At 59.2% G+C, this 113180-nt stretch carries 115 protein-coding genes and 3 tRNA genes (1 of these 118 running past the window's edge); 72 read left to right on the top strand and 46 right to left on the bottom strand.

Annotation, left to right across the window (positions count from 1 at the left end; genetic code table 11):
- Together V7Z56_RS14640 and V7Z56_RS14635 are read right to left on the bottom strand one after the other, a co-directional pair.
- A protein-coding gene (locus V7Z56_RS14640; protein WP_334130277.1) for an HlyD family type I secretion periplasmic adaptor subunit crosses the window boundary here: on the bottom strand, positions 1 to 945 show its 5' portion. It extends 384 nt beyond the left edge of the window; 945 of the gene's 1329 nt are visible here — the first part of the coding sequence; its start codon is at positions 943 to 945; its stop codon lies beyond the left edge, outside the window.
- A gap of 2 nt (positions 946 to 947) precedes the next feature.
- A complete protein-coding gene (locus tag V7Z56_RS14635; protein ID WP_334130276.1) occupies positions 948 to 3305 on the bottom strand; it encodes a type I secretion system permease/ATPase in 2358 nt (785 codons plus the stop codon).
- Between the two features lie 620 nt (positions 3306 to 3925).
- Here V7Z56_RS14635 and V7Z56_RS14630 point away from each other — a divergent pair.
- Positions 3926 to 5233, top strand: coding sequence for a TolC family outer membrane protein (locus tag V7Z56_RS14630; protein WP_334130274.1), 1308 nt, complete (start codon positions 3926 to 3928; stop codon positions 5231 to 5233).
- Positions 5234 to 5296: 63 nt separating this feature from the next.
- Here V7Z56_RS14630 and V7Z56_RS14625 read toward each other — a convergent pair whose 3' ends face one another.
- Complete coding sequence (locus V7Z56_RS14625) at positions 5297 to 5938, bottom strand: transglutaminase-like cysteine peptidase (RefSeq protein WP_334130273.1); 642 nt, start codon at positions 5936 to 5938, stop codon at positions 5297 to 5299.
- 215 nt (positions 5939 to 6153) lie between these two features.
- On the opposite strand from V7Z56_RS14625, the gene V7Z56_RS14620 reads away from it, so the two are divergent.
- Complete coding sequence (locus tag V7Z56_RS14620) at positions 6154 to 8283, top strand: HD domain-containing phosphohydrolase (RefSeq protein ID WP_334130272.1); 2130 nt, start codon at positions 6154 to 6156, stop codon at positions 8281 to 8283.
- A 22-nt stretch (positions 8284 to 8305) separates the two neighbouring features.
- Here the strand turns inward: V7Z56_RS14620 and V7Z56_RS14615 are convergent, their stop codons facing one another.
- Entirely contained in the window at positions 8306 to 9328 is a 1023-nt protein-coding gene (locus V7Z56_RS14615; RefSeq protein WP_334130271.1) for a hypothetical protein, read from the bottom strand.
- Between the two features lie 171 nt (positions 9329 to 9499).
- Here V7Z56_RS14615 and V7Z56_RS14610 point away from each other — a divergent pair, with 171 nt between their 5' ends.
- Positions 9500 to 10054: a pseudouridine synthase gene (locus tag V7Z56_RS14610; protein WP_334130270.1), complete on the top strand. Its 555-nt coding sequence runs from the start codon at positions 9500 to 9502 to the stop codon at positions 10052 to 10054.
- Positions 10055 to 10075: 21 nt separating this feature from the next.
- Here the strand turns inward: V7Z56_RS14610 and V7Z56_RS14605 are convergent, their stop codons facing one another.
- Positions 10076 to 10897 carry a universal stress protein gene (locus V7Z56_RS14605; RefSeq protein ID WP_334130269.1) on the bottom strand — a complete coding sequence of 274 codons (822 nt, stop codon included), beginning with the start codon at positions 10895 to 10897 and terminating at the stop codon, positions 10076 to 10078.
- Between the two features lie 194 nt (positions 10898 to 11091).
- Here V7Z56_RS14605 and V7Z56_RS14600 point away from each other — a divergent pair, with 194 nt between their 5' ends.
- Both V7Z56_RS14600 and V7Z56_RS14595 read left to right on the top strand, forming a co-directional pair.
- Positions 11092 to 11649 (top strand): nitroreductase family protein, encoded by a 558-nt coding sequence (locus V7Z56_RS14600; RefSeq protein ID WP_334130268.1) that lies wholly within the window; start codon positions 11092 to 11094, stop codon positions 11647 to 11649.
- Positions 11650 to 11852: 203 nt separating this feature from the next.
- Positions 11853 to 12458, top strand: coding sequence for an OmpH family outer membrane protein (locus tag V7Z56_RS14595; RefSeq protein ID WP_334130267.1), 606 nt, complete (start codon positions 11853 to 11855; stop codon positions 12456 to 12458).
- Between the two features lie 48 nt (positions 12459 to 12506).
- On the opposite strand, the gene deoA is transcribed toward V7Z56_RS14595, so the two are convergent.
- Positions 12507 to 13865, bottom strand: coding sequence for a thymidine phosphorylase (gene deoA, locus V7Z56_RS14590; RefSeq protein ID WP_334130266.1), 1359 nt, complete (start codon positions 13863 to 13865; stop codon positions 12507 to 12509).
- Entirely contained in the window at positions 13858 to 14724 is an 867-nt protein-coding gene (locus V7Z56_RS14585) for a purine-nucleoside phosphorylase (RefSeq protein ID WP_334130265.1), read from the bottom strand. The genes deoA and V7Z56_RS14585 overlap by 8 nt, the downstream gene beginning before the upstream one ends.
- A gap of 287 nt (positions 14725 to 15011) precedes the next feature.
- Between V7Z56_RS14585 and lpxC the strand changes: the two genes are divergently transcribed.
- Positions 15012 to 15947: a UDP-3-O-acyl-N-acetylglucosamine deacetylase gene (gene lpxC, locus V7Z56_RS14580; RefSeq protein WP_334130264.1), complete on the top strand. Its 936-nt coding sequence runs from the start codon at positions 15012 to 15014 to the stop codon at positions 15945 to 15947.
- A gap of 113 nt (positions 15948 to 16060) precedes the next feature.
- Here lpxC and V7Z56_RS14575 read toward each other — a convergent pair whose 3' ends face one another.
- Positions 16061 to 16447 (bottom strand): helix-turn-helix domain-containing protein, encoded by a 387-nt coding sequence (locus V7Z56_RS14575; protein WP_334130263.1) that lies wholly within the window; start codon positions 16445 to 16447, stop codon positions 16061 to 16063.
- Between the two features lie 433 nt (positions 16448 to 16880).
- On the opposite strand from V7Z56_RS14575, the gene V7Z56_RS14570 reads away from it, so the two are divergent.
- Genes V7Z56_RS14570 through ligA form a run of 3 tightly spaced genes read left to right on the top strand, consistent with a single transcriptional unit; the run spans position 16881 to position 21493 of the window.
- Positions 16881 to 17705, top strand: coding sequence for an outer membrane protein assembly factor BamD (locus V7Z56_RS14570; protein ID WP_334130262.1), 825 nt, complete (start codon positions 16881 to 16883; stop codon positions 17703 to 17705).
- A 12-nt stretch (positions 17706 to 17717) separates the two neighbouring features.
- Positions 17718 to 19379: a DNA repair protein RecN gene (gene recN / locus V7Z56_RS14565; protein ID WP_334130260.1), complete on the top strand. Its 1662-nt coding sequence runs from the start codon at positions 17718 to 17720 to the stop codon at positions 19377 to 19379.
- 2 nt (positions 19380 to 19381) lie between these two features.
- Positions 19382 to 21493 carry an NAD-dependent DNA ligase LigA gene (ligA, locus tag V7Z56_RS14560; protein WP_334130259.1) on the top strand — a complete coding sequence of 704 codons (2112 nt, stop codon included), beginning with the start codon at positions 19382 to 19384 and terminating at the stop codon, positions 21491 to 21493.
- A gap of 24 nt (positions 21494 to 21517) precedes the next feature.
- Here ligA and V7Z56_RS14555 read toward each other — a convergent pair whose 3' ends face one another.
- Positions 21518 to 23521 (bottom strand): aminopeptidase P family protein, encoded by a 2004-nt coding sequence (locus tag V7Z56_RS14555; protein ID WP_334130258.1) that lies wholly within the window; start codon positions 23519 to 23521, stop codon positions 21518 to 21520.
- Positions 23522 to 23733: 212 nt separating this feature from the next.
- Between V7Z56_RS14555 and V7Z56_RS14550 the strand changes: the two genes are divergently transcribed.
- The gene (locus tag V7Z56_RS14550; protein WP_334130257.1) at positions 23734 to 24015 is read left to right on the top strand and encodes a hypothetical protein; all 282 of its coding nucleotides are present in this window, start codon (positions 23734 to 23736) and stop codon (positions 24013 to 24015) included.
- Between the two features lie 26 nt (positions 24016 to 24041).
- Positions 24042 to 24554, top strand: a complete 513-nt coding sequence (locus tag V7Z56_RS14545; RefSeq protein WP_334130255.1) for a DUF1127 domain-containing protein — start codon at positions 24042 to 24044, stop codon at positions 24552 to 24554.
- Positions 24555 to 24627: 73 nt separating this feature from the next.
- On the opposite strand, the gene V7Z56_RS14540 is transcribed toward V7Z56_RS14545, so the two are convergent.
- From V7Z56_RS14540 to otnI, 3 genes are all read right to left on the bottom strand, one after another.
- A complete protein-coding gene (locus V7Z56_RS14540) occupies positions 24628 to 25488 on the bottom strand; it encodes a 50S ribosomal protein L11 methyltransferase (RefSeq protein WP_334130254.1) in 861 nt (286 codons plus the stop codon).
- Positions 25472 to 27769 (bottom strand): ATP-dependent helicase, encoded by a 2298-nt coding sequence (locus tag V7Z56_RS14535; RefSeq protein WP_334130253.1) that lies wholly within the window; start codon positions 27767 to 27769, stop codon positions 25472 to 25474. Before V7Z56_RS14535 ends, V7Z56_RS14540 begins: the two co-directional genes overlap by 17 nt.
- Positions 27770 to 27833: 64 nt before the next feature.
- Positions 27834 to 28625 (bottom strand): 2-oxo-tetronate isomerase, encoded by a 792-nt coding sequence (gene otnI / locus V7Z56_RS14530; RefSeq protein WP_334130252.1) that lies wholly within the window; start codon positions 28623 to 28625, stop codon positions 27834 to 27836.
- Between the two features lie 155 nt (positions 28626 to 28780).
- On the opposite strand from otnI, the gene V7Z56_RS14525 reads away from it, so the two are divergent.
- Positions 28781 to 29026: a hypothetical protein gene (locus V7Z56_RS14525; protein ID WP_334130251.1), complete on the top strand. Its 246-nt coding sequence runs from the start codon at positions 28781 to 28783 to the stop codon at positions 29024 to 29026.
- Positions 29027 to 29148: 122 nt separating this feature from the next.
- A complete protein-coding gene (locus tag V7Z56_RS14520) occupies positions 29149 to 29841 on the top strand; it encodes an NnrU family protein (RefSeq protein WP_334130250.1) in 693 nt (230 codons plus the stop codon).
- Positions 29842 to 29853: 12 nt separating this feature from the next.
- On the opposite strand, the gene V7Z56_RS14515 is transcribed toward V7Z56_RS14520, so the two are convergent.
- Both V7Z56_RS14515 and V7Z56_RS14510 read right to left on the bottom strand, forming a co-directional pair.
- Positions 29854 to 30315: a PaaI family thioesterase gene (locus V7Z56_RS14515; protein WP_334130249.1), complete on the bottom strand. Its 462-nt coding sequence runs from the start codon at positions 30313 to 30315 to the stop codon at positions 29854 to 29856.
- A 134-nt stretch (positions 30316 to 30449) separates the two neighbouring features.
- Positions 30450 to 31943, bottom strand: a complete 1494-nt coding sequence (locus V7Z56_RS14510; protein WP_334130247.1) for an inorganic phosphate transporter — start codon at positions 31941 to 31943, stop codon at positions 30450 to 30452.
- 196 nt (positions 31944 to 32139) lie between these two features.
- On the opposite strand from V7Z56_RS14510, the gene V7Z56_RS14505 reads away from it, so the two are divergent.
- Both V7Z56_RS14505 and V7Z56_RS14500 read left to right on the top strand, forming a co-directional pair.
- Complete coding sequence (locus V7Z56_RS14505; RefSeq protein ID WP_334130246.1) at positions 32140 to 33315, top strand: M20 aminoacylase family protein; 1176 nt, start codon at positions 32140 to 32142, stop codon at positions 33313 to 33315.
- A 151-nt stretch (positions 33316 to 33466) separates the two neighbouring features.
- Entirely contained in the window at positions 33467 to 34327 is an 861-nt protein-coding gene (locus V7Z56_RS14500; RefSeq protein WP_334130244.1) for an MBL fold metallo-hydrolase, read from the top strand.
- On the opposite strand, the gene V7Z56_RS14495 is transcribed toward V7Z56_RS14500, so the two are convergent.
- Positions 34324 to 35208, bottom strand: coding sequence for a LysR substrate-binding domain-containing protein (locus tag V7Z56_RS14495; RefSeq protein ID WP_334130243.1), 885 nt, complete (start codon positions 35206 to 35208; stop codon positions 34324 to 34326). The two genes, V7Z56_RS14500 and V7Z56_RS14495, sit on opposite strands and share 4 nt — an antisense overlap.
- 273 nt (positions 35209 to 35481) lie before the next feature.
- On the opposite strand from V7Z56_RS14495, the gene V7Z56_RS14490 reads away from it, so the two are divergent.
- Positions 35482 to 36036, top strand: a complete 555-nt coding sequence (locus V7Z56_RS14490; protein ID WP_334130241.1) for a histidine phosphatase family protein — start codon at positions 35482 to 35484, stop codon at positions 36034 to 36036.
- Positions 36037 to 36091: 55 nt separating this feature from the next.
- Positions 36092 to 36559 carry a MarR family winged helix-turn-helix transcriptional regulator gene (locus V7Z56_RS14485; RefSeq protein WP_334130240.1) on the top strand — a complete coding sequence of 156 codons (468 nt, stop codon included), beginning with the start codon at positions 36092 to 36094 and terminating at the stop codon, positions 36557 to 36559.
- Between the two features lie 28 nt (positions 36560 to 36587).
- Here the strand turns inward: V7Z56_RS14485 and V7Z56_RS14480 are convergent, their stop codons facing one another.
- The gene (locus V7Z56_RS14480; RefSeq protein ID WP_334130239.1) at positions 36588 to 37013 is read right to left on the bottom strand and encodes a c-type cytochrome; all 426 of its coding nucleotides are present in this window, start codon (positions 37011 to 37013) and stop codon (positions 36588 to 36590) included.
- A 183-nt stretch (positions 37014 to 37196) separates the two neighbouring features.
- Here V7Z56_RS14480 and V7Z56_RS14475 point away from each other — a divergent pair, with 183 nt between their 5' ends.
- Positions 37197 to 37748 carry a hypothetical protein gene (locus V7Z56_RS14475; RefSeq protein WP_334130238.1) on the top strand — a complete coding sequence of 184 codons (552 nt, stop codon included), beginning with the start codon at positions 37197 to 37199 and terminating at the stop codon, positions 37746 to 37748.
- A gap of 30 nt (positions 37749 to 37778) precedes the next feature.
- Here V7Z56_RS14475 and V7Z56_RS14470 read toward each other — a convergent pair whose 3' ends face one another.
- The 3 genes from V7Z56_RS14470 to V7Z56_RS14460 all read right to left on the bottom strand — a co-directional run bounded on the left by V7Z56_RS14470 (position 37779) and on the right by V7Z56_RS14460 (position 40588).
- A complete protein-coding gene (locus tag V7Z56_RS14470; protein WP_334130237.1) occupies positions 37779 to 38957 on the bottom strand; it encodes a vWA domain-containing protein in 1179 nt (392 codons plus the stop codon).
- Between the two features lie 8 nt (positions 38958 to 38965).
- Positions 38966 to 39811, bottom strand: a complete 846-nt coding sequence (locus tag V7Z56_RS14465) for an AAA family ATPase (protein ID WP_334130236.1) — start codon at positions 39809 to 39811, stop codon at positions 38966 to 38968.
- A 129-nt stretch (positions 39812 to 39940) separates the two neighbouring features.
- Positions 39941 to 40588, bottom strand: a complete 648-nt coding sequence (locus V7Z56_RS14460) for a carbonic anhydrase (RefSeq protein ID WP_334130235.1) — start codon at positions 40586 to 40588, stop codon at positions 39941 to 39943.
- A 189-nt stretch (positions 40589 to 40777) separates the two neighbouring features.
- Here V7Z56_RS14460 and V7Z56_RS14455 point away from each other — a divergent pair, with 189 nt between their 5' ends.
- Positions 40778 to 42004 carry an MFS transporter gene (locus V7Z56_RS14455; protein ID WP_334130234.1) on the top strand — a complete coding sequence of 409 codons (1227 nt, stop codon included), beginning with the start codon at positions 40778 to 40780 and terminating at the stop codon, positions 42002 to 42004.
- Between the two features lie 233 nt (positions 42005 to 42237).
- Entirely contained in the window at positions 42238 to 43158 is a 921-nt protein-coding gene (locus V7Z56_RS14450) for an RNA polymerase factor sigma-32 (RefSeq protein ID WP_334130233.1), read from the top strand.
- 333 nt (positions 43159 to 43491) lie between these two features.
- Here V7Z56_RS14450 and V7Z56_RS14445 read toward each other — a convergent pair whose 3' ends face one another.
- Positions 43492 to 44232 carry a cytochrome c biogenesis CcdA family protein gene (locus V7Z56_RS14445; RefSeq protein WP_334130231.1) on the bottom strand — a complete coding sequence of 247 codons (741 nt, stop codon included), beginning with the start codon at positions 44230 to 44232 and terminating at the stop codon, positions 43492 to 43494.
- A 153-nt stretch (positions 44233 to 44385) separates the two neighbouring features.
- Between V7Z56_RS14445 and V7Z56_RS14440 the strand changes: the two genes are divergently transcribed.
- Positions 44386 to 45387, top strand: coding sequence for an NADPH:quinone oxidoreductase family protein (locus tag V7Z56_RS14440; protein WP_334130230.1), 1002 nt, complete (start codon positions 44386 to 44388; stop codon positions 45385 to 45387).
- 61 nt (positions 45388 to 45448) lie between these two features.
- Here V7Z56_RS14440 and V7Z56_RS14435 read toward each other — a convergent pair whose 3' ends face one another.
- Positions 45449 to 45769 (bottom strand): ArsR/SmtB family transcription factor, encoded by a 321-nt coding sequence (locus tag V7Z56_RS14435; protein WP_334130228.1) that lies wholly within the window; start codon positions 45767 to 45769, stop codon positions 45449 to 45451.
- Between the two features lie 669 nt (positions 45770 to 46438).
- On the opposite strand from V7Z56_RS14435, the gene V7Z56_RS14430 reads away from it, so the two are divergent.
- Complete coding sequence (locus V7Z56_RS14430; protein WP_334130227.1) at positions 46439 to 47161, top strand: cell wall hydrolase; 723 nt, start codon at positions 46439 to 46441, stop codon at positions 47159 to 47161.
- Here V7Z56_RS14430 and V7Z56_RS14425 read toward each other — a convergent pair.
- On the bottom strand, positions 47158 to 48066 hold the full coding sequence (locus V7Z56_RS14425) for a DMT family transporter (RefSeq protein ID WP_334130226.1): 909 nt from the start codon (positions 48064 to 48066) through the stop codon (positions 47158 to 47160). The genes V7Z56_RS14430 and V7Z56_RS14425 overlap by 4 nt on opposite strands.
- Positions 48067 to 48084: 18 nt before the next feature.
- Positions 48085 to 49107, bottom strand: coding sequence for an SDR family oxidoreductase (locus V7Z56_RS14420; protein WP_334130224.1), 1023 nt, complete (start codon positions 49105 to 49107; stop codon positions 48085 to 48087).
- Between the two features lie 219 nt (positions 49108 to 49326).
- Between V7Z56_RS14420 and V7Z56_RS14415 the strand changes: the two genes are divergently transcribed.
- The 4 genes from V7Z56_RS14415 (at position 49327) to V7Z56_RS14400 (ending at position 53171) form a co-directional block, all read left to right on the top strand.
- Entirely contained in the window at positions 49327 to 50154 is an 828-nt protein-coding gene (locus V7Z56_RS14415; protein WP_334130222.1) for a cephalosporin hydroxylase family protein, read from the top strand.
- Positions 50155 to 50178: 24 nt separating this feature from the next.
- Positions 50179 to 51423, top strand: a complete 1245-nt coding sequence (locus V7Z56_RS14410; RefSeq protein WP_334130220.1) for a glycosyltransferase family 2 protein — start codon at positions 50179 to 50181, stop codon at positions 51421 to 51423.
- Between the two features lie 71 nt (positions 51424 to 51494).
- The gene (locus tag V7Z56_RS14405; protein WP_334130218.1) at positions 51495 to 52313 is read left to right on the top strand and encodes a hypothetical protein; all 819 of its coding nucleotides are present in this window, start codon (positions 51495 to 51497) and stop codon (positions 52311 to 52313) included.
- A gap of 51 nt (positions 52314 to 52364) precedes the next feature.
- Positions 52365 to 53171 carry a hypothetical protein gene (locus V7Z56_RS14400; protein WP_334130217.1) on the top strand — a complete coding sequence of 269 codons (807 nt, stop codon included), beginning with the start codon at positions 52365 to 52367 and terminating at the stop codon, positions 53169 to 53171.
- 3 nt (positions 53172 to 53174) lie between these two features.
- On the opposite strand, the gene V7Z56_RS14395 is transcribed toward V7Z56_RS14400, so the two are convergent.
- Genes V7Z56_RS14395 through rfbF form a run of 5 tightly spaced genes read right to left on the bottom strand, consistent with a single transcriptional unit; the run spans position 53175 to position 57682 of the window.
- Entirely contained in the window at positions 53175 to 54053 is an 879-nt protein-coding gene (locus tag V7Z56_RS14395) for an NAD-dependent epimerase/dehydratase family protein (protein ID WP_334130216.1), read from the bottom strand.
- Positions 54050 to 54589: a dTDP-4-dehydrorhamnose 3,5-epimerase gene (rfbC, locus tag V7Z56_RS14390; RefSeq protein ID WP_334130215.1), complete on the bottom strand. Its 540-nt coding sequence runs from the start codon at positions 54587 to 54589 to the stop codon at positions 54050 to 54052. The genes V7Z56_RS14395 and rfbC overlap by 4 nt, the downstream gene beginning before the upstream one ends.
- On the bottom strand, positions 54586 to 55824 hold the full coding sequence (locus tag V7Z56_RS14385) for a class I SAM-dependent methyltransferase (protein ID WP_334130213.1): 1239 nt from the start codon (positions 55822 to 55824) through the stop codon (positions 54586 to 54588). The genes rfbC and V7Z56_RS14385 overlap by 4 nt, the downstream gene beginning before the upstream one ends.
- A complete protein-coding gene (rfbG, locus tag V7Z56_RS14380; RefSeq protein ID WP_334130211.1) occupies positions 55821 to 56918 on the bottom strand; it encodes a CDP-glucose 4,6-dehydratase in 1098 nt (365 codons plus the stop codon). The genes V7Z56_RS14385 and rfbG overlap by 4 nt, the downstream gene beginning before the upstream one ends.
- Positions 56909 to 57682 carry a glucose-1-phosphate cytidylyltransferase gene (gene rfbF, locus V7Z56_RS14375; protein ID WP_334130210.1) on the bottom strand — a complete coding sequence of 258 codons (774 nt, stop codon included), beginning with the start codon at positions 57680 to 57682 and terminating at the stop codon, positions 56909 to 56911. Before rfbF ends, rfbG begins: the two co-directional genes overlap by 10 nt.
- A 410-nt stretch (positions 57683 to 58092) precedes the next feature.
- Here rfbF and V7Z56_RS14370 point away from each other — a divergent pair, with 410 nt between their 5' ends.
- A complete protein-coding gene (locus tag V7Z56_RS14370; protein WP_334130209.1) occupies positions 58093 to 59307 on the top strand; it encodes a tyrosine-type recombinase/integrase in 1215 nt (404 codons plus the stop codon).
- 86 nt (positions 59308 to 59393) lie between these two features.
- On the opposite strand, the gene V7Z56_RS14365 is transcribed toward V7Z56_RS14370, so the two are convergent.
- From V7Z56_RS14365 to V7Z56_RS14310, 12 genes are all read right to left on the bottom strand, one after another.
- Positions 59394 to 59837: a hypothetical protein gene (locus tag V7Z56_RS14365; RefSeq protein WP_334130208.1), complete on the bottom strand. Its 444-nt coding sequence runs from the start codon at positions 59835 to 59837 to the stop codon at positions 59394 to 59396.
- A 60-nt stretch (positions 59838 to 59897) separates the two neighbouring features.
- A complete protein-coding gene (locus V7Z56_RS14360; protein ID WP_334130207.1) occupies positions 59898 to 60311 on the bottom strand; it encodes a hypothetical protein in 414 nt (137 codons plus the stop codon).
- Positions 60312 to 60469: 158 nt separating this feature from the next.
- Positions 60470 to 60739 carry a DUF2312 domain-containing protein gene (locus V7Z56_RS14355; RefSeq protein WP_334130206.1) on the bottom strand — a complete coding sequence of 90 codons (270 nt, stop codon included), beginning with the start codon at positions 60737 to 60739 and terminating at the stop codon, positions 60470 to 60472.
- The gene (locus tag V7Z56_RS14350; RefSeq protein WP_334130205.1) at positions 60732 to 61061 is read right to left on the bottom strand and encodes a hypothetical protein; all 330 of its coding nucleotides are present in this window, start codon (positions 61059 to 61061) and stop codon (positions 60732 to 60734) included. The genes V7Z56_RS14355 and V7Z56_RS14350 overlap by 8 nt, the downstream gene beginning before the upstream one ends.
- Positions 61058 to 62227 carry a DNA polymerase III subunit beta gene (dnaN, locus tag V7Z56_RS14345; protein ID WP_334130203.1) on the bottom strand — a complete coding sequence of 390 codons (1170 nt, stop codon included), beginning with the start codon at positions 62225 to 62227 and terminating at the stop codon, positions 61058 to 61060. The genes V7Z56_RS14350 and dnaN overlap by 4 nt, the downstream gene beginning before the upstream one ends.
- Complete coding sequence (locus tag V7Z56_RS14340; protein ID WP_334130202.1) at positions 62211 to 62555, bottom strand: helix-turn-helix domain-containing protein; 345 nt, start codon at positions 62553 to 62555, stop codon at positions 62211 to 62213. The genes dnaN and V7Z56_RS14340 overlap by 17 nt, the downstream gene beginning before the upstream one ends.
- Positions 62542 to 63114, bottom strand: a complete 573-nt coding sequence (locus V7Z56_RS14335; protein ID WP_334130201.1) for a YfbR-like 5'-deoxynucleotidase — start codon at positions 63112 to 63114, stop codon at positions 62542 to 62544. The genes V7Z56_RS14340 and V7Z56_RS14335 overlap by 14 nt, the downstream gene beginning before the upstream one ends.
- Positions 63111 to 64781 carry a hypothetical protein gene (locus V7Z56_RS14330; protein WP_334130200.1) on the bottom strand — a complete coding sequence of 557 codons (1671 nt, stop codon included), beginning with the start codon at positions 64779 to 64781 and terminating at the stop codon, positions 63111 to 63113. Before V7Z56_RS14330 ends, V7Z56_RS14335 begins: the two co-directional genes overlap by 4 nt.
- A 3-nt stretch (positions 64782 to 64784) precedes the next feature.
- Positions 64785 to 65825 (bottom strand): hypothetical protein, encoded by a 1041-nt coding sequence (locus tag V7Z56_RS14325; protein WP_334130199.1) that lies wholly within the window; start codon positions 65823 to 65825, stop codon positions 64785 to 64787.
- A 12-nt stretch (positions 65826 to 65837) separates the two neighbouring features.
- Positions 65838 to 66023, bottom strand: coding sequence for a hypothetical protein (locus V7Z56_RS14320; protein WP_334130198.1), 186 nt, complete (start codon positions 66021 to 66023; stop codon positions 65838 to 65840).
- Positions 66020 to 66895, bottom strand: coding sequence for a PD-(D/E)XK nuclease family protein (locus V7Z56_RS14315; protein ID WP_334130196.1), 876 nt, complete (start codon positions 66893 to 66895; stop codon positions 66020 to 66022). The genes V7Z56_RS14320 and V7Z56_RS14315 overlap by 4 nt, the downstream gene beginning before the upstream one ends.
- Positions 66896 to 67062: 167 nt before the next feature.
- Entirely contained in the window at positions 67063 to 67701 is a 639-nt protein-coding gene (locus V7Z56_RS14310) for a helix-turn-helix domain-containing protein (RefSeq protein ID WP_334130194.1), read from the bottom strand.
- Between the two features lie 134 nt (positions 67702 to 67835).
- Between V7Z56_RS14310 and V7Z56_RS14305 the strand changes: the two genes are divergently transcribed.
- The 9 genes from V7Z56_RS14305 to V7Z56_RS14265 all read left to right on the top strand — a co-directional run bounded on the left by V7Z56_RS14305 (position 67836) and on the right by V7Z56_RS14265 (position 76063).
- Entirely contained in the window at positions 67836 to 69452 is a 1617-nt protein-coding gene (locus tag V7Z56_RS14305; protein WP_334130193.1) for a DEAD/DEAH box helicase, read from the top strand.
- Entirely contained in the window at positions 69449 to 69616 is a 168-nt protein-coding gene (locus tag V7Z56_RS14300) for a hypothetical protein (protein WP_334130192.1), read from the top strand. The genes V7Z56_RS14305 and V7Z56_RS14300 overlap by 4 nt, the downstream gene beginning before the upstream one ends.
- A gap of 85 nt (positions 69617 to 69701) precedes the next feature.
- Entirely contained in the window at positions 69702 to 70022 is a 321-nt protein-coding gene (locus tag V7Z56_RS14295) for a hypothetical protein (RefSeq protein WP_334130191.1), read from the top strand.
- Positions 70019 to 71413 (top strand): DNA cytosine methyltransferase, encoded by a 1395-nt coding sequence (locus V7Z56_RS14290; RefSeq protein ID WP_334130190.1) that lies wholly within the window; start codon positions 70019 to 70021, stop codon positions 71411 to 71413. Before V7Z56_RS14295 ends, V7Z56_RS14290 begins: the two co-directional genes overlap by 4 nt.
- The gene (locus V7Z56_RS14285; protein ID WP_334130189.1) at positions 71410 to 72150 is read left to right on the top strand and encodes a DNA-methyltransferase; all 741 of its coding nucleotides are present in this window, start codon (positions 71410 to 71412) and stop codon (positions 72148 to 72150) included. The genes V7Z56_RS14290 and V7Z56_RS14285 overlap by 4 nt, the downstream gene beginning before the upstream one ends.
- A 4-nt stretch (positions 72151 to 72154) precedes the next feature.
- Positions 72155 to 72328, top strand: coding sequence for a hypothetical protein (locus V7Z56_RS14280; RefSeq protein WP_334130188.1), 174 nt, complete (start codon positions 72155 to 72157; stop codon positions 72326 to 72328).
- A gap of 309 nt (positions 72329 to 72637) precedes the next feature.
- Positions 72638 to 73060 (top strand): hypothetical protein, encoded by a 423-nt coding sequence (locus V7Z56_RS14275; protein ID WP_334130187.1) that lies wholly within the window; start codon positions 72638 to 72640, stop codon positions 73058 to 73060.
- Positions 73053 to 73241 (top strand): hypothetical protein, encoded by a 189-nt coding sequence (locus tag V7Z56_RS14270; protein ID WP_334130186.1) that lies wholly within the window; start codon positions 73053 to 73055, stop codon positions 73239 to 73241. Before V7Z56_RS14275 ends, V7Z56_RS14270 begins: the two co-directional genes overlap by 8 nt.
- Positions 73238 to 76063: a DUF6371 domain-containing protein gene (locus V7Z56_RS14265; protein ID WP_334130185.1), complete on the top strand. Its 2826-nt coding sequence runs from the start codon at positions 73238 to 73240 to the stop codon at positions 76061 to 76063. The genes V7Z56_RS14270 and V7Z56_RS14265 overlap by 4 nt, the downstream gene beginning before the upstream one ends.
- Before the next feature lie 276 nt (positions 76064 to 76339).
- Here V7Z56_RS14265 and V7Z56_RS14260 read toward each other — a convergent pair whose 3' ends face one another.
- Positions 76340 to 76648: a hypothetical protein gene (locus V7Z56_RS14260; RefSeq protein WP_334130184.1), complete on the bottom strand. Its 309-nt coding sequence runs from the start codon at positions 76646 to 76648 to the stop codon at positions 76340 to 76342.
- On the opposite strand from V7Z56_RS14260, the gene V7Z56_RS14255 reads away from it, so the two are divergent.
- From V7Z56_RS14255 to V7Z56_RS14100, 33 genes are all read left to right on the top strand, one after another.
- Positions 76635 to 76844: a hypothetical protein gene (locus V7Z56_RS14255; RefSeq protein WP_334130183.1), complete on the top strand. Its 210-nt coding sequence runs from the start codon at positions 76635 to 76637 to the stop codon at positions 76842 to 76844. The genes V7Z56_RS14260 and V7Z56_RS14255 overlap by 14 nt on opposite strands.
- Positions 76845 to 76859: 15 nt before the next feature.
- Positions 76860 to 77798: a hypothetical protein gene (locus V7Z56_RS14250; RefSeq protein ID WP_334130182.1), complete on the top strand. Its 939-nt coding sequence runs from the start codon at positions 76860 to 76862 to the stop codon at positions 77796 to 77798.
- 561 nt (positions 77799 to 78359) lie between these two features.
- On the top strand, positions 78360 to 78971 hold the full coding sequence (locus V7Z56_RS14245) for a phage tail protein (RefSeq protein ID WP_334130181.1): 612 nt from the start codon (positions 78360 to 78362) through the stop codon (positions 78969 to 78971).
- 225 nt (positions 78972 to 79196) lie between these two features.
- Entirely contained in the window at positions 79197 to 79700 is a 504-nt protein-coding gene (locus V7Z56_RS14240; protein WP_334130180.1) for a terminase small subunit, read from the top strand.
- Positions 79678 to 81780, top strand: a complete 2103-nt coding sequence (locus tag V7Z56_RS14235) for a phage terminase large subunit family protein (RefSeq protein ID WP_334130179.1) — start codon at positions 79678 to 79680, stop codon at positions 81778 to 81780. Before V7Z56_RS14240 ends, V7Z56_RS14235 begins: the two co-directional genes overlap by 23 nt.
- A 126-nt stretch (positions 81781 to 81906) precedes the next feature.
- Positions 81907 to 82122 carry a phage head-tail joining protein gene (locus tag V7Z56_RS14230; RefSeq protein ID WP_334130178.1) on the top strand — a complete coding sequence of 72 codons (216 nt, stop codon included), beginning with the start codon at positions 81907 to 81909 and terminating at the stop codon, positions 82120 to 82122.
- Positions 82123 to 83634, top strand: coding sequence for a phage portal protein (locus V7Z56_RS14225; protein ID WP_334130177.1), 1512 nt, complete (start codon positions 82123 to 82125; stop codon positions 83632 to 83634).
- A complete protein-coding gene (locus V7Z56_RS14220) occupies positions 83631 to 88445 on the top strand; it encodes a hypothetical protein (protein ID WP_334130176.1) in 4815 nt (1604 codons plus the stop codon). The genes V7Z56_RS14225 and V7Z56_RS14220 overlap by 4 nt, the downstream gene beginning before the upstream one ends.
- A 12-nt stretch (positions 88446 to 88457) precedes the next feature.
- The gene (locus V7Z56_RS14215) at positions 88458 to 88676 is read left to right on the top strand and encodes a hypothetical protein (RefSeq protein ID WP_334130175.1); all 219 of its coding nucleotides are present in this window, start codon (positions 88458 to 88460) and stop codon (positions 88674 to 88676) included.
- A 109-nt stretch (positions 88677 to 88785) separates the two neighbouring features.
- On the top strand, positions 88786 to 89580 hold the full coding sequence (locus V7Z56_RS14210) for a DNA adenine methylase (protein ID WP_334130174.1): 795 nt from the start codon (positions 88786 to 88788) through the stop codon (positions 89578 to 89580).
- Between the two features lie 232 nt (positions 89581 to 89812).
- Entirely contained in the window at positions 89813 to 90775 is a 963-nt protein-coding gene (locus V7Z56_RS14205) for a hypothetical protein (RefSeq protein WP_334130173.1), read from the top strand.
- A complete protein-coding gene (locus tag V7Z56_RS14200) occupies positions 90762 to 91130 on the top strand; it encodes a head decoration protein (protein ID WP_334130172.1) in 369 nt (122 codons plus the stop codon). The genes V7Z56_RS14205 and V7Z56_RS14200 overlap by 14 nt, the downstream gene beginning before the upstream one ends.
- A gap of 12 nt (positions 91131 to 91142) precedes the next feature.
- A complete protein-coding gene (locus tag V7Z56_RS14195; protein WP_334130171.1) occupies positions 91143 to 92171 on the top strand; it encodes a major capsid protein in 1029 nt (342 codons plus the stop codon).
- Between the two features lie 12 nt (positions 92172 to 92183).
- A complete protein-coding gene (locus tag V7Z56_RS14190) occupies positions 92184 to 92516 on the top strand; it encodes a head-tail joining protein (RefSeq protein ID WP_334130170.1) in 333 nt (110 codons plus the stop codon).
- Positions 92509 to 93060, top strand: a complete 552-nt coding sequence (locus tag V7Z56_RS14185; protein ID WP_334130169.1) for a hypothetical protein — start codon at positions 92509 to 92511, stop codon at positions 93058 to 93060. Before V7Z56_RS14190 ends, V7Z56_RS14185 begins: the two co-directional genes overlap by 8 nt.
- 10 nt (positions 93061 to 93070) lie before the next feature.
- A complete protein-coding gene (locus V7Z56_RS14180) occupies positions 93071 to 93412 on the top strand; it encodes a DUF2635 domain-containing protein (protein ID WP_334130168.1) in 342 nt (113 codons plus the stop codon).
- 2 nt (positions 93413 to 93414) lie between these two features.
- Positions 93415 to 94908: a phage tail sheath subtilisin-like domain-containing protein gene (locus V7Z56_RS14175; RefSeq protein WP_334130167.1), complete on the top strand. Its 1494-nt coding sequence runs from the start codon at positions 93415 to 93417 to the stop codon at positions 94906 to 94908.
- A gap of 15 nt (positions 94909 to 94923) precedes the next feature.
- A complete protein-coding gene (locus V7Z56_RS14170; RefSeq protein WP_334130166.1) occupies positions 94924 to 95286 on the top strand; it encodes a phage tail tube protein in 363 nt (120 codons plus the stop codon).
- On the top strand, positions 95283 to 95582 hold the full coding sequence (locus tag V7Z56_RS14165) for a phage tail assembly protein (protein ID WP_334130165.1): 300 nt from the start codon (positions 95283 to 95285) through the stop codon (positions 95580 to 95582). Before V7Z56_RS14170 ends, V7Z56_RS14165 begins: the two co-directional genes overlap by 4 nt.
- Positions 95540 to 95734 (top strand): GpE family phage tail protein, encoded by a 195-nt coding sequence (locus tag V7Z56_RS15730; protein WP_443023821.1) that lies wholly within the window; start codon positions 95540 to 95542, stop codon positions 95732 to 95734. The genes V7Z56_RS14165 and V7Z56_RS15730 overlap by 43 nt, the downstream gene beginning before the upstream one ends.
- Complete coding sequence (locus V7Z56_RS14160) at positions 95718 to 97574, top strand: phage tail tape measure protein (RefSeq protein ID WP_334130164.1); 1857 nt, start codon at positions 95718 to 95720, stop codon at positions 97572 to 97574. Before V7Z56_RS15730 ends, V7Z56_RS14160 begins: the two co-directional genes overlap by 17 nt.
- Positions 97575 to 98741: a DNA circularization protein gene (locus V7Z56_RS14155; protein WP_334130163.1), complete on the top strand. Its 1167-nt coding sequence runs from the start codon at positions 97575 to 97577 to the stop codon at positions 98739 to 98741. It begins immediately after the preceding gene.
- Positions 98738 to 99817: a phage baseplate assembly protein gene (locus tag V7Z56_RS14150; RefSeq protein ID WP_334130162.1), complete on the top strand. Its 1080-nt coding sequence runs from the start codon at positions 98738 to 98740 to the stop codon at positions 99815 to 99817. The genes V7Z56_RS14155 and V7Z56_RS14150 overlap by 4 nt, the downstream gene beginning before the upstream one ends.
- Positions 99818 to 99830: 13 nt before the next feature.
- Positions 99831 to 100337, top strand: coding sequence for a phage baseplate assembly protein V (locus V7Z56_RS14145; RefSeq protein ID WP_334130161.1), 507 nt, complete (start codon positions 99831 to 99833; stop codon positions 100335 to 100337).
- Positions 100338 to 100680: 343 nt separating this feature from the next.
- Positions 100681 to 101139 carry a phage GP46 family protein gene (locus V7Z56_RS14140; RefSeq protein WP_334130159.1) on the top strand — a complete coding sequence of 153 codons (459 nt, stop codon included), beginning with the start codon at positions 100681 to 100683 and terminating at the stop codon, positions 101137 to 101139.
- The gene (locus V7Z56_RS14135; protein ID WP_334130158.1) at positions 101093 to 102208 is read left to right on the top strand and encodes a baseplate J/gp47 family protein; all 1116 of its coding nucleotides are present in this window, start codon (positions 101093 to 101095) and stop codon (positions 102206 to 102208) included. The genes V7Z56_RS14140 and V7Z56_RS14135 overlap by 47 nt, the downstream gene beginning before the upstream one ends.
- Positions 102205 to 102813, top strand: a complete 609-nt coding sequence (locus tag V7Z56_RS14130) for a YmfQ family protein (protein WP_334130157.1) — start codon at positions 102205 to 102207, stop codon at positions 102811 to 102813. The genes V7Z56_RS14135 and V7Z56_RS14130 overlap by 4 nt, the downstream gene beginning before the upstream one ends.
- On the top strand, positions 102813 to 103391 hold the full coding sequence (locus V7Z56_RS14125) for a hypothetical protein (RefSeq protein WP_334130156.1): 579 nt from the start codon (positions 102813 to 102815) through the stop codon (positions 103389 to 103391). The genes V7Z56_RS14130 and V7Z56_RS14125 overlap by 1 nt, the downstream gene beginning before the upstream one ends.
- 13 nt (positions 103392 to 103404) lie before the next feature.
- Positions 103405 to 104073 carry a hypothetical protein gene (locus V7Z56_RS14120; RefSeq protein WP_334130155.1) on the top strand — a complete coding sequence of 223 codons (669 nt, stop codon included), beginning with the start codon at positions 103405 to 103407 and terminating at the stop codon, positions 104071 to 104073.
- 1 nt (position 104074) lies between these two features.
- Entirely contained in the window at positions 104075 to 104281 is a 207-nt protein-coding gene (locus tag V7Z56_RS14115; RefSeq protein ID WP_334130154.1) for a hypothetical protein, read from the top strand.
- Positions 104278 to 104586 carry a phage holin family protein gene (locus V7Z56_RS14110; protein ID WP_334130153.1) on the top strand — a complete coding sequence of 103 codons (309 nt, stop codon included), beginning with the start codon at positions 104278 to 104280 and terminating at the stop codon, positions 104584 to 104586. The genes V7Z56_RS14115 and V7Z56_RS14110 overlap by 4 nt, the downstream gene beginning before the upstream one ends.
- Positions 104587 to 104597: 11 nt before the next feature.
- On the top strand, positions 104598 to 105263 hold the full coding sequence (locus tag V7Z56_RS14105; RefSeq protein WP_334130152.1) for a cell wall hydrolase: 666 nt from the start codon (positions 104598 to 104600) through the stop codon (positions 105261 to 105263).
- A 141-nt stretch (positions 105264 to 105404) separates the two neighbouring features.
- Positions 105405 to 105662, top strand: coding sequence for a hypothetical protein (locus tag V7Z56_RS14100; RefSeq protein ID WP_334130151.1), 258 nt, complete (start codon positions 105405 to 105407; stop codon positions 105660 to 105662).
- Between the two features lie 141 nt (positions 105663 to 105803).
- On the opposite strand, the gene V7Z56_RS14095 is transcribed toward V7Z56_RS14100, so the two are convergent.
- The 3 genes from V7Z56_RS14095 to V7Z56_RS14085 all read right to left on the bottom strand — a co-directional run bounded on the left by V7Z56_RS14095 (position 105804) and on the right by V7Z56_RS14085 (position 111023).
- Positions 105804 to 108338 (bottom strand): S8 family peptidase, encoded by a 2535-nt coding sequence (locus V7Z56_RS14095; protein WP_334130150.1) that lies wholly within the window; start codon positions 108336 to 108338, stop codon positions 105804 to 105806.
- A gap of 51 nt (positions 108339 to 108389) precedes the next feature.
- The gene (locus V7Z56_RS14090) at positions 108390 to 109400 is read right to left on the bottom strand and encodes an AAA family ATPase (protein WP_334130149.1); all 1011 of its coding nucleotides are present in this window, start codon (positions 109398 to 109400) and stop codon (positions 108390 to 108392) included.
- Positions 109401 to 109823: 423 nt separating this feature from the next.
- Positions 109824 to 111023: a Y-family DNA polymerase gene (locus tag V7Z56_RS14085; protein ID WP_334130148.1), complete on the bottom strand. Its 1200-nt coding sequence runs from the start codon at positions 111021 to 111023 to the stop codon at positions 109824 to 109826.
- On the opposite strand from V7Z56_RS14085, the gene V7Z56_RS14080 reads away from it, so the two are divergent.
- Positions 111022 to 111414 (top strand): hypothetical protein, encoded by a 393-nt coding sequence (locus tag V7Z56_RS14080; protein WP_334130147.1) that lies wholly within the window; start codon positions 111022 to 111024, stop codon positions 111412 to 111414. The genes V7Z56_RS14085 and V7Z56_RS14080 overlap by 2 nt on opposite strands.
- 212 nt (positions 111415 to 111626) lie before the next feature.
- On the opposite strand, the gene V7Z56_RS14075 is transcribed toward V7Z56_RS14080, so the two are convergent.
- Positions 111627 to 111702 (bottom strand) — tRNA-Thr (locus tag V7Z56_RS14075).
- Between the two features lie 106 nt (positions 111703 to 111808).
- Positions 111809 to 112612, bottom strand: coding sequence for a 23S rRNA (guanosine(2251)-2'-O)-methyltransferase RlmB (rlmB, locus tag V7Z56_RS14070; protein WP_334130146.1), 804 nt, complete (start codon positions 112610 to 112612; stop codon positions 111809 to 111811).
- Positions 112613 to 112810: 198 nt separating this feature from the next.
- Here rlmB and V7Z56_RS14065 point away from each other — a divergent pair.
- A tRNA-Tyr gene (locus tag V7Z56_RS14065) sits at positions 112811 to 112895 on the top strand.
- Between the two features lie 52 nt (positions 112896 to 112947).
- Positions 112948 to 113021: transfer RNA gene (locus V7Z56_RS14060), tRNA-Gly, on the top strand.
- The last annotated feature ends 159 nt before the right edge of the window (positions 113022 to 113180 follow it).

Raw genomic sequence — 113180 nt, 5'->3', positions numbered from 1 at the left:
CGGTTTGACGACGCCGCCAATGGTGCGGATCTTGATCTCTTTCACCTCGCCCGCGACGGGGGAGCGCACTTCAGTCCGGGCGACGCGGTCCTTGATCCCGATGGCCGACTGACGCGCCGCCTCATATTCGGCGCGGGCCCGGCTCAGCTCCTGCGCGGCCTCGCTTCGAAAGCTCAGGATCTTCTCCTCGATCCGCTGGTTGGCTTCCTTCAGCGCGCCCTCGACGCGGGGAAGCGCCAGCTCCGCCCCGGAAATTTGGCCGCGAAGGTCATTGATCTCGCGCCGCAGCTTCAGCGCATCGACTTTCGGCACGATGCCGCGCTGCACGAGCGGCTCGGTGATTCCCCATTCCTCGTTGGCGAGCGCGAGGCTCGCGCGAAGCTGCTTGAGCTTGCCGTTGATCTCGGCAATTTCCTGCTCACGCTGCTGCGCCTGCTGACGCAGGATGGAAATCTGCGACTGCAACTCTGCCTGCCGGGCGCTGTAGAGATTTTGTTCGCGCACGGAGATGTCTTTGCGCTCCGCCATCAGTTCCGCCGGAAATTCGAGCGGCGTGTCCGTCGCCTCGGCCTCAAGACGGGCAATGCGGCCCATGAGATTAAGATAGTTCGACTCGATCTCCCCGGCGCGGGAGGCGGAGCCGGTATCGTCGATATGCAGCAGGATCTGCCCTTTCTCGACGATATCGCCTTCATGCACCAGCAATTCGCGCAAGATGCCGCCTTCGAGATTCTGGATGATCTGCACCTGACTGGACGGGATGACCTTACCATCGCCGCGCGTCACCTCATCGAGCACTGCCGTGCTCGCCCAGATGAAGGCGACGATGAAAAAGGCAAGGATTCCCGCCAGCAGCATGAAGGCGCGCGGATGCGGGCCCTGCAGCTTTGCCGCCACAACGTCCGATGCGAAATCCGAGTCTTCCCATTTGAGATGCTGGGACATGGCTATTCTCCCGGCTCCCGCAGCGAGGGCCGGGTGATCGCGGCGCTGACATTGCCGCCGCCCTGGCCGAGTTTCAGGATCTTGTCGCGGGGGCCGTCCGCGGCAATCCGCCCGTTGCCAAGCACGATGATCCGATCGACAAGCGAGAAAAGCGACGTGCGGTGGGTGACCAGAATAACCGTCTTGTCCGCGATATAGTCTTTCATGCGCATGATCAGCCGGCGCTCGGAATTGAGATCCATCGCGCTCGTCGGCTCATCGAGCATCAGGATGGGCGGATTGGGCAGGAAGGCGCGCGCAAGGCCGATGGCCTGCCGCTGGCCGCCCGACATGGTGGCCCCCTTTTCACCGACCTGCAAATCATAGCCATGTGGATGGCGGCTGATGAAGTCATGCACGCCGGAAAGGCGCGCGGCATTCAGAATCATCTCGTCATCGGCCTGCGGATGGCCAAGGGTGATATTCTGGCGCACGGTGGCCTTGAAGAGGGTGATGTCCTGCATCACGCTGCCGATGGAGCGGCGGATGTCGGAGGGGTCGATCTGGCGGATATCGGTGCCGTCGATGAGGATCGCGCCCTCGTCGGGCTCGTAGAGATTGATGAGCAGGCGGGAGATGGTGGTTTTGCCCGAACCGACCGGGCCGATGATCCCGACCTTCTCTCCGGCGCGGATCTTGAAGGAAACATTATTGAGCGCCGGCAGATCGCTTCCCGGATATTTGAAGGTGACGTCCTTGAATTCGATATCGCCCTGGATGTTGGGGCGGCTGAGCTGGCGCTTTTCCGCACCGCGTTCCGTCGGCAGCGACATGATATTGTTGAGGCCCTTCAGCGCCACCATCGCCTGATTGAGGCGGGTCAGTAGCCCCGCGATCTGGCCGAGCGGGGCCATGGTGCGGCCAGTCAGGATCGTGCAGGCGATCAGTGCGCCAACGGTCATGGTGGAGTTGGGCTCGCCCATCAGATGGACGCCGTAGACGACGACGGCGACGGTGACGAGCTGCATCGCGGCGGCGGAGAGATTGATACCGAGGCCGGCGAAGAAGCGGGCGGCGACGCTGGTTTCGGCGGTCTTGCCGACAAATCGCTCCCACTCTTTCTGCATATGCCCCTCGATGCCCATGCTTTTCACGGTATCAAGCGCGGAGATGGTCTCGATGATCACGCCATGCTTCTGCGCCGCTTCCTCCGAGGTTTTGGCGACGGCGCGCTGCATCGGCCATTGCAGGGCGAGGCCGACAAGAAGGACGAAGGGGATGGCAACGGCTGGCACAATAAACAGGGGCCCGCCAATGACATAGATGATGGCGAGGAAAATCGCGAGAAACGGCAGATCGACAAGCGCGGTGACGGTGACGGAGGTGAAAAAATCGCGCAGCGTCTCGAATTCGCGCAAATGGTTGGCGAACGCGCCAGCGGAGGCGGGGCGCGCTTTCACCTGCAGGTTCAGCACCTGCTCGAAAATCCGGCTCGAGAGCAGGACATCGGCGCGCTTCCCCGCATTATCGACGAAATAGGCGCGCAGCGTTTTCAGGAGCAGGTCGAACCCGATCACCGTGACAACGCCGATCGCGAGCACCCAGAGCGTTTCCATCGCCCGGTTGGGTACGACGCGGTCATAAACATTCATGATGAAAAGCGGGCTTGCGAGCGCGAAGCTGTTGATCAGGAACGCTGCGATGAGAACCTGCACATAGGTCGGCCAGAACTGCCACATGGTCCCCCAGAACCAGGAGCCCTTCCGGTCAAGCAGCTTCTCGTCTTTCTCGACCCGGTATTTAAAGCCCGGCCGGACAAGGATGGCGTATCCCGCATACATCTCTTCGAGCTTTTTGAGCGGGATGCGATCCGCGCCTTCGCCGGTTTCGGGAAAGATCACATTTGCGTAGCCACCCTCGCGCGCGAGCAGGATGCAGGCCTGCCGGTTCTCTATGAGAAGGACGCAAGGCAGCACCATCTCCGGGATATCGGCGAGTTTTCGATTTGTAATGCGGGCGCTGAGGCCGACCCGGTCCGCCGCGCGCACGAACAAAGCGGGGGTCAGCTTGTTGTCTTCAAGCGGCAGGCCGTAGATCAGCGCATCCGGCGTACGGGGATCGTCGAACAGCTTGGTGAGGGCGGCGAGGCAGCCGAGGAGAGAATCCTGATCGGCGCGGCTCACTTCGGAAAGGTTGATCGTCCAGTCGCCGCGCTGGGTCGCCGCGGGCTCATTGGCTGCCGGGTCCTCGCTCACAAGAGCGGTCGTGACTTCTGCGATCTCATCTTCCACAGCCGTGTGGTTCTCCCCCTCTGGAACAGGCAGGCGCCTGCTGTCCGGATCCGCGTCCAGCGCCATAGATTTATGCGACGTCTCGCTCACCCGTTTTCCCCTGCCGTTTCATATCTTTAGACGTATGACCGTATTTAGGCCGATAATCGCATGATGCCGGCTACGCGTCGTGATACGCACTCTTAATCTCATTCAACGCCCATTTGGTGAAGAAGCGGTTAACGCCCGGCAAAACACCGGATGCATCTTCTCCGATTGCTGCGCCCAAACGCGGCGCAACCGCTTGCGTCTTCCCCGTCAAATCCCCTTGATATCAAGGATTTTTCGTCATAAATATAACGATAAATGCGGACTTTTCCGTCTTAATTCAACAAAAATTAACCATTCGCGAATAAATAGGACACATTCTGTCAAAGCGGCCCGAGAAATCAGGCAGTGGAGGAGGCGCGGTGATGCGTCGTTTCAGCCTGTTTCCTTTTGCTCACGTTTGTTGTAATTATGTTACAACTTGGCACGCTCCTACGAACGAAGCCGGCCGGGCAAGTTGATTGCAGAGGGGAAGAATGCGTAGATTGATTGCGACAATAATGAGGTCTCCGTCGGATTGCGATACGTCGGCCAGACTTGAGCGGGGCGTGTGTTTCGACAGATCGCATATTGACCAATGGGAGAGGGGCATGACGCTTAGGACCAGAGCGGGAAAGAGGGGCGTGTTTTCCGCAAGCCTTTTCGTAGCGGTATTGGGAGGCTTTCTTACAGCCGGGACCGCTGCCGCCGAAACATTGAATGAGGCCGTCCAGCGCACCGTCTCGACATATCCTGAAATCGGCGAGGCGTCCGCCAATCGCCGGGCGATCGATCAGGAACTCAATCAGGCAAAGGGGCTCTACCTTCCGACCCTCGATCTTGAAGCGGGCATCGGCTATGAGTGGACCGATACCGTGACCATCGATAATGAGGATCTGCGGCGGACGGAATCGAGCCTCACGCTGATCCAGACACTTTATGACGGCGGCTTTCGCAGCGCCGAGGTGGACCGCCAGGGCAACCGGGTGGAAAGCGCCGCTTACCGGGTGAGGGAGCGCGCCGAAGCAATCGCGCTTGACGCCGTACGCGCCTATCTCGATTATCTCCGCAGTCAGGAAATCGTCGAACTCGCGCGCCAGAATGTCGCGACGCATCGCCAGACGCTGCGGGAAATCCAGGACCGCGTCCGCGCCGGACAGAGCGGCATCGGCGATGACCAGCAGGCGCTCGCCCGCGTCGCCGCGGCCGAGGATACGCTGGTTGAAACGCTGCGTGCGCAGGATGATGCCGAGATCACCTATAAGCGGATCGTCGGCTCCCCGCCCGTGAACCTGCAACAGCCGACATTTAACGACGGCGTGCTTCCCGCCAATGTCGAGGATATCATCGACCTCGCGCTCAAAAATAATCCCGACATCCTGTTTGCGACATCCGACATCAAAACATCCGAAGCGGAAATCCGCGCAAGCAAGGCCGGCTATTACCCGACGGTCAATCTTGAACTCAGCGCGTCCGCCGACAACAATATCGACGGCGTGCGCGGGCATAACGACGATATGCTGGCGATGCTGCGCCTTCGCTACAACCTCTATCGCGGCGGTATCGATGAAGGGCGCGAGAAGGAAGCGCTCGCCCGGAAATCCGAAACCGAAATGCGCAAGCTCCGCTTCGAGCGGCTGGTGGAGGAAGAGGTCCGCCGCAGCTGGAGCGCGCTCGCCCGCTCAGAGGCGCGGGCGGCGGTGCTTGCGGACGCCGTTGCGGCAAACCGCGACGTTGCCGCCACCTATCGCGAGGAATTTTCCATCGGTCAGCGCGACCTTCTGGACCTGCTGGATGCGGACAACGAGCTTTTCAACTCCGAGACATCGCTGGTCACGGTCGAATATTCCGTCCGCTTCGCGAAATATCGCCTGCTCGCCACCATGGGGATGCTGAACAGCACGCTTGGCGTCAGCCTGCCGGAAGAGGCGATGCTGCCGAGAAACGGCTGATCCTGAGCAGACTGCCCAATGATTAAGAAAAGGCCGCTTTCAGAAGCGGCCTTTTTTGTCGGATCAGTTGGCAGCGCGGGCGGGCTTATGGCGCCACCAGCCTGCCTCATTGACGGAGTAGATCGGCTTGTAGTGGCGGATCCGGCTCGCCTCGACCACCTGACCGATCTGGTTATCCAGAACGAGCTGCCGCCCGTCGAAATCAACGACGAGAATGGCGTGGGCGACGCCGAGATTCATATCCTGAAGGATAACGATCTTCATATCCGCTTCGGACCAGCCAAGGGCGCGGAGCGTGAAATATTTGACGATGGCATAGTCTTCACAGTCGCCAAAGCGGGCGAAGAATTCCTTCGGGATCTCCCAGTAATCCTTGACCCCCCAATTGACCGGGTCGGTGATATAGCGAAACAGATTCATGTGACGGTTGACTTTTTCAAGCTGCTCCGCCTTTGGTAGCAGACGCCACTCCTCGATCAGTTCCACCCATTTCTGATAGGCGCAGCGATTATACTTGTCAGGCGTACAGGCGCCGGGCGCCTTCAGGTAATTGTCGAGGACGCGCTGCCATTTCGGAAAGGGTTTGAGATCGCTGTATGGCGTTTCGGAATAGCCGAAAAGGCGGCCGGCGTTTGCTTCGGCGGGCGACGCAAGCTGCAGGCCCGCGACAATGAGCGCCGCCGCGAGGGTCGTCGTAACCGTCATTTTTCTTAAACCTACCACCACGCAACCTCCGCCCCCTTGGAGCGTCCTTAACCGAGGGTGACATTATCGCAAGGGAATGGTTAACAAAATCCTTCCCGAAGCCCTAATGGCATTGCGTTATAACGCATTTTTTGCCTAGTTTGGGGACGGAATTTACCCCTCGTTAAAGAGTTTCGGGGCATTCTGCAGAATTATCAAGGCTGGCGGGGGGACGTATGTCCGATATCGAGACCGGAAAGACGGAGAAGAAGAAGACCTACAGGGCGCTCGGGGTCGGCATTCTGTTGCTTCTGGCCGTCGTGATCGCCGGTATCTGGGCGACCTTCCGCTTTGTCGATGAGCAGCGCGCCCGCGATATCCGCAACTGGGAAATCCGCCTTGGCATCGTTGCCGACAGCCGTGCGGCGAATATCGATGACTGGCTGCGCAAGCAGGAGCAGGCCATCGGCACGCTTGCGACCAACGCCTCGCTCCAGGTCTATCTCACACAGCTCGCCATCGAGGCGGGGGAGAATGGCACCGCCATCAATGAAATCCCGGAAGCGGGATATCTCATCAATCTCCTCAACAATCAGGCCGTCATCAGCGGCTTCTGGGAGCCGGAAGAGCCGCAGATCCGTGCCAATGTGGCGCGGCCGGGGCGGGCCGGGATCGGCCTTACCGACGCCGCCGGGCGCCTGCTGGTCTCAAGCGGCAATATGCCGCCGATGAACCCGACGATCCGCGCGGCGCTGGCAAAGGCGGCGGAAGGGCAGCCCGCCTTCGTTGACATGTATGAGGGGATCAACGGCGATCCGACGATCGGCTTCGTCTGGCCGGTTTTTGCCGTGCAGGACGAAGGCAATGTGAAGGATATTATCGGCTATGTGTTCGGGCTGCGAACGGTTGAGACATCGCTCTTCCCGCTTTTGTTCCAGCCGGGCGATACGTTGCAGACCGCGGAGAATTACCTGGTGCGGAAAGACGGCGCGCTGGTGCAGTATATCTCCCCGCTCGTGGATGGAACCCTGCCGCTGACGCGCAAGCTGAGCGCCAAGGGCGATCTTGCGGCTGCGTTCGTGATGGATAATCCGGGCGACTTCACGCTCGCCTCCAACTATCTCGGCGCGCGGGTGCTGGTGACGGGCCGCGCATTGTCGGCAGCGCCCTGGTATCTCGTGCGCACGGTCACCGAACAGGAGGCACTTGCCGAGACCGATCGGCGCCTTTCCACCATGCTCGGCATTTTCCTGCTGCTGATTTTTGCGGTCACCGGAACCGTGATCGCCGTCTGGCGACATGGCACGTCGATCCGCGCCGCCGAGCTTGCGACGCGCTATAAGGAGACGGCGGACCGGCTGAAGGAGCGGAGCGAGTTTCTGAATATCGTCACCGATCAGCAGCCGACATCCATTGCCGTGTTCGATGCGGAAGATAAATACACCTTCGCCAACAGCGTCGCCGCCGAAGGGCTCGATATCTCGCGCGAAGAAATGATCGGCAAGACCGCGGCGAGCGTTCTCGGCCCCGAGCGGGCGCGGGAAATCACCGAGATGAACAGCCTTGTGCGCAAGGATTATGAACCCCGCTCCATCATCACGCGCGTCAAAGACAGCGCGACCGCGTCCGAGCGCGTCATCAAGGCGGATTTCGTACCGCTTCGCTCCTCGCGGGTCAACAGCAAGGAAGTTCTGACCGTCTTTCAGGATATTTCCGATGTCATGATGGCGCAGGAGCGGCGCGAGGCGGTGCTGCGTAATCTCGTCTCGACGCTGGTCGCCTTTGTCGATCGCCGCGATCCCTATTCGGCGCATCAGTCGCGCCGCGTCGCCAAGGTGGCCGTCGCAATTGCCGGCGAGATGGGCGCATCGGACGAACTGATCCGCACTGTCGATATCGCCGGCAATCTGATGAATATTGGCAAGATACTGGTGCCCGCGGAATTGCTGACGAAAACCGACAATCTTACCCAAGAGGAGATGGAGATCATTCGGAGCAGCCTCGTCGCCGGCGCCGACCTGCTGGAAGAGGTGGAGTTCGACCTGCCGGTTTCCGCGACCCTCCGCCAGCTTCAGGGATATTACGACGCGGGAGAGAACAAGGAGCCGCTCGGCGCCGAAATTGGGGAAGCCGCCCGCATCATCGCGGTTGCCAATGCGTTTGTCGGCATGATCAGCCCGCGCGCCTGGCGAAGCGCTCTCAGCTTCAGCGATGCGGTTAAAATCCTGCTTGATAACGCCGACAAGCGGTTCGATCGCCGGGTCGTCAGCGCCCTCACCAATTACCTTGAGAACCGCGGCGGGCGGGAAAACTGGAAGCATTTCTCCGAACAGCCCGAGACCGACACGCCGCCAAGCGCCCTCTGACGCATTCGCGCGCCGTCGGCTCTTAAAGGCGCGGCGCGGCCTGCAATGCGGCGGGGCCGGTCAGGATGAGTTTCACAACTTCGCTCTGGCGGCTGGTATCGGTCTTGCGGAAAATCTGGCGCAGCTGCGAGCGGACCGTGTGCATGCTGACGCCCCATTCCTCGGCGAGATCGTCGAGCTTGTGCCCGTTGGTGAGGCCAAGCGCCAGTCGCCCTTCCGCCGGCGTGAGTCCGTAAAGACGGCAGATCGCGTCAATGGAAAGCGCGACGGGCTCCGCCGGATCGGAGACAAAGAGCACGGCGCCCTTGCCCGCCATGCCGGTGCCGATCGGCGCGACCATGACATTGAGCGGCTGATCGCTTTCCATGCGGGTCAGGGAAATGGCGAAATCCCCCTCCGCGCGGTTGCTGTCGCCGGGGTTCAGCGTATCGCTCAGAAGTTTCGCAAGCGCGCGGCTTTCGCCCGGCAGTGTCGCCCGGCAGACCCGGTCGGCGCCGACGGTCAGGCCGTCATTTTTCTCAAGAAAGCGCTTCGCCTTGTCATTGAAAAAGAGGATTTTCGCATCCGCCGTCACCAGGATAACGCCGATCGGCAGCCGGTTGAGGACGGCCGTCGCGGAATCGAGCAGCGAGGATGTCTCGGCGGTTCTCGCATGGCCGTGGTGCCGCTGGATGGCATTCAGGATGCTCCGCGTCATGCCGTCGGTGGTGAGCTGGCTTTTGATCAGATAGTCCTGCGCCCCCTGGCGGATGGCGTCGCGCCCGATCGCCTCGTCTTCGTCGGTGAGGACGATAATCGGCGACTGCGGGACTTTCTGCCCGAGCTGCGAGACTGCGGCAAGCCGGCTTTCGCTATTCTCGGTGAGATCGAGGATGATGACGTCGCCCTGACTGGCGCGGCCGGTGTTGATGAAGCTGTCGAGACCCGTCACATGCTCAAAAGAAAAATTCGCATTGGCGGCATTGGAAAGCAGCCAGCCGAGTTGCTGGGCGTCTTCTTCCTTGCGTCCGATAAAGCGAACTGTCGCGGTTGAAATATCTTCCATGGAGATATTATTCCGGTTGGCCTGTCTGACTATTCTGACGGGACTGCCAGAAATTCAACTTGTAGCATGACCAAAATTACCTAAAAATTTGATAACTCAGTCTTAACATGATTTTGACCGGCGGCGAAAACCTGCTGATCGCCCCGCAAATTTACCAGCTAGCCGATATTCATGCCAAGATATATTGCGTTTCACAAGCCATACGGAGTTCTCAGCCAGTTTACCGGGGAGGACGGGCAGCGCACGCTTGCCGAATTTGCGCTTCCGCTCGGCGTCTATGCGGCCGGACGGCTGGATATGGACAGCGAGGGGCTGCTGCTGCTCAGCGATGACGGGCCGTTCATCAAGCGGTTGCTGGACCCCGAAAACGGGCATGAACGGACCTATTGGGCGCAAGTGGAAGGGGAGCCGGCGGACGCCGACCTCAAGCGGCTTTCAAATGGCGTGGTGTTCAGGGGATATCGATCAAGGCCCTGCCGGGCCGAAAAGATCATTCCCCAGCCCGATGTGCCGCCGCGCGAGCCGCCGATCCGGTTTCGCAAATCCATTCCGACCTGCTGGATCCGCCTCACCCTGACGGAGGGGAAGAACCGGCAGGTCCGCCGCATGACGGCGGCCGCAGGCTTTCCGACGCTGCGGCTGATCCGTCAGGCAATAGGCCGGCTCAGTCTTGGTGATCTCCCGCCCGGTATGTGGCGGGAGGTTCAGAAGAGCGATATTTTCTGACCCCGCTGCGAACGTGCAGGATCAATGCGCGAACAGCGTCGGCGCGGTCATATGGGCCAGCACGGTCCGCGTCGCGCCGCCGAGGATCATCTCGCGGATGCGGCTGCGTCCATAGGCGCCCATGACCAGCATATCGCAGCTGTAATCGACGAGCGCGCCGAGCATCGCATCGCCGACATCGATGTCCGGCCAGTAGCCCGACTTGAATTCCGCCTTCACGCCATGCCGCGCGAGATGGCTGAGAATTTGTCGGGTCTCGAAATTTTCATCCTCGGTGGAGTTGACCTGGAGCAGCGTGACCATGTCCGCCTTTTCGAGGAAGGGCATGGCTTCGTGGATCGCCCGCGAGGATTCGCGGCTGTTGTTCCAGCCGACAAGAATGCGTTTGCCGAAGGTCTCCTGCCGCATATTCGGAATGACGAGGACCGGGCGCGGCGAACTGACAACGATTTCCTCGGCGATATGGCGCAGCTGCCCGCCGCTGTCGGTGTCCGGATCGCTCCGCCCGAGGACAACGATATCGGCGGCGAGCGCATGATTGTTGAGGAGATCGGGCGCGTAGCCTTCCTCGATAAAAACCTCGACCGAACAGCCGACCTTGGCGGCGAGTTCTTCAAGCCGGGCCTTTGCGGCGCTGGACTTTTCCGCTTCCAGCTGCCGGGAGCGTTCGATCATCTCCGGCGGGACATATCCCATGTAGGAAGCCGGAATGATTGTCCGCGCGCTGGTGTAGAGGGCCGACACATGCGCCCCGTTCTCAACGGCAAGCCCGAGCGCTGCATCGATGGCGCCGTTATTGTGCGAATCATCATTCAAATGTAGCAGAATGGTTTTTATGGACATGCTGGTTCCTCCGTTTCAGCGCTATGGTGGGAGTATATTCCAAGGTAGCGTGATCAGCCGCATTGATTTCAGACAAATTATGACATTGACGCGGTTTGGGTTATATACTCTGTATCCTGAGTGATTCTAGGGACGGAATGTGGCGAGAACAAAGCACGCCGCCCTCGTCTGAAGATGAAGGACATGTCGTTTCAATGGATGCCATCGAAGCCCTTGTAACCCGCAAATCATCGGCGCGGCTGATCGCGCCGGCGCCGAATGCCGAGGAGATGAAGGTGATCATGCAGGCTGCCGTCCGGGCGCCCGATCATGGCCGCTTGCGTCCATGGCGCTTCCTGATCGTCGAAGGAGATGCCCGCGAGAAGCTCGGCGGCATTTTCCGCGAGGCGCTGCACCGGCGTGATCCGGACGCCCGCGAAGACCTGCTCGAGAAAGAGCGTCTTAAACCGCTGCGGGCGCCGATGCTGATCATCGTGATCGCGAAGGTGACCGAGAGCCCCAAAATTCCGCCGATCGAGCAGTATTTTTCCGCCGCCGCCGCGGCGCAGAACATCCTTCTCGCCTTGCATGCGCTTGGCTATGGGGGCATGTGGCGTTCCGGCGCGCCCTGTTTCGATCCGCATGTGAAGGACGCGCTTGGCGTTGAAGGCGATGATATGATCGTCGGATTTCTTTATGTCGGAACCGCAGACCGTGCGGCCGCGCTGCTGCCGGAAACGACGGCGGATTACGTCGAGATCTGGAACGGCTAACCCTTGCGGCTGCGCGCAAGATGGGCAAAAAAGAAAAGATGGGCGCGATGATTGGGGGCCACTTCACCCTTTTGCCATTTTTCGGAAGTATCCCGGAAGCGAGACTGGCGGGGTGAGGGGATATGACAAATCTGGATTTCTCAATCCGGTGATGTTATGTAGCTCATAGAGGCTCGCGCAAATTCCAGGTTCCGGAGACAAACTTGATAAATAAGATTCAGTATCTGCTCGTTGGATTGGTCGTGACGGCAGGCGCCTCGATGCTTTCCTTGCCGGGATTATCCGTTGCCGCGGCGCAGTCGGAGTTGCCGGAGGCTGTCGTCGCGGTCGTCGATATCAATCACATCCTGCAGGAATCGGAACCGTCGAAAAAGGCCGAAGCGGACGTCAAGGCACTCCTCAAGAAGAAAATTGATGAGCTGAACAAGGAGGGAGAGGCTCTCCTTGCGGAAAAAGAAAAACTCGACAAGCAGCGCGCCGTGATCTCGCCGGAGGCGTATCAGCAGAAGCTGAACGAGCTGAACCAGAAGCGGCAGGGCCTGCAGCGCGACTTCCAGCTCATCAATGGCAAGATGAATGAAGTTCTTGTCGGTATTCGTCTCAATTTCCGTGACATGATCGTCCATATCGCGGCGGAAGTCAGCAAGGAGCGCGGCGTCAATATCGGCATTGATCGGGAGCGGACGGTGTTCTTCAATCCGGCGATGAATATTACCGATGAAGTCATGGCCCGCTTCAATAAAGCCAATCCGAAGGTCGAGATCAAGATCGAGGAAACGCAAGGCGCGGCGCCGGCCAAGAAGAACTGATCCCCGCGCTGTCCCGGGTCGCGATTTTCTCCTCTCGCGGAGGGGAGACTACTCGCCGCGTTTAAGGCTCTCGGCCGTCACCCGTCCGCGGACAGGCGGCAGGATTTCCGGCGGATCATCCCAAATCTGAATGGCTTTCAGCAGCCGCGCCTCGGCTCGCTCCGCGGCGGCTTCGCTCTGCGCATGGATCGTCGCGATGGGCGCGCGAGGGCTCGTCCGCATGCCAAGCCCTGCGATATTGGTGAGGCCGACAGCGGGATCGATAATATCCTTCGCGTGCCGCCGCCCGCCGCCAAGCTCCATCACCGCGATGCCGAATTCCCGTACATTCATGCCGCCGATGAAACCGCGCCGCGGCGCAATCACGTCCCGGCGCACAGGGGCGAGCGGGAGGTGCGCCGCGACATTCGTCATCAGATCGGGCGGACCGCCCAGCGCGACGACCATCTGCGCGAAGCGTTCCGCGGCGGTGCCGCTTGCAAGCGCGCCTTTCACCGCGTGAACCGCCGTCACCTCGTCGGCGAGGCCGCCGATAACGAGCATTTCCGCCGCGAGCGCGATCACCACGTCGAAAAGACGCGGATTGACGTTGCGACCCATCAGAAAGTCAATGGCCTCGCGCACCTCGGTCGCATTGCCCGCCGTATGACCCAGCACCTGATCCATATCGGTAAGGAGCGCGCGGGTCGGAAGCCCTGCGGCCTCGGCGACCGTGACGATGCTGCGGGCAAGCTCCTCCGCCTCGGCCGGCTCCGCTTTCAGTGCGCCTGAGCCAACCTTGACATCCATGACGAGCGCATCGAGCCCGGCAGCGAGTTTCTTGGCGAGAATGGATGCGGTGATCAGCGGGATGGAGCCGACGGTTGCCGTCACGTCGCGGATTGCATAGAAGCGCCCGTCGGCCGGAGCAAGGTCATCGCTCTGGCCGACAATCGCGCAGCCGACATGCCGCACGACCTTCATGAAATGCTCCATCTCGGGGCGCGTCGTGTAGCCGGGGATGCTGGCAAGCTTGTCAATCGTCCCGCCGGTATGGCCAAGGCCGCGCCCCGCAATCATCGGAACGGCGCCGCCGCAGGCCGCGACCAGCGGCGCGAGGATGAGGCTCACCTTATCGCCGACGCCGCCGGTTGAATGCTTGTCAATAACCGGGCGGGAGAGATCGGCGTCGCGCCAGTCGATGACGCGGCCCGAGCGCATCATCGCGCGCGTCAGTGTGAGCCGCTCCTCCATATCCATGCCCTGAAAATAGATCGCCATGGCAAAGGCAGCAACTTGGTCATCGCCGATGCTCCGGTCGGTCAGGCCGCGCACCATATACTCGATCTCGGCCGTCTCCAGCCGGTGGCCGTCGCGCTTTTTGCGGATGATCTCCTGCGGGAAGAAGCGCCCGTTGGTGTCAGTCATTGCGCCCCTCGCTGTTGCGGATATGGGCTTTCAGCAGTTCGCGTTTCAGCGTCTCCAGAAAGACAATCAGCAGCCGCTCGAGATCTTCGGCGGCAAGTTTCGCCTGCTTCAGCGTCAACTCGTGGCTGAGCGGGATTTTGCTCGTCCCGGCAACGGCATTGGTGATGCTGGAAATGGCAAGGACGCGCAGGCCCGCATGCCGGGCGACGAGGACTTCCGGGGTCGTCGACATGCCGATGGCATCCGCGCCGAGCAACCGAAAGGCGCGAATCTCGGCCGGTGTTTCGAAATTCGGGCCAAGGTAATGGAGATAAACGCCCTCATGAAGCGTGATCCCGAGCTCTTTTGCGACCGCCGCCAGATGCTGTCGGAGGATCGGGTCATAGGCATCCTCCATCGAGAAGAAGCGCGGCCCGAACTCCCCCTCATTGGGACCGACCAGCGGATTCAGCCCCGAGAGATTGATATGATCGCGGATCATCATCAGGCTGCCGGGTTTCATTTTGCTGCGAAAGCTGCCGGCGGCATTGGTCAGCAGCAGGATATCGACGCCGAGCAGGCGCAGCATGCGGATGGGAACGGCGAGATCGCGGGGGGCAACGCCCTCGTAATAATGGCTGCGGCCCTGCATGCAGGCAACCGCCATGCCACCGAGGCGTCCGAGAATAAGCCGGCCGGCGTGGCCCTCAACCGTGGCGCGCGGAAAACCCGGAATGTCGCGATAGTCAATGGCCGCAATGCTCTCGATCTTGTCGGCGAGCGTGCCAAGGCCCGAGCCGAGAACCAGGCCGACACGCGGCAAAAAGCCGGGTGCAATCTCTTTTACATAGTCGGCCGCATGGTGCGGATTTGATGTCATCTTTTCCCCTGTCTGCTGATGGCATGAACTCAGGTCGTGCAACGCATTGCAGTATAGGTAAGAGTTTTTCGCCGCCAAGTACGGATTTTTACGCTTCGCCGGGGCGGTCATAACGATTATTTATCAGCCCGCCAGAGCGGAATTGACCGGATCGCTGCCAGAGGCGCCGCGGTACGGCTGATTTTTGGAAATAATTGGTAACAATGTTTGAATTGTATGTGCAAAGGCACTTGCATACATTCAGCTTACGAAATTAGTAAAAAGTTTATCAACAGAAGTGGCGAAAAATGTTTGTTCCTCAGAAGACATTGCGTAACAGCATCAGCTGCACCGGCGTCGGCCTTCATGGCGGGCAGACGGTCAATATGAAGCTGGTTCCCGCACCGGTGAATAGCGGCATTGTTTTCAGACGGACCGATGTCGATCCGGCGATTGCCGATATCCCGGCCCGCTATGACGGCGCTGCCGACCTTGTGATGTGCACGACGCTCCGCAACGAGGCCGGCGTGAAGGTGGCGACTGTCGAACATCTGTTGGCCGCGCTGTCCGGCTCTGGTATCGACAATCTCGTGATCGAGCTTGACGGGCCGGAAGTCCCGGTAATGGACGGCTCGGCAGCGCCTTTCGTGTTTCTGATCGAGTGTGCCGATGTCGTCGAGCAGGAGGCACCGCGCCGCTATATCAAGGTTTTGAAGGAAATCGAGGTTGCCGACGGCGCCGCGCGGGCGGTTCTTTCGCCGGCGGACAATATTTCCATCGCCTTCGATATCGACTTCGATAATCCGCGGATCGGCAAGCAGAACTGCAGCTACAACCTGCGCAACGGCACCTTCAAGAAGGAAATCTCGCGCGCCCGGACATTCGGCTTTCTCAGCGATTTCGAGCAGCTCAAGAAGCTTGGGCTCGCCAAGGGCGGCTCGCTTGAGAACGCCATTGTCCTCAGCGGCTCCGATATCCTGAATGAAGAGGGCCTGCGCTATGATGACGAGTTCGTGCGGCACAAGGCGCTTGATGCGATCGGCGATCTTTATCTCGCCGGCGCGCCGATCATTGGCGAATTTTACGGCTTCCGCTCGGGCCATGCGCTGAATAACAAGCTGCTTCACGCCTTCCTCGCGGACACCAGCGCCTGGTGCTATACGACCGAAGCGCCGCTCCGCAGCGGCAATGTCGGCGGCGCAAGCTGGCCAGCCCAGAAGGCGGCCGCGCCTGCGCGGGACTAACGCAGAAAATTTGTCTACAATCTGACGCTGATTTTACGATCAGCGATAAAAAATACAACAGGCGCGGAAGAGTTTCCGCGCCTGTTCTGTGTGTGAAATATCGTCAGGTGGAATTATGCCGACTTGCGGCGGCGCTCCTTGCCGGCGAGGCTCTTGATCAGGCCGCTGACGGCAGAGCGGACAGCCGGCTCGTCGATTTCGCTGTAATTGCGCACCAGCTCGATCGTCGAGCGGTTTTTGCCGCCATGCTCAAGCGGGATGCTGGCGGTTGACGGCTCGAGATTTTCAAAGAAATAGGCGACGTCGACTTCAAGCCGCTTCGCTATTTCATATAATCTTCCGGCACTTACCCGGTTTGCGCCGGTTTCATATTTCTGAACCTGCTGATAGGAAATATCGAGTGCTTTCGCCAGATGTTCCTGTGTCAGACCCATCATCGTGCGTCTCTCGCGGATCCGCTCACCGACGTGGTCGTCGACTCTCTTCGCGACTTTGCCCATTGTAACTTGGTACCTTTCTTAGAACGTAAATTATTTTTAGTTGTTTTATTGAAAAGGGTGTTGCCGACAGCTCGAGATAACGAGGTACTGTCTTTGGAGAAAATCGAGCAGTGCCTTCACCCTTATAGGTAATATATCACACGGGGGTAGAAAAACGAAGCAGCTAAATTCTAACGTTAATTAGATAAATTATTTTTATCACCCCTAATGATGGCTCGCGTGTGTCCGGCGCGCATGAAAGTTATTGGCGCGAGTATTCGAGAGTTTTTCCCATGCGGCGGAGAAGAAAGCGCGAGGGTCCTTTCCCTCTATCCCTGCACGCCCTAAATCACTGCGGATCAAGAAAACCAAATCGAAAACTTCCCCTCCCATCATTGATTGGATAAAATGCCGCCGCTTCTGTATAAAAGGGTCATTGGCCGAGAGGAACAAGGTGTTTCACCAGATAATTTTTAACCGCGTAAGGGGGTTTGCTGCCCTTGCACTCATACTGCTGCTGGCGGCCTGCGGGACGACGGAGCCGGACGCCTATGTAGAGCGGCCGGTCGAGGAGTTGTATAATCAGGCGCTCGCCGATCTCAATGCCGAGAATTACGGTGCGGCCGCGCGTGGTTTCGATGAGGTGGAGCGTCAGCATCCTTATTCCGTATGGTCGACCAAGGCGCAGCTGATGTCCGCTTTCGCCTACTACCAGAGTAACGAGTATGACCAGGCCATTCTCGCTGCGGAGCGCTTCATCGACCTGCATCCGGGCAACAAGGATGTGGCCTATGCCTATTATCTGGTGGCGATATCCTATTACGAGCAAATCACCGGCGTGGAGCGGGATCAGAAAGTGACCCGTCAGGCGCTCGATGCGCTGCAAAATCTCGTCCGCCGCTTTCCCAATACCGAGTATGCACAGGATGCCCGGCTGAAAATCGACCTGACGCGGGACCATCTCGCGGGGAAGGAAATGGCGATCGGCCGCTATTACCTGAAGCAGCAGCATATCGTCGGCGCCATCAACCGCTTCCGCACCGTGGTTGAGGAATATCAGACGACCACCCATGTGCCCGAAGCGCTGCATCGCCTGACCGAGGCCTATCTGATTCTCGGGATCAATGATGAAGCGCAGACGGCGGCGGCCGTCCTCGGCTACAACTTCCCGGGCAGCGACTGGTATGAGGATTCCTACGCCCTTCTTGACAAGAATTATCTGCGGCCGGAAGTCCATGAAGATTCGTGGATCGTGAAGGCGTGGAAAGCTGTCTTTTAGCCGCGCCGGGATATGCTCGAGAAACTCTCCATCCGCAATATCGTTCTGATCGACAGGCTCGATCTTGCCTTCGATAACGGGCTGTGCGTCCTGACCGGAGAGACAGGGGCGGGGAAATCCATTCTCCTTGACAGTCTTGCGCTCGCGCTCGGCGCGCGCGCCGATGTGGGGCTTGTCCGCGCCGGCGCGGAGCAGGGCATCGTCACCGCGGAATTCAGCCTTCCAGCGGATCATGCCGTGTTTGATCTGCTCGGCGAGATCGAGGTCGAGCGCGGCGAGCCGCTCATTCTTCGCCGCACCCTCGGCGCGGATGGCCGGAGCCGCGCCAGCATCAATGATCAGCCGGTCAGCGCCGCGCTGATGCGAAGCGTCGGGGAAATGCTGGTGGAGATCCACGGCCAGAACGCCGAGCGCGGACTGCTCGATGCGCGCGGCCATCGCCTGCTGCTCGATCAGTATGGCGATCTCGAACGCGATGTTGCCGCTGTCGGCCGGCTGTATGGTGAGATGCAGGCCGCAAACGAGGCCCTTGAAGCACGGCTTCGCGAGATCGAGAAGGCGCGCGTCGATGAGGAGTATCTCCGTCACGTCGTCGAGGAGTTGAACGACCTTGCGCCGGTGGAAGGCGAGGAGGAAGCGCTCGCCATCGAGCGCTCCGAGCTTATGCATGCCGAGAAAATCGCCGAAGCGCTGCGGGATGCAGAAAAGGCGCTCAGCGACAATGGCGGCGTCGAGAACCGCATCCGGACGGCAACACGGGCGATCGAGCGGGTGATCGAGAAGGCCTCGGGGCGGCTCGATTCGGTGCTGGAAGGGCTCGAGCGTGCGGCGATTGAAATGGCCGAAGCGCAGCTGAGCATCAATTCCGTTGCAAGCGATCTGGATATGGACCCGGCCGGGCTCGAGCGGATCGAGGAGCGGTTGTTCGCGCTCCGGGCCGCCGCGCGCAAACATAAATGCGATGTTGGGGCCCTGCCGCGGCTGCTTGAAGAGTTCACGGCGCGCCTTCGCAGCCTCGAAGAAGGGAGCCGCGAGATTTCGGCGCTGCGTCTTCGGGCGGAAGAAGCGCGCGAGATGTATGCCAAGGCGGCTATGGCGCTTGGGGATCGCCGCCGCAAAACGGCCGCCGAGATGGACGCCGCGGTCATGAAGGAGCTTGGCCCGCTTCGCCTCGGATCGGCCCGTTTTATCACTGAAGTCGTCGATCTGCCGGAAGAGAACTGGGGCCCGGCAGGCATGAACCGTGTCGCCTTTCTGGTCGCGACAAATCCCGGCAGCAACGCGGGGCCGCTGATCAAGATCGCCTCGGGCGGGGAGCTGTCGCGCTTCATGCTGGCGCTCAAGGTCGTGCTCGCGCAGGCCGGCTCTGCGCCGACGCTGGTGTTTGACGAGGTGGACCGCGGTGTCGGCGGGGCGACGGCCGACGCGGTTGGGGAGCGGCTGCGGGGGCTTGCCGGCAAGCTGCAACTGCTGGTGATCACCCATTCACCGCAAGTGGCCGCGGCCGGCGAGGCACATTGGAATATCACCAAGACGGAAACACCGGACGGGGCCGTGACATCTGTCGAGCGGCTCTCGCCTCACGCGCGTAAAGAAGAGATCGCGCGGATGCTGTCGGGCGCCAGCGTGACAGAGGAAGCGCGCGCCGCGGCCCGCAGTCTTATCAAGGGATAATTATGACGGATCTTGCGAAACTGACGGCGAGTGAAGCGAAGGCCGAACATGAGCGGCTCGCGGCCGCCATCCGCGCGCATGATGAAGCCTATTATGCGGAGGATGCACCGGTCATTTCGGATGCCGAGTATGACGCGCTCCGGCGCGATCTTCTTGCCATCGAGGCGCGCTTTCCCGAGCTTGTCACGCCCGACAGCCCGTCGCAGCAGGTTGGCATCGCGCCGGCCAAGGGCTTTGGCAAGGTCCGTCACCGGGTGCCGATGCTCTCGCTCGACAACGCGTTTGACAATGACGAGCTGCGCGAGTTTGAAGGCCGGGTGCGCCGGTTTCTGGGTCTCGGGCCGGATGAGGAAGTTGCCTTCTTCGCCGAGCCGAAGATCGACGGCCTGTCCGCCAACCTTCGCTACGAGAAGGGAAAATTCGTGCAGGGCGCGACGCGCGGCGACGGGCAGGAGGGGGAGGACATTACCGCGAACCTGCGGGGCGTCATCGACCTGCCGATGACCATCCGAAAAAGCGCGCCGCCGCCGCCCGACATCTTTGAAATCCGCGGCGAAGTCTATATGCAGAAATCCGACTTCCTTGCGCTGAATGCGGCGCAGGCGGAAAGCAGCGGCAAGATCTTCGCCAATCCGCGCAATGCCGCCGCCGGGAGCCTGCGCCAGCTTGACGCCGCAATCACCGCGTCGCGAAAGCTCCGTTTCTTCGCCTACGCCTGGGGGGAGGCGCCGTCGCTTCCCGGCAGGACGCAAGCGGAAGTGCTTGCCGCCTTCAGCGACTGGGGCTTCACGGTCAATCCGATCTCGCGCGTCTGTGTGAATATGGAGGAGGCGATCGATGCCTACCGCAAGATCGAGGAGCTTCGCGCCAGCCTCGATTATGATATCGACGGCGTCGTGTTCAAGGTCAATCGGCTCGACTGGCAGGAGCGTCTCGGCTTCGTGAGCCGCAGTCCGCGCTGGGCCATCGCGCATAAATTCCCCGCCAAACAGGCGAGTACGGTGATCGAGGATATCGAGATACAGGTCGGCCGCACCGGCGCGCTGACGCCGGTTGCGCGACTTCGCCCCGTCACCGTCGGCGGCGTCGTCGTCTCCAACGCGACGCTGCATAATGAAGATGAAATCATTCGCAAAGATATCCGCATCGGCGATACCGTGATCATCCAGCGCGCCGGCGATGTCATCCCGCAGGTCGTCGCCATCATCCCTGAAAAGCGCCCGAAAGACAGCAAGCCTTACGTCTTTCCCGATCACTGCCCGGTCTGCGGCAGCCATGCAACGAAGGAGATAAACGAGGCGACGGGCAAGCAGGATGCGGTGCGGCGCTGCACCGGCGGCCTTATCTGCCGCGCGCAGGCAGTGGAGCGGCTGAAGCATTTCGTCTCGCGCAATGCCTTTGATATCGAGGGGCTCGGCGCCAAGCTGATCGATGCCTTTTATGAGGATGGGCTGATCCGCTCGCCTGCCGATATCTTCACGCTGGAGGCGCGCGATACTGCGCCTGGCAACCTGACACGGATCAAGAACCGTGAAGGGTTCGGCGAGAAGGCGACGCAGAATCTCTTTGATGCGATCAACAGCCGGCGGGAAATTCCGCTCGATCGTTTCATCTATGCCCTCGGCATACGCCACATCGGTCAGGGCAATGCCCGGCTGCTGGCGCGCAATTACCTCAGCTTCGCCGCCCTGCGCCGCGCGCTCTCGGCGACGGATCAGGACGCGGCGGCGGCGGCTTATGCGGATCTGCTCACCATCAGCGGCATCGGCGCGGCGGTTGCCGATGCGACGGTCGAGTTTTTCCGTGAGGAACTCAACCAGAAAATGCTCGATGAGCTGCTTGCCGAAATCACCGTCACGGATTTCGATCCGCCGGCGACGGAAAGCAGCATCTCCGGCAAGACGGTCGTCTTTACCGGTACGCTCGAGATCATGACCCGGCAGGAGATGAAGGCGAAGGCCGAAGGTCTCGGCGCCAAGGTCAGCGGCTCCATCTCCGCGAAAACCGACTATCTGGTGGCCGGCGCAAACGCCGGATCGAAGCTCAAGAAAGCGAGCGAACTCGGCGTCACCGTGCTCAGCGAGCAGGAATGGCTTGATCTGATCGGCGGTTGACGGGGCGAAAGCGCGCGGGCGTCATCAGAGCGGGGCGGTTGCCTGCTCCAGCCAGCGCTGCGCCTTGCCCTCAACAAGCGGCGAGATCTTCTCGCGCACGGTCGCATGATAGCCGTTCAGCCAGGCAATTTCCGTATCGCTCATCAGCCCGGGCTCGACAAGGGTGCGGTCGATCGGGGCGAAGGTGAGCGTCTCGAAGCCGTAAACAACCCGCTCTGCCCCCGCCGGCGGCGTTATCTCGGTGACGACAACGAGATTTTCAATGCGTATGCCATAGGCGTCGGTCTTGTAATATCCCGGCTCGTTGGACAGAATCATGCCCGGTTGCAGCGCGACGGGGCTCGGCATTTTGGAGATCCGCTGCGGCCCCTCATGGACGCTGAGATAGCTGCCGACGCCGTGCCCTGTGCCGTGATCGAAATCGAGCCCGGCCGCCCAGAGAGGCGCGCGCGCGAGGGTGTCGAGCTGGCTGCCGGTCGTGCCCTTTGGAAAGACCGCCCGGGCGAGCGCGATATGCCCTTTCAGGACCAGCGTGAAGCGCGCGCGCATTTCCGGGCTTGGCGTGCCGATGGCGACGGTGCGGGTGATGTCGGTCGTCCCGTCGAGATACTGCGCGCCGCTGTCGACAAGATAGAGCGTTCCGGGCTCGAGCTTGCGGTTGGTCGCGGGCGTCGCGCGGTAGTGGACAATTGCGCCGTTCGGCCCCGCCCCGGAAATAGTATTGAAGCTGAGATCGCGGAAATGCTCCCCGCTCTCGCGAAAGGCGCGAAGCCGGGCCTCTGCCGCGAGCTCGTCAATGTCGCCCGATGCGGCGGTCTCGTAAAGCCAGTGGAGAAAATTCACCATCGCCGCACCGTCGCGGATATGCGCCCGCCTCATGCCCTCCACCTCAACCGCATTCTTGGTCGCCTTGGGGAGCAGGCAGGGGTCTTCCGCCCGAACGATCACCGCTCCGCCCTCAATGAGGCGATCCACGATGAACTGGCTCGTGACCGTCGGGTCAATCTGCACCGTTCTGCCTTTAAGGCTGGTGAGCGTCGCCTCGAATTCCGACGGCGGGTGGATGCGCACCCTATTGCCGAGATGCTCGTGCAGGCCCGGCGCAAACTTCCTCGCCTCCATGAAGAGATCAACGCTGGCATCGCGGTGCAGGATGGCGAAGCCGAGCGCGAAAGGCGTGCAGGGAAGATCGGCGCCGCGAATATTCAAAAGCCAGGCGACGACATCGGGGAGTGTGTGGACCGTCGCATCGACATTGCTCTGCCCGAGCCGCGCGGCAATGCGCTCGCGCTTGCTGGCCGAGCTTTCCCCCGCAAACGTTTCGCCATGCGGCTGGACAAGCGCAAGCGGCAGAGGCGGGCGGTTCTCCCATACCCGGTCGATGGGGTTCTCCGCAACCGGCTTCAGCGTCACTTCGAGACTGGCGGCGAGCTGTTTCAGGGCGTTCATCGCATTTTCCGTATGCAGCCACGGATCGACGCCCAGCGTGTCGCCCGGTTTCATCATGGCTTTGAGCCAGGCGCCTATCGGCTCCTCGGTCACATGGCGGGGGGTGAACAGGCTGGTATCGACTTCCCCGCGCACCTGCAGCGTATAGCGGCCATCGACAAAAATCGCCGCCGTTTCTTTCAGGACGATCGCAAAGCCTGCCGAGCCCGTGAAACCGGTCAGCCATTTGAGGCGTTCCGCGGCGGCCGGCGCCGCTTCGCCGTGAAATTCGTCATTGAGGGGCACGATAAAGCCATCCAGTCCGCTCCGCTCCATTTCCGCGCGAAGCGCCTGCAGCCGCGCGCCCGTCGCGGATCGCTGCAGGACGGCAGACTGGATTTCCCGGCGGAGCGTATCCCTGACGCCCAGAATTTTGCCGCGCGTTTCACCGCTCATGTCGGGGAAGAAACGGTCAAGCAGCAGGTCCTCATCGGCGCGCGGCGGCGCGGCAGCGGCGGCCGTCAGAATTTCGGCGGCATCATCCACGCGCATGTCGCGCGAGAGGAGCGGAGCAAGGGAAGACAGCAGAGCGGTTTTCATCGCGGGGATCCTTAATGAACTAGCCTATTGATATCACAGGCGTCTGTATCTGAATATGGCGCTTTTTTGTCATGCAGGCAATCTGAGCTATGCGTTTTATGCAATGCACCACTTCGATCTTTGCGGGCGAAAACCGGTTGTAAGCTATTGTTTTTTAATGGATGCAGTGCAATATATTCGGTATCGAGAATGTTTTGCAGGAAAACGGTGAAATGCTGGCTGGTAACGAACGTTTAGGAGATGCGCTGCTGCTCCCGATTGGCCCGGTAGCGAAATCGCGCGATACGCTTGAAACGCTGCGTCGCTCCTTCGGCCCGTCGGCGCTGATGCGCTCACTGCGCGATTACGTCCGCCCTGCGAGCGAACAGGAAGCGATTGTCATCGATCTGGGCTTTGGGCCGGTCGACCAAGCGCTTCGCTATGAAGATAGAATTCTCTCCGCCGCCGTCAATGAGAATGGCGTCGCGTCGAGACAGGAAAATTACGAACGCTAATCTTTTGCTGTGAAAGGAGCAGTAAGATGAAAAAATATGGCACCGAAGAATTGGGCAAGCTCGCAACGACGACGCCCGTTAACAACAATATCGCAGATATGGATATCGTGACGCTGATCAAGAAGGCGCAGGCAAGCAGGAACTATCACATGAACAAGTGGATCTCGGACGTAATCAAGGGCTTCAAAGCGAAGCGGGACCTCAAGGCTGCAAAGGAAGCTCTGCATGGCATGAGCGACCGCGAACTGCGCGACATCGGCCTCACCCGCGGTGAGATCGATCAGGCTGTCGAAGGCAACGTCGCGGCGGCCCCGGTCAAGACCGAAGGCTTCTGGGCACGGATCGCCCGCCGGTTTATCGAGGCTCAGCAGGCACGCGCCGCCTACATCCAGCTCAGCGCAATGAACGCGCGCGAACTGGCCGACATCGGCCTGACCCGTAGCGAAATCGAAGCTGCCGTCACTGGCAAGCTGCAACTGCGCGCCAACGACAACCTCGTCGAAGCTGCTCATCTGAACGGTCACCGCAAAGCGAGCTGACTGTTCAACGCCGCCTCGCTCCTCCCTCCCTCCCTGTACGGAGCGGGGCGGCCATACTTCTCCTTTCGTATCGCTATCGGTGCAGGACCAGCGTCGTCCAGTCACCGATAGCGTATCGGCATTTCAGCTTCAGGCCCTGCTGTAAATAGGCCCGTCTCACCATCGTCTCCTGCGTCCCGAGCAGCCCGGAAAGGATAAGCACCCCCCGCTGATCGAGCGCGCGCGCGATATCGGGCGCCATTTTCACGAGCGGCCAGGCGAGAATATTCGCCACAATCAGATCATAGGGCGCCTTCTCCCGCAGCAGCCGATGCTCAAGTCCCGGCGCGACGATATATGTCAGTAGCGGGGCGAGGCGATTGCGCGCTGCATTCGCCCGCGTCACGTCAATCGCGATGGGATCGATATCGCTTGCGGTAACCGGAACGCGCCATGCCTTGGCAATGGCGAGCGCAAGGACGCCCGAGCCGCAGCCGAGATCGAGCGGGCGGGTGAAATGCCGTGACTTGTGCAGATCATCGAGTGCGGTCAGGCAGCCGAAGGTGGTCTCATGCAGCCCCGTGCCGAACGCCGCACCGGCATCGATCAGCAGGTTATGGCGCGAGGCGGCCGGGTGCGGTGCATCATGCGAGCCGTGAATATAAAATCTGCCGGCATCGACGGGCGGCAGCATCTTCTGACTTTCACTGACCCAATCCTTCGGCGCGAGCGGGGCAAGAGTGAAGTCCGCTCCCCCCGGCAGGCGTTGCAGCATGTCAGCGGTCGGCTCGTCCTCAAACAGGATATCGAGCTGCCAGAGCGAGCCGTCGGGCACGGCCTCTTCGGTCGAGACCGTCAACGCCTCGTCTTCAAAAAGATCGGCGATCCGGTCCGCCTGATCGAGCGGCAGGGTAAGGGTGAGCTGCCACAGGGACGGGTCAGGCTGCTTCGACAAAATTTTCCATCACTTTCTTGATTCCGGCCTTGTCAAAGGCGATTTCGAGCTTCGGACCGTCTTTGCGAACAATCCGGCCATAGCCGAATTTCTGATGAAAGATCCGGCTGCCGATGGCGAAGGCGGGGTTTCCGCCGGCAGAGGCGGCGCTCTCGCGCGGCTTTGTGCTGTTGTCGATCAGCCGCTCATTGGCGCGGGCACGCCGCTCGAGCAGGTCGGCAAGGGTTTTGTTGCCGCCGCTGCCGCTGCTCCAGCCGGGCGCAAAGCTGCTCTGCTCGCGCGAGCGGCTGGTGCTGTAAAGCCCCTGCTCGGACAGATCGGCGATATGCGCACGCGGCAGCTCGTCGATGAAGCGGCTCGGGATCGAGGATTGCCACTGGCCGTGAATGCGCCGGTTGCTCGCGTGGCTGATGAAGCAGCGCGTCCGTGCGCGGGTGATGCCGACATAGGCGAGGCGGCGCTCTTCCTCCAGCGCCTTGACGCCGTTCTCCTCGAGCGCGCGCTGATGCGGAAACAGCCCTTCCTCCCAGCCGGGAAGAAAGACAATGTCATATTCCAGCCCCTTGGCGGCGTGCAGGGTCATCAGGCTGACCATATCACCGCTCGTGTCGGCATTATTTTCCATCACCAGGGAGACATGCTCAAGAAACTGGCCGAGGCTTTCATATTCGGCAAGCGCCGGGATCATTTCCTTGAGGTTTTCCCGCTTGCCTTCGGCTTCCGGCGACTTGTCCTGCCGCCACATGTCCATATAGCCGCTCTCCTCCAGTACCGTCTCGACGAGATCGGCGGGGGAGATGACATCCTGCTGCGCGCGCCAGCTATCGAAACTCTCCATCAGATCGGCGAGGCTTTTAAGCGCCCGGCCTTTGAACAGGCCCTGCTCTACGGCGAAATCGGCGGCGCGCGAGAGGGAAAGCCCGGCGCCGCGGCCGATCTCGCGGAGCTTTTCAAGCGCCGCTTCGCCAAGGCCGCGCTTGGGCAGATTGTAGATCCGCTCAAAGGCGAGATCGTCATCGGGCTGGTGGATCACGCGGAGGTAGGCGAGGACGTCGCGGATTTCCCGCCGCTCATAGAAGCGCAGGCCCCCGATGACCCGGTATTTGATGCCGAGGCTGAGGAAACATTCTTCAAAATCGCGGGTCTGGAAGCTGGCGCGCACCAGAATGGCGATATCCTTGAGGCTCGTCCCCTTATGCTCCAGCGCCTCGATTTCATCGGCGACCCAGCGTGCCTCGCTCTGCCCGTCCCAGTGGCTTTTGAGAACAACAGGCTCGCCTGGATTATCTTCGGTGAACAGGGTCTTACCAAGGCGTCCCTCGTTGCGGGCGATCAGGCCGGAGGCGGCGCCGAGAATATGCGCGGTGGAGCGGTAGTTGCGCTCAAGGCGGATGACGCGGGCGCCGGGGAAATCATCCTCGAACTTCAGGATATTGCCAACCTCCGCGCCGCGCCAGCCATAGATCGACTGGTCATCATCGCCAACGCAGCAGATGTTGCGATGCCGCTGCGCGAGCAGGCGGAGCAGCAGATACTGTGCGACGTTGGTGTCCTGATACTCATCAACGAGGATATATTTGAAGCGCTCCTGATAGAGCGCGAGGATCTCCGGATGCTGGCGGAACAGCGTCAGGACATGCAGCAGCAGGTCGCCAAAGTCGCATGCATTCTGCTCCGTGAGCCGGGTCTGGTAGCGCGCATAAAATGCCGCAGCCTTGCCATCGGCGAATTCGCTGCCGGGCGCACCGGTCACCTGATCGGGGCGCAGGCCCTTGTCCTTCCAGCGGTCGATGACGCCGGCGAGACCGCGCGGCGGCCAGCGCTTCGGATCGACGCCACCCTCGCTCATGATCTGCTTCAGCAGGCGGAGCTGATCGTCGGTGTCCAGAATGGTGAAATTCCGCGCGAGCCCGAGAAGATCTGCGTGACGGCGGAGGAGCCAGACGCCGATCGCGTGAAAGGTGCCGAGCTTGATCTCGCTCGCGATCGGGCCGACGAGGGCGGCGGTACGCTCCTGCATCTCGGCCGCGGCCTTATTTGTAAAGGTGACGGCGAGTATCTCCCACGGGCGCACAGGGCGGAGGTTCAGGATATGCGCAAGGCGCGAGACCAGCACCCGCGTCTTGCCGGTGCCTGCGCCTGCGAGCACGAGAACGGGCCCGTCGAGCGCCTCCACCGCGGCCCGCTGCCCCTCGTTCAGGGCGTCAAGATAGGTGAAATCGTGATCGCGCGCCGGCGTGGCGCCCGGATTGAAATTGCCAATGTCAAAGCTGTCCGTCATGGCTCCAGATATAGCCCAAGCGCGGGCGGGAGGCTACTCTTGATCCGTGGTTTATTTACCGCCTTCATCGCGGCGGAGAGAGATAGTCCTTCGCCCAGCCGAGCGTTGCCCGCGTGCCGTTGGAGGGGATATATTCGCAGCCGATCCACCCCGAATAACTCTCTTTTTCGAGGAAATCGAAGATAAAAGGATAGTTGATCTCGCCGTTGTCCGGCTCGTGACGATGCGGCGGATTGGCGATCTGCATATGGCGGATATGCGTCGCCGCGGCGCGGTAATGCCGCGTGATATCCCCATGCATGCGCTGGACGTGGTAGACATCGAACTGCAGGCCGAGGTAAGGGTGATTGATCTCCTCGATCAGCGCCGTCGCCATCTCAAGGCTATCCAGGAAATAGCCCGGCATATCGACCGTGTTGATCGCCTCGATCAGGATCGCGACACCGGCCGCCGCGCCCATGTCAGCGGCGATTCTAAGGTTGTCGCGAAACGTCGCATACTGGCTCTCCCGCGAGACCGTTTCATCGCGAAGCCCGGCCATCAGATGCATCCGCTCCGCACCGATCGCCCGGGCGTAGGCGAGGCCTTGCGCAAGGCTGTCACGAAATTCGCCGCGCCGCCCCGCAAGGCTCGCAAGGCCGCGATCACCCTTTGCGAAGTCGCCGGCGCTGAAATTGAACAGCGCGGGCGTGAGGCCGTGGGTTGCAAGTTCCCGCCGGACATCTTCCGCATCGAACTCGTAGGGAAAGAGAAATTCGACGCCCTTGAAGCCGTCTTCCGCAGCGGCCGCGAAGCGATCAAGGAAGGGCAGGTCCTGATAGAGGAAGCTCAGATTGGCGGCGAATTTGAGAGACATGAATTGCTTCCTGTCAGAGAACCGGGCGGGCCGGCGCGCGTAGATTTGTTGTTGATGGTTTATTAAACCGGACGCGTTAAGAATTAAAGCCTCCTTTTCATCCACGGTCCCCTGCGATCTGTACCGGGGCCGGCAACTGGACTAATCTGGCGGTCATGGTTACAAAATCACCCACTGCGGCGCAGCTTCGTTATCTCCGGCTCGGGCGCTATCAGCCCGGCGGGAAACTGCCGCTTTTTGATTCGGATGGGCAGCAGATCAGCAGTGCGATCATCAGAAGCTGTCTCAAGCAGGGCTGGGTCGAGCCGTGGTTTGACAACCCGATCAAGCCCGACTGGCTGGTTTGCAAGCTGACGGACGAGGGGCGGCGGGTGATCGAAAAATACGCCGATCGCTACTGATGCTGGCGCATCATCTGTGATCAATCTCGCAAATTTACTGTTTTCTGTAGGCTCGGTGCTTTTGCGCGGCGTCATTTAGTGGCACACTCCGCCTCATTGTTCTCAAGAATGTGGAGGAGAAGATGACAGGAACAATGGGGGCGCTCCTGCTTGCAGCACTGGTCTTTCTGGCCATTCATATCATCCCGTCGAGTGTCCTGCGCGGCCGGATCGTCGCCGCCACGGGCGAGAAGGCGTATCTCGCAGGGTTCAGTCTTCTTTCCATCCTCGTTTTCGTCTGGCTCGTCCTCGCCTATCGGGATGCGCCTGCGGGGGAGACGCTCTGGCAGGCCGGAAACGCGGGCCGGCATATCGGCATGCTGCTGATGCTGATCGCCTCAATCCTCTTTGTCGGCGGTCTCACCAGCCCGAACCCGACGGCGGTTGGCGCGGCGCGGCTGATCGGAAAGGAAAGCGCCTATAGCGGCATCAACGCGATCACCCGGCATCCGATGATGTGGAGTTTCCTGCTCTGGTCGATCACCCATGTGATCAACAACGGCGATATCGCCTCGCTCATCTTCTTTGGCACCGTCGGGGTGCTGGCGCTGGCGGGGACCTTCCTGATCGATGCGAAGAAAGCGCGCCAGCTCGGGGAGGGCTGGGCCGACTACAGCCGGCGCACCTCCAACATTCCCTTTGCCGCCGTGATTGCGCGGCGGGCGACGCTCTCCTTCCGGCGGATATGGTGGCGCATCCTGCTCGGCGCCGTTCTCTGCGCGGTCCTGCTTATCCTGCACGAGCCGGTCTTCGGCGTCTCGCCGCATCCGCTGTAAGCGCCGGGCACCTCAGAAAATGGCGCAGGTCGTATTGCCGGTCGCGTAAATCTTGCCATCCTCGCCGATGATGCGCGCCTCGGCCGTGGCGATCCGCCGCCCTTTATGCACGACCTCGCCGGTCACCGTCACCTTGCCCATCCCCGGCATCATGGCGCGGAGATATTTGACGTTCAGATCGACCGTGGTGTAGCGCTCCCCGGGCTCGAGCAGGGTATGGATCGAGCAGCCGAGCGCGGAATCGAGCAGCGTCGCCGCATAGCCGCCGTGAACGGTGCCGATCGGGTTGAGATGGATCTCTCCCGGTACGCCCGTAAAGACCGCGCGTCCCGGCGTCACCTCGACGAGGTCAAAATCCATGGTCTGGCCGATGGCCGGTCGCCTGCCCGAACTCAGGACCGCCCACAGCTGTTCCAGCCCCGTCATCTCTTTGCGCGATTCTTCCAGTTTCCGTTTTTCCTCGGCTGCGCTCATTATGGCCTCCTTCTTTATTTGACCGATCGTTCCAGAATAACCGTTATCCCGGTTTCTGAAAACGGAAAATGCGACCTTATCGGATAACGCGAAAACATGCCTTGAAAAACTGCACGGCTTTCGCAAGCCGGAACTCAGTCCGCAATAAGCTGGGTCATCCAGAAGATGGCCGCCGCAATCAGCGCGGAGCAGGGGACGGTGATGACCCACGCCGCGACAATCGTCATCAGCTGCGAGCGGCGCACCAGCTTCTTGCGTTTGTTGTTGGACGTGTCCGCGATCTGATCGACGGGGAGGTTGCTGTCCGGGTTGATCTTCTGTTCGCGCTGGCTTTCGCGGAAGATGCGGGCGCGCCGCTCCGTATCCCACTCGCGGAAAAAGCCGACACCGAAAATCGCCCCGATGGCGATATGGGTCGAGCTGACCGGAAGGCCGAGCGCCGAGGCGAGTAGAACCGTGATGCCCGCCGCGAGCGCCACGCAATAGGCGCGCATCGGGTTCATCTTGGTGATCTGCTCGCCGACCGTGCGGATCAGCTTCGGGCCGAAGAGAAACAGTCCGGCGCTGATGCCGGCGGCCCCGATCAGCATCACCCAGAGCGGAATACCGACGCTGGTGTTAACGGTGCCGGACGCGGAAACGCCGACGATGGCGGCGAGCGGCCCGATGGCGTTCGCCACATCATTCGCACCATGCGCAAAGGAGAGAAGCGCCGCCGAGAAGATCAGCGGAATGGTAAAGAGGGCACGCACCGACTTGTTGCGGTTTTCCATGCCGACTGAGGCCCGGTTGATGATCGGGCGGACAATTGCGAAGGTGCCGACGAAGAAGAGAACGGAGACGATCAGCACGGTAAGAACGTCCGGCCGCCAGATCTTGCTGAGCCCCTTCATGATGAGATAGGCCGCAAAGACCCCGGCCATGAGGGCGACCAGCAGCGGCACCCAGCGCCGCGCGGCGGCAACCTTGTCGGTCTGATAGATGACCTTGTATTTGATGAAGGCAAGCAGAATGGCCGCGATGCCGCCGCCAAGAACCGGCGAGATGACCCAGCTTGCCGCAATCGAGCTCACCGTGAGCCAGTTGACGACGCCGAGCCCGGCTGCGGCGATACCCGCGCCCATGACGCCGCCGACGACGGCATGGGTGGTGGATACGGGGGCGCTTGCCCAGGTCGCGACATTGACCCAGAGCGCCGCCGCAAACAGCGCCGACATCATCGTCCAGATGAATATTTCGCTGTCGTGCACGGCGGCGGGATCGATAATCCCTTTCTGGATCGTGTTGATGACGTCCCCGCCTGCAAGAATAGCGCCTGCGGCTTCGAAAATCGCGGCGATAACAAGCGCGCCGAACATCGTCAGGGCGCGCGATCCGACGGCCGGGCCGACATTGTTGGCGACGTCATTGGCGCCGATATTGAGCGCCATATAGCCGCCGATGATGGCGGCGATAATGATCAGGGTCGAATGTTCGCCGCTCGTGGTGACGCTGGTGGCGAGCGCCCAGACGATGAGCAGGAAGAGAAGAGCAAGGGCGAGGGGCTTGAGGCTTTTTCCCGCAACTGTCGCTTGCGACTCGAGAGTCTCGATACGACCAAGATCCTTATCGAGAGTTTTCTTTACCATGTCCCCGTCCTGTACACGTTCCTGCCGGTAACAAAACTGTCACAAATCAAGCTGCTTTCTAGACCAGACGGAATGAGATTGAAAGCGGATTTCCGCGCCGGCTCCGGAATGACGCGTGGAAACGGCTTTCAACGCCTCCTCCGCCTGTGCTAGGCTTTCCTGAATGACCTTTCAACAGCCGTGAATGGTGGGAAAAATGAAGATACGTCCGGAAATTGAATCCCTGCATAGCGAAATGACCGAGTGGCGGCACAAGATACATATGCATCCCGAAACGGCTTTCGAAGAATATAAAACCTCCGACTTTGTTGCCGAAAAGCTGTCGAGCTTTGGAATCGAAGTGCACCGCGGCCTTGCCAGGACCGGGGTTGTCGGCACGCTCAAGAGCGGTGATGGCAACCGCGCCATCGGCCTTCGCGCGGATATGGATGCGCTTGACCTGCAGGAGGAAAATGAGTTTGCGCATCGCTCGCGCATCGACGGCAAGATGCATGGCTGCGGCCATGACGGCCATACCGTCATGCTGCTCGGCGCCGCGAAATATCTTGCGCAGACCCGCAATTTCAATGGCACGGTGCAGTTTATCTTCCAGCCGGCCGAGGAGAATGTCGCGGGCGGCCGGGTGATGATCCAGGACGGCCTGTTCGAGAAATTCCCGGTCGACAGCGTTTATGGCATGCATAACATGCCGGGCCATGAGGTTGGCAGCTTTGCGGTGCGCACCGGCCCCATCATGGCGTCGGCGGACTTTTTCAAGGCGCGGATCATCGGCAACGGCGGCCACGGCGCGTTTCCGCATCTGGCGACCGACCCCGTGGTGATCGCGTCCGAGATCGTGCTCGCCTGGCAGAATATTGTCAGCCGCAACACCGATCCGCTGCAGTCGGCCGTTGTCACGGTCGCGCAGATCAACGGCGGCCATACCAGCAACGTGATCCCGGCCGAGGTCGTCCTGACCGGCACGACGCGCGCCTTTGATCCGGCCGTGCAGGATATGATCGAAAACCGCATGCGGCAGATCGCGACGGGCATCGCCGCGGCGCATGGCGCCCGGGCGGAATTCACCTATGACCGGCGCTACGCCCCGACCATCAACACGCCCGAGGAGACCGAAGCGGCGATCGCGGCGGCGGTGAAACTTGTTGGCGATGCGCGGGTGAACAAGGATGTGACGCCGGTAATGGGGGCGGAGGATTTCTCCTGGATGCTGCGCGAGCGGCCCGGCTGCTACATCATGATCGCCAATGGCGCCGGGGAGGGAAGCTGCCACGTCCATAACCCCAATTACGACTTCAACGATGAAATCCTGCCGCTCGGCGCCAATTACTGGGTGGAGCTGACAGAGCAGATTCTCGGCAAAGAAGCGGCCTGATCACTTTATTTTCCTCGGTTTTGCTGGGCGGTTACTTTGTGAATCGTGATGGCCATTACAAAAATGACGATATTCACGTGATTTCATTATTGTGTAATATCACATTGTTAAATGATCACTGTGCTTCATATGTGAAAGGTGATTGCAAGCAATGACGATGCGCGTGAAATTCTGGGGTGTCAGAGGGTCGATAGCGACCCCGTCCGCCGATCATATGCGATATGGCGGCAATACCTCATGCGTTGAAGTCGTCATTGGCGACCGCGTCATTATCCTCGATGCCGGCACCGGCGTACGGTTGCTCGGCGATTGCCTGATGCGACGCGGGCGCAAGGATTATCTCTTCCTGCTCTCACACACGCATTGGGATCACATCAACGGCTTCCCCTTCTTCGCACCGATTTACCGGCCCGACGTCAGCATCAAGGTAATGACGGGGCACCTGTGCGAACTTGGCGGGATCAAGAAAGTCCTCTCCTCGCAGATGTGCCAGCCGACATTCCCCGTTCCGTTCGAGGAGCTGGCGGCGCAGCTGACTTTTGAGGATTTCCGCGCCGGTGTCTCCTTCTCGCTCGGCGATGATATTCATGTGCGCACCGCGCCGCTCAATCACCCGGGCGGAGCAACCGGCTACCGGATCGAGCATGGCGGAGCTTCGCTCTGCTACATCACCGATACGGAGCATGTCATCGGCAAGCCGGATGAGACGATCCTCAATCTCATCAGGGGCGCCGATCTCGTGATCTACGATTCGACCTACACCGATGATGAATATCCGACCTTTGCCGGCTGGGGGCATTCCACCTGGCAGGAAGGTGTTCGCCTCGGCCGCATGGCCGAAGTCGGGCAGCTCGCGATTTTCCACCATGATCCGAGCCATGATGATTCCTTCATGGACGGTATCGCCCGCGCCGCGCACAAGATGTGGCCGCGCGCCTTCGTCGCCCGCGAAGGGATGATGATCGAACTTGCGGGCGCGCAGCAGCCGGACCGCGTGCCGCTTGCGCTCTAGGCTGCGGTCTCGCCGTCGCCCTTTGGATAATCGCAAAGCGCGAGAAAGGATGAGATGAGGCGCGATTCCCGCTCTCCCTTGAGGCCGATGACATAGGTGGCCTCGTGCATCCGCCCTCCCTCAACCTCAATCCCCTGCAATCGCGTATCCCATTTTATCTCGCTCTCGGTAAAAAGCGTGAAGCCCATGTCGTTGGCGACCGCCTCGCGGGCGATTTCCTTATTCTGCAGGCAGAGGGTCCGGTCTGTCTCGCGCGGCAACAGTTTCGACCAATGCGGCGGGACGGCCCCGCTGGTGAAGGGATTGAACGGCAGGACCAGCATCCGTCCCGATAGCTCGCGAAGGGTGAGGGAGCCGCGCCTCGCCCACGGATTTTTGCGCGCAACGGCGACTTTCAAAGGCTCCTCCGCCACCTTCACGCCGAACAGCCGCCGGTCCGAGGGCGGCGCGTGATGCACGGCGAGATTGGCGCGGAAATCGAGAATATTCTTCTCGATACTGTCGGCCGTCGTCGTCTGGAAGGTGATGTGGATACCTGGATACTGCGCCTGGAACGCCGCAACGAGGGGCAGCGAGTTCAGCGACGAGCTGGTGATGACGCTGAGTTGCCCGGCTTCGAGCGAGCCAAGCGAGCAGAGCAGCCGCTGCGCTTCTTCTTCAAGGCGGAGCATTTTCCGGGCGATCTCAAGAAGCAGCTCGCCGGAGGCGGTAATCTCTGTTCTGCGGCCGCGCCGCTGGAACAGCTTGGTGTTATAGGCCTGCTCCAGCGCCTGAATCTGTAGCGTGACAGCAGGCTGGGTAAGACCTAGGGTTTTCGCAGCGGCTGAAAAACCACCTGTTTCTGCCACGGCATGGAATGCCTTCAATTGTACATGATTCATCGCAGATATCCGGTTTATATCATAAGGCGGTGACGTCTGTTATTCTGTCTCTCTTTCATTGCATAGTATTTACTTTAATAACGCTTAAGTTATGTTTTTGCGCCTGTCAATTGAGATGTGTTTATTTACCACACCAATACAGAGTATAGTATTGATAAAGTTTATTTATTCTTTTCAATTGTCGCCAGAATTTCTCGTCTATGATGTGATTACTGCGGCGCGGAAAAGGCCATGCGGCGTCTGAAAATGGCGTTACGGAAAAAGGAGTTGCGAGTGACTACAACCATCTGTTTTGTACGCCACGGCGAGGCGGCGGCGACCTGGGAGAAGGCGCGTGACCCGGGATTGAGTGTGCTTGGCGCGCAACAGGCGCGGGAGGTTGCCCTGCATCTCGACCGGCAGATTCCGCGGGCTCGGCTCTATTCAAGCCCGCTGCAACGGACGCGGGAGACCTCGAAGCCGCTCGCCGATCTGTGGCAGCGGGAGGTCGAGATCGCGCCGGCGCTCGCCGAGGTTCCCTCCGGCGGGCTCGACCTTGCAAAGCGGCGCGCCTGGCTCGACGGCGTGCTCGCCGGCAACTGGAGCGATCAGTCCGAAACGCTGCAGCGCTGGCGCGCCGACATCGTGGACTTCACCCGGGCGCGGCAGGAGGATTCGGTCTTTTTTACGCATTTTGTTGTGATCAATGCTATTGTCAGCGCCATTGAGGGGCGCGATAATGTGGTTTTGTTCCGTCCCGACTTTTGCTCGATCACGAAGATTCGCCTGAGCGGCGGAGAGATGGAGATCATTGAAAAGGGACGCGAAGCCATCACCATCGTGAGATAGTGTCCCGCCTGTCGTCGCCTGCTCCGGTGGCCGAGATTTATGAAGTTGATGCCTTATGACCCAGCAGCCCACGCCGCCGCAGCCGGAAAAGCCGGATAGCCGATCCATCGACGATTATCACGTCGAGTTGCATATCGGTCACCTCCTCCGCCGCGCCCATCAACGGGCGAGCGCGATTTTCCAGTCGCATATGGGCTATGAGCAGATCACGCCGACGCAGTTTGCCGCGCTTGTCAAACTGCGCGATGAGGGCGAGCTGTCGCAGAACCACCTCGGCCGTCTGACGGCGATGGATCCCGCGACCATTCAGGGCGTGATCCGCCGCCTGACCGACCGTGGACTGATCGAGACCCGGCCCGATGAAAACGACCGGCGGCGGATGCTGCTGCGGCTGAGCGAGGCGGGACTTGCCCTCACCGAGCAGCTCATTCCGCACGGCTTTGACATCACCGACGATACGCTCGCGCCGCTCTCGGAGGCGGAAAAAGAACAGATCGTCGCGCTGTTGCAGAAGATCAGCTAACCCGCTTCCCGAGCGGTGCCCGGTGCCGCTACTCGATCCCGTTCGCCTTCTGAAGCTCGCGGACATAGACGAGCAGGGCGGCGATTTCCTCATCTTTTATTTCCGGATCCGGCGGCATGTCGCCGAACGGCCATTTCGATTGCGCCGCGCCGCTCCGGATCGCCCGGCCGAAGGCGGCGTCGTCCAACGAGTCCGGTCCATACATCATATGGACGAGCGGCGGGCCAACCCCGTCGCGGCCCGAGGCGTTGAACCCGTGGCAATAGGCGCATTCCGTATCAAAAACGAGCTGGCCTTCTTCTCCCCGCGGCGTGAGGGTGGCGCTTGTCACATCGGCGATGGGGCCGCCGCTCAGGCTGTCCTGCTGTTCCGATTCCTGGAGAAGGACGTAGCTGATGGCGATGATCAGCAAAATCAGAAGGACAAAAACAATATTCTTGACGAGACTACTCATCGGGGACCACCAGAAGCGTTTCCGTCAATCAACGATATCTAATTCACGCGATGAGGTACAGGGAAAAGCACGGCGGCGCCTGCAGGGCCGTTCGCCGAACCTCATCGATGCGGGATTCCGCGGGGGCGAAAAAGAGGGTATAAATATATTCATCACAAGGCGGGGGAAGGAGGAGGACGCGCGATGCATTGGGCCCTGGAGCAGCTGCTGGTCGGCCGGGCGGACCGACAGACAATTGCGAAATATGCGACCGGCGCGGACCGCATGCTGGGCATTCTGCTGATGCTGTCGGCGGCGCTGCTTGGCCTTGCGCTGACCCAGCCGCTCCTGACGGCGGGCGGGTTTATGGCGCTCGCGGGCGAATATTCGCTGCTGGAGCTGATAAAGGCGCTGTTTTTGAGCGGCCGCGGTGCGATGGCGCTGATCATCGCGCTTTTCGTGATCGTCTTTCCCGTCGTGCTGCTCTCGCTCGCCTTTGATGTCTGGTACAAGTTTGAGCTGGGTGGCGATAAATTCGAGCGAAAATCAGCGCGGCTTCGCGCTCTCGGCCGGCTGGTCCTGCCCGTATTCGCGCTCATCCCGATCGCGTTGTATCTCGCCGGGCGGGAAGCGGACGTGATACTGCATGGGGCCGGGCTCTATCTCGTTGCAAGCTTCGCGCTGTTGAAAATCGCCACCGCGCGGATGCAGCCATTGACCCGCGCCGTGCGTTTTGTCGATGCGGAGGAAACTTAACAGATTAGCGCAGATTGGACGCTGGCCGGCTTAGCGGCTCAGTTCCTTCATCGCCGCTTCGATGCCGCCGATGGTCAGCGGATACATGCGGTCCGTCATCAGCTGCTTCATCAGTTGCACGGACGGCGTATATTCCCAGTATTTCTCGGGCACCGGATTGAGCCAGACCGCCTTGTGATAGACGTTCAGCATCCGCTCCATCCAGACCTGGCCCGATTCCTCGTTCCAATGCTCGACGCTGCCGCCCGGATAGGCGATCTCATAGGGGCTCATGGTCGCATCGCCGACGAAGATCAGCTTGTAATCGGCCGGATATTTATGCAGCACGTCCCAGGTCGGCATGAAAGAGGTGTGGCGGCGGCTGTTCTCTTTCCACAGCTTCTCGTAGACGCAGTTGTGGAAATAGAAGAATTCGAGATGCTTGAACTCGCTGCGCGCCGCCGAGAACAGCTCCTCGCAGGCCTTGATGTGATCATCCATCGAGCCGCCGATGTCAAAAAGGATCAGCACCTTCACCGTATTGTGCCGCTCGGGCCGCATCTTGAGATCGAGGAAACCGGCGTTGCGAGCGGTTGAGCGGATGGTGTCGTCAAGGTCGAGCTCTTCCGCCGCGCCTTCGCGGGCGAACTGACGCAGGCGCTTCATGGCGACCTTGATATTGCGGGTGCCAAGCTCGACGCTGTCGTCGAGGTTTTTATATTCGCGCTTGTCCCACACCTTGACCGCGCGGCGATGGCGGCTTTCCTGCTGGCCGATGCGCACCCCTTCGGGGTTGTAGCCATAGGCGCCGAAGGGCGAACGGCCGGCGGTGCCGATCCATTTGTTGCCGCCCTGATGGCGCTTCTCCTGCTCCTTGAGGCGCTGCTGAAGCGTTTCCATCAGCTTCTCCCAGCCGCCGAGAGCCTCAACTGCGGCCTTTTCCTCGTCGGTGAGGGTCAGCTCGGCGAGCTTGCGCAGCCACTCTTCCGGAATTTCCGCGGTTGCGGCATCGGAGAGAAACTCGATGCCGTTGAAGCAATGGGCGAAAACCTGATCATATTTGTCCAGATTCTTTTCATCCTTCACCAGCGTCGCCCGGGCAAGATAATAGAAATCATTGACCGAATAGTCGGCGCAGCCGGCTTTCAGCGCCTCGATCAGGGTCAGATACTCGCGCAGTGTGACCGGGATCGCGGCGTCTCGTAGGGTGAAAAAGAAGCGGGTGAACATGGCTGGTCCTAGCGCTGCTCGCGGCGGGAGAGGAAGGCGAGCCGTTCAAAGAGATGCACGTCCTGCTCGTTCTTCAAAAGCGCGCCATAGAGCGGCGGGATGATCTTGCCCGGATCCTTCGAGCGGAGCACGTCTTCGGGCAGTTCCTCGCTCATCAGCAGCTTCAGCCAGTCGATCAGCTCGCTCGTCGAGGGCTTCTTCTTCAGGCCCGGCGTCTCGCGCACGTCGAAGAAGACGCGGAGCGCCTCGCGCACCAGCTCGCGTTTCGCGTTCGGATGATGCACCTCGACGATCTTCTCCATCGTCTCGGGATCGGGGAAGCTGATATAATGGAAGAAGCAGCGGCGCAGGAACGCGTCCGGCAGTTCCTTCTCGTTGTTCGAGGTGATGATCACGAGCGGGCGCTGCTTCGCCTTGATGGTCTGCTGCGTCTCATAGACATAGAACTCCATCCGGTCGAGTTCCTGCAGCAGGTCGTTCGGAAACTCGATATCCGCCTTGTCGATCTCGTCGATCAGCAGCACCGGGCTGACGTCCGAGGTAAAGGCCTCCCACATCTTGCCGGGGCGGATGTAGTTGGAGATGTCATGCACCTTGTCATCGCCGAGCTGGGAATCGCGCAGCCGCGACACGGCGTCATATTCATAAAGACCCTGCTGCGCCTTGGTGGTGGATTTGATGTTCCACTCGATAAACGGTTTGCCGAGTGACTTCGCCACTTCCTGCGCCAGCACGGTCTTGCCGGTGCCGGGCTCGCCCTTGATCAGCAGCGGACGCTCGAGGGTGATGGCGGCGTTGACGGCGATCATCAGATCTTCCGTTGCCACGTAATTGTCAGTACCTTTAAATTTCATGCCGTTTACTCGATCTCGTTCTTCTTGGTTTTTCTTGGGGCGCCAATGGGGAAAATAAGCCCGGCCGCCCCAGACTTCAAGCTATTTGACAGTTTGTCAATTCAGAGGCTGTGCAGAAGGCGGAAAGCTTTAGCCGCGTTCCGCCAGCAATTTCGGGAAATCCGCCCCGCGCGTCACCTTGTTGCCGATTTCGCAATGGATGAGATCGCGCAGCAGCCCGTCGGCGACGGAGTAGATCAGGCCATGCACGGTGAAGGTCTGGCCCGCATCCCACGCATCGCGGACAACGGTTGTCGAGCAGACATTCTGCACCTGCTCGATGACATTGAGTTCGCAGAGGAGGTCCGTCTTCTGCTTGCCATCCTCGGCTTTGTCGATCAGGTCGGTGTAGGTGCGGGCAACGGCGCGGATATGCTGCAGCCAGTTGTCGATCATGCCGTTTTTGCGCTGTGAGAGAACCGCCGTAATGCCGCCGCAGCCATAATGGCCGCATACGATGATATGCCGCACTTTCAGGACCTCGATCGCATATTGCAGGACCGACAGGCAGTTGAGATCGGAGGGGACAACCACATTGGCGATATTGCGGTGGACGAACACTTCGCCCGGCGGCAGGTCCATGATCTGGTTGGCGGGAACGCGGCTGTCGGAGCAGCCGATCCACAAATGCGCCGGTGTCTGCTGATGGGCGAGGCGGGAGAAATATTCCGGATCCGCCCGGACGGTTTCATTTGCCCACGCGCGATTCATCTCGAAAACCTTTTTGAAATCGTCCATCAATTTCTTCCTTGTATCTTTCGGCCAAAAGGCGCATTGCTATCGGCGACGCAGGCGTGTTTACCACAATTTCCGGCGAGAGAAACGCTTTTATGAGAGAATTTTTCTTGCCGGAGAAATGTCGATATATTTGACAAGGACATTCCTTTTGCGGCTAGTTCTGACATTAAAGAAAAAAAGATAAAAAATATGTCGCCCGAGCCACGTGATTCGTTTCTGCGCCACCGCGCAATCTATATTTTCCTGATTTGCGTCCTTCTGTTCGGCCTTGGCCAGTTTCACAGGATGTCCGGCGCCGTGATCATGCCGCCGATTTCCGCCGATCTCGGGGTCCCCGTCGCCAGTCTCGGCATCGCGGCGGCGGCGCTCTTCTTCTCGGCCGCGCTCGCGCAGGTGCCGCTCGGCATTGCGCTTGACCAGTTCGGGCCGCGGCGGACGATGCCGGTCGTGCTGGTGCTCGCCGTGGGGGGCTCGTTTTTGCTTGCCGCGGCCGACAGCCTCAATGATGTGATTGTCGCGCGCGGCCTGATCGGGGCCGGCTATTCGGTGATCATGATGGCGGCCTATGTCCTCTTCGCGAAATGGTTTCCGCCCTCGAAATTTGCGATGATGGCGTCCTGGCTGACGGCGTCGGCGAGCTTCGGTGCGATGATGTCCTCGGCGCCGCTCGCCTATGCCATTGAAGTCGTCGGCTGGCGGATCCCCGTTTTCGTTGTCGGCGCGCTCACGCTGCTGATGATGGTTATCGGCGCCATCGTCATTCGCGACGGACCGCCCGGCTATAAGGAGAGCGCCGATCGGCCGGCGACAATCAGGCAAAGCCTGAAAGGCTACTGGGACGTGTTGAAATATCCGCGCTTCTTCAATCTGCTCGCCATGGGCATCGTCGCCTACGGCCCGTCGACGGCGCTGGTCGGCATGTGGGGCGGACCGTATCTTGAAAAGACCTTCGCGATGGATGCGCTCGGGCGGGGGCATATCCTCTTCCTGATGGCGGCGGCGATGCCGTGCGGCGCGCTTTTCTTCGGCTTTATCGACCGGGTCGGAAAAAGCCGCAAGATGATTGTCATGTGCGCGGCCGGCACCGTCCTCGGCGCCTTTCTCACCCTTGCGCTTTATGACGGCCTGCCGGTCTGGCTGGCGGCGGGGCTTTTCATCTATATCAATTTCACGCAGCAATATTACGTCGTTCTGGCGGCGCATTGCAGGAACCTCTTTCCCGATCACATGGTCGGGCGCGCCAACTCGACGCTCAACCTGATCGCCATTCTCGGCATCGGGCTTTTGCAGTCGCTCTATGGCTGGATCCTCGCGCGTTTTCCCGAGACCGGCTACGAGATTTCGTTCCTTGCGGTGGCCGGGATATTGGCAACGACGCTGCTGATTTATTCGCGTTCCGTTGAAATAAGGTCGTAACCTGTCCCGTTGGTTGTGAAACGGCCTTCCTTCTTCCCCTTTTCCGTCACATTTCCGGCATTGTTCACACGTAACCTCATAGATGTTACGGGCACACGGGCGATCACGTTTTCGTCAGTGAGTATCTAAAGAGTTGCGTAGTAACGGGACTAGTTTTAAATTAGAACCATTATAATGTGCGCTCGTTTCCACAGCGTCGTCACTACGGCTTCAACAAGTGGGAGGAAGATCACATGTCCAAGCATGAGACTGCAACCAGTCATAAGCGTAACCGTGCGTTTGTCTCCACCGCAATGTCCGTTCCGCTGCTGACCCGCGAACGGGAGTTCGAGCTGGCGTACCGCTGGCGGGAGGAAGGCGACGAGAAGGCGCTCCACGAACTGGTGTCCGCCTATATGCGTCTCGTCGTATCGGTTGCGACCAAATTCCGCAATTACGGCCTCTCCATGAGCGATCTCGTGCAGGAAGGAAATATCGGCCTGATGCAGGCGGCCTTCAAATTCGAGCCGGAGCGGGAAATCCGCTTCTCAACCTACGCAACCTGGTGGATCCGCTCGGCGATGCAGGATTATGTCCTGCGCAACTGGTCGATCGTGCGCTCGGGCACCAGCGCGTCGCAGAAGTCGCTGTTCTTCAATCTGCGCTGGCTGCGCGCGAAGATCCAGAATACCGATGACCAGGCCTTTTCCACCAGCACGCTTCGGGAAATTTCCGAGAAGCTGCGGATCGGCATCAAGGATGTCGAGCAGATGGCCAACCGACTTTCGACGCGCGATCAGTCGCTGAACGCCCCGGTCGGGGAGGAGGGCGATGACAGCATCGAGGATTTCCTTCGCGATACCGGGCCGACGCCGGAAGAGACCACCATGCGCAAAATCGACGGCCAGGTGCGCTCGAAATGGCTGGAGACGGCGTTGCAGGAACTCAGCGAGCGGGAGCAGATCATCATCCGTGAACGCCGCCTGCTCGATGACAAAACCACCCTCGAAGTGCTGGGCGAGCGGCTCGGCATCACCAAGGAACGGGTCCGCCAGATCGAGCATAAAGCCTTCGAGAAGCTGCGCAGCTCCGTCGTTCGCATCAGCCGCGAGGCGGTGCGCAACCCGGTTCTTTCCGTCGGCGTCGGCGGCGATCGTCAGAACAATCTCGCCTGAGGCGTCCGGGCCCGCGCGGGCCCGGCGCACGGCCGCGGCAGTGGCCCGCGCATCTGCCCCTCGCGCCGGAATGTGACGCTTGATACAAAGCGGAAAAATTCCCCCTCTTCATGCAATCATTTGTGATCAGGGCGCTCTTGATCGGCGCGGGCGCGGGCCTTACGTCAGGTCGCACGAGAGCAGACGATTGAAGGCAAGAAGGCGAAGGCCCGATTTCAATCCTGCCTCCCGAATTCAAGGGAGATGAAAATGCGCGATCAGATCAAGGCAACATGGTTCCTCGCCCTGTTGCTGCTCTGTGCCCTGGGGTTGTCGGCCGTGGTCGTCTGACGATCAGCCGAGCGTGGCAAGCCCCGGAAAGGTTTCGAGGAACCAGTAGGCGAGAAGCTGGAACCGGCCCGTAAAGATCAGAAGTCCCGTCACGATCAGGATCAGGCCGGTTCCCACCTCGACCAGCCTGAAGTAGCGGCGGAACCGCCGCGCGAAGCCGAGAAATCCATTGAGGGCAAAGGCCGCCAGGATAAACGGGATCCCAAGACCGAGAGAATAGATGCCGAGCAGGCTGACGCCATAGCCGAGCGAGCTGTCGCTGGCGGCGATGGCAAGGATCGTCCCCAGCACCGGGCCGATACAGGGCGTCCAGCCGAACCCGAAGGCGAGGCCGATGACATAGGGCCCGAACCAGTTCTGCGGCTTGTCGATCGTGTTGAAGCGCGCCTCGCGATAAAGCAGCGGGATTCGCACCAGCCCCGTCATGTGAATACCGAACAGGATGATAATGCCGCCCGCGATCTTCGAGAGAATATCGAGATGACTGACTACCAGCCTGTTGATGTAGGAGGCCGACGCGCCGAGCAGGATAAATACCGTCGAGAAGCCGAGCACGAAGATAAAGGCCGTCACCACGACGCGCCAGTTGACGCCCTTGCGCCGCGCGCCCTCGCCCTCCGCCGTCAGCTCCTCAAGCGAGGTTCCCGCAACCAGGCAGAGGTAGGCCGGCACCAGCGGCAGGACGCAGGGGCTCAGGAAACTGATCAGCCCGCCGCCCGCCGCCGCCAGATAGGATATGTCCATGCCTGTCATCAAAAAAGACGCCTCATCCGTCAACTCGCGCCACAGTTACCCCGTTTGCCGCCCCCGATCCAGTCACAAGATCGTAAATTCTGCTGGATATCCACGTGAAGGATGGGGTAGCAAGGGAGGGCAGGCAAAAAGCAACCATAAAGAATGATGCAGAAATTTACCACCCGGACCATTTGTCGCAGTCTCGGCGGCCCCGATGCCGTCGCTTTGGAAAGGCTGCCGCTCGCCCCACTTGGGGATGGCGAAATCCGTGTCCGGCTGAAAGCCGCCGCGCTCAATTTCCCCGATCTCCTGATGACCTACGGCAAATATCAGTTCCGCCCGGAGCTGCCGTTCACGCCGGGAATGGAGGCGGCCGGCATTGTTGTTGAAACGAACGATCCCGCAGCGCCCTTCAAGCCCGGCGATGCGGTGCTTTACAAATCAAAGACCGGCGCCTTTGCCGAGCATGTGACGGCGCGGGCCGGCCAGCTCGCCTACATGCCCGCGCATCTCGATTTTGCCGAAGCCGCGGCCTTTTCCGTCACCTTCCTCACCGCCTATGTCTCGCTCCGCGAGCGCGGCGGGCTGGAGCCGGGCGAGACGCTGCTTGTCCTTGGCGCGGGCGGCGGCGTCGGGCAGGCGACGGTCGCCATGGGCAAGGCGCTCGGCGCGCGCGTTATCGCGGGCGCAAGCTCGGCGGAGAAGCTCGCCATTGCCAAGGCAAGCGGCGCCGATGCGCTGATCAACTACGCCGAGGAGGATCTCGCCGCGCGCGTTCTTGCACTTACCGGCGGCGAAGGGGCGGATGTGATCTCCGATCCCGTCGGCGGCGCGCTTTTCGATCAGTCCCTGGACTGCCTTGCCTGGAACGGGCGGCTGCTGGTCGTCGGTTTCGCGGGCGGGGAGTTCGGCCTTTTGCAGGCGGATCGTGTGCTTCGCCGCGGCGCGTCTGTCATCGGCGTGCGTGCCGGGGAGTTCGGACGGCGCGATCCCGTCGCCGGGGCGCGCGCCGCCATCGGCCTTCGCACCCTCGCCGAGGCGCAGAAACTCCACCCCATCATCGGCCGGCGCTGGGATCTGCGCGACATAAAAGGCGCCCTTCAGTCGATGGAAGGGCGCGCAGTGACCGGCAAGCAGGTCGTCATCATGGCGGAGGACGCATAAAAAGCCGCCTCAGGCGGCGACAAAATAGAAAGGGGTGAATTTCACCCCTTTCACAGGATCATCAGGCAACGCGGGCAAGCTTCGCCGCATCTTCGCCAAAGATATTGTCAAGGAGCTGAAGAACGTCGAGGACGTTCTCATCCTGGATCGAATAATAGATCGTCTGCGCTTCGCGGCGGGTTTTCACCACCTCTTCCTTGCGCAGGCGTGCCAGATGCTGCGACAGTGCCGACTGGCTGAGGCCGACAATCTTCTCCAGCTCACCGACCGACCGTTCGGAATCGGCCAGATGGCACAGAATCAGAAGACGGTGCGTGTTGGAAATAGCCTTGAGAAAACGGCTGGCAGTCTGGGCATTGTTTTTCAGCGACGAGATATTCATTAATAAAACCATGCAGTTGTTGTTGTTCTGTGTGAATTTCTGGTAGCTGATATATCAATTGGTCCGCGGGATGCAAGCAAAACAGTGAAATAAAATCAAAAAATCTCATGAAACTCTAATTTATGTGCATAAATCACATTGTTGCACAGTTAAATGCCCGGATTTTAGTCAATATGATTCTCGAAATCGTAGCAAATCCGGCGCTTTCCCCGCCCGAAAGTGAGGCGTCCTTGACAGATTCCTGCGCCGTTTTGCGCGCTCCTGGGGCAATATCTTGTCACGTCGGCCGATCTCTGATACGAACGCGTCACCATTGCTCGTCCGAAGGCGCTGTTGCGGCGGGGAGACGCCCGATGCAGTAGCGGCCGGAAAGCCCCATACCTCATTTGGGGGATGGGCGTGCCGAACCCCGGATGACGGCGGCCGAGCTTTGGAGGTAGTTTCCTAACTATCTGACTTGTAAGTACTTATGCCGATTTTTTCTTGGAAGTTCGGCCGTTGCGGTAAGATTTTATTAACCATTAGTCGTCGTCTATAGTTAACAGGAAGTAGAAAAATCTGTCATCTGTCCCATGTTAGGGGGATGAGGGCGGGACATTCGTCTTGGTATAATCATGGCAACAACAGGGGAGAACCCCGGCGTCGCTGTTGATTTGAAACGATGGAATAATGAAAATGCAAAGTCCATGGCAGAGGCTGCTCTCAACACTCGATATCCGATCGCATGAAATAGGGTTCATGCTGGGTGCCGCCAGCATTCTGACGGTGATCGCCGTCAGCTTTACCCTGATGTTCCAGATCGGCACATCGAACAGGGAAATTGATCAGTTCGTATATTCCGAGGCGGTCAAGCAGGCCAACCTCGCGCGCCTTGACAAGAAATTCGCGGAGCTTCAGGCGCTTCCCGGGACGCTTAACGAAATTCCCAATCTCGATATGCCGCGCGACAATCTGGATACCACGCTCGCCTCCGTCGACCTTTTTGGCCGGACCTTCACGCGGCAGGAAATGTGCATCGCCCAGGCCGTCTATTTCGAGGCGCGCAGCGAGCCGCTGGTCGGCCAGATCGCCATTGCCGAGGTGATCCTCAACCGCATCGCCGATCCGCGCTATCCGTCAACGGCCTGCGAAGTTGTCTTCCAGAATCAGGAGCGCAAGCACCGCTGCCAGTTTTCTTTTGCCTGCGATGGCCTGCCCGATCGCCCGACCAATACGGCGGCATGGGAGAAGTCGCTGAAAGTCGTCGCCCTCGTCATGAAGGGGGAACGGAGCGGCATCGCCAAGCGGGCAACGCATTATCACGCGACCTATGTCTCACCGGGCTGGAGCGAGCGGCTCAGCAAGCTCGGGCAGGTCGGAACCCACATCTTCTACCGCGAAGAGATCATTTAACCGCTCTCCCCGATCCCGGACGCTGCGTCGGCCGTGCGCCGGCCCTGACGGAGCGTCAGGACAGTATGGAGGATCAGCGTCGAGATGACGATGGCGCCGCCGAGAACCGTCTCCCGCGTCGGAACCTCGCCAAGCGCCATCCATGCCCAGAGCGGGCCGAAAAAGCTCTCCAGCAGCAGCAGCAGGCTGACCTCGGGCGCCGAGATATAGCGCGGGCCGATGGTAATCAGCCCGATCGCGATGGGGAGCACCACGAAGCCGAGCAGGGCGAGCCAGGCAAAACTTTCGCCCGTGAGGCTGAGCGGCGCGGCGAAGGGAAGCGCAAAGGCCGCCATCAACAGCCCGGAAATGCCGAGCGAGGGGACCATATCGAGATCCTTCGCATGGCGCACGGTGGTGAACTGGCCGGAGATCATAGAGGCGGTCATGAGCGCGCAGAAATCGCCGAAATAGCTGCCGCTCTCGAGGCTGCCGGCAAAGATCAGGCCGATGCCGCCAAGACAGACGAAAATCGCGATCCAGGTGGGAAGGCGGATCGCTTCCTTGAGAAAAATCCACGAAAAGACTGCGGCAAAAAGGGGCGCCGTGGCGATGATGACCAGCGCGTTGGCGATGGAGGTATGGGTGATGGCGAGCACGAAAAACGTGCTGCTGAGACTGTAGAAAAGGGCGGCAAGGAGGCCCCGCCTGCCCAGCACCCGTAACCTCGCGACAACGCCCCCGGCCCCGAAACGGAGGGAATAGAAGCCGAAAATCGTTATTGAGAAAAATATCCCGCGCCAGAAAAGGACGCTCGCGCTGTCGGCCGCAACGAGGCGGATCAACAGGGCGTCGGGCGAAAGGGCGAGGACGCCTGCGATAGTCACAAGGAGGCCGAAAAGATGTGGTGACATCCGGAAGGTCATTCAAAGGATCCTTATGGCTTAGACGATTTTTTGCGCGCGGAGGCTGTCGGCCGTATCGATGAGGGAGCGGCGCATCGGGCGCGGCTGCCAGCCGAGCGTTTCGCGCGCCCGCGCCGTATCATACTGCGTTGCCGGGCCGAGACGGGTCGCGATGAGGCGAAAAGTCGGGCTGAAGAGCGCGAGCAGGCGGACGGCCGCGTCCGGCACCCGCCGCGTCGGGATGCGGTAGCCGTCGGGCCCGAGATGCTCTGCAAGGTGGGCCGCGATCTCGTGAAAGGTCATCCGCTCAGAGACGCAGATATGACGATGCCCCGGCGCGGCGGGATGGGTGAGGGCGATGACATGGGCGGCGGCCACATCGCGCACATCGACAAGGCTGAAGCCCATGTTGGGCACGCCCGGCACCTCGCGCGCCATCAGGCGCCGCACCACCTCGAGCGAGGCGCCGGCATGGCCGCCGATCGGGGGGCCAAGCACGAAACCGGGGTTGATAACCGCGAATTCGGGCCGCGCCTCCGCCGCGAGGCTCTCGATAAACTCCCACGCCGCGCGCTCGGCGAGGGTCTTGCTCTTCTGATAGGCGCCGATGTCTTTTGTGACATCGCTCCAGCAGCTTTCATCGAAGACACGCGATTTGTCATGCCCGCTCGAGACCGCGGCGATGGAGGAGGTCATGACGATCCGCCGCGCCCCGGCCGCCGCTGCCGCGCCCATTACCCGGAGCGTTCCCTCGCGCGCCGGCGCAATCAGCTCCTCCTCGCGCCTGGGGACTTCCGCAGGGACGGGGGAGGCCATGTGGATGACGTAATCAGCGCCCGTCATCGCCGCCGCCCAACCATCATCGGAAGCGAGATCGGCGCGGGCGAAATCGAGCGCGGAGACATCGACGAGGGGGGCGAGCGCCGCGCGGATCAGAGCCCCGCGCGCCGCATCGCGAAGCGTGCCGCGCACCCGGTAGCCGGCCTCCAGCAGCAGGCGGATCGTATGCACCGCGATATAGCCATTCGCGCCCGTAATCGTCACCAGTTCCCGTTCCGCCATTGTCGCCTCGATTTACAACATTCGCCCCAGCATAGGATGTTTACGCCTTGAGATGCGCGATAAAAAGCGCCAAGCGTAACAGAAATTGCGGAAAAAAGCCCTGCCGCGACGGCGGCAAACCGCAAATCTGTTGTTTTACCGCAAAAGGGCGGTTAGAAACGGGGGTCGACAGGCCGAAAGGCCCAATCTGTCGTTCATTTGTGATTATTCGAGGTGCCCATGTCGTCCGATCCTGCCGATCCCATCGCCGAATTCCAGGCCGAAGTCGCCGCGACGGTTCAGTCCTACGCGGATGAGGCGGAGTGGAAAAAGCTCTCGCTAGCGTGGCTCGAACAGGCACTCGCCAAACGCTATGTCTATAATTTCCAGGCGCTCGGCCGGCCGATCATCCAGCTTCCGACCGATATCGTCGCCTTTCAGGAAATCGTCTGGCAGGTGAAGCCGGATCTTATCATCGAGACGGGGATCGCCCATGGCGGCTCGCTGATCCAGAGCGCGGCGATGCTCTCGCTCCTCGACTATTGCGAGGCGGTGGAGAGCGGCGCACTGCTCGATCCCGCAAAGCCGAAGCGCCGCGTTCTTGGGCTCGATATCGACATCCGCGCCCATAACCGCAAGGCGATCGAGGCGCATCCCATGGCCGGGCGCATCGACATGTTTGAAGGCTCCTCCATCGCGCCCGAGATGATCGCGCGGGTGAAAAACTACGCGAAGGACTATTCCCGCATCCTCATCAGCCTCGACAGCAACCACACCCACGACCATGTGCTTGCCGAGCTGGAGGCCTATGCACCGCTCACCAGCCCCGGGAGCTACTGCGTTGTTTTTGATACGATTGTGGAGGACATGCCCCATGACTTCTATCCCGACCGGCCCTGGCACCCCGGCAACAGCCCGAAAAGCGCGGTTGCGGAATATCTGAAGCGGCTGGAGGGCGGCAGCGTGCTTGCCGCGGACGGCGCGCCGCTTCGCCTTCAGAATGACGCCATGCTTGAGGACAAGCTGATGCTGACGGTGACGCCGGGCGGCTTCCTGAAGCGGGTGTGACGGCGCCCCATGCCGATGCAGCCTTTGAAAATAAGTATCGTCGTTCCGACGCGGAACCGGGCGGAGTTTCTGAAATACTGCCTTGAGACCTGTTTGATGAGCGATGATCCCGATATCGAGGTGATCGTCAGCGACAATAACAGCATCGATGACACGGCGGAGGTGGTTGCCGCATTCAAGGATGCGCGGCTTCGCTATGTGCACCCCGGGCGCGATCTCAGCATGCGGCAGAACTTCGAATTCGCCCTCTCGCACGCGAGCGGCGACTATGTGATCTTCATCGGCGATGATGATGGCGTCATCCCGAACGGGATTGCGACGCTGCGCCATCTTCTGGATCGCCACGCGCCCGATGTGGTGATCTGGCGGCATATCACCTATATCTGGCCGCATGTCGAGACGGGTCCGAAAGACGGGCTTCTCAAATTCCGCTACCGCGATTTCTGCGGGCCGCTGAAGCGGCTCGATCCGAAGGCCGTGTTCGCTGACTTCTGCGCCGCGCGGCTCATCAACTATCGCGATGCGGCGAATATCTATCACGGCTGCGTCGCGCGCCGGGTGATCGAGCGGGTAAAAGCCGCAGGCGGCGAGTATTTCCAGGGCCAGATCCCGGACGTCAACAGCTCGCTCACCAACCTGACGGTGGCGGAAAGCCTGCTCTGGGTGCGCAATCCCGTGACCATCGCGGGCGCAGGCGAAAAGAGCAACGGCACCGCCATGAACGCGCCGACGACGCACACCGAAAAGCAGACGAAGATCGTCGAGAATTTCACGGCGCTCGCCGAGGCCGATCAGATCACGCCGGAGATTGATCTCAAGATCCGCTCCATCCCTGCCTATGTCTATGCCAACCTGATGCGGATCAACCGCAATCATCTCGGGGGCACGGCGGTGATCGATCACGCGCGCTGGCGTGAGGTGGTGATTGCCGATATGCGCAAATTCCCCAAGCAGCACCGCTGCTGGGACGTTCTTGAGGATTTCTTTTGCGAGATGGATCCCGCCTACCGGCGCGCCGGGCTTAAGGATCCCGCTGATCTTGCCGAGCCTTTGGGCAGCGGGGCGGGGGGCGGCAAAAAGCGCGCCTCGCTGATCAAACCAGAGGATCTGAAAACCGTTTCCTCGGTCGTTGCGTGGATCCAGAAGGTGACGGGAAAGCCCTATTATCCGCCGGCGGGCAAGGCGGCGGCGTTGCTGAAACAGGGTATCAAGGCGTTTGAAATGCGGGGCAATCTTGCAAGGCTTTCGCGGGGGCGATCGCGGTCCTGAGGCCGGGTAAGGGACTATTGTGGTTCGGCCGTGAGCTACCGGCGGGCCGAGTGTTGTAGGGGGCGATGACGATGAAGAAGAAGCGCGCAAACCGTTTGCTGAACGGTGCATATCTGAAGGCGGACGCGATCATGAGCCGTGTCCTGCCGCCACAACAGCCGCATATCGTAATCGCCTGCATGCCGAAAACGGCCTCGACCTTTCTCGCCACCGCGCTTGCCGAACTGCCCGGCATGCGACAGGCAACGCTTGTCCCGGCATGGGAGCAGCGCGAGCAGGAACTCTGCCCGATCCAGCTGTCGCGCTATAACCGGCGGAAATATGTCGCGCAGTGCCACCTCCGGCACAGCCGGGCGACCGAATTCTACGGCGCGAAATATGGCGTCACCTTCGCGGTGCTTATCCGCAATCTCGCCGATTGCGCGATCAGCCTGCGCGATCACCTGCGCGCCGATCCCGAGCCGGTGCCCTACGCCTGGTTCGGCGAGGCGCAGAAGAAGCTGCCCGATGACGAGTTCGAGGAAGCCATCGTCCGCCTCGCCCTGCCTTGGTACATCAACTTCTACGCCGGCTGGCGATCTGCCGGCATCGGCGCCTTCTATGACTATGACGATCTGACCGCCGATACGGCCGGCGTGATGCGCGATATCCTGGCGCGGGCGAACGCGCCGGTCGGGGATGAGGCGATTGCGGCGGCGCTCGGGCGGGCGAGCGCGAACACGCGAACGCGCTTCAACGTCGGCCGGGTCGGGCGCGGGACGGGGCTCTCGCCGCGCGGCAAGGAAGCGCTCGCGCGCATGCTCGATTTTTACCCGGAATTTGAAAATGATCCGCTCTTTATCAAGACCCGCGCGAGCCTTGAAGGCGAAAATCTTGTTGCGATGTCCTGACGCGCCGGTAGTAGTAATAATAAAAACAAATATGACGTGGGGAGGGGGATTGTGAAGCGGTTGAACCGGGGGCTGAATGCCGCGCTACTTGCATCTGACGGGCTTTTGAGCCGTGTCCGTTCGCCGAAGGGGCCGCATATCCTTATGGCCTGCATGCCGAAGACGGCCTCGACCTTTCTTGCCTCCGCCTTTGCCGAGCTGCCGGGGTTTCGCCGCTGCCGCCTGACCCCTGACTGGGGCGCGCGCGAGCAGGAGCTGTGTGCGATCCGCCTGTCGCGCTACAACCACCAGCGCTATGTCGCGCAGCATCATCTGAAGCACAGCGAATGGACCGCGACGCTGATCCGTAAATATAACATCACGCCTGTCGTGCTGGTGCGCGATCTTGCCGACATCACCATGAGCATCCGCGATCATATGCGCCGCGAGCTGGTGCGCGGGCCGATCGCCTTTTTCGAGACCCGCCACCTTCACATGCCGGGCGATGAGCTGGAGGAGGCGATCGTTCGCCTCGCGATCCCGTGGTATCTCAATTTCTATGTCGGCTGGCGGGTGTCGGGCGGCGCGGCGATTTTTGACTATGACGATTACACGGCGGATCCGGTCGCCGTGATGGCGGAGATCTTGCAGCTCGCCGGCCATCCGATGCCGCGCGGCAGTATTGCGGAGGCGCTGGCAAAAGTGCGGGGCGAGAATACGCGCTTTAACGTCGGCCGTGCGGGCCGCGGGCGGGCGCTCTCGGCAGGGGCGAAAGAGGCGCTTTTGCGGAGCCTTGATTTCTATCCCTGGCTCGCCGATGACCCGCTGTTCCTGAAAACGCGCGCAACGCTTCTCGCGGAAGCTGCGCCCGCCCTCTGACCCTCAGCCGAGATAGCTTGCAAGCCCGCCCTTAAGGTCGCGCATCGGCGCGCCGCTCCAGACCCCAAGAAGGCGGCTGTTGTCGCCCTGCAGCGTCGCGGTCCGCGGCGTTGCGCGGAGCGTCCGGGCAAGGGTATCTGCAAGCGCCGCATTGCCGAGCAGCCGGGCGCCCTCAAGCGCGATTTCACCCGGCAGCCGCGCGATGTTCGAGGCGATATTGACCGTGCCCGTGATATCCGCGGCGACAAGGCAGGCGAACGCGCGGGCGACATCCTCGACATGGATCATATCGACGGCGCGACCCGGCGCCTGAAAAACGGGGGCGCGGCCCGAGCTGAGCTCGCGCATGATGTAGGAGGTGAGCTTGCTCGCATCCTCATCCGGCCCATACGGAAAGAAGATGCGCGCCCAAACCATCTCAATCTCCCGGGCGATGGTTTCGGCGAGACCATGGAAGGCGAGCTTCGAGGCCGCGTAAAAGGTCGCCCCCTCTGTCGGGGAGGCCTCAAGCAGTGGCGCATCGGAGGGTTTATATTCGGCGCAGGAGCCGGCGAGCACGGCCCGCCGCCCGCCCGCGCGCAGGAAGGCATCGAGCAGGAACGCGCTCGCCGCGATCCAGCGGAAATTCTCCTTTGAATGCCAGAAAACCCCCGGCGTCGCCTCCCACGCGAGATGAACGAGATGGCTCGCGCCGGCGCCGTTAATTGCCTCATCGACGGCGGCGGCATCATGGAGATCAACGGCGATATGGCGGTGCAACGGGGCGAGGGGCGCGACGCGCGTGCGCGACAGGGAGATGACCTCAACGCCCGCCGCCAGCAGCGCCCGCACCACATGCGGCCCGAGAAAGCCCGTCGCGCCGGTGACAAGGCAGCGCGTCATGCGGAAAGCTCCCGAAAGGAGGGGAGCGCCGCATCGCGGCTTGAGATGACCGAAGGCGCGGCCGGCCAGCGGATCGCAATCTCGGGATCGTCAAAGCGAAACCCCCGCTCATGACCCGGCTCGAAATGCGGGCTCATCTGGTAAAAGACGTCGCTGTTTGCCTCAAGGGTCAGAAAGCCATGCGCGCAGCCGGCCGGAATGAACAGCGCATGGCCGTTCGCGCGGCTGAGTTCCGCGCCGATCCACTGGCGATAGGTTCTTGAGCCGGGGCGAAGATCGACGATTACATCGAAGATCCGCCCGGCGCTGCAGCGCACCAGCTTCGTCTCCTCATAGAGCGGCGCGTGAAAATGCATTCCGCGCAATGTATATGCCGCGCGGTTGAAGGAGATATTGCTTTGCACGGGCGCGAATTCGATCCCCGCGGCAGCGAATTCCCGGGTGCAGAAGCTCCGGGCGAAGAAGCCGCGCTCATCTTCGATTGGCTCCGGTTCGATCAGATAGGCGCCGGGGATATCCGTCTCGCGAAAGATCATGACAGGATCTGAAGCTCCGGGATGGGGATTGCGAACTTCCCGCCCCAGGCGTTGATGTCGGCCATGTCGAGGATGATCTCATCGGCGAGGTTCCAGGGCAGGATCAGCACATAATCGGGCTTCTCGCGATAGATCTTCTCCGGCGCAAATACCGGGATATGGCTGCCGGGAAGGTAGGTATTCTGCTTTTCCGGGTTGCGATCAACAACGAAGGAGATGAGATCGCCGACCACGCCGCAATAGTTGAGAAGCGTATTGCCTTTCGCGGCCGCGCCGTAGCCGGCGACTGTCTTGCCCTCCGCCCTGGCTTCCTGCAGGAAGGCGAGGAGGCGGGCGCGGACATGCTCGACTTTCGGCGTGAAGCCCTCATAGGCGGCGAGGGTATGAAGGCCCGCCGCCGCTTCCTTGGCGCGAAGGGCAAGGAGCCGCTCGCTCTCCGCGTGGCGCGTCGCTGCCTTGTGCGCCGCATAGATGCGGAGCGATCCGCCATGCGTCGGCAATTCCTCGACATCGAAAACGCGAAGCCCGTGCGCCGCCAAAATTTTCTCCGTCGTCAGCAGCGAGAGATAGGAGTAATGCTCATGATAGATGGTGTCGAACTGCACCTTCTCGATCAGGTTGAGAAGATGCGGAAACTCGATCGTAAAGACGCCCTCAGGCGCCAGCAGGATCGGCACGCCGCCGATAAAATCATTGATATCGGGAACATGCGCCATGACATTGTTGGCCGCAATGAGATCGGCGCGCGGTCCGCTTGCGGCGAGGCGTTTCGCGGTATTGATGCCAAAGAAGGCGACATCTGTCCTGACGCCGGCCTCTTCGGCAACTTTCGCGACATTCGCCGCGGGCTCGATGCCGAGGACGGGGATGCCTTTGTCGACAAAATGGCGCAGCAGGTAGCCGTCGTTGCTGGCGATCTCGGCGACGAGCGAGGCGGAACCAAGGCCGAGCTCCGCCGTCATCTTCTCGGCATAGCGGCGCGCATGGGCGACCCAACTGCTGGAATAGGAGGAGAAATAGGCATAGTCGGAAAAGATTTCTTCCGCCGGGACAACATCTTCCACCTGCACCAGAAAGCAGTTCGAGCAGACCCGCGCATGCAGGGGATAGGATCGCTCGCGCGCCATCTCGGCCTCGCTTCTGAGATAGCTGTTGGCGAGCGGGGTCCGGCCGAGATTGACGAAGGTATGGGTAAGCGGCGTCTCGCAGAAACGGCAACGCAGGCGGCGGGTCATGAACGGGCCTCGTAGGCTATGATCTGTGACAGGGTGAGGGCATGGATATCGTCTCCGCTGTTAAAGGCCTTGTACCAGTCAACGGTTTGGGCAAGCGCGGTCGCCGCAGGCCAGGCGGCGCGCCAGCCGAGGGTGCGCGCGGCAAGCCCCGCATCGAGCGCGAGATGGGCTTTTTCAGGCGGCTGTTCCGTATTCTCAAGGCCGGCGGGGGCGGTAATCCCGAACGCGGCCTGCACTTTCCCCGCAATCTCCCCGACGGTGAGGTTTTCAGGCGTCGCGGGGCCGAAATTGAGTGCCGTCGGCAGCTTGTCGCCATCCGGTCCCGCGAGTTCTTGCAGATAAACAAGATAGCCCGAGACGGATTCCAGCACATGCTGCCACGGCCGCGTCGCTTGTGGGTAGCGGAGCGTGACGCTCACGCCTTTCTGTGCAGCGCGCCAGATATCGGGGATCAGCCGGTCCTCGGAGAAATCGCCGCCGCCAATGACATTGCCGGCCCGCGCGGTGGCAATCGGAATGCCGCGGTCCTTGAAGAAGCTTTTGGCGTAGGAGTGGACGGCAATCTCACAGGCGGCCTTGGAGGCGGAGTAGGGATCATCGCCGCCGAGCGGGTCGCTCTCGACAAAGGCGCGGCCGCTCTCATCATTGCGGTAGACCTTGTCGCTGGTGATCATCAGGCCCGCGCGGAGCGAGGGGAGGTCGCGCATCGCCTCCAGCAGATTGATCGTGCCGGTGACGTTGGCGGCGAAGGTCTCGGCCGCCTCGCGATAGGAGCGGCGGACCAGCGCCTGCGCCGCCATATGGAGGACGATTTCGGGATCGGCCGCTCTCACGGCGGATCGGAGCGCCGCTGCATCGCGAATATCGATAAAAAGCGAGGTGAGGGGGAGATGCGGCGCGAGGCAGCCGAAGAGCGAGACCTCGCCCTCGGGCGGCAGCGCGATGCCGGTGACCTCGGCGCCCATCTTGCTGAGCCAGAGCGCCGCCCACGCGCCCTTGAAGCCGCTGTGACCGGTGAGGAGAACCCGCCGCCCGGCCCAGAAGGCGGGATCGACGGCGGCTCCCGCCGTGGCCGCTTTCCCGGTTACTTCCATACCCGCCACGGTGCCTTGCCGCTTTTCCAGAGCTGATCGAGATAGTTCTTTTCGCGCAGCGTGTCCATCGGCTGCCAGAAGCCGCGGTGGTGATAGGCGGAGAGCTGCCCGTCCCTCGCAAGGCCGGTGAGCGGCTCATTCTCCCACGGCATGTCATCGCCGGAAATACGCGCGAGGACCGCGGGCTCCAGCACGAAAAAGCCGCCGTTGATGAGGCCATTGTCGCCGGCCGGCTTCTCAACGAATTCACGCACCCGGCCCGCTTCGATAACGGTCGCGCCGAAACGGCCGGGCGGCGCCACCGCGGTCAGCGTCGCCTCGCGCCCCTCGGCGCGGTGAAAGGCGATGAGCGCGGCGATATCCACATCGGCAACGCCGTCGCCATAGGTCATGCAGAACGTCTCGCCGGGATCGAGATAGTCGGCGACGCGCTTCAGCCGGCCGCCGGTCATGGTGGTCTCCCCCGTCTCGACGAGAGTGACGCGCCACGGCTCCGCCTTCGCGCGGTGATAGGTGATGTCGTTGGTCTCGAAATCGAAGGTGACGTCGGAGCGATGCAGGAAGTAGTTGGCGAAATACTCCTTGATGACGTAGCTGCGATAGCCGAGGCAGATGATGAAATCATTGATCCCGTAGTGGGAGTAGATTTTCATGATGTGCCACAAAATCGGATATTCGCCGATCTCGATCATCGGCTTCGGCCGGAGATGGGATTCTTCCGAAATCCGGGTGCCGAGCCCGCCGGCCAAGATTACTGCTTTCAACGCGATCCCCTTGCTGGCTTTCGGGATATGCCACTGTCGGCCGCCCCTGCGTCGTTGGTTACGTGTTATTTCAATATCGAGGGAGCGTGTCAAGATTGCAGCGCCAACGGCATGATACGCGACGGGGCCGGTGCGGCGCTAAAAACAGATAAGCCCTCAAGGACAGAGTCCTCAAGGGCTTATGTGGTGCCGCCACCAGGGATCGAACCCGGGACCTGATGATTACAAATCAACTAATCTGGCGGCGCAGCGTGGTTTTTGATGGTGCAATGCGGTACACATAGCTTATGTAAATCAAATGGATAATATCGTCGTGCGGTATATTACAATTGACACAATAACTTAAAATAGCATGATTGGGGTACCATTTTGGTACCCGTTTGGTACCCCATCGCGAATCGGAGTCCCCCATGCCGAAATTGCAAATCACCGATAAGGGTATTGCGAAGCTGACCGCCATCGACGGCAAGCGCACTGAATATTGGGATAAATTGCTGCCAGGCTTCGGCGTCCGGGTATCTGATCGCGGCACAAAATCCTTTGTCGTCATGTACTGGATACATCGCAGGAAGCGGCGCGTGACGATTGGCAGCTATCCGAGCATGAGCCTGAAAGATGCGCGCGGACAGGCGAGAGAGTTAATCGAGAAGGTCTCCTTGGGCGAAGATCCGGCAGGCGATCGGCGGCGAGCTGGGCGACCCCAGACGATGGGGGATTTGGCCGACGAATATCTTGAGAGGCACGCGAAGATCAAAAAGAAATCGTGGCGCCAAGATGAGGGCCAGCTCGAACGCGATGTTCTTCCTGAGTGGCGAAATCGGGATCTGACCACGATCAAGCGATCTGACGTGATCTGGCTGTTGGATCGCATCGAGGCGCGCGGTTCACCTATTTCGGCAAATCGTATGCTGGCCCTGCTCCGGAAGATGTATAACTGGGCGATTTCCAAAGACTTGGTGGACGAAAACCCCGCTTATGGCGTTGCCCGCGTTGCCAGAGAGAGGTCGCGCCAGCGCGTTCTGCAGGACGATGAGATATTAAAAATCTGGAATGCCGCCTCAGAAATGAAAGGCCCGTGGGGACCGTATATCAAGCTGCTGATGCTCACGCTGCAAAGGCGCAGCGAGGTCGCCGGCATCGTCCGCAGCGAGGTCGACCTTGAGGCACGTATGTGGACAATCCCGGAGGCGCGGACGAAAAACGGGAGACGTCACAACGTTCCTCTCTCGCTCGCTGCCGCTCTTCTCCTCGAGAGTATTGAAGACTATGGGTTTGACTATTATTTCCCATCTCACGGCAAGGGCCGGGGAAAGACGCCGATATCGGGCATGAGCAAAGCCAAGGTCGAACTCGACCGGCTCTCCGGCGTAACCGATTGGGTGCTGCATGACCTCCGTCGCACCGGCACGAGTTATCTCGCAAAGATAGGCATCGAGCCTCACGTCGCGGACAAGATACTCAATCACGTCTCGGGAGAAATCAGCGGCGTCGCGGCCGTTTACAATAGGTACCAGTATGATGACCGGAAACGCCAAGCACTCGACCTATGGGCGCGGCATATCGAGGATCTGGTCAGCGATCGGCGTCCGAAGGTGGTGGCGTTTAAGGGCGGAAAGACGGATTGATAATTATGAGGCGCGTGGGATCTTTCGGATTGAGACCGCAAGTTTACCCATGACAGATCCAGTTATTAAGTTCGTCTTCCAAACAATCAGACAGCCGGCGCTGGTAAGAGTTTCTTATCCTGCGCGACCTCCAATATGGTCTGCCCGTTTGGCAGCATAATGTTTGAAAGGAACGCGCCTTCAAAGGACATAATTCCGCACTCGATAAGCGTGACCTGGGCTTTGATCCAATCACGGAGGATCGAATAAATCGCAGTTTCGGCGATCTCCATAGCCTTGCGACGATGACCCGCTTCCGTCAGTTTGTGGCGGTATGTGTGCGGGTTTTCCTTGAGCCATGCGGCGGCATATCCCTTGGCCGACGCCTTGACCGAAACCGGGATCGCCCGATATTCGAACTGGATCGTGACGGTTTTCTCCGCATCATCGGTCATAACGCCGAATTTATTGCAGCCCATTGATCGAAGGATCTTCTGGATTTCGGTCACCGCCCGCTCGCCGGACGTGGTGTTTTGATAGGGCAGGGTCATGTCAGTCCTCATCAGTCATCCAGAAAACATCGAGCAGAATTAGGATGATTATCTCGATAATCATTTTTTCTCCTTCGGCGGCGTGCCCGCCCTCCACGCTGGGGGAGAGAGAGCGTCCGGCTTGGCGTAGGGCCTCCATCTCTCGCGCCCGTCGCTGTTTATCTGGTACTGATACGGATCGGTCGTGGCGGCAGCATCAATCCAATTCGACCCGTCCGTCTCCTCAAGCTCGGCTATGCGGACCTCAAGTTCCTGGATTCGCCGATCCTTCTCCGGGATAAATTTCGGCAGATCGCTCCATTTGATATTGTCAGAATTGTCGTCGTATTCGGTCCAGCAATATTCACAAACTGGCTCCCCGCAAGGATCAATCCTTAGCTCGCTTTCCCGATAAATATTAAACTCATCCGTGTCCCGGCAAGTTTTACACAGGTAAAAAGCCACACCCATCATTCGCGACACTATTTCGTTCATGATTACGCCTCATCTTCCTTCTGATGGTTCCCTCCGCACAATTAGTTGCTGGGTTGCAGTGATTACCGGGTGGTTGCTCATCTCGCGGCCCCGGCTTGACTTTCGCATCACTGATGAGGAGGCCCCAGCCGTGCCCCCGCGGAGCCAGCCGCGACCAGTTACGTTACCTCTTCAGCTTCGTCAGCCAGCATTCCCAGGGCCTGCCGGTACAGTTCGACCATATATTCCTGTTCCTGCACATCGGCCTTATCCATCTTGCGAAGCCTGAGAATGACGCGCATTGCCTTGACGTCAAAGCCGGTGCCCTTGGCTTCGGCGAAGATTTCCTTGATATCGTTGGAAATCCCCTTCTTTTCTTCTTCCAGCCGTTCAATCCGCTCGATATACGACCGCAGATGATCCGCTGCGACACCACCAACATCAGCCATTACTTTTCTCCTTCTTTAAAAACTTCCGTTCAAATTCTTCGATAGCGGCGACAGGGTAGAGGACCATGCCGCGATCGGCGCTTGAAGGGCGAATATGCGCGGGGCCGATACCAGCGATACGAAGCCGCTTTACAAGTCCGCCAGCCGAGCAACGCCAGCGCGCGGCCAGTTCGGCGGCGGTCAGATACCGGCCGTGGTTTATGGCGGTTCTCGCGGCCTTGAGGGCCGCCTCGAGGTCGCTGCGGTTGGGGGCGCCGCCCGATGCGATCAGATGGAGCGCTTCGTCGATCTTCGCCGCGGCAATATCGTGATTTGTGATCATGGCAGCCTCATCGGCATAAGGATGGCTAAAAAACCTGGATCATCCTCAGACGTGACTTTGATTAGCGCCCCAACGCGCGATTGCTCTTTCTCGACCTCTGCATGGATAGTGACGTTCTCGGACCGGAGAGCTTTCAATATCTCGGCCATATAGCGCGGATTAAACCCCATCGTGAACGCTTTTCCCGCGTAGGAAACCGCGAGGCGCGACTGTAAATGGCCGAGAACATAATACTTTGCTTCAAGATCGATGGACGATCCCTCGGCGACCATTTTCACCGACGACGAATAGTCACGGTCTTTGATTATTTTGGATGAGAGGGACGCAAATCTGTGCAACTGACCGCGATTTACCGTTAGCGGATGGCAACCGACATATGCTGGGATAACCCGCTCATAATCTGGGTATGTACCGTCGATCAGCTTTGCGATGATGGTGAGCCCTTCGCATTTGATCAGAATTTTTGATTCAGATAGAGAAACCGTGATGGTCTCGTCTACGCACTTCGGAAGAATCTTAACAAGGCTTTCGACCAGCCCGCGCGGTATTATGCAATTGTTCTCTTGTAGAATTTCCGACAATTCAGCCGATATGATCGGAAAGGGCGATGTGTACATCGCAAGACGGTGCCCGTCGGTCGCAACCGATATCAGTTTGTCATCCTTGATGCGCCAATGCACGCCGTTGAGATAATAGCGAGTTAGTTCCGTCGAAATGGCGAAGCGCACACGATCGAACATTGTGAGCAGTTCAGCCGGTTTGAAGCTTAAAACTCCGGCCATATCGCCGTCATCGAGGCGAGCCGGATAATCTTCTGTGGGCAGGGCCACAATCTCGATATCAATAGGCATATCCATGCCCGATATGGACATTTTAACGGATCGGTCGGGTGCTGCCGAAAAACTCACCTCAGCAGATCCCGGCATATCGCTGAGCAGAGCATGAGTTCTCCTTAAGGGGAGGAGGAAGGAGCCATCGGCTTCGATTTCGCCGTCAACGCATATGTCCGCCCAACTGTCGAGGTCCGTTGCGGAGACTGTGATCCTCCGGTCTTCCGCCGTGAATTTAATCATAGTAAGGGCGAGGATAGTCGAACGCCGCTCAGTGAACATCCCGGCTATCTTCATGACCCGCTTTAATTCAGCGACCTTAATTTTTATTTTCATCGTCTCCTCCCTTCGAGCTGGTCGCCATCGCTTTCACAAAATTTGTTGCCATGAGGCGCTTGGGTGCGGGCAATGACCGCCACGCGATGAGAAGCTCATGTTCCCAATCAAATGTCGGCCCGAAGCTGGCGAAAAAATATGAAATTGGCACGTCGAACGCCTCGGCGATGCGGGTCACCATGACCACCGAAATATGGTTGGTGGCGCGTTCATACTTGTTCCACTGCTGCGGGCTCACGCCGCAGGCATCGGCGGCTTGCCGCTGCGACATGCCGATCTCCTTGCGTCGCTCCGCGACGCGCTCGGCAAGTGCTTTAGACGGACGCATGATAAGTCCTCCTCATTTCTGCGGCCAATTCATCGAATGTCCGCAGGAACTCGCCGAACGCATCCGCGGGGGACAGTGGCCGCGGGAACGGGGTGCCTGGCGCCGGAGGAAACAGCCCGAAACGCGTTAACAACTCATCGTCGTCGCAGTTGAGAAGCGCGCTTGCTTCGCGGGCCAGAACATCCCGGTCGGCCGCCTTGACGGACTCCGGCAGTGCCGTTCCCGGCAGCGAGAAGCGCTGGAATATCCGCGCTGAAACCTTGTTCTCGATCTCAGCTAGCTGCGGAATCGCCTGTTTCACAGGTGAGACGATATCCCCGAGAAGCATCTCCGAGGCGTCATGGAGAAGCCCGTACATTGCCATCATAGGGCCGTAGTGGCGAACGGCATCGGAGACGAGCATCGAGTGCTGTGCGACCGAGTAGAAGACGTCGCAATGGCCGTTAAACCGGCATTGGAGGGCAAGAGAGTGAGCGATGTCAGCGATATGGACTTTATCTATATCCGGATCGAACGGATCCACATATTCACCGCTGAATAATTTGACAACACGGTTCACGCTGCTCTCCTGTCTTCAAATTTGCTGATTGTTCCGTTCTCGACCCAATAGGTCGCGCCGGATCCGTTTGCGCTCAGATCCGGCGCGGCATCTTTCCGGGACAGCATCATGCTGACCACTGCGGGCATCCGTAGCTTGTGGAGCATTTTCAAAAGCCCAACCCGGCCCTTGCCGTCCAGCACTTCGGCGGCATCGAAAACGACCATGTCGGATTTGCTGAGCTCCGAGATCGCCACTTGAATGGTGGCTCGCGTTCGGTACTGCTCTGAGTCGGAGAGCAGAAGGTAAGGCCGCCCGCCGTATTCGCAGACCATGTCAGACCCGATCGAGACGCGCCCCCAACCGGCCATCTCGGACAATTCGGCGAGGCGCCGGTTGACCCGATCCAGTTCCCGCAAAAGGACCGTCCGGCGAACGCCGGTCTGGTCCAGCGCGTCAATGATCTTCTGGTTCGCCAGAACGTTCCGCTGGTGGCGGTCGGCTTCAACCCGCTGATTGAATGCCTCAAGATCGTCCTCAGCCATGCGCAGTCGCTCCCGATACTCGTCGACGTCCAGAACGGCGCCTCCGCCCTTACTATCGAGATCGGCGATTTTTTGCACTGCGTCCTCGGCGATGGAACGATGCGTTTGCAGGCCGCGGAGATCGGCTTCATGTGCGCCGACCTTGCCCTCCGCATTCTGGATCTTGCCGTCCAGTTCCGCCCGGAGAATTTCGCGCTCGCGCAGTTCTTTTTCGCTTAGAGGTTCCGCTTTCTTGATTGTCAACGGCCCCTTCCAAATCTTGTCGACGACGACATCCTTTTCGCAGTGCGGACACTGCAAAATGTTTTTTTGATCGATCGCGGGTAGTTCTTCGCGCTCGCGCTTGTATTGCTCCAATACGTCGCGCGAGGAAGCAAGGGCGTGTTCCTTGTCGGCGATCTCTTTTTTGATGGTGGGCAGCCGGTCCGCATGCTCGCGGAGCCGGGCAAGATCGGCGGCATTCACTGCTGACTGCGCGATAGCATCTTCAAGTTCTGCCCTGCAGGCCGTCACGTTGGCGGCAAGAGAATCTTGTGATTTCCCGTCAAGCGCGTCACTCCATTTCGCTGGTGACCACGACTCAGCTACCTTGCTGCCATAATTTGCGCCGGTGACCTGCTTCCACTGGAACTTGAATTCCTTGCCGCGCTCGATCGCATGAGCATGTGCGACCTCCCATCCGTCGCGCTCAATCGCCTGCCACACCTTATAAACCACCTTTTCTGGCTGGTCTGGCAGCGCGGCCTTGAGATCGTCAAACTTCGGCTCAGCGTCAATCAGGGCCGTGATAACATTGAGAGCATCCTTTTCTTTTAAGGTCGGGAAGCTGCCTATCCCAGCGGCAATGGGGTGCGCGTAGGCGGGTGTCCCGTCCGTATATCGCTCCGCCTTTGGCCACTCGATCGACGATACGCCGCTCTCCGTCTCGATGCGGACATCCGCCTTCGCCTTGCCCGACGCAATCAGCATGCCCGCATCGGCCTTGCGAAGCCCGAGGGGTACGGTTTCTCCCGATAGGCAGGCCGCGACCGCGCGGCAGAAGCTGGACTTCCCTTGGTGGTTTAGGCCGGCGATAAGAGCGATGCCGCTGACCTCGATTGAGGCGCTATCGCAGCCCATGAAGTTGGTGACGCTGATTTTCATAGCTTAGTCCCCGAACCCGAAACCTGACTGGTCGTCGCCGTCGTCCATGTCAAACGGTACAGCGTCGTCTTCAACGATCTCCGCATCGACGACATCGGGCTCGTCGCCGTTGTCGGTAGCGGGTTCGCCCTCGGCGTCGGCCTCGGCGCTCTCCCATCCCTCAATCCATGCGGCCTGAACTGACGGGACGTCGTCGGGAACGTCATCCTTTTCGACGCCGGCATGAAAGGCGCGATATCCGTCCTTCTGGGCGGCCTCGATCTGGACCTTGCTCGGACGGCCGCGGCTCGGCTTTGGCTTATCTGCCTCCGCCCCGGCGGCAGGATCCTCCTGCATGGGCTCGACGATCTTTGGCGCGGGCTTCTGCGCTGGTTCGGGCTCGACAACCTGATACTGTGTCGGTGGCAGGTCATAGACCTCATCCTCCATTGGGATACCCATAAGCACGTCTGGTGCGTAGAGGCGTCCGAAGAAGGCGGCAGCGCGATATCTGCCCATGAGGTCCGGCATGGTCTTCCATTTGCTGCCGCTCTTGCCGTACCATCCCTCTGCGACGGCCATCGCGAGCGTGACCTCGGGACCTTCGAGCAAATCGCCTGACTTGTCTTTCGCGGACGCGACGTAACGCTTGTTTCGGATTTTTTCCTTTTTGGTGGTTTTGGTGCGAGCGCCTTTCGGCCCGGTCCATACGTCATATTCGACCTCCGTTTCGCCGAGGTCCGTGACCTCAAAGCGTAGCGGCGAAAACCGGCCGCAGCTGTTAAGGGCAGCAATGATGAAGGGCGCCGACCAGCTCGGCCGGCCTTCGATGACGTGAAGGTTCTGCATCACCATGAGGGCGCTCGCGCCAGTTCTCTGCGCCATGTCGATCGCGACCAGCGCGTTGCCCATATTGCTGCGGTAGGCGTCCGGCACCATTGTACTTTCGGAGAGAGCGCGCGCCATGCGCTGGGCGAGATCAAAGCCACTGCGGCTGCTAAACACATTGCCGATAACGTCAGTGCTGGGGGCGGAAGTGTCGCGAACTGCGAGTTGTTTATCCATGTCTGATCCTCGTTAAATGTATGTAATTGCTAAGAGAAGGGCGAAAATTCCGCCCAAAAACACCAGGGCCGCACAGACGGTGTAAAACAGGGCTTTCCTGCAGGCGCGCAGCGTGCTTTTGAGCCTCGACCAGCGCGGTTCGGCGCGATCAATAAAGATCGGCTTTGGGTCATGAAGCTGATGGACATTGTCATTCATCGCGATGTCTCCCTGAAGATTTTGCCCTTGTGGGCCATGCAGAAATTTGTTCCGTAAGCGGGACAATAATTGGGGCTGCACATCATGGAGTTGGGGTTTGGCAGGAAAACCCAGGAATCGCCCGTTTCGCGAAAACGCGTCACGCTCGCTTTGATGTGATTGAGAGTCTCCCATGCCGCGCGCTCCGCCTCTTTCAGGCTGTACTCGCTTACAACAGGATCCGGCTGCGGCCGGGAGGCGGCGGCGCGCTTGATATAAAATTCGCGCAATGTCGTGACGGTGTGACCATTGCTGCGCGCAAGCAAAGAATAGGCGCCGTATTGCGCCTGATTTGCCCGCTGAACGGTCCCGGTCTTGAAGTCGCCGATCGATGTCGCCTCAAGCACGTCGAGGTGGCCGCGGAGCAGGAAGCCGTCGCCAATATCTGCCTCAAAGGCACACTCGACAGCGACGGGGTTGATATCATCGGCAATGGTCTGGATGACGGCGAGAGCCATTCTGGCCGCCTGCTTCTCGGCGGCTTCCCGGCTTACGGTAGTGTCATCCCAAACGACGCCATCGGCAATGCCGGATGAAACACTTTCTGTGATCCGCGCCATCCATTCATCGCGCGGGGTTTCGGCGCCGGTCATCCTGTTGGTTAGGACAAGGCCAAGAGCCTCATGCGTCGCTGTCCCGATAATTGCGCCGATCGATGGCGGTATATCTGTCAGGTCATATCCGTTTTCCGCCACCAGAACGGGGAAAAGACGTGCGGCATGCCGGCGGTTGCAATCGGAATATTGAGGTAGGCTGCTGGCCCTGATTACTGTAGACATTGGCTTCCCAGGTTGGCGATTATTCCGCCAAAAATACCGCATCGAGAAGATCATGAAAATAAATTAATGCGGTATAATTGGCCGCATCACCATACATAAAAATAGTTGACCAGCAAGTCAAAAAAATACCGCGACGCGATATCGGCGTCACGGTAGGGCTGTCTTTATTGGAATTAACTGTTAGTTAATAAAGGGATAAAGGCGCTTTAGAAAGCGCTCCGCTAAATCGCACCAATCCGGCCAATGATGCGGCCAATTATACGTAGCTGAGAGATGTATTTGCGTTTTACGATGAAAGGCGGGCTGGATTCTCCGCCCGATTCGAGAACGATATTATCACCTTCAAAGGATGTCTGGCGAGGCACAATAGTCCCGGCGATGCACACAGCGAACACGCAGTTTTCCGCCAATTCTTTGTCCGACGTATCAAGGATGGCAAGGTCGCCGGGCATTAAAATCGAGGACACTCCTTCGTTTGCGACGGGCAGTATCGCAAGATCGGAATTGCCGCGTTCCGGCAGGATTTTCAGGAGGTCTTTCGGAAAAGCGATATATTTTTCAATGGTCAACCCGTTGTCGTTGGTTCGGCTAACCTTTTGAAGTTTATTCATAAAAAGCGGTATTCTAAGGATCTCGATCTCTTCCGGGTGCGTGATAAGTTCATCCACCGTTATCGACAGTGCGCGCGCCAATAGCGCGAGCTTTTCCCGCGTGATCATTTTTGTGCGGCCGGCGACCAGGCGGCGTACGGTATCGCGCGGTAAACCTGCGATATCTTCCAGTCGTCGGATGCTCTCTATTCCCATCTCGTCCATGCGGCGGGTTATGTTTTGCGCAAGTGCGCTAGATTTAGGTGTCATTGATTTTCTCATGATTACCAAAATGTCTGATTAAGGCTGTCAGCACTGAATTGCTTAGGCAAGGGCAAAAAATCCAAAGATTTCATTAAGATAAATAATTAACCTTAACACGTAGGCGTTAACCACCAGTTGTTGTGTGCCCGTTCGGTTGGGGCGCTCCATATCGTAATGAAGAAATCAACCGTTACGAAATTAATTTTGCGACATTCTTGACATGCGGCCAATTATACCGCACTGATGAACTTGATTTTGCGAATCGAGCGTCATTAAAGCGTCAGAAGGTACCGCACGTAGCCATGCCGGAAATCAATCTTAGGCCCCACCAAAAGAAATTTATTTCGGACATCGCCCGCGACTTCGCAGAGGGCAGTAAAGCACCAATCGGGGTCGCTCCGACTGGGATGGGCAAGACAGTTTGCCTCGCATATATGGCGAACGGCGCGCGGAAAAAAGGGAACAGCGTCGGCATTACGGTGCATCGCAAAGAGCTGCTGAGCCAGACAAGCATCGCGCTTGCCGCACAGGGTGTGTATCACGGCCTGATCGCCGCAGATAAAGATATCCGGGCCTGCATCAGCCATCACATCGAAATTTTTGGCCGCAGCTACTTCAACGCGGACAGTGGCGTCCATCTTTGCTCGGTTCAAACGGCGGCGCGCCGCATCGATAAGATTGAGCCGTTCGATTACATCATGATCGACGAGGCGCATCACGCCGTTGCAGGCCAGTGGTCCAAGTTTATCGATGCGATGCCGGACGCAAAAATGCTCGGCGTGACCGCGACGCCGGAACGGCTTGACGGCAAAGGGCTCGGTATCGAATACGGCGGATGCTTTTCCTCCCTTGTGATGGGCCCCTCGGTTCAGGAGCTGATCGACCTCGGCTATCTGGCGCAGCCCCGCATTTTCGCGCCGCCGGTTCAATTCGACGCGGCATCCATTCGGACGCGGGGCGGTGATTATGACGGCAAGTCTGCATCGATGAGCCTGGATAAACCGACGATCACCGGCGACGCCATCGCACATTATCGCCGGATCTGCGACGGCGTGCCCGCCATTGCCTTCTGCGCGTCGGTCGAACATGCGCGCCACGTCGCCGATCAGTTTGCCGCCAGCGGTTACCGCGCGGCCTGCATTGACGGGGAGATGGACGACCGGCCGCGGCGCGAGGCGATCGCCGGTCTTGGCGATGGCCGCATCCAGATATTGACCAGCTGCGAAATTGTCTCGGAGGGCACCGACATCCCGATTGTCGGGGCCGCTATCTTCCTTCGGCCGACGCGCTCCCTTGGCATGTATCTGCAGCAAGGAGGCCGTGTTCTTCGGCCTTACAAAGGCAAGGAGTGCGCCTTCGTCCTTGATCATGTCGGCAACAGCCTGCGGCACGGCCTGCTCGAGGACGACCGCGAATGGTCGCTCGAGGGGCGCAAAAAACGGGCCCGCGCAAATGATGACGAGCGCGCCACGTCGGTCGCGGTTTGCCTCGAATGTTATGCCGCTTTCCCCTCGCATGCGCGCCGGTGCCCGATGTGCGGTCACGTCCGCCAGGTCGCGGGCCGTGAAATCAATGAGGAGGACGGCGAACTCGTCGAGATCAAGCAGAGCCAGATGAAATTTGAGCGGCGGCGCGAGCAGGCGATGGCGCAAAGCCTCGATGACCTGATCGCGCTCGGCAAACGCCGCGGCATGAAAAACCCGGCCGGTTGGGCGCGCCATGTCTGGAATGCTCGCCAGCAAAGGAGAACGGCATGAGCGAGGACAAGCACCGCGCGGATCTCGAGCGCCAGTGGGAGCGGGACATCGAGTGTCGGTACGACCGACTGCCCGATTGGTATCGCAACCCGATCGAGCGGAAAGCGCATCGCGATGCATGGGTAAACGCCGAAATGGCCAAAATTCAGGGGAGATCATCATGAGCAACAAGGAATTCGCGAACTACCTGCTGATCGGCTTCTCGTTGGCTCTCGCGTTCGTCATCTCCTTCGTGGAGGTGTATCCGGGATGACAGCAAAATGCACTTCAGGACCATGGACATATCGCCTTGCCGCAAATTCATATGGCGAAAACGGCGCGTTTGTTGTGGTTCGAGACACCAATGACAGTGAGCAAACATTGATTTGTCATATGCCATATTCAGGGGTGAATTCTAGCCGCATTGAAGAACGCAAGGCCAACGCCCGCCTAATCGCCGCCGCGCCGGAACTGGTCGATGCGCTGAATGTGGCGCTAGGACATCTGACCGGTGGAGTGGACGGAGACTGGAGAGATTGCGACTACCTTGATCTGATCCGCGCAGCACTCGAAAAGGCAGGCATCAGATGACCGGCCTGATCATCGACAACTTTGCAGGCGGCGGCGGAGCATCCACGGGGATTGAGCAGGCGCTCGGTCGCCCGGTCGATGTGGCGATCAATCATGACCCGGTCGCCGTCGCCATGCACAAGGAAAATCATCCTGACACACATCATTATTGCCAGTCGGTGACGCGGGCTGATCCGCTCGACGTCACGCAAGGGCGGCCCGTCCATCTCGCGTGGTTCTCGCCGGATTGCACCCATCACAGCAAGGCCAAGGGCGGCAAGCCCCGGCGCCAGCATCTGCGTGATCTCGCATGGGTCGTTGTCCTCTGGGCGGACCGGGTTAAGCCCGATGTGATCATGCTCGAAAATGTCGAGGAATTCCGTCACTGGGGGCCCCTCTGCGCGGACGGCTATCCGGTCAAGGAAAAGCGCGGCGAGACGTTTGACCGGTGGGTCAAACAAATCCGCCGCGCCGGATACAAGGTCGAATGGCGAGAGCTGCGAGCCTGCGACTATGGCGCCCCGACAATTCGCAAGCGGTTTTTTCTGGTCGCGAGGCGCGACGGCAAGCCAATTACATGGCCCAAGCCGACGCATGGCCCGGCTGGTTCTGGCCTTCTGCCATATCGGACGGCGGCGGAGATCATCGATTGGTCGCTGCCATGCCCGTCTATCTTCGATCGGCCGCGTCCGCTCGCTGAGAAAACTTTGCAGCGGATTGCGCGCGGGCTTAAGCGGTTTGTGATTGATGCGGGCGAGCCGTTTATCATCCCCGTGGGATACGGCGAGCGGAAAGGGCAATTGCCTCGCGTCAATTCCATCAAGGATCCGCTCGGGACGGTCGTTGCGAGCGGGGCAAAACATCACTTGGTAACAGCCTATCTTACCAAGCACTTCGGCGGCATGACCGGCGTTGATATCAGGACGCCATTCCCGACCGCGACATCCCGCGCGACCCAAAACACGATCGTCACCAGTCATCTGATCAAGTATCGCGGCACCTGCCAGCATGGACAGCCGGTTGCTGACCCGGTGCCAACCATCACGGCGGGCGGCACGCATATCGGCGAGGTGCGCGCGTTCCTGATGAAATATTATGGATCCGGCGAGAATGTTTGCGAAGCGCGCGAGCCCATTCATACGATCCCGACAAAGGAGCGCTTCGGCCTCGTGACCGTTCGGGGAGAGCTTTATCAGATAACCGATATCGGCATGCGGATGCTTACCCCGGCCGAGCTTTTCCGCGCCCAGGGTTTCCCGCCCGAAACGAATTTTATCCCGCTCATCAACGGCAAACCGATCAACAAGACGCAGCAGGTCCGGCTTTGCGGAAATTCTGTGCCGCCGCCGCTCGCTCGCGCACTGGTGGCGGCGAATATCCCAGATGCAGCAATGATGGAGGCGGCGGAATGACCGCGCCTGTGCAAATCGGCGATGCGCTGCTCTATCAGGGCGATGCGGCGGAGCTGATCGCAAGGCTGCCGGCTGCCGATCTCGTCGTCACGGATCCGCCCTACCTACTCACCGCGGGAGGGCAAGGCCGGGGGCATATGGCCGGGAAATTTAACGGCCAGTATGACAATAGCGGTCGCATCGTCGCGTGCGAAATTGGCTGGCCCGAGATCATGCGCGTTGTCGCCGTCGCACTCCGGGACGGGGGCGATGCCTATGTCATGGCGGACGACAAGAATATCACCCGTGCCGCCAATGCGGCGGAAGCCGCTCGGCTCAAGCATCATCGGCACTTGGTTTGGCACAAGACGTCCGGCACCCCGAACAGGTGGTATATGAAGAGCGCGGAGTTCGCGCTCTATCTCTATGCCGGATCCCCGCGCACGGTGAATGACTGCGGGATGGGGCAGGTGTTTGTCTGCCCGCCGGGAACGGATACCGGCCATCCGACCGAAAAGCCAATCCGCTTGATGCAGGCTTGGATCGAGCAATCAAGCAATCCCGGCGATCTGATCATCGATCCTTTCATGGGATCTGGTACGACCGGGATCGCCGCGCTTCGCGCCGGACGGCGCTTTATCGGGATCGAGATCGACCCGAAATGGCACGACGTTGCGCGCAAACGCATCTCCGCCTTCGTCACGGGAGCCGATCTCGCGGGCGTCCCCAACCTCTTCACAACACTCGGGAAAGGCTGACAATATGCTGATATTCCTTATATTTTTGTCAATCTATCTTTATTCTCTTGGCTGTTTTTACGGCGTTCGCAAGTTTGTCGCTGACGGCGATCCGATCGACGCCGCCACCCTTGTCGTTGTCGCTCTTTGGCCGATCCTGCTGCCGCTCAGCTTTGCGTTCCGCAAAGTCAATTACTGACGGTTGGCCTTGCTGTGAAAAACCCATCGCGGGAATATCTCGTCTCTCCGGCGCGGCGCGCGATGAGGCAGGCCCTCAATAAAAAAACGGCGAGGATTCCTGTCGTCGCCGCCGGGCCGCCGCCGCGTTCATGCCAATACCCGCTCTGGGGGGGCGAGTTACCGCCGATCAGCGAGATTGATCAGCATTTTTGCGGCGCTCCGACACGGGAAGAATCCAGCTATTGCGAGGCGCATCACAAACTGTGCCATCAAAAACCCGATCCGTCGCAGCCGCTTGTGCAATGGAATTATTCAGGGAGGAAGATCAATGGCCAAAGAAGAAAAAACAATTCTCAATGATTGCCTGATTGCCCTCGGCAAGCTGCGACATGTGCGCGCATGGCGGAACAACACGGGGCAGGCGTGGGCGGGCCGTGGGGTCCGACTCCGCGGCGGCCAGCGCATTATCGCTGAGGAAGGAGACGTCCTCGTCCGTCGCGCGCAGCCGGTACGGTTCGGTCTGCCCGGCTCCGGCGATATCATCGGCATCGAGCGTGTCCGGGTCACGTCGAATATGGTCGGCACGGATATTGGCCGCATGATCAGCGTCGAGGTAAAGGCACCGAAGGGCAAGGAATCCGATCAGCAATCAAAATTCCGGAAAATGATACAGGCCATGGGCGGCGCCGCAGAAATCCTGCGCGATCCGGCCGACATACCTCGCATCTTTGGAGCGCGCGGTGATGAGTGACGAGGACGTCAAGCGCCTGATAGCGGCGGCAGAAAGAATGGATCGCTGGCTTTTCCAGACATGCCGGGCGAGCAGGTTCCGGCGCCTGCTGGCCCTTGGCCTCCCCGCGCAGGATCTGCATGACGCCTTGGCGGCTGTAAAATCAGCACAGCGCGAGCGGTCAAATGAGGGAGAAAAATGAGCCGCATTGACTTCCCCGCTATTGCCAGCGCCGCTCTCGCTGCTTATCCCGGCCTGCTGCATGAATGGATTGCCGGCGGAACGGTCTCGGGCCATGAGTTTCAGGCACGTAACCCGACCCGGTCTGACGCGAAGCCCGGCAGTTTTTCCATCAATATTCGGACCGGCAAATGGGCTGATTTTGCCCCCGGGGATTCAGGCGGCGACGCAATCGATCTTTACGGATATCTCAACGGCCTTGATCTCGGCGCTGCGGCGCGAGAGGTGGCATCTTATGTCGGCCTGTCAGATAGGGCGGAGCGGCGCTCACCATCGCCCCGCCCGGCGAAGGCGCGGCCGCCCGAGCCCGAAGAGATCGCGGCCATTTTGCCGGTACCGGATCACGCGCCGCCGATGATGGAAGGCGACCGCACCTGCCGGCTTTTCAATCCGAAACAGGCGGGCACGGCGCGGGAGTTCACGAGTTTCAAGCCGTCGCTGGTCCATGAATACCGCGATGCCAATAAAAACCTGCTCGGCTATGTCATCCGCGTGGACATGAAAGGCGGCGGCAAGATCACGCCGCAAATAACCTTCTGCCGCTTCCCTGACGGTGCCGAGCGCTGGTGTGTCGCAGGCTTCGCCGATCCGCGTCCGATCTATGGGCTTGATCGCCTCGCCGAAAAACCGAAGGCCATTGTCCTTTTGGTGGAGGGCGAGAAATCTGCCGACGCCGGCGCGCGGCTTTATCCTGATGCGGCGGTTATTGCATGGCCGGGCGGCACCAACGCGATCCGAAAGGTCGATTGGACGCCGTTGCAGGACCGCCGTGTTATTGTCTGGCCGGATTATGACGCGCCGGGCTATGCCTGCGCGGCCGGAAAAATCAATAAGCAGGGCATTCTCGTGCCCGGCCTTGCGCATCTGCTATCGAGCATCGCAAAGACCATCATCATCAGTCCGCCCAAAGGGAGCGCGAAGGGATGGGATGTCGCCGACGCCGAGCTTGATGGCTGGACTATCGAGACCGCGCGTGACTTTATGACGGAGCGGGTCGCCCATGCCAAGCAGCGCGGGCCGCTTGAACCGCGAAGAGAGGCACCGGACGCACCGCCGCCCGGCCTGCCCGATCAGATGGATCCGCCGCCCAACGACGACCGCCCGCCATATGAGCCGCAGCCGCTACCTGATACGCAGCCAATAGATGATGAGCCGTTTCGGATTTTGGGCTATAACCGCGGCATTTATTATTATCTGCCGCGCGCCACGGCGCAGGTCGTTGAGCTTTCGCCCGGCGCACATAGCAAGCTCAATCTGCTGCAGCTGGCGAATATTTTCTATTGGGAAAGTCGGTTCCCGAAAAAAGGCGGCGCCGATTGGGAAATGGCGGCGAACGCCCTGATCGGGATGAGCCACAAGAAAGGCGTCTTCCGCCCCGAAGAAAAACGTCGTGGCCGCGGCGCATGGATTGATAACGGGCGCCCCGTCTTTCATTTCGGCAACGTTCTCGCCGCAGGCGGTGAGATCATGGATCCGCTCGAGTTCGACAGCGGCTACACATATGAGGGGGACAGCCCCTTGAAATTCACGCCGGGCGCGGCCGCAACCACAAGCGAAGCGAATGAGCTCGTTATGATCTGCCGCAAGGTCCGCTGGGAGAACAAGCTGAGCGGCATTGCGCTTGCCGGCTGGTGCGTCATCGCGCCGGTCTGCGGCGCGCTCAACTGGCGGCCGCATATCTGGATCACGGGGCCGGCCGGATCGGGAAAGACGACCATCCTCCGCGATATCATCGGCCGCGTGGTCGGGCCGGGCGCGCTGCAGGTCGAAAGCAAGACGACCGAGGCCGGTCTACGCCAGGCGCTCGGCTATGATGCGCTGCCGGTGATCTTCGACGAAGCCGACGCGGAGGATGAGCAGGCGCAGGCCAGGATGCAGGGCGTTCTCGACCTTGCCCGGGTCGCGTCATCGGAATCGGGCGGTGTCGTGTATAAAGGATCAACTACCGGGCGCACCTTGGCCTATCGCGTCCGCAGCTGCTTCTGCTTCAGCTCGATCAATACGACCGTGAAGCATTATGCCGACGAGACGCGCACGACGATGCTGGTTCTGTCGCGTCAGAAAGGCTCTACGGATCAGGAGCGGGAGGATATTCGGGTCCATTATCACGAGCTGATGGACGCGATAAATAAGCATCTCACGCCGGAATTTGCAAACCGGATGCTGATACGCTCGGTCAAATATCTGCCCATCCTCACCCAGAACGCTGACACCTTCGCGCAGGCCGCGGCGGTTGTTCTTGGAAAGCGGCGGATCGGCGATCAAATCGGGGCGATGCTGGCCGGGGCATATCTCTGCCACTCGACCAAGGAAATATCGTTCGAGGATGCCATTGCCTGGATCAAGCGGCACAATTTCGGAGATCATACCGAAGCTTCGGATATCGAGGATGAGGAGCGGCTGCTCCAATATATCCTTGAATATCGCCTCCGCGTTCACGGCGGGAACGGAACCGCTTTTGAGCGCAGTGTCGGCGAGCTGATCGCGACGGTACTGGATAGTTCCGCGGATGATCGGATTGCTTCCGATATCGCGCATGGGGAGCTTTGCCGCAACGGAATCAGGGTCGACCGGCCCGACCTTGCCGACGGAACGAGCGGACGAATTTACATCAGCAACACATCCAATGCGGTAAAAAGAATTCTTCGTGGCACGACATGGGCGTCAAACTGGCGCCGCCCGCTGCTGGCGCTCGACGGGGCGAGAAGCGCTGGAAATGTCCGATTTACGCCAGCATTGTCGACGCGCGCGACGTCTCTCCCGATAACAATTGTCGGAATATAGTGCATCTTATCGATATCTATATTAACCATAAGTAGAAATATACTTGCGATTAGTGTTGCATAATCTTTTTATATTTTAGTAAAATTATTTGAAACCGCAGATTATTTGCGGGAACGGCCAGTGGGGGCTGGCCGTCGGACGTTGTGTGAGAACGCCACCTGAATAAAAATTTAATCAGCCCGCACCCTCGCGCGAGGGGAGCGCTACAAGTAACAGGAAGGGTGGTCGATGTTAATTAATTCTGTGCGTGACGCGGTAGTTTGTGAAATCAACAGGTTAAATATCGTGAAGGGGAGGGGTGTCTCTCCCGACATCGAATCTATAATTGATACGGCCGTAGCCCGGCTTGAAGGCATTGTCGCCTTCTATTTGCAGGACAGTCGGTCCGAACCGCGCGTTGCGATTATCGGGCAGGGCAAAGAACGGAGGAGGAGCAATGAAGTATTCAGCAAAAATATCTCTCGCGGCAGCAACTATGATTATGTTGGCCGCGACGCAGGCTTGGTCAGGCCCGGCGAATAAATACGTTGAGCAGGTAAACGCGATGCCGCTCAGTGACCAGGTGGCCGTGATGTCGATGGCCATTGCGACCGCCGGCTACAGCTGCGATCCCGCCGGCGTCCTCTATAGAGGTATCGACCCTGAGAGTGGATCCGGCTTCTACGGCGTCCTTTGCCAGTCCGGAACGCATTATATGGTCTCCCTTCCGAACGATCCATCGGTGCACAGCCAGGTGGCAGAGTGCGCCGCGCTCAAGCCTCTTGACATCCATTGCTTCTAAGCCGGTCACCAACTGATGGCGGAAGAGGGGGCGCAATATCGGGCGCTGGCGGCAGAGGACCAGAAGGCCAACCGTAAACAAACGCGCCGCGTCAATCTCGCGGCGACATACTTATCGGCCGGAATTTTCTTCTTCGCGGTTGGCCTTTTTCTCGGCTTTCGCAGCATCGGCGAGACAATGGCGCCGAATGAATGGGGCGATTTCTTTGCGGGCTTTGCCGGGTCTCTGGCGCTTATCTGGCTTATTGCCTCATTCCTGCTGCAGCGCTTGGAGTTGGAGCAAAACACCCGCATGCTGCATCTGCAGGCCGAGGAACTCAGTGAGAACACCGCCGCGCTCGAGGTGCAGGCGGAGCAACTGAAAGTTGCCGCTGAGGAGGCAAAGCGGAGCAACGAGATTTCGACCTGGGTTGAACTTTTGAAAATCACTGATGGGCATCTCCGTGATTTTCCAAGGATTACGCCGAAAATTTCTCGGAACCCGATGGGAGAATATATAATCAGATTCTCGGAGGCTTTTAAGCCTAGCAACGTCACCTATTTCGCAACAAGCAATAACAAAGACGCATTTATATATTTTCCTAGTGATAGAGTTCGGAGCCTTGATTCGTGGTATTTTAATATTAGGGAAGAAATCCATGGTAGGAAGAGTGTCTTTATCGATATAACATTAGAGAACGATATCGGCATTCGACTCGGCGTGAAATACCTCGTGGTTTTACAGGGCCAGGGGGGGATCCAAGTTATCGTTTGCAACGATGGGGTTGAAGAAATTGCCGAACTTCATGCGGGCATTCTTTACGATATCAGTGAAGCTAATCACATTAATAGAAGCCGTCGGGATGGCACAAATTCTGGCAAAACACGTGTTACCACACGAAGTTTCGACGAACACGGTGAGCGGAATCCGATCACTATCGAATCCGAACAGGTAAACTCGCCGCCCGTAAAATAATATTTTCTCTCTGTCAATATTGGCCCTGTGAAGTCGTTAAGATGTTGCAGGGCTTTTATTATGTGAATTTCGGGAAAAACCGTAGATTTTATTAATCGACGCATCAGCAACCATAGATTTTAATCTGTAACGTTTTCCGCGCCTTGTAACGGTGCCTGTAACGTTTTCAGGGCCTAGCGTTACAGATAATGCATTGATAAATATAAGAAAATAAAAATCTGTAACGTTGTAACGCTTTTTTCGAAGATACAGCCCCATATAGACGAAAATATATGCAGGCAATATTATTGATAAAATATATCTGTAATATATCGACATAATACCTGATCGCGCACACGGGGCTGTATTATCTGGAAATATATATAAAAACGTTACAGATTAATATTAATATAATAAAATCAGTTAGTTATCTGTAACGGTCGCTGTAACGCTTTTTTCAATCAATTTCTAATATTCAAAATATAGAAAACAGATCAACAGGTTATCTGTAACGCTTTTTCTGTAACGCTTGTAACGTTCGGGCCTCTTGCATTCTCGGCCGAGATAGAGGATATCGCGGCCATGAAACAAGTATTCAGCGTCAAGGTGGACACCCGAAAGTTCAACCAGCATCTCACCGACATCGCTCGGAAGCAGGTGCCATTCGCCGCTGCATTCGGCCTTACCAAGACAGCAAAAGATGCGCAGGCGGCGACTGACCGGGAAATGAACGCTGTGATGACCGTTCGCTCGCCTTTCGTGAAGAGGGGGCTGATCGTCACACCAGCCAGAAGGTCAGACGGCATTCTGAGGATGCAATCTATGGTCGGTCATCGTGCATGGTATATGGCGCAGCAGATGGGCAAGCGCTCAATTATCCGTAAGCCACGTACAGCCGAATATGAATACATCCCGCGTGGCGTCAGGCGGACGAAGAAGGGAAGCATTTCCCGAAACTATCGGATCAAGAACGTGTTCAAATTGAAGGGCACCTATATGACCGAAGAAAAGAATGGCCGGGCAGGGGTGTTCAGGGTCGTCGCCGGTCGCCCGCGGCTGCTCTACTCAGCCATCAGACAACAAACGGTTGAACCCAAAATGGATTTGATGGATATCGCCGAGCGAACGGCAGCCAAGCGCATGGCGCGGAACTTCATCGAAGGGATGCGGCGAGGGATCAAGACGGCGCGATAGATCAATATCTGGTTGCGTTCCGCAAAGGTGCGCTATATATGGTATGTGTGATATTTATGCAACTATTTTGCCTAGGTTCTTCCTAGGGGGGTACGGCTCGAGGGTCAGCGCGGCGGCGCGGTTGCGCTCTATTGGGGATGCACAACATATGGTTTGTTCTTAGGGTGTTGGGCTGATTATAATGCTGAAAATAACAATAATACCAATATCTTAGGTGCTATTGGTATGGCGAGAGGTAAAGCGAAGGTCAAGCGTCCGGGCGAAAAAGTGTCATTGGCGCAATTTGCCTCGATTAGAGGTTGCACCGATCCAACCGTGCGGAAATACATCCGCGATGGGATGCCCGTTGATGAAAAAGGTGCGGCCGGAAAAGCGAGCGTCATAGATACGGCAAGAGCAATTGACTGGCTCGAGCAGCAAGCGGCTTTGGCTGCTGGTGGTCAGATCAATAGTTTCGACCGCGACCGTGCGAGAAAGATGGCCGCCGACGCCGATACTGCCGAGATGAACCGCGATATCCAGCGCGGCGAGCTGGTTGAGGTCGACGTTGCCGTCGGCTTGGTGGCAGATCGTATCCAAACGCTTCGCACCCGAATACTGAACCTCCCCACAAAACTGGCGGTCAAGCTGGCGGCAACCCGGACGCGAGAAGAGGCAATGGAGCTTTTGGAAGCAGAACTTACGCAGTTGCTTGAGGAACTATCAGGTGGAGCAGGCGGAAGAAATTGACCTTTACGGCGAAGAGGGACTGTCGAGCGGTGCCGAGCGCTTTGCTTCTCTTCTCGGCGCGCACCTTCGGTCGGGGGCGCCTCCGGATATTCCGAGCGGCGGCGGTCATCGTGGTGTTGCCAATCTTAAAAAGCGGCTTATTGACACCTTTGAGCGAGGTCTAAAGCCGCCACCAAGGCTGCAGCTATCTGAATGGGCTGACAAGTACGCTTATCTTTCGCCGGAAAACAGCGCGGAACCAGGTAAGTGGACCACGATCGGTTATCAGAAGGGCATCATGAACGCCGTGACCGATAGGGACGTCGAAACTCTTACGATGAAGAAATCGGCGCGTGTCGGATACACTAAGATCCTTGACCATGTGATTGGGTACTTTGCGCACCAGGATCCATCTCCGATGATGGTGCTGCAGCCGACCATTCAAGACGCCAAGGACTACAGCGTAGACGAGGTGATTCCCATGATCAGGGACACGCCGGTATTGAGCAAAATCGCAATTTCTGAAAAAGAGAAGGGCTCGGGCGTCACGCAACTGAAGAGGAAGTTCCTCAACGGCGCGTCGCTGCTTCTGTCTGGCGCGGAGAGCCCGCGAGCCTTCCGGCGTGTCACTGTTCGCGTCCTGCTGTTTGATGAGGTGGACGGGTACAACGTTACTGGCGCCGGGCAGGAAGGAGATCAGATCAAACTCGGGATAAACCGAACACTTACCTTCTGGAACCGTAAAATTATTATCGGCAGCACGCCGACGATAAAAGGCGTCAGCCGTGTGTCTCGATCGTTCGAGACATCTGACAAGCTATATTTTGCTGTGCCCTGCCCGCACTGTAACGAGCGGAACATTTTGAAATTTAGCCCAGCCTCAGATTTTGGCGACGTCATTACGCCACCGGATGGCATCGGCATCGCTTACATGAAGTGGCCGAAGGACGAGCCTGAAAAAGCCTGTTTTGAGTGCCCGCATTGCGGCTGTGATATCGAAGAAAAAGATAAGGTCTGGATGATTGAAACGGCCGCCAAAATGGAGAACGACGGCTGGGTCGCGACGGCACCGTTCAATGGACATGCTGGGTTTCATATTTGGACGGCTTATAGCGTCTTTCCGAATGCGCGTTGGGGCATCCTCGCCCGCGAGTTCCTGAACGCCGTGCGGGCCAAAGATAACCAAGAGCTGCAGGTGTTCGTGAACACGGTCCTTGGCGAGACCTGGGAGGATCGGGGCGAGCGTGTCGATGACGGCGTTCTCGAGGCTCGGCGGGAGGACTACGGCGATATCGCGCCCCGGGACGTGATCGTTATTACCGCTGGCGTCGACATCCAGGGCAACCGTATCGAAGCTGAAAAGGTAGGATGGGGCCTGAACCGCGAGTCCTGGGGGCTTGGCAAAAAGGTGCTGTACGGTGATCCGACCGGCGAGGAGGTTTGGAACGACCTTGATGCCTTTTTGAGCGAGCCAGTGATGCACGAGGGCGGCTTTGAAATGAATGTCGCGGCGGCCTGTATTGATAGCGGCTATCTCACGCAAACCGTTGTTCTCTGGTGCCAGCAGCGCTGGGGTCGGCGTTGGTGGGCGACGAAGGGCATGGCCGGCCCTGGACGACCTATTTGGCCGCGTAAAGTGGCGAAGACCAAAGGAAAGCTGACGCAGTTTATCATCGGCGTCGATGCCGCGAAGGAGATGGTCTACGCGAACCTTCGGATCACCGAGCCGGGGCCGGGCTACTGCCATTTCAACATGAGCTATGACCGCGACCATTTCGAGCAGATGACAGCGGAAGAGGTCGTCGTCAAATACGTTAAGGGGCTGCCTGTGCGGCAGTGGCAAATCAAGGGCAGCGGCCGCGCCCGAAACGAAGCCCTTGATATTCGCGTCGGCGCACTAGCGGCGCTGGAAGGGCTGCGTTTTCATGGCCTTAAAATGTCGAAACAGGCAGCAGTGATAGCAAGCAAATCTGGCGCCGAACCTATCGAAGATAGGCCCGAGACCGTAAAGGCTGCGCCTCCGGAGGTCGAAACGGCGCCACGCCGACGGGTTAAATCGAAGCCGCGTCGACGTGTCGGTCGGTCGAGCATTCTCAGATAATTCAATAATAACAATAATGTAAGTAAAATATGCCGCATATAATTTAATTATGCGGTATTATTGCGGTATTTTTCGTTAGCTGTTATATCGCCTCGGAATGAGCTCCTTTTTTCTGGCGAGGCGACAATGGCAACAAACGAAGAGCTTGAAAAGCAGCGACAAGAGTTGAATCGAGCGCGTTTCAGCGGCGCGCGGCAGGTCCAGCACGGTGACAAGTCTGTCACAAATCGGTCGGTCGCCGAGCTTCGTATGGCGGATGCCGATCTGAAAAAGGAGATGCACCGTGCCGCTGGGACGACCCGGAAGCGCCAGGTTCGAGTCTATACCAACAGGGGCCTGTAAATGGCAGTTGCGAGGACGCGAACGCGCATCAAGGGCACGAAGGTTTACCTGCGATCGTACAACGAGCCTGCATATGATGGCCAATCGACAGGCCGGCGTGTCCGCAACTGGATGCCACAAAGCGGTTCGATTAATCGGCTTAGTCTCGGCAACCTTCGGACGGTTCGAAGCAGGTGCCGTGATCTCGAGCGTAAGGTGCCGTGGATCGCGGCCGCGATCGATAGCTATGCAGCCAACCTGATCGGCGCGGGCATTCGCCCAAATTCGCAGGCGCACGACGACGCTCTCCGAAAGCATCTGAACTTGCTCTTTTCCGATTGGGCCGAGGAGGCTGACGCGGACGGCATTCAGGATCTGCATGGTCTGATGGCGATGGCGGTTCGGTGCATCCCAACCACGGGCGAAATGTTTTTCCGGTTTAGATATCGCCGTATGTCGGACAATCTGTCCGTGCCGTTGCAGGTACAGGCGCTTGAGGCTGACCACGTTCCGATCGACATGCACAAGACCCTTCCAAATGGAGGGAAAATTATCGCGGGTATTGAGTTCGATCAGATCGGACGCCGCGTCGCATATCACATGTACAGGGAGCATCCAGACGATGTTTTGACGAGGGCGCTGGGCGGCCAGACCGTGCGCGTTCCCACCAACGAAGTGATCCATTTCTTCCCACCGCTTCGCCCCGGCCAAGTGCGAGGGGTGCCAGGTCTGGCGCCGGTTATGCTCCGCACGCGCGATCTCTTGGAATACGAGGACGCCGAGCTCGTGCGGAAGAAAACGGCGGCGATGTTCACCGCTTTCGTCACGAAGCCAGATCCTGACGAGGATGTGTTTACCGATGACGACGGCGGTCAGTTCGACCCCGAAGACGAAGATGACAGGGGCGTCGGCACGACAGCGCTGGAACCGGGCACCATTCAACTTCTCGACGTCGGCGAAGACATCCAATTTTCAACACCGGCGGACGTTGGCGGCAATTACGAAGCGTTCATGAAGATGCAGCTGCATGCAATCGCGTCGGCCATCGGGGTCACTTATGACCAGATGACCGGCGACGTGAGCGAAGTAAACTTTTCTAGCATCCGCGCCGGTCTTTTGGAGTTTCAGCGCCGGGCCCGTCAAAAGCAACGGCTCGTGGTCCATCAGATTTGTCGGCCGATTTGGCACGAGTGGATTCGAACCGCGGTGCTTTCGGGCGCGATAAAAATGCCGGGCTTCGTCGGCGCTCGAAACGATCAGTCACGGGTAACGTGGGTCTTCCCAGGTTGGCGCTACGTCAATCCGAAAGACGAGGTCGAGGCGGCAAAGGCCGCGGTCCGCGCTGGCTTTATGAGCCGCGCAGAGGTCATCGCTGAACTCGGCAAGGATATCGAGCAGGTCGACGAGCAGATCGCGAAGGATAACGCATCGATCGATGCGAAGGGCTTCATCTTGGACAGCGATCCTCGGAAAACGACCGAAAAGGGAAAAACTGCCGCCGCCACGAACGACGTCGAAGGGGGAGAAAAATGAGTTTTCTTAGCCCGCAGAACATCAGTAACAGCTGGCGCGGTCAGTCAATCCAGTTGCAACTCAGCGTGGATGACTACAACGTCAACCTCTTTGAGCTTGCGCAGGATCTGCCTAATTTTATTCCGGGCCTGCCCGCCTTTGTGACGGCCGTTGTGGATGAAGGCGTGGTCATCGGCTCGGAAAGCACGGCGCTCAAAGCGCTGCGCACCGGCGTCTTCGCCGAGGGCAGCCTGATCCATCTCATCGTCAATGGCCGGATCCAGGGCATGGGCGGCGCGGGCGGGAAAGGCTCCAATTCCGAACAGAACGGCGGCTCTGCCGGCCTGCCGGGCGGCGACGCTCTGCATATTGAGGCGCCGACCATCCTCGACTATGCGGCGGGGCAAATATGGGGCGGCGGCGGTGGTGGCGGCGGCGGGCGGCATTACCGTGTTTATATGGGCGCGGGCGGTGGCGGCGGCGGTGCCGGCTCGTTGCCGGGCGCGGGCGGTGCACATGGCGGCGATATCAACGGCGGTAACAATGGGAGCCCCGGCACATCCATCGCCGGCGGTGAGGGCGGCGCGCTCCATACGGCGGGCGGCAAGGGCGGGGATCCGGGCGAGCCGGGCGATCCCGGCAGCACCTACGCGACCGGCCAGCCGGCTTACGCTGGCGGCGCGGCGGGCGCGGCAATCACAGCGACAGCGGCGCTATCGATCATCGGCTATGGCGATCTGCGCGGTCCGGCGGCTTTCGCAGCGTATCCGGTCTCGGCAGTGATCGGCGACGGTTCGCCGGATACGCTGACAGTGATTTTCAGCAAGAGCATCACCAGCGGCTGGTTCATCACCGGCGTGTCAATCACTATTGACGATGTACCCGTAACCGGGCTTGCGGCATCGCCGGCGGACGGCTCGAGCGATACACTCGTCTTCACGTTTAATGAGGAGGTCGAGGCCGGGCAAGAGGTCCGCTGGTCTTACAATTCCGATCCGGGCGACTGGCTCGATGCCGATGGGTTTAATGTCCCGTCTATTTCCGGCGCGCTTGTTACAAACAACGTGGCTCCGCCGGAAATCGCTCCGCCAGTGATCACTGTGCAGCCCGGCAGCCAATCGGTTGTCGAAGGGGATGATGTTAATTTCGTGGTCGTCGCGACCGGCGCGACCGGCTATCAATGGCGGCTCGACGGAACGCCGATCAGCGGCGAGACCTCCTCGACCCTGACGCTTGAGGATGTCGCGCTCGCACTCGACGGCGCTGAGGTCGATTGCGTCGTCAGCAACAGCGACGGCTCGGTCATTTCGAACGCGGCAATCCTGACCGTCAATGAATTCGTTCCGGTCCTGCCTGTCATCACGGTGCAGCCGTCAAATCAGACAGTGACGGAAGGGGCGAACGCGACCTTTACAATCACCGCTACAGGCGCGACAGGCTACCAGTGGCGCATTGAGGGCGCCCCGGTCAGCGGCGCGACGTCATCAACTCTCATCCTTGAGGATGTGATGCTGGGTGACAACGGGGCCGAGATCGATTGCGTGGTCAGCAATGCCGACGGATCGGTTGTCAGTGACACGGTTGTTTTGACCGTCAACGAGATCGTTCTGACGCCCCCCGTCATCACCATTCAGCCGACCAATCAGAGCGTTCCGGAGGGGACAACGGCTATCTTTTCTGTGACCGCGACCGGCGCAGAAAGCTATCAGTGGTATCTTGATGAAGAGGCGATTTCCGGGGCCACCTCCGCCAGCCTGACGCTGGAAGACGTCGAACTGGCCGAGAGCGGGTCTGAATATTATGTGGTCGTCAGTAATGACGATGGCAGTGTCACCAGCGATACTGCCACGCTGACCGTCACAGAAGCCGAGGAAGGCACCGCGCCGGTCATTATGTCGGCTCCCGCCTCCATGATTGTCGAGGACGGCGAGACCGCAAAATTCTACGTCACCGCCACAAGCAATGCCGGATCGGCCACCTATCAGTGGCGGCTGAACGGCACGAATATCCCCGGAAAAACAGCAGCCAGTGTTGAAATTCTCGGCGCGTATCTCGTCAACAATGGCGGGATGGTTGATTGCGTCGTGACCAACGGGGCAGGCAACTCCGTCTCGGCGGCCGCCGAGCTGATCGTGCTGGAGCCCCTGACGCGCGGCGAAGGGGTTGATCCTGATTTTGATGGTGGGACGGTTGGTGATTATTTCGTGGATCCCTCTGCCACATCGTCCGGCAACGGCCTCTCTGATGCGTCGCCATTTAAGACATTCGCCGAGGCGCTCACTGCGGCCGATGGCGATAATGCCCCGGTCATCAAGCTGCGCGGCGGGACGTATCGTGAGCAGGTCTCGATCAGCGCGCTCGCCAATGCCACCGGACTGAAAATCTCACGCTATGGCACGGAAAAACCGGTGGTCGATGCGCGGGAAAATCTCGGCGGCATCACGGCTTGTGTTGCAGGCGATGCCGCACTGCTCGGCGACATCTGGCCATACTGCTACAAGGCCAATATCCCGGCCGCCGCCGTCGCCGCGAATATCGCCGGGTCACTTGGCTATAACCTGCAAGAGGGTGGTCGCCACCTCAATATCGCGTCCAGCAAGGCCGACAAGTCGCAGACCGATTTCTTCAGCCGCTGGGTCGGCATGATGCACACAGCGGACAGCTTCGGCGGCTCCTCCAACCAGCTCGCCAGCATCACCGATGCGTCCGTTTTTGGCGATATGACCGAGGATCAGGTCGAGAATGCGCACGCCGTCATCTGGGGCGGTGAAAGCTCGTCCGCCAACGAGGCGGCAAATGTCGATATCACCGGCTACAACCCCGCAACCCATACCGCGACGACCGAGAGCGGCACTTTCTGGAAAGGGTCGGACAACCGCTATCTGCTGCTCAACCTCGGCCCGGCGATGACGCAGGGGTCATGGTGCTACAAAAAGACGGCCAATGGGGATGGCAGTCATACGGTCTATTTCTGGCCGTTCGATCCGCTCTCCGTCACGATGGGGAAAATCACCTACTCGGCGCGCGAAAACTGTTTCAATATCGGTGCCTATTCGGACGAGCTGACCGTCGAAGGCGTTGATTTCCTCGGCACCGGTGGCAGCGGAAACTACAGTGGCATGCCGTTCGGGCAGTATAGCGAACTGACGAACAGCAGCCGCCTGCCCGCGCTGACACTCCGTCATTGCCGTTTCGGCAAGTCACGCTCGCATTATGGGCGGGGCTATGGCGTCGTCCTCGGGCGGGCCGACAACCTCCTGATCGAGCATTGCGATTTTGACGAATTCTGCAACCAGTACGGCCTCTATCTCCGCAACATTAATGGCGGCGTGGTGCAGTTCAACCGCTTCAAAAAGACCAGTATGGGCGCGATCCTCTCCTACGGAGCCGGGGTCTCCGGCGGCAGTGCAAACTGGATGCGGAATGTCATCTATCGCTACAACACGGTCGATTATGCGGCGCATGACATCCACGGTAATGTCATCACATGCTACCTCGGCAATGATCATGTCGGCGTCTGGGGCAATGATATCCGCGCCACCAACGGCGGTTTCGCGGCCACGTGGCAGGAAAGCTCCAACATGATATTTGCCTACAACAAGCTGGCCTCGCCGCGACAGGTCGAATACACAGATATCCGGGCGCTCGTTGACCAGACCTACAGCGGCAATGTCCCCGACACCAATGGGAAAAACTACGTTTTCCACAACCTGACCATTCCCTCGCCGACCAGCGTCGGAACGGGCGGCGCTTATGCGCAGGCGTCAAAATCCACCTCCATCAAATTCTATAATTTCAACAACATCTTCCACGGCGGCGGCGATGAGGAGGATGGCAAGCTGCGCACGGCCCTTGAGAAAAACAACCTCTACACCCGCCTCGCCTGGTACCAGGCGGCGAGCTATCCGCTGCGTGTCCCGGATGCGAGCTGCACGATAGATACAGCTCTGGGCAACACGTTCACCGACCCGGAAAATGGCGATTACACGCTCAAGCCGGGCGGCAATGCATACACTCTGGCCGGCTATGACTGGTCGGCGCTCTTCCCGGAAATCCAGGCATTTTTCCCGGATGTAGATCTGCGCGACTTTGACCTCAATCCGATCAATCTGGCGGACATCGGCGTCGGCCCCTATGCGCGCGCTGGCGGTGACCCGGATCCCGATCCGGACCCCGATCCGGATCCGGAGCCGGAGGAATATACGGAACCCATGGTGTCTTACACCGGCGATCCGTTACTCGGCCGGGCAGGCGCGCTTTCAGGCGTCAGCGACGGCGGGTCAGGGACGCTCTACTGGCATATGTCGATGGCGTCCCCTGTCTGGCAGGATATTCTTCTGGTGGAACGATCCGGAGGCGGCCAGTTTGGGCTCTGGACAAACAATGTCGGGAGACTGGTTCTGGATGTGGATGACATATCGGGCACCAAAATTGTCGGTCAGGTTACAACAACCGGCGGGACATTTTGGGAGCAGGAGCTTTTCTGCGCACTCACATTTTCATCGTCTGGCGTTGTCCTGAATATCAACGGCACGAATGTGATTACCGTTGCGAGCGCAGGCAGAACCTACCCCTTCGCTGCAGATTGGTGGGCCCTCTGCATGATGGCCATGAGTATGGGCCGCTGGGCGTTCTGGCCCGGCGTGGCGATGGATTTCACGGACAGCGCGGTACGCGACCTGTTTTACCAATCCGGCGTGGCGCAAAAACCGGCCCTGTCATGGGCGGAATTCGGGGAGCCTGCTTTCGATCTGCGCGGTGCGGATCAGGCAAATCAGGCAATCGACAAAACCAGCAACGGGAATGATTTCACACTGGTAATCGCGGAGTAAAGGAGCCCTTAAATGAGCCTACATGACGTCAAAAACGAGAAATTCGGATACGCCCACGAGCTGGTCGGCCGCCCCGTCGAATTCGAGCAGGAAGGGCAGCCGCACGCCGGTGATGTGATCCGATATCAGGAGCCGGTCGGCACAGACAGCCAAAGCAATATCGCCATTGCCGATCCCGACAGCCTGAATGGGGAGCGGTACAACCCGCTCGATGCGACCCGCTTTAAATAAGGCGGGGGTGACGGTGCTACCAACACCGGAACCGGGTAGCGAGCACTACCCACGACATAAGCCGCCCCGCCGCCGCTTGCGCGGTCGGGCCTGTTTAAATGAGATAGATTTGCAAAACGTTAATGAGGTAACCCCCACCCTGCCGGTGGCTCCCTATATCGGCGGAAAACGCAACCTGGCGAAAACCATCATCAAGAGGATCGACCAGATCCCGCATGCCACCTATGCCGAGCCATTTGTCGGCATGGGCGGTGTCTTCCTCCGCCGCACCCGCCAGCCCAAGGCCGAGGTGATCAATGATTACAGCCGCGATGTGACGACTTTCTTTCGCATCCTGCAGCGACACTACGCCGCGTTTATGGAGATGATGCGCTTCCAGATCACCTCGCGCAAAGAGTTCGAACGCCTGGTCATGACCGACCCCGCAACCCTGACCGATCTCGAGCGCGCCGCCCGCTTCCTTTACCTGCAGCGCACAGCGTTCGGCGGCAAGGTCTCGGGCAAGAATTTCGGCGTGGCCGTGGGCTATCCCGGCCGGTTTGATATCAATAAGCTGGGCCCAATGCTCGATGACCTGCACAGCAGGCTTTCCGGCGTCGTGATCGAATGCATGAGTTATGAACAGTTCATCCCCAAATACGACCGGCAGGACACGCTCTTCTATCTCGACCCGCCTTACTATGGTTGTGAGAGTGACTACGGCAAGGACGTGTTTCACAGAAATGATTTCGAGTGTTTAGCAGAGATTTTAGGAGGTATTAAAGGCCGTTTTATCCTGTCTCTAAATGACCTTCCCGAGGTGCGGTCGATCTTCTCTGGCTTCGACATTGAGACAGTTGAGACCACCTACACGATTGCAAAAGGGGGCTCTAAAAAGGTCGGAGAAGTGATCATTTCGAATTGAACTTGCAACCTATGATTAAACATGAGATATCGCGGTTGTAGACAGCAACCTCCCAAAGCGGTCCAACGCGAGCCTACTGAATAGCGCAGAGACAATGTTCTTTGCGCTATTTTTTTTGTTATAAATCAATATATTACCAACTGAATACCGCATGAAATTATTTTATGCGTTATTATTGCGGTACAGATTTTAATCTGTTATATCGCCGGAAATGTTCCGTGAGGGAATTTTGATGGCGCAACAGAATATTGCTCTTCCAGTCCAGCAGCGGGCGGCGACGATTTTGCCGGACTCGATCCGTGAGGGCGAGCACACGGTCGACGTTGTGTGGAGCACCGGCGCTGAGGTGCGGCGGTACGACTGGGAGCGAGACTCATTCTTCTATGAAGAGCTCGAGGTCTCCGACAAGGCCGTCAGAATGGGGCGAATGAATAACTTCGCCTCGGTCCTCGACAGCCATCATTCCTGGTCGCTTGAATCAGTCATCGGCGTTGTTCAGCGCGCGTGGATTGAAAAGGGGCAGGCGATGGCGACCCTCCTCATCGATACCACAACCGACGAGGGCGAAAAGAACTGGCGACGCATCGTCGGCGGCTTCATCCGCCATATTTCTGTTGGCTATGCGGTCCACGAGTTTGTTGAGCGGCGTGAAGCGGAAAAACGTGTGCTGCGGGCTACCGACTGGGAGCCTCTTGAAATTTCCTTTGTACCAATTGGTGCGGACGCGGGCGCAGGGGTCCGCTCCCATGACCATAAGGCTGAGTTGCCCTGCAAAATCGTGCGTATTGGAGACGACATGGCAGATAAAATTCAGAGTCGGCAGGCCGACGACAAGGTGGAGGATCCTGCTATCGCGGCGGGGAGCAATCCGGAGGGAGCCTCACAGGAGGCGCAGCAGGGTGACGCGCCGGCGGAGAATGCATCTCAGCGTACTGTTATCAATCATGCGTCCGAAATCCTCGAAATTTGTGATCTCGCGGGTGCCGACATTCGTACCGCCCGAGACTTCATCGCTCGTGGTCTAGACCCGCAGGATGTACGCACCGCGCTGGTCGACCGGCGTAGCCAGAACGCCAACGAGTCGATCTCGAACGTGCATTCGCCGGATGGTGGAAAGCGGCAGGCGGCAAAACTGGACATTAACGGCATCTATCAGCGGATCAACGGTCAGGGGGCAAACTATGGCAAATCTTGAAATGGGGCCGCGCGAGTCTGAATTCCTCATCTCCGAGGCATCAGGCTACCGCAGCCGCGAGCAAATCACACTCGCTAGCGGCGCGGGCGCTTTGGAAACGGGTACGGTCCTGGCGGTCGTCACTGCAACAGGAAAATATGTTGCGCTTGACCAAGATGGAGAGGATGGCAGCGAAGTAGCGGCCGGGGTTCTCTATCGCGATGCGGACGCGACTTCCGCGGATGCCAGGAGCCTCGCGATCGTCCGCGACGCTGAGGTCAACGCGATCAATCTCATCTGGCCCGACGACATCGACGCCGGCGAGAAGGTAACAGCCATCGGCGAGCTTGAAGCCGCCGGCATCATTGTACGGTAAGGGGGGTTACACATGGCCGGAATGGATATTTTCAACGACGACGCCTTCAGCATGTTTGAGCTGACGGCGGCGATCAATCACGCTCCTTTTGCGCCCTCTCTCCTGCGAGATATGGGCCTGTTCAGGGCGCAAGGAGTGATGACGACACACGTCGCGATCGAGGAGAACCACGGCACGCTGACTGTCGTTCCGACGTCCGAGCGCGGTTCTCCCCCGACAAACAGCGAAAACGCGTCTCGCAAGATGCGGAATTTCAACATTCCTCACCTGTCGCGCGCCGCGCGCCTTCGCGCTGACGAAATTCAGGGTGTCCGTGCATTCGGCTCTCTCTCCGAATTGGAGGCGATGGAAACGCTCGTCAATCAGCGAATTGCCCAGAAGACCCAGGAAATGGACCTGACGGAAGAGCGCATGATGCTGGCCGCGATCAAAGGCATCCTCGTCGATGCGGACGATTCGACGATCTATAATTATTACACTGAATTTGGTGTCACCGCGCCGAGTGCGGTCAGCTTTGGCTTTGCGGCAATCACGCAGGAAAATGCCGATTCTGCTGTAATCCAGAAGAAGTGCATGGGCGTAAAGCGGTCCATGAAAAAGGCTCTCGGCGGCATGTCAACGTCGGCAATGTCTATTTATGCTCTTTGTGGCGATAATTTCTTCGACGCGCTCATCGGCAACGCGGAAACGCGTGCGCCTTACAAGAACTGGCAGGCAGCGCAGCAGCTGATGGATCAGAACCTCGCCTATGAGACCTTCAAGTATGGCGGTGTCACCTTCATCAACTATCAAGGCGATGATGATGGTGTGGCTGAAATTGGAACGGATGAGTGCCGTTTCTTTGCAAGAAACGTTCCCGGCCTGTTCGACATTTACTACGCACCGGCAGATACGTTCGAATTTGCGAACACGCTCGGCCTGCCGCGTTATGTTCTGCCTTTTCGTGATCCGAGGGATAAGTTCTGGGAAGCAGAGGTCCAGAGCAACCCGCTGGCAATCTGCACGCGTCCGAAGTCTCTCATCAAGGGCACCAAAGCCTAATAAGGAGGCGAGATGTCGTTTTCGAGGCTGGCGGATGATTTGGCGGCAGCGTGTCAGGAGACCTTTGGGGAAGGGGCTCTTTACACGCCGCTGAATCATTCGCCAGTGCCTCTGAACGTCATCTTCGATCTCGATCATGTTGTTATTGAGGGCGACGGCGAGGTTGGCGTCGAGACAGTGAAGCCTGCTGTCACTGTCAGGGTCTCTGATACGGTAGCGGCCGGCTTTACGCCACGTCATGGCGATACAGTGACGGTTCGCGATATCGCATATGTCGTTGTCGCGGTCGAGCCGGATGGCGAGGCGCAAACGACACTAATAATGCGGAGGGCTGGCAATGCTTGAGCGTCTCCGGTTGAGGAATGACGTGGTCGCGAGGCTGCTCGCTGCAAATACCGATGCCGGCGAGAATGTGTCTAAGGATCGCATCGACGACATGCCGGAGGGCGACTGTCCCGCGATCTGCGTTTACACGCTCGATGAAAGCGGAGACAACGTGAGTGAGAGCCGCGCACCCATTTTTAAATCAGAAATCACCCTGCAAATTGATGTAGCGGTTGCCGCCACTGAAGGTTGGGGGGTGAAGCTCGACGCAATCTGCGAGCAGATCGAGACCGCGCTTTTGCACTCACCGGCGTTTTTGGCCGAGTTCGAGCGCGTAGCGTCATACAACACGCGCATTACGCAGCGTCCCGGCGGTGAGGTGGCAGTCGCTATTGCGTCGATCCAGTTGGGTCTTGTGTACAGTAATGCGTTCTGGCCGGTAGTGCCCGATCATTTTGCGACTGCTGGGGTGCAGATCGACGCGATCAACCCGCATGACGCGAACATCGCCGAGACGGGCCCTGATGGTGTGATTGAGGCGGAACTGGAACTCGAACTGGAATAGAGAGGGCGGAATGACTGTGAAGTTTTTGAGGCCGAACCCCAAAAAGATTGTCGACGGCATGCCGGTTCAGGTCCGCGACGAAGCGACCGGCGAATTCTTGCCTGCCTCGGGAAAGCATGTTCGCTTGACGTTCTACTGGCTGCGTCTTTTGCGTCACGGTGACGTTCTCGAGGGGCGGGCCCCTGACCGTATGACGCTCGCCGAAGCGATCGACGTCTGTCTGCAAGCAAACGACGACAAGCACCTCACCAAAAGCGGGCGGCCGGACTGCAAAGTCCTGTCGGCCCTTACAGGGACAACCGTACGCGCCGCTGATCGCGACGCCGAAATGGCAAAGATGGAGAGTAACTGACGATGGCTATTTCCTTTAACAACATTTCGGCAACCCAGCGCGTCCCGCTCTTCTACGCGGAGATCGATAACTCGCTGGCAGGCAGCGGCCAGGATGCTTACAAGTCCCTGATCATCGGGCAGATGCTGTCCGCGGGCATCGCCGCGGCAGGCGAGCCTATCCTCGTTAATTCGGCGGATCAGGCCAAGACGTATTTCGGCCAGGGGTCGATGATCGCGCGAATGGTAGAAGCCTACCGCGCCAACGATCCAGACACGGAGCTTTGGTGTCTGCCCCTTGAAGATGACGCATCGGCCGTGGCCGCGACGGGCAAGATTGTTATCGGCGGGCCTGCAACCGCTGGAGGGACGATCAACCTGTATGTCGCGAACCAGCGTATTCGGGTTGGCGTGGACGAAGGGGATACCGCATCTGAAATTGCGGCTGCACTGGCTGCGGGATTTGGAGCGGAACTGCCGGTTGCGGCCGAGGTCAATAGTGAAGATGCTACGCAGATTGATCTGACGGCCCGCCACAAGGGGGAACTGGGCAACAGCATCGATATCCGGATGAACTATCTTGGATTCGCAGGTGGAGAATTCACGCCGGCCGGAATCACCGTGACCATCACACCGATGGCGTCCGGCGCCATCAACCCGGATATCGCGGAGGGCCTCGCCGCCCTTGGCGATGAGGGATATGATTACTTTGCGATGCCGTATACCGACGCGGCAAACCTCAATACCTGGCGCGATTTTATGGATGGTGTAACCGGCCGTTGGGCGCCGGGACGAGAGATCTTCGGGCATGGGTTTTCTGCGAAGATCGGTACGGTCTCTGAGCTGAACACCTTTGGTTCGGCACGCAATGATCCGCATATTTCTGTTCTCGGGATCTATGACACGCCGACGCCGCCGTGGGAAATTTGCGCCGAGGAAACGGCCGCTTGCGCCGCGTCGTTGTCGATCGACCCGGCCCGGCCGCTGCAAACGCTCCCGCTTCGCGGCGTGTCGGCGCCGCCAATTACCAGCCGTTTCACCCGCGCGGAGGCCAACACGCTGCTCTATTCCGGTGTCTCGACCACATATGTCGAGGGCACTTATGTGCGGCTGCAGCGCGTGATCACGACCTATCAGGAGAATGCCTGGGGACAGCCTGACGACTCTTATCTCGATGTCGAGACGATGGCGACGCTGTCCTATATATTGCGCTACCTGAAGCGTCGTATCACTCAAAAATTTGGCCGCCACAAGCTGGCGAACGACGGAACAGCATTCGGCTCCGGACAGGCCATCGTGACGCCGAATATCATCCGCGCCGAACTGATCGCCGGATACGCCGAACTGGAAGAGCTTGGGCTGGTCGAAAACGCCTCCGAGTTCAAGCGAAACCTCCTGGTGGAGAGGGACATCACAAACCCGAACAGGGTCAACATCCTCTATCCGCCGGATCTTGTGAACCAACTGCGCATTTTCGCCGTTCTGGCACAATTCCGCCTGCAGTACGCACAGGCTTAAAAAAGGGAGAGATCGATGGCTAAAACGCCAATTGCCGGGACCGTGTATTTCAAGGTCGACGGGAAGCAGTACACCATCGCAGGTGAGTTGACTGCCCAGATGGACAACGTCGAGCGGGAAGGCGTCGCCGGGCTTTCCGGTGTCGCAGGTTTCAACGAGAAACCAATCGTTCCTTATATCGAATTCGACTGCTACCAGACGAGCGACACTGACATGGACACAATGGCGTCGGTTGTCGATGCGACCGTGACGGCAGAGTTCGTAAACGGCAAAACCGCCATCCTTAGCAACGCTTGGTTTTGCGGCCCTCGAGAGGTCAAAGGCAGCAATGGCGAGTTTACTGCGCGGTTTGAAGGGAAGAAAGGCATCTGGGAATGAGCGAGTTTAAAATCGAAAAGCTGAAAAGGCCGATCGAGGCTCACGGCAAGACGCTCACCTCTCTCACACTGCGCGAGCCCGAGGGCGGCGACGTTATGGACCTTGGCGCGCCGATGTCGATCGAGACGGGGGGTGGAACGGTCAAGATGCGCCCGGACCTCGGCGTTGTCGGTGCCTATATTTCGCGGCTCGCTGATATCCCGCCTTCCTCGGTGCGCAAGCTCCATCCGGTCGATCTTAGCAAGGCCGCGGGGTGGTTGAACGGTTTTTTCGAGGGATCGGATCCGGAGACATAGGCGATATCATCGCTGGCGTAGCCTATGTTTTCCATTTCTCCGCGTCCGACATGGAGCGGATGACACTACGGCGGCTCGCCTTTTGGTGGGAAAAGGCGCGGCAGATCAAGAATGCTGAAAGGGATGCGCTAAAAAGTGGCTCAGAAGTATAGCATCTATGCGATCTTCCGCATGCAGGATCAGATATCGCCCGGCATCGGTCGTCTCGCCGCCAATATGAAGCATTTCGGGAAAGCGGCTGAATCCGCTGGCCGCGCAATGTCAATGCGCGTCACCGCCCCGATCGCGCTCGCCGGCGGCGCCATTTTGAAAACGGCAGTCGGCTTTGAAGCTGGCATGAACAAGGTTCAGGCCCGCACCGGCGAGACCGGCGAAATGCTGGATAAATTGCGAGCTCAGGCCGAGAAGCTGGGCGCGGAAACCGTGTTCTCCGCTTCAGACGCGGCCGAAGGCATGGCGTTCCTTGCAATGGCCGGATGGGACGCTCAGTCAATTCTTGCTGGTATGCCCGGACTGCTTGATCTCGCCGCATCAAGCGAAACAGAGCTCGGTCGAGCGGCGGATATCGCATCAAATATTATGGGCGCATTCAATATCGAAGCCGCTGAAGCCGGTCGCGTGGCCGACGTTCTCGCGGCCGCGACGGCGAGCGCCAACGTCGATATGGAGATGATGGCGGAGTCGTTCAAACACGCCGGTCCAATCGCGCGCGGGTTCGGGATGTCGCTGGAGCAGACCGCTGCGGCGGTTGGTTTGCTCGGCAATGTCGGCATCCAAGGAACCCAAGCCGGCACGGCGTTGAAAAACATGATGCTGCAAATGGTCAATCCGGCAACAGATGCGTCAAAGATGCTTGAGACTCTGGGTGTGAAAACGCTGGACGCACAGAATAATGTGCGCCCCTTCGCTGAAATTTTGGAAGAATTCGGCGACGCCATCAAGGGACTAGGAGCCGGGCATCAGCTCAAGGCTGTTGAAATGCTGTTTGGTAAAATTCCGATGGCCGGCGCAATGGAGCTCATAAATCAGGCGAAGTCCGGACGCCTGCAGGAATACGCTCGGCAACTTCAAGACGTCGAGGGGAGGGCTCGTACAATGGCGGAGATCATGCAGCAGGGCGCTCCGGGCGCCGTCGAGAGATTTTCCAGCGCGATGGAGGGGGTGTTCCTGAAAATTGCCAACAGTGGGCTTCTCGACTGGTTCACGGAGTTTATGCAGAAGGCGACCGAGCTTATGGACTGGATGTCGGGGATCAGCCCCGCAGTCCTCAAGTTCGCCTCTGTCACGGCCATGCTTTTGGCGGCCATAGGGCCAATACTGCTGATCGTCGGCGCGATGTCGAGCGGCATTGGCGCTCTGATTGGTATGTTCGGATGGGTCGGCGTGGCACTAAAAGCCCTCACCGGGATTGTCGTCGCAGCTATCCCAATAATTGCCGGTCTGTTCAAGGCGCTGTTTGTATTTGTGGCAGCTAACCCCATTGTTCTCGCGATCGCTGCTATAGGCGCGGCCATCGCTGCAGCGGCCTATGTGATCTATGATAATTGGGACAACATCACGTCCTATTTCAGCGAAAAATGGGCAGCGGTAAGGGACGGGTTTAAGTCGGGATTTATCGACGGTATCACCGCGCTGCTGACGAACTTTAATCCATTCTCTCTGATCTTCGACGCATGGGACGGGCTGATCCAGTACATCACGGGCTTTGATCTCGGTGCCTATCTCAGTCGGCAAGTTTCCTCTATGGCCAGCGCGTTACCCAAATGGTTGCGGGATATGGTCGGCATTGGAGGCGAGGGGGAGCGGACGGAACCGGCGCCTGTATCCAGTTCCGTCCGTGACACCATAACGGCCGGCAGCCGGGCCTACGGGGCGCATCATCGCCTCGACGTCAACCTCAACGGCGTGCCGCGCGGGACGCGGATATCGAACGAGCAGAAGGGCTCTGGCCTCGATTACAATGTCGGCGTTGGCTACGCTTGGGGGCCGTAAATGGCGGGATGGCGCGATAATCTTCTGCCAGCGGACTTTCGCGGCATTGTTTTTGATATCACGGAGCATGACTTTAGCGGTGGCCGGCGTGGGCAGCTGAATGAATACGCCAATCGCGATCGGCCGTTCTTTGACGATACCGGGCGAAAGGCGCGGAGCTTCCGAATTTCGGGATTTGTAATTGGCGACGACTATGCTGCCCGCCGTGACCGTCTTATCGATGCGCTTGAGAAGCGAGGGCCCGGCACACTTACGCACCCATACCTCGGACGTATGCAGGTCGTTTGTCAGGATTTCAGCCTCCACGAAAGCAACAGTAAGGGCCGCATGGCTGAGTTCTCCATGTCTTTTGTGGAGGCTGGCGAACTCGAATATCCGACGACTGCACTAGATGATGTGGCTGCCGCGCAATCAAGCGCGGATGGGCTGGCAGCGGCCGCGCAGGTATCGTTCGAACGCGACTATGACGTGGCCGGCCGGCCGGGCTTTGTTTCAGAGAGCGTCATCGATACGATCTCTCAGATACTTGATCTGATCGAGGAGAGTCGTTCCTTTGGTGACATTCAGAGCATCCGCGACGAAATCATGCTCAACGCGCCCCAAAATGTGAAAGACGCAACCTTCCTTTTCGATCGGATATCAAACCTGATGCGAGACCTGGGCGCCGGCGGATATCGCTCTTCTCTGGCAGATGTTGCAAGTTTCGCCCCGGACATTGGGTCTATTCCCCGGACCACGTCAACGCGCGCGGCAGAGATCGCTAGCGTCCAGGCGCTGGGAAGTCTTGCGCGAAACCTTGCGTTTGCCGAGCATGGGAAAATTGTTGCCGCGGCGGATTACACCAGTTTTCAAGAGGCGAGCGCAGCCGCAACCGACTATGTTGCGATGGTGGACCAAGAGATACTTACCGGTCCTGCTCAGTGGGACGATAGGCTGTACAATGCGCTGAGTTCGATGAGCGAAACAGTCCTCGCGTCCGTCAATGAGAGGGCGCGGGATCTCGCCCGTGTCATGACGACGTCGTTTCTTGACAGCAAGCCCGCGCTCGTTCTCGCGCACGAACTCTGGGGCGATGCGAGTAGAGATCAGGAGATCGTCGATCGTAATAAGATCGAGCACCCGTCGTTTCTCCCGCCGAACACGCAGCTGGAAATTCTAAGCTCATGAATATCGCCCTAAAGGTCAACGGTCGCGAACTTAGCGGATGGCTATCAGCTTCCGTCACGCGCGGCATTGAGCGGGCGGCTGGGGATTTCCGGCTCTCCATCTCGGAGCGCTGGCCGGGCTCCGACGATCCCGACATAAAAATCGGCGATGTCTGCCAAGTGACTGTCGGGAAAGAGAAGGTGCTCACCGGATATGTGTCAACAACGCGGATTGAGTATGACAGCGAGACCAAATCGATCATTGTTGAAGGCAAGTCGCGAGTGGCCGATATCGTGCGGTGTTCTGTTCTCGACGCCAAGCCGTATAATGAGCGAAAGATTGAAGACATCGTGCGGGAACTGGTGGCGCCGTTCGGAATTTCTGTCCGCGCTGATGTCGATACCGGTAAGCCGATCACGCTTAAGCCGCGTCAAGGAGATACGGTATTCGGTGCGATCAGCGACGCGGTAAACATGAGGGGGCTGCTCGCCTATGACGATGCTGCGGGCAATCTGGTGTTGGGTCGGGTAGGTGCGCTAACGGCGGATCAATCACTGGTCCAGCGCGGCAATGCGACGAACGTCGCATCCGGCAGTGTGGTTCAAACAGACGAAGATCGGTTCAGCCTCTACAAGGTGGTCGGTCAGGATGTGGGCACCGATTTTAATACCGCTGAAGACTCGGCCGGCCCGTCGGCCACGATCGAAGATCCAAATATCCGGCGATATCTCCCGCTCGTCGTCATGGCTGAAAAAGCCGCCGACAAGGCGTTTTGCCGAGAGCGGGCGATCTGGGAGCGGGCGCGCCGCATAGGAAGCTCAATCCCCTTGCAGTACGACGTCAACGGGTGGCGGCAAATTTCGGGCGCGCTCTGGCAGCCAAATATGCTGGTTTCAATCGACGACGAGATCGGGAAGATTTCGGGGCGATTTGTCGTTTCGGAGGTTACTTGGTCGTATGGTCCAGCGGGGGAAATTACCACTCTTTCCTGCCTGCCTCCCGAAGCCTTCGCCACCGAGCCGACCGTGCCAGATACCGCCGACTCATCCGGATTTTGGCAGGCAATTCAGGGGGCTGCGAAGAATGCGACGAGGTAGTTTTGAGCGTGCCGTGGCGGAGCTGCTGAGGCCTGTAAAGAGCAGACTCGCCAATATCCTTGCGAGGGGATATGTGACGCTGGTCGACGACAGGCTGAAAACTCAAGGCTTGCAAATCAGCCTTATGCATGGCGAGCCGGCCGAGGCGGTGGAGCATTTCCAACCATACGGGTTCACCTACAAGCCGCATCCGGGCGCGGAGGTGCTGGCGGTCTTTGTAAGCGGGGATCGCGGGCATGGTATCGCGCTCGGTGTCGGCGACAAACGGTACCGTATTCGGCCCTTGGTCGACGGTGAAGTCGCGATTTATACCGACGAGGACGGCAACGAAGGGAAACACCGGATCCACCTCAAGCGAGGGCGTGTGATATCGATTAAATGCGATGTCCTCAACATCGACGCGGATACCGCGATCAACATCAACTCACACTCCATTACGCTGACGGCCGAGGGCACACTGACTGAGACCAGCAGCGAGCACCGGATCAGCACCGGCGATTACGAAGCGAGCCAGAAGTGATGCCGGGTGTGGCTGTGCAAAAACTTGATTCCGCAGGAGGAGTTCATCTCGGCGAAAACAACCCTGCCTTCCGGCTCGACGGCGCCAACATCGTCACGGTCGGCGATCGTGTGGCGAGTCACGGCGACGCGCCGCACTCACCTTCGCCCGCGATGGTTGAGGGAGAGGCGTGGTATCGGATCAGTGGGCAGCCCGTTTGCCGCGCGGGCAATATAGCCGCCTGCGGCCATGCGACAACGGGCCGAGACTGGTTCCGAATTTCTCCGCTTTAATATACAAAAAATAGCAAGCATTTAGCTTTTATTTGCCGCACAAATGCCGTATATCGCCGCTTATGCGGCAAATGGCGTTGAATTGGAGTGGGGGAACCTTTTTTGCCGATCTGGCCCATGAGAATGGCAACCTGATCGGCGGCAGCGATTTGCGCACTGATCTCATCATTTCACTTTTTACGTGGGCGCGAGCGAGCGAGGACGACGTTCTGCCGGACGGTACGACTGATCGCATGGGCTGGTGGGGAGACAGCTTTTCCGCGATTGCTGGCGCGAATACCGGATCTCGGCTCTGGCTCCTGCGCCGAGAAAAGAACACGGCGGAAACGCGCAAACGCGCCGCGGATTATTGCCGAGAGGCGACAAGGCATCTTATCGACGACGGCGTCGCCTCGGATATCGTTATCGATGTCGAGCGGGTCGGCCTCGACGGGGTCGTGATCAAGGTGGCTGTTGTGTATATCGACGGCGGACAGGAAAGCTTTGTTTTCGATTATGCGTGGGAGGCAGAGCTTGGCCGGGTCAACTAACTACAATCGTCCGCCGCTGCAGTCCTTGATCGATCGGGCAATCCGCGATTTTAATGCGGCCCTTGGAACCGCGCAGGCGTCTCTCCGCTACACGGTCGAGAACGTGATGGCCCGAATAATTTCCGGGCAAACACATGGCCTTTATGGCTACCTCGATTTCATTTCGCGGCAGGCGTTCGTCGGTACTGCGGAAACTGATTCTCTTGAAAATTGGGGGCGGGTCTGGGGCGTCACGCGCAAAGCCGCAACGAAGGCTGCCGGGACAGTTGAATTTATCGGCGCGGATGGCGCTGTCATCCCCGCGGGCACACAGGTGCAGCGTTCCGACGGCGCGACCTATGTCGTGACCGAAGGCGCGGAAATATCTGCGGGCGCGGCGGAGCTGCCAGTCGTGGCGTCGGACTATGGCAAAAGGTTCAATGCCGGGGCGGCAATCTCTATGTCGCTGGTATCGACAGTTGCGGGTGTTTTTACTCAATGCAAGACCGGCTCGCAAGGGATTGCAGGTGGCGCCGATATCGAGACGGACGACGATTTTCGCAGCCGGATCGAAGAGAGAATTCAAGCGCCGCCACACGGCGGAGCGTCGCAAGATTATCGCGCCTGGGCTCTCGATTTTCCCGGCGTCACGCGGGCATGGGTATTCCCGCAGGAGATGGGCCTCGGCACGGTTACTGTGCGGTTTATGATGGATGATACCTACCCAGATGGCATTCCGCTCCCCGCTGATGAGGCGGCGCTTAAGGCGCACATTGATGGCCCTTACCGCCGACCAGTAACGGCCGAAGTCTATTGCGTCGCGCCGATCCCTATCCCGCTCGACATCACCATCAAAGATCTTTCGCCTGCGACAGCTGAGGTCAAAGCGGCGGTGGAGGCCGAACTCGCCGATATGATCTTACGAAATCAGGAACCGGGAAAAACTGTTGCCGTCTCCAAAATCTGGGAGGCGGTCTCGATCGCGAGCGGAGAGAGTTCGCATCAGATCGTGTCGCCAGGTGACAACTTCTTCCTCGGAACGGGCGAGATCCCGGTGCTTGGTGAGATCACTTATTCGGTGTCGTCATGAGGGAAGCTAACGCCAAGGACTATGCGCGCCAGATCAGGGCTTTGCTGCCGCCTGGTCCGGCATGGTTGGCCGAATCCGGATCAAAGCTCTACGCGATCGTGAGCGCGACGGCAAAACAATTCGCGGCGGTTCATGAGGATGCGAACAAACTCGTCTCAGAGGTCAACCCGCTGTTCAGTTTCGACCTGCTGCCGGATTGGGAGAAAATGTGCGGCCTACCTGACACATGCACAGGCAGCAATACCACGCTTCAGGAGCGCCGTAACGCGGTTCTCGAAAAGCTGAATCGGCGTGGGGGGCAGAGCATTGCCTACTACCGCGACCTGGCGGCGGGCATCGGATATCACGACCTCGAGATCGAAGAATTCCGGCCAAGCATTTGCGGCGAAGCGAGCTGCGGAGAAGACCTCGGCGGGCAGCCGGATGTTGTTTTTTACTGGCGTGTCGCGGTCCCCGATCCGCGGACGACGTTCGCGCGGTGCGGTGAGAGTGTCTGCGGCGATTATTTCGGCAAGATCACGCGCGCCGAAGACCTCGAGTGCACTCTCAACCGGCTCAAGCCGTCTCACACCACCTTGATTTTTGCTTACGAAGGGAGCGCATAATGGAGTACATCCCTCCGCCAAACGGCAACCAGGACGATCCGGACCGTCCGTGGGTTGATGCCAACCCTACGACGGGCATCGAGGGCAGCCGAATTGTCGCGAAGTTTTTTAACGTCATCCAGGCGGAAATTCTCAACGCGCTCACCGCTATGGGGATTATTCCGCAAGACGGCCAAAATAATCAGCTTGCTCAGGCGATCCAGAAGGGGCGGGCGATGGACATCGCCTTTCTTGCCGGCGTGTCGTCCGATGGCTCTGGTCAAGATTTGGCTGTCCAGGAATATGGCCGAGTTGTCCTTGCTCGGGCGATCCGGATCGACGGCTTTTTCGCCCATGCCGCAGTCGCGCCGACCGGTGCGGCGGCCATCCTCGACATCGAAAAAAACGGTGCATCAATATTTGGCACAAAGCCGCGCATTGCCGCCACTGACAACACACATACAGCTGGCACATTCGCGGGCGGCGCGGCCTATGTCGACGCGGCGGCCGGCGACGTGCTCGTGTTCAAGGTGACACAGATCGGCAGCACGATTGCCGGTCAAAAACTGACCGCGACGATCCGGGCGAGCGGGATTTAAAGGGGGAATTGGGATGGCGCTTTACATGAAAATCAGTTCGGGGGAAGCGATCGGCGGACCGGTGCCGCGACCGTCCGTTATCCCGTACACGGATCCCGGTACCGGCGAGGTGACGACGATCCGGACGTCCGGCCTCGACGACGCCGCCTTGCTGGCGCTTGCCGACTTTGCGCGGGTCGATCCGGAGTTTTCACTGTCTCCGTTCGAGTCGTATGTGCCTGGCGGCAGTTTTGATGCCGAAACTGGGCTCGCCACACCCAACAAAAGCACGCTCTCGATCAGCGCGGCGCAGGCGCAGGCGGTGTCGAAAGTAAGGGCAATTGCCGACTCGGTCAGGGCACAAATTGCTGAGGCAGGGCCCTATGAAATCGCCGCTTGGCCCGTGAAGGCAGAGCGGGCGCGACGCTATCTTGCGGGCGTTTCCTCGCCGGAAGACGAGGCGATTATCGCTGCGGAGGCGACCGCGCGCGGCCTCGGTGAGACTATCGCCGCTCTCGCGGCCATACAGCAGTCGAAGGCGCTGGCGCTGGCGACCGTTGTTTCGGTGATCGATGGAATGGTCAAGGCGGCAGAGGACGCGGTTGCGGCTGCCGCCGATCCGGCCGCGGCGTTTTCAATTTCAGGCGCTTTCGGTGGTGAGCTTTCCTCCGCCCTAAACAGCCTGCTGGGCGGGGAGGAGTAATGTGGGGCAGTATTTTTTCAGTCTGTTCGTTTCGCTGAGCCAGTTTGCGAACACTATTCTTGCCGGCGATCCGGACGAGACGATTTCTTCTCGGGCAGGAAAGGCCAAGCGCGAGGGGCGCGTTTGGGGATGCCTACTCTGTCGCTTCCTTGATCTTTTTGATCGAAAGCACTGCGAAAAGAGCATCGAGGAGGACGAAGGGAAATGATGGATAAATATATCCCGCCGGAGCTTGTCCAGTCGATCCTTTCCGCCCTCTCGACGATCAGCGCCGCCCTGATCGGTCGCCTTGTCTGGCACACGCAGCAGGCGCAAAGAGATCGTCGCAAATTCTTCTCCCTACATCTTATTTTTGAGCTACCGATCGCCCTCGGGATCGCCTTTTTCGCCGATGGCGTCGCGGCTCATTTTGAGCTCAGCGGCAAGGTAGCATTCGCCACGATTGTTGCAATTTCGTATATGGGGCCGCGCGGTATTGAGGCCCTTTTGATGCTGGCGCTCAAGCGGAAATAGAGGGGGATCACATGGATCATATCGATATCATGGCGCGGACCATCTACGGGGAGGCGGGCGCCCAAAGTGAGAAGAGCGCCGTCGCGGTCGCAAATGTCATCATGAACCGGGTCCGCTTGCCAAACTGGCCGAACGATATCGCGGGTGTATGCCTGCAGCCTTGGCAGTTCAGCTGCTGGAACACTACTGCGAAAAATACTAACCGAGCGCGGATCATTGCGGCGGATGGGCGAGACAAGTGGTTCCGGCGCTGCCGCGAGATTGCTGCGGAAGTCGCGAAAGAGCCGGGTGGGCCGAGGTTTGACCCGACAAAGCGGGCAACCCACTATCATACGCACGACGTTAAGCCGATGCCGGAGTGGGGTCTGAAGCGGGCATCGTGTTACAACGATGGCTTTCATTACTTCTACAACGATGTCGACACTGACCCGCCCGCGGACTCTTATGAGGCGCTTGAGCAGCATCGCCCGATCGGCAAGACCCGCACCGTGCGAAGCGGAAAACTGGCCGTTGCTGGCGTCGCGGGCAGTGGCGTGCTGATGGAGTTGCAAAGCCAGCTCGAGCCTTTGATCCCATATAGCGAATATCTCAAATATGTCTTCCTCGGCGTGGCGCTGATCTCCATTGGCGTGATGGTCTATGCGCGCGTCCAAGATCGCCGGGAGGGTCTGCGGTAATGGCGCGCCTCGGCGCGCTACTCGCGGGCGCCCTCGGTGGCATCTGGGGCTATGTCATCATCATTGCGGGCGGGGTGGCGGCAGTGCTCGCAATTCTCGCTGGCGCCCGTTCGGCAGGCCGGGATTCGGAGAGGGTGGAAAATGCAAGGAAAACTATCGAGACGATCAAGCGTCAGCGCCGCGCTGCAGCTAAAAGCCCTGCTGATCGTGCTGGCGTCTCTCGCAGGATGCGCGAAGGCGATTTCTGACGCCAGTGTATGTCCACCCATTGTGCAATACAGCCCTGAATTCCTCGCGAAGGCGGCGGACGCGCTTGACGCGCTGCCGCCTGGCTCCCCGCTCGAGCGGCTGATCATCGAATACGGCCGGGAGCGGGATCAGTTGCGAGAGTGTCAATAAAAAAAGCGACCTCCCGAGAGAGGCCGACGATCTATTAATATCAGTAGTGGATCGCTGATCGCAGTGGCTTAGAAGCCGCGCATGAATTCAAGAACTATTTACGTAAGCCGAAACAAAGTTGGAGGTGCTCGCTTTGTCGGGTCAAACCTCAATATCTTTGGCTTCCACCTGCGTTGTGATTTCGGAATGAAGGTCGACACTTTGGCCTGGGGCCGAAATCGAAATAACTAGCGCATACCGCGCTTTGTCGGTAACACGCTTCTGACCGACGTGTGATTTCCACCATCCTCCGACCGGATAAATAGCGATGGCGTCATGCCCCGCCAGATCGATTGCCCGGCCTCGCCAAAGGTCGCAATGCAGGGAGCCGGCCTGGATCGCCTTTGGCCCCAGCAACCAGTAACTGGTCTCGCTTTCCGTACCTGTGCCATCCTTTGCCTGACTTGCTGAAAGCCGGCTGCGGAAGCGGGCGTCGGTCTCGGTACGCTTCTTCATGTCGAAGCGCAGACCGAACGACCGATAGGTGTCTGGGCGCGTGGCTGCCTTGCCGGTCAAGTTAGGCTCGATGAAATAGGAGAGCGTGACCTTCATCGTGACGATTTCGTTTTCGAGCTGCTCCAATGCCGTTTTCGGCCAAGGCAGATCGTAGAAATGCATCTCGTTGAAAACACCCGTTCGCCCATCGGCACCGATGGCAAAGGGCTGAATTTCAGCTTGAGCGACCAGCGTGGTGTCATTGCGTGCCGACAGGATCGCGCGTTCGATGTCTGGCACGCCATATCCGAATTCGCGAAGGTGCCGCTGTTTCTCGGCTTTCGACCCGGTTTTCCAATGCGCGCCCCGATCAATGAACTTTTTGCGGATCGGCTCGGGCCAATGCGCCGAATCCACGGTAAGCGCGCGATGTGTTTCAGGCCAAAGATCGGGCCGGGCCGCTTGCAAGCGCCCGACGAAATGACCGGCCATCCCGGCGGCTGCGCTGGTCGCCCAGAACGGCACTAAAGGTTCGGCATCCACATCCGATCCTGTCGACAAAAGTGATACCGACGGGTCCCAGCCGCAGAAGCCGGCGGCGTCCGACATCATGTTGCCGGCCTCGAACAGCACCTCCGGCTTGATCGGCGTTAGGTCATCGGGAAGCGATTGCGAGCCGCGGCTGAACGGGCTGCGATGATTCGCCGGTACGGCGGCCTGCAGTATGGGCGGCGGTGCTGGCGGCTGTTCCTTCCGGGTAAAGCCGCCGATACTAAGGGCGTTCCAGCTCTGCGATGGGTCCTCCAACGGCTGCGACGGCAGGACGTTCACTGCCATCCCACCGGATACATTTCCGGTGGCTATGACCATCAAACGCTTGGGGTGCTCGACGGCAGGAACGTTCTCATCGACGTCACCGGGCATCGCTCCGGCGGCGATCTGATCAAGCGCACCGCTCCAAGTCGAGGGGCGACTTGGTGAAAAATCCGTTGCGGAGGTTGCGATACAAAAGCTGCGAAGCGCGTCCGGTTGTTCAATCTCGACCACGCTGACGGCGCCTTGCGTGACGACGCCGTAGCTGGGTGGCTTGGTCGGTGGGAACCCGTGTGGCGGCAACAACTTCATGGATTCCGCACCATGTGTCAGTGTGACCGGGTGCGCATCGTTCATCAGCGGTTCGAGATCGCCATAGAGAACGAGCCCGGCCAGTGGCGTGCCATGACCGCCGTTGGGCTCGTGGTCATCGACACCCCAGGTTGCATCATAAGCCCATGCGCCGCGAAGGCCGGGGGCGATCAATGGATGCGCGGCGGCCACACCCGTATCGAGCGTACAAACCACGGGAGCATCGGGCGATGGCGCCGTGACCCGCTGTGCCAGTTCGGCGACCCAATCATGCTGGCCGATCCCTGTCTCATCGCGATCGAGGAACGGCTCGATCGTTCCCGTTGCACGGCGAATTTCAGATATGGCGCCCGGCACTCGCATCGCGAACACTGCGACCGTTGCCGCAGTGCCATGGAGAAACAGGACGGTCGTGTCAGGGAAGATCAGGCGGTCGTCGTGAACGTCGAGATTTGCGTTGCGTGCAGCTTTGACCAGGCGATCCGCTAGAGCAATGGGCTGGCGGACCCATAGCTCCCACCACACGATGTCTGGGGCAGTCAGATCAATGTCGCCGGTGAACAGCGATGCAGTGTCGACCGCCCGGACTTCTTCAACCACCTCGAAGCGGTCGACATCAGGTCGTCGCCGGTTGCCAGGATCACGGCCATAATCACTAATCCGGCCCCGGAGAAATGTGCGTGCGTCGTCTGGAACGAAGAGCAAGGCGCTCTCGGTGCGGTCGTCATTCCGTTCCGAGCGAAGCACCACCACGTCTTGCGTGGGAAACTCCAAGGCCGTTGGAATTTTGACCGCCTTGGTTCGAGAATTCTCGGCAGGCGGTAATGTCGTGATCTCAACGATCGTGCCGGGTTTCAGGCCTTCGACGATCAGCCGAGGATCGTCAGCCGGTCGCGGCACATCGCCGAGAGCTGCTGAGAGTTGATTAAGAAGATAGGCAGCGTGCGCGGCATAGTCGTCGCGAAGCGGTCTGCGTTTCTGATTGCGTGATGGGAATCTGTAAGTTTCGGTTTCACGAAAGGCGTCGATGGGGATATGCGGACGGTCTCTCGTATCGAAATTATTTTGCTCCGCCATAAGTTCCTACTTGTTTATTCGTGTTCCAGCCTATCCCTTGGCGGAGCCTGCCTAACGCCTGGATTGGCGGCGGAATTTGCTCCTTAATGTCTGTCGGTTCTCCAACGCATCCTTGAGTGCCTCGGGCGAAACCTTTGACGTCCCCTCCAAAATAGCATCCTTAACGACCTCATCAGCTGCTCGAACCAATTCGCCCTGACTGAGACCGTCAAGCGCTGTTTCAAGCGTAGTCCATGCTTTAGCGGCGAACTTGAATTTGCCGAGGCGACGCTCAACAATAGCTCGAGCGGAGACGGTATCTGGTAGGGTGTACTCGACCACCTCATCGAAACGCCGTGCTAATGCTTCGTCCAAAATCTCGACATGATTTGTTGCTGCCAGCACGATGCTGTCGGTCGAATTCGGCTCCTCCATAAAGGCTAGGACCGAATTCAGTACACGACGGATTTCACCGACATCGTTCGGATCACCTCGCCGCGCGCCGATCGCATCGAATTCGTCGAGCAGATAGACGCCACGCGTCTGTGCGATCTGATCGAACAGAAGGCGCATCTTGCCCGCGGTCTCGCCGAAGAAACGGCTGAACAGGGCTTCAAGCCGCACGGTGAAGAGTGGCAAATGTAACTCACCTGCGAGAGCCGAGGCTGTCATCGTTTTACCCGTGCCGGGTGGTCCTACAAGCAACATATGAGTTGCCGGTATCTGTCCGTGCTCGCGTAGCGTTACGCGTTCCTGCTGCTGGCGAACAATCCGTCCAAGCCGCTTGGCGATGTCGTCCGACAGCACCATGCTCGACAGCGTGACTTTGGGATAAGTGCTCTCGACGAGACCCTGCAACTCGCCTCGTGGTCGAGCCAGTGGAATCGGCGTCTGCCCGCCCGCGGGCTTTCCGGTACGACGTTGGTCTCGCGCCTTTTGAACAAGCCGCTTGAGCTTCTCCGCCTCATCGGGTCTGCCAAGGCGGGATTCCTGTGCGGCGATCTGCAAAGCGATCGACAGGAGTTGGTCTTCATCTCCGTCGATATACGAGTTGAGGAGCGCGAGAATTTTCTTGGTAGACATGCCCGCCTCCTTTCTTCGATCCGGCCTCGCCGTACTGTTGTTTGCTCCAGATACCCGTAGGCACCCATCAGGTTCGCCGGAGTTTATCTTAGTAGGCCAAGAAAAGCCATCATTTCCTGTCGCCGACCGGCTTGCAAGCTTCCACCTGCCCCTTTCCTATATGAGGTTCATTTTGGAGAGGTGTGGAGGGCTATAGCGTAGACATAGTTCTCGGTTTCACCGTCTTCGGCCCGCCCCGCACTCCTGATAATCTGTCTCTGATCTCCTGTCGTACACGTAAGCTTAAAATAGACCCTTTTGGATGCGGATTGCGGCCTACTCTCTGCAACCGCCCCATATATGCTGCCAAGCATCCCACCATTTTGCCCAGCCGGACAATATGGTGGGGCTGTATGTGATAACGAGGAAGCCACACACATCATATCACTCCCTCTCAAAAAAGCCTGGGTGGTCCTGGTGTATGCCGTACCGGACCACGCGCTCGCCGAAGCGGCGGTTGATATGATCGATCACAGTCGCCAGTGCTTCAGGCCGGTTTGGCATGCCTGGCGAGAGCGGCCCAAACAAATCACCATTCCGCTGGATCAGCAGGATCACGTCGCCGAGGTGCACATTGATCGACATAACGTCCCCATTACAACGACGGCGCATCTCTCGCCACAGCCCTTCATAGAGCGACAACAAAAACCGCGTGTCCTGCGTCGCCGTGATTTTCTGTCCGCGTCCCCATCGGCCGCGCTCGACCAGCTGAACAGATAGTGAAAATTGCCGGGCGCAAAAGCCATCCCGGCGCATCCGCTCGGCGGCCTTCTCGACCAGCCAGCGGCCTACCAACTTTGCCTTGTGCGGAGGCCTATGCTGCGGCGCCAGCACTTTGCTGTTGCCGTATCCATTCCGCTCCGTCGGCTGGATTTTAATGTCCATCCCCTGCAGTGCTCTCACAAAGCGCTCACCCTCGACAGAGTTCCAGATCATGCGGGCATGACGCGGGTCCAGCCGGTAGAGGTCGGTCGTGTTGTAAATCCGCGCATCCCACAGCCGGTTGCGGATCCCGCGTGATATGCCGGGCAAATCATTTAGCTGCAGGTCGGCTATCGCTTTTGGCATATTCTCCGGCCCGAGCCATTGCAGGCCGTCCGGTTTTTCCAGCTTCCCCGCGATCTTGGCAAGCAGAGGGTTAGGTCCGATGCCGATGGAACAGCGCAGTTCACTGCCGACCCGCTCCCGGATCGCCACCTTGATCCGGCGCGCCAGATCGAAGGCCGCGTCAAGCTCCGACGTGGTACCTCCGAGCGCCACCTGAAATTCATCGATTGAGCGCACATATTTCAGTTCGGCAATCTCGTCTATCACTGCGGCGATCCGCTGGTTGAAGCGGACATAGAGCCGATGGCGGGACGGGCGGAAGATGATGCCAGGGCAAAGCTGCCGCGCCTCATAGATCCGGGTGCCGGTCGTCACGCCAAAGGCTTTCGCCTCGTAACTCGCAGCGACACAGGCTCCTGATTCGGTTTCGACGGCGGTGATCGCGACCGGCTTTCCGCGCAACCGGGGATCCATCTGCTGCTCCACGCTCGCGAAAAAGCCATTCATGTCAACGTAAAGGGTGCGCATCGGCGTCATGGCTGCAAAATCCATCTTGCAAAATGAAGACAAATGTTCCTTATTTGTTCTCATGGCTGAACGAAAAAATCAACTATCGAATGTCTCATTTGGCGGGGCCTGGTCGGAAGAGCTGGTCGACAGGGACCGTGTGCAATCGATCCTGCGCGTGATCGAACGCGCCGCACGGGACTGCGCATCGCGTGACGTGCGCGGAAGTCGTCTCGACCGGGCACTGGAAGAGGTCGAGCTGATGATCGAGAAGGGGCCGCAACTCGTTTCACGGCTCCGCAGGGCACTCGGCGAGCAGCATCCAATCTTGCGACAGCAGGAGGCGCAGCGTATCGCCCGCATGATACGTCGCGCGACGGGGCAGATGGAAGCCATGCCCGGCCGCGATAATAGTAATTGATCGAGCCACAGTCGCGAATCCAGATGATGGAATAACGAAAGCCTTAGTCAGAAGGCCCCTGACCTGACAAGACGCATGTCCACCAGCAGGCAAGCATGATTTCGGCGCGGGAGGGAAAAGTATCGCGTTGGTAGGAGCAGCGTTTGGCACCCCGTTTGGTACCCCGCTGCTCCTAATCCAAGCCTACAGGGGAGATAAGCCCTTGAGAAATATGGTGCCGCCACCAGGGATCGAACCCGGGACCTGATGATTACAAATCAACTGCTCTACCAGCTGAGCTATAGCGGCATAAGGCTGGGGGATAAATAGTCAGCTTCCCCGGTTTCGACAAGTAAAAAAAACGTGCCCGCGGGAAAGGCGACGACGCGGTGCGCTGTTCGCTCCGGCCGGCGGGTCAGCGCGCCAGCTCATAGAAGGCGATGGCCGCCGCGTTCGAGACATTGAGGCTCTCGATCGCCGGGCTGATCGGCAGTTTCGCCAGCAGGTCGCACTTCTCGGCCGTGAGATGGCGCAGCCCGCGGCCCTCGGAGCCGAGGATGAGGGCAATCTTCTGCAAGCCCTGCTTCGCGACGTCGAGCGTCTGCTCCGCCTTGCCGTCCATCCCGATTCGCCAATAGCCGCGTTCGGCGAGCTGATCGAGGGCGCGCGAGAGATTGCCGACGCGGATGACCGGGACAATCTCGACGGCGCCCGAGGCGGCGCGGGCCAGCACGCCCGTCATCGGCGGCGAATGGCGGTCCGGCACGATCAGGGCGTGGATGTTGAACGCCGCGGCCGAGCGCAGGATCGCGCCGACATTCTGCGGGTCGGTGACCTGATCGAGCACCGCGACAATGCTGCGCGCGTCCGTCTCCGGCCCCGGTAGATCCTCAATTGCCGGCTCCTCGAGCGGTGCGGCGAGAAGCGCGATGCCCTGATGGATGGCGCCGTCCGGCAGGAGGGCGGCGAGCGCGTCCTTTTCGAAAAACTCGGGCGCGATGCGCGAGCGGATATGATCCTTCAGATCATCGTCCAGGCTCTCGAACTTGGCGCGGCTGAGAACGAGGCGGCGGAGCTTTCGCGCCGGATTGGCGAGCGCCGCGAGAGTGGCATGATCGCCATAGAGCCAGCTTTCCTGCCCCGCGGCGCCCTTGCCGCCGCGCGCGGGCGCGCCGCCGCGCCGCTCCGGGCCGCCGGAGGGGGATCTTGTTTTCTTCAAACGCGGGGGGGCTGACTTGCTTCTTGACATGAGGATGCTTATATTGCGCTTCACAGGCTGCAACAAGCCGGCATTTCTTTGCGCGCCGAAAAAATTTGCTGGGATCATCAAAAAAACTTTCTTTTTTCAGTTGACTTTATGCGTGAATTTTCGATAGTGCCGGTCACCTTTGGCGGATGCCGGGGGTGATGCATGTGCGGAGGGATGCCTGAGTGGTTAAAAGGGACGGACTGTAAATCCGTTGGCACTGCCTACGTTGGTTCAAATCCAACTCCCTCCACCACCTGCATGACGGAAGAGATGTCGCGGAGCTGGCATCGACGATGCGAAACAAGGCGGGTGTAGCTCAATGGTAGAGCAGCAGCCTTCCAAGCTGAATACGAGGGTTCGATTCCCTTCACCCGCTCCAAGCGCTGACCGGCGCTTTAAAATAACCCGGTCAAGAAATTTTGATACCGGAACCAGAGACTATCCGGTGTTTTGGGCTGAGTAACTTTTGCTTCGGGACGACGGAAAATGGCCAAAGAGAAATTTGATCGCAGTAAACCGCATGTAAACATTGGCACCA

The sequence above is a fragment of the Sneathiella sp. genome, assembly GCF_036844445.1.
Lineage (GTDB): Bacteria > Pseudomonadota > Alphaproteobacteria > Sneathiellales > Sneathiellaceae > Sneathiella.
The sequence above is the reverse complement of the archived record's forward strand: the minus strand, read 5'-3'. Positions and strand labels throughout refer to the sequence as shown.

Coding starts and splice junctions, on each gene's coding strand:
- V7Z56_RS14625 (WP_334130273.1), bottom strand. CDS start 5,938: ATGACGGTTACGACGACCCTCGCGGCGGCGCTCATTGTCGCGGGCCTG.
- V7Z56_RS14430 (WP_334130227.1), top strand. CDS start 46,439: ATGAAAATGCAAAGTCCATGGCAGAGGCTGCTCTCAACACTCGATATC.
- V7Z56_RS14165 (WP_334130165.1), top strand. CDS start 95,283: ATGAGCGAGTTTAAAATCGAAAAGCTGAAAAGGCCGATCGAGGCTCAC.
- V7Z56_RS14315 (WP_334130196.1), bottom strand. CDS start 66,895: ATGATCTTCTCGATGCGGTATTTTTGGCGGAATAATCGCCAACCTGGG.
- V7Z56_RS14550 (WP_334130257.1), top strand. CDS start 23,734: ATGCTGGCTGGTAACGAACGTTTAGGAGATGCGCTGCTGCTCCCGATT.
- V7Z56_RS14385 (WP_334130213.1), bottom strand. CDS start 55,824: ATGACCCGCCGCCTGCGTTGCCGTTTCTGCGAGACGCCGCTTACCCAT.
- V7Z56_RS14230 (WP_334130178.1), top strand. CDS start 81,907: ATGGCAACAAACGAAGAGCTTGAAAAGCAGCGACAAGAGTTGAATCGA.
- V7Z56_RS14330 (WP_334130200.1), bottom strand. CDS start 64,781: ATGAAAATCAGCGTCACCAACTTCATGGGCTGCGATAGCGCCTCAATC.
- V7Z56_RS14475 (WP_334130238.1), top strand. CDS start 37,197: ATGCATTGGGCCCTGGAGCAGCTGCTGGTCGGCCGGGCGGACCGACAG.
- V7Z56_RS14150 (WP_334130162.1), top strand. CDS start 98,738: ATGAATATCGCCCTAAAGGTCAACGGTCGCGAACTTAGCGGATGGCTA.
- V7Z56_RS14090 (WP_334130149.1), bottom strand. CDS start 109,400: ATGTCTACCAAGAAAATTCTCGCGCTCCTCAACTCGTATATCGACGGA.
- V7Z56_RS14355 (WP_334130206.1), bottom strand. CDS start 60,739: ATGGCTGATGTTGGTGGTGTCGCAGCGGATCATCTGCGGTCGTATATC.
- V7Z56_RS14615 (WP_334130271.1), bottom strand. CDS start 9,328: ATGGAAGATATTTCAACCGCGACAGTTCGCTTTATCGGACGCAAGGAA.
- V7Z56_RS14295 (WP_334130191.1), top strand. CDS start 69,702: ATGACAGCAAAATGCACTTCAGGACCATGGACATATCGCCTTGCCGCA.
- otnI (WP_334130252.1), bottom strand. CDS start 28,625: ATGTCTCTCAAATTCGCCGCCAATCTGAGCTTCCTCTATCAGGACCTG.
- ligA (WP_334130259.1), top strand. CDS start 19,382: ATGACGGATCTTGCGAAACTGACGGCGAGTGAAGCGAAGGCCGAACAT.
- V7Z56_RS14480 (WP_334130239.1), bottom strand. CDS start 37,013: ATGAGTAGTCTCGTCAAGAATATTGTTTTTGTCCTTCTGATTTTGCTG.
- V7Z56_RS14460 (WP_334130235.1), bottom strand. CDS start 40,588: ATGGACGATTTCAAAAAGGTTTTCGAGATGAATCGCGCGTGGGCAAAT.
- V7Z56_RS14265 (WP_334130185.1), top strand. CDS start 73,238: ATGAGCCGCATTGACTTCCCCGCTATTGCCAGCGCCGCTCTCGCTGCT.
- dnaN (WP_334130203.1), bottom strand. CDS start 62,227: ATGAAAATAAAAATTAAGGTCGCTGAATTAAAGCGGGTCATGAAGATA.
- V7Z56_RS14510 (WP_334130247.1), bottom strand. CDS start 31,943: ATGGTAAAGAAAACTCTCGATAAGGATCTTGGTCGTATCGAGACTCTC.
- V7Z56_RS14425 (WP_334130226.1), bottom strand. CDS start 48,066: ATGACCTTCCGGATGTCACCACATCTTTTCGGCCTCCTTGTGACTATC.
- V7Z56_RS14225 (WP_334130177.1), top strand. CDS start 82,123: ATGGCAGTTGCGAGGACGCGAACGCGCATCAAGGGCACGAAGGTTTAC.
- V7Z56_RS14180 (WP_334130168.1), top strand. CDS start 93,071: ATGACTGTGAAGTTTTTGAGGCCGAACCCCAAAAAGATTGTCGACGGC.
- V7Z56_RS14170 (WP_334130166.1), top strand. CDS start 94,924: ATGGCTAAAACGCCAATTGCCGGGACCGTGTATTTCAAGGTCGACGGG.
- V7Z56_RS14200 (WP_334130172.1), top strand. CDS start 90,762: ATGGCAAATCTTGAAATGGGGCCGCGCGAGTCTGAATTCCTCATCTCC.
- V7Z56_RS14555 (WP_334130258.1), bottom strand. CDS start 23,521: ATGAAAACCGCTCTGCTGTCTTCCCTTGCTCCGCTCCTCTCGCGCGAC.
- V7Z56_RS14405 (WP_334130218.1), top strand. CDS start 51,495: ATGAAGAAGAAGCGCGCAAACCGTTTGCTGAACGGTGCATATCTGAAG.
- V7Z56_RS14465 (WP_334130236.1), bottom strand. CDS start 39,811: ATGAAATTTAAAGGTACTGACAATTACGTGGCAACGGAAGATCTGATG.
- V7Z56_RS14325 (WP_334130199.1), bottom strand. CDS start 65,825: ATGGATAAACAACTCGCAGTTCGCGACACTTCCGCCCCCAGCACTGAC.
- V7Z56_RS14205 (WP_334130173.1), top strand. CDS start 89,813: ATGGCGCAACAGAATATTGCTCTTCCAGTCCAGCAGCGGGCGGCGACG.
- V7Z56_RS14365 (WP_334130208.1), bottom strand. CDS start 59,837: ATGACCCTGCCCTATCAAAACACCACGTCCGGCGAGCGGGCGGTGACC.
- V7Z56_RS14600 (WP_334130268.1), top strand. CDS start 11,092: ATGGATGCCATCGAAGCCCTTGTAACCCGCAAATCATCGGCGCGGCTG.
- V7Z56_RS14455 (WP_334130234.1), top strand. CDS start 40,778: ATGTCGCCCGAGCCACGTGATTCGTTTCTGCGCCACCGCGCAATCTAT.
- V7Z56_RS14245 (WP_334130181.1), top strand. CDS start 78,360: ATGAAACAAGTATTCAGCGTCAAGGTGGACACCCGAAAGTTCAACCAG.
- rfbC (WP_334130215.1), bottom strand. CDS start 54,589: ATGATCTTTCGCGAGACGGATATCCCCGGCGCCTATCTGATCGAACCG.
- V7Z56_RS14140 (WP_334130159.1), top strand. CDS start 100,681: ATGGCGTTGAATTGGAGTGGGGGAACCTTTTTTGCCGATCTGGCCCAT.
- V7Z56_RS14485 (WP_334130240.1), top strand. CDS start 36,092: ATGACCCAGCAGCCCACGCCGCCGCAGCCGGAAAAGCCGGATAGCCGA.
- V7Z56_RS14320 (WP_334130198.1), bottom strand. CDS start 66,023: ATGAATGACAATGTCCATCAGCTTCATGACCCAAAGCCGATCTTTATT.
- V7Z56_RS14435 (WP_334130228.1), bottom strand. CDS start 45,769: ATGAATATCTCGTCGCTGAAAAACAATGCCCAGACTGCCAGCCGTTTT.
- V7Z56_RS14360 (WP_334130207.1), bottom strand. CDS start 60,311: ATGAACGAAATAGTGTCGCGAATGATGGGTGTGGCTTTTTACCTGTGT.
- V7Z56_RS14285 (WP_334130189.1), top strand. CDS start 71,410: ATGACCGCGCCTGTGCAAATCGGCGATGCGCTGCTCTATCAGGGCGAT.
- V7Z56_RS14175 (WP_334130167.1), top strand. CDS start 93,415: ATGGCTATTTCCTTTAACAACATTTCGGCAACCCAGCGCGTCCCGCTC.
- rfbG (WP_334130211.1), bottom strand. CDS start 56,918: ATGGAAGTAACCGGGAAAGCGGCCACGGCGGGAGCCGCCGTCGATCCC.
- V7Z56_RS14445 (WP_334130231.1), bottom strand. CDS start 44,232: ATGGACATATCCTATCTGGCGGCGGCGGGCGGCGGGCTGATCAGTTTC.
- V7Z56_RS14500 (WP_334130244.1), top strand. CDS start 33,467: ATGACGATGCGCGTGAAATTCTGGGGTGTCAGAGGGTCGATAGCGACC.
- V7Z56_RS14125 (WP_334130156.1), top strand. CDS start 102,813: ATGGAGTACATCCCTCCGCCAAACGGCAACCAGGACGATCCGGACCGT.
- recN (WP_334130260.1), top strand. CDS start 17,718: ATGCTCGAGAAACTCTCCATCCGCAATATCGTTCTGATCGACAGGCTC.
- V7Z56_RS14215 (WP_334130175.1), top strand. CDS start 88,458: ATGAGCCTACATGACGTCAAAAACGAGAAATTCGGATACGCCCACGAG.
- lpxC (WP_334130264.1), top strand. CDS start 15,012: ATGTTTGTTCCTCAGAAGACATTGCGTAACAGCATCAGCTGCACCGGC.
- V7Z56_RS14275 (WP_334130187.1), top strand. CDS start 72,638: ATGGCCAAAGAAGAAAAAACAATTCTCAATGATTGCCTGATTGCCCTC.
- V7Z56_RS14440 (WP_334130230.1), top strand. CDS start 44,386: ATGATGCAGAAATTTACCACCCGGACCATTTGTCGCAGTCTCGGCGGC.
- V7Z56_RS14545 (WP_334130255.1), top strand. CDS start 24,042: ATGAAAAAATATGGCACCGAAGAATTGGGCAAGCTCGCAACGACGACG.
- V7Z56_RS14525 (WP_334130251.1), top strand. CDS start 28,781: ATGGTTACAAAATCACCCACTGCGGCGCAGCTTCGTTATCTCCGGCTC.
- V7Z56_RS14240 (WP_334130180.1), top strand. CDS start 79,197: ATGGCGAGAGGTAAAGCGAAGGTCAAGCGTCCGGGCGAAAAAGTGTCA.
- V7Z56_RS14520 (WP_334130250.1), top strand. CDS start 29,149: ATGACAGGAACAATGGGGGCGCTCCTGCTTGCAGCACTGGTCTTTCTG.
- V7Z56_RS14340 (WP_334130202.1), bottom strand. CDS start 62,555: ATGCGTCCGTCTAAAGCACTTGCCGAGCGCGTCGCGGAGCGACGCAAG.
- V7Z56_RS14255 (WP_334130183.1), top strand. CDS start 76,635: ATGTCGATGGCCATTGCGACCGCCGGCTACAGCTGCGATCCCGCCGGC.
- V7Z56_RS14220 (WP_334130176.1), top strand. CDS start 83,631: ATGAGTTTTCTTAGCCCGCAGAACATCAGTAACAGCTGGCGCGGTCAG.
- V7Z56_RS14155 (WP_334130163.1), top strand. CDS start 97,575: ATGGCGGGATGGCGCGATAATCTTCTGCCAGCGGACTTTCGCGGCATT.
- V7Z56_RS14110 (WP_334130153.1), top strand. CDS start 104,278: ATGATGGATAAATATATCCCGCCGGAGCTTGTCCAGTCGATCCTTTCC.
- V7Z56_RS14080 (WP_334130147.1), top strand. CDS start 111,022: ATGGCTGCAAAATCCATCTTGCAAAATGAAGACAAATGTTCCTTATTT.
- V7Z56_RS14185 (WP_334130169.1), top strand. CDS start 92,509: ATGCTTGAGCGTCTCCGGTTGAGGAATGACGTGGTCGCGAGGCTGCTC.
- V7Z56_RS14470 (WP_334130237.1), bottom strand. CDS start 38,957: ATGTTCACCCGCTTCTTTTTCACCCTACGAGACGCCGCGATCCCGGTC.
- V7Z56_RS14260 (WP_334130184.1), bottom strand. CDS start 76,648: ATGGCCATCGACATCACGGCCACCTGGTCACTGAGCGGCATCGCGTTT.
- V7Z56_RS14130 (WP_334130157.1), top strand. CDS start 102,205: ATGAGGGAAGCTAACGCCAAGGACTATGCGCGCCAGATCAGGGCTTTG.
- V7Z56_RS14610 (WP_334130270.1), top strand. CDS start 9,500: ATGCCAAGATATATTGCGTTTCACAAGCCATACGGAGTTCTCAGCCAG.
- V7Z56_RS14300 (WP_334130192.1), top strand. CDS start 69,449: ATGAGCGAGGACAAGCACCGCGCGGATCTCGAGCGCCAGTGGGAGCGG.
- V7Z56_RS14100 (WP_334130151.1), top strand. CDS start 105,405: ATGCAAGGAAAACTATCGAGACGATCAAGCGTCAGCGCCGCGCTGCAG.
- V7Z56_RS14495 (WP_334130243.1), bottom strand. CDS start 35,208: ATGAATCATGTACAATTGAAGGCATTCCATGCCGTGGCAGAAACAGGT.
- V7Z56_RS14310 (WP_334130194.1), bottom strand. CDS start 67,701: ATGACACCTAAATCTAGCGCACTTGCGCAAAACATAACCCGCCGCATG.
- V7Z56_RS14575 (WP_334130263.1), bottom strand. CDS start 16,447: ATGGGCAAAGTCGCGAAGAGAGTCGACGACCACGTCGGTGAGCGGATC.
- V7Z56_RS14250 (WP_334130182.1), top strand. CDS start 76,860: ATGGCGGAAGAGGGGGCGCAATATCGGGCGCTGGCGGCAGAGGACCAG.
- V7Z56_RS14370 (WP_334130209.1), top strand. CDS start 58,093: ATGCCGAAATTGCAAATCACCGATAAGGGTATTGCGAAGCTGACCGCC.
- V7Z56_RS14420 (WP_334130224.1), bottom strand. CDS start 49,107: ATGGCGGAACGGGAACTGGTGACGATTACGGGCGCGAATGGCTATATC.
- V7Z56_RS14190 (WP_334130170.1), top strand. CDS start 92,184: ATGTCGTTTTCGAGGCTGGCGGATGATTTGGCGGCAGCGTGTCAGGAG.
- deoA (WP_334130266.1), bottom strand. CDS start 13,865: ATGACTGACACCAACGGGCGCTTCTTCCCGCAGGAGATCATCCGCAAA.
- V7Z56_RS14095 (WP_334130150.1), bottom strand. CDS start 108,338: ATGGCGGAGCAAAATAATTTCGATACGAGAGACCGTCCGCATATCCCC.
- V7Z56_RS14450 (WP_334130233.1), top strand. CDS start 42,238: ATGTCCAAGCATGAGACTGCAACCAGTCATAAGCGTAACCGTGCGTTT.
- V7Z56_RS14105 (WP_334130152.1), top strand. CDS start 104,598: ATGGATCATATCGATATCATGGCGCGGACCATCTACGGGGAGGCGGGC.
- V7Z56_RS14620 (WP_334130272.1), top strand. CDS start 6,154: ATGTCCGATATCGAGACCGGAAAGACGGAGAAGAAGAAGACCTACAGG.
- V7Z56_RS14395 (WP_334130216.1), bottom strand. CDS start 54,053: ATGACGCGCTGCCTTGTCACCGGCGCGACGGGCTTTCTCGGGCCGCAT.
- V7Z56_RS14515 (WP_334130249.1), bottom strand. CDS start 30,315: ATGAGCGCAGCCGAGGAAAAACGGAAACTGGAAGAATCGCGCAAAGAG.
- V7Z56_RS14290 (WP_334130190.1), top strand. CDS start 70,019: ATGACCGGCCTGATCATCGACAACTTTGCAGGCGGCGGCGGAGCATCC.
- V7Z56_RS14280 (WP_334130188.1), top strand. CDS start 72,155: ATGCTGATATTCCTTATATTTTTGTCAATCTATCTTTATTCTCTTGGC.
- V7Z56_RS14505 (WP_334130246.1), top strand. CDS start 32,140: ATGAAGATACGTCCGGAAATTGAATCCCTGCATAGCGAAATGACCGAG.
- V7Z56_RS14535 (WP_334130253.1), bottom strand. CDS start 27,769: ATGACGGACAGCTTTGACATTGGCAATTTCAATCCGGGCGCCACGCCG.
- V7Z56_RS14415 (WP_334130222.1), top strand. CDS start 49,327: ATGTCGTCCGATCCTGCCGATCCCATCGCCGAATTCCAGGCCGAAGTC.
- V7Z56_RS14585 (WP_334130265.1), bottom strand. CDS start 14,724: ATGACATCAAATCCGCACCATGCGGCCGACTATGTAAAAGAGATTGCA.
- V7Z56_RS14350 (WP_334130205.1), bottom strand. CDS start 61,061: ATGATCACAAATCACGATATTGCCGCGGCGAAGATCGACGAAGCGCTC.
- V7Z56_RS14605 (WP_334130269.1), bottom strand. CDS start 10,897: ATGTCCATAAAAACCATTCTGCTACATTTGAATGATGATTCGCACAAT.
- V7Z56_RS14270 (WP_334130186.1), top strand. CDS start 73,053: ATGAGTGACGAGGACGTCAAGCGCCTGATAGCGGCGGCAGAAAGAATG.
- V7Z56_RS14195 (WP_334130171.1), top strand. CDS start 91,143: ATGGCCGGAATGGATATTTTCAACGACGACGCCTTCAGCATGTTTGAG.
- V7Z56_RS14085 (WP_334130148.1), bottom strand. CDS start 111,023: ATGACGCCGATGCGCACCCTTTACGTTGACATGAATGGCTTTTTCGCG.
- V7Z56_RS14120 (WP_334130155.1), top strand. CDS start 103,405: ATGGCGCTTTACATGAAAATCAGTTCGGGGGAAGCGATCGGCGGACCG.